General features: G+C 45.7%; 79 protein-coding genes and 1 other RNA gene. 20 read left to right on the forward strand and 60 right to left on the reverse strand.

Features of this window, described 5'->3' with window-relative positions:
- Nucleotides 1-390: 390 nt before the first annotated feature.
- The 15 genes from ACRRU2_RS19225 to rpoE all read right to left on the reverse strand — a co-directional run bounded on the left by ACRRU2_RS19225 (nucleotide 391) and on the right by rpoE (nucleotide 13,780).
- Nucleotides 391-654: a pro-sigmaK processing inhibitor BofA family protein gene (locus tag ACRRU2_RS19225; RefSeq protein WP_331702611.1), complete on the reverse strand. Its 264-nt coding sequence runs from the start codon at nucleotides 652-654 to the stop codon at nucleotides 391-393.
- 2 nt (nucleotides 655-656) lie between these two features.
- Complete coding sequence (locus ACRRU2_RS19230; protein WP_331702609.1) at nucleotides 657-914, reverse strand: DUF2508 family protein; 258 nt, start codon at nucleotides 912-914, stop codon at nucleotides 657-659.
- A gap of 154 nt (nucleotides 915-1,068) precedes the next feature.
- On the reverse strand, nucleotides 1,069-1,668 hold the full coding sequence (gene recR, locus ACRRU2_RS19235) for a recombination mediator RecR (RefSeq protein WP_331702608.1): 600 nt from the start codon (nucleotides 1,666-1,668) through the stop codon (nucleotides 1,069-1,071).
- Between the two features lie 74 nt (nucleotides 1,669-1,742).
- Nucleotides 1,743-2,054, reverse strand: a complete 312-nt coding sequence (locus tag ACRRU2_RS19240) for a YbaB/EbfC family nucleoid-associated protein (protein ID WP_331702605.1) — start codon at nucleotides 2,052-2,054, stop codon at nucleotides 1,743-1,745.
- Nucleotides 2,055-2,077: 23 nt separating this feature from the next.
- On the reverse strand, nucleotides 2,078-3,841 hold the full coding sequence (gene dnaX / locus ACRRU2_RS19245; protein ID WP_331702615.1) for a DNA polymerase III subunit gamma/tau: 1,764 nt from the start codon (nucleotides 3,839-3,841) through the stop codon (nucleotides 2,078-2,080).
- Between the two features lie 190 nt (nucleotides 3,842-4,031).
- Nucleotides 4,032-4,298: signal recognition particle sRNA large type (ffs, locus tag ACRRU2_RS19250), an RNA gene on the reverse strand.
- 49 nt (nucleotides 4,299-4,347) lie between these two features.
- Entirely contained in the window at nucleotides 4,348-4,782 is a 435-nt protein-coding gene (locus ACRRU2_RS19255; RefSeq protein ID WP_331702604.1) for a hypothetical protein, read from the reverse strand.
- Nucleotides 4,783-4,861: 79 nt separating this feature from the next.
- Nucleotides 4,862-5,059: a 50S ribosomal protein L31 gene (gene rpmE, locus ACRRU2_RS19260; RefSeq protein WP_331702602.1), complete on the reverse strand. Its 198-nt coding sequence runs from the start codon at nucleotides 5,057-5,059 to the stop codon at nucleotides 4,862-4,864.
- Between the two features lie 107 nt (nucleotides 5,060-5,166).
- Nucleotides 5,167-6,444, reverse strand: a complete 1,278-nt coding sequence (locus tag ACRRU2_RS19265) for a radical SAM protein (RefSeq protein ID WP_432504179.1) — start codon at nucleotides 6,442-6,444, stop codon at nucleotides 5,167-5,169.
- 21 nt (nucleotides 6,445-6,465) lie between these two features.
- Entirely contained in the window at nucleotides 6,466-7,806 is a 1,341-nt protein-coding gene (rho, locus tag ACRRU2_RS19270; RefSeq protein ID WP_331702600.1) for a transcription termination factor Rho, read from the reverse strand.
- A 105-nt stretch (nucleotides 7,807-7,911) separates the two neighbouring features.
- Nucleotides 7,912-9,168, reverse strand: a complete 1,257-nt coding sequence (locus ACRRU2_RS19275) for a UDP-N-acetylglucosamine 1-carboxyvinyltransferase (protein WP_432504181.1) — start codon at nucleotides 9,166-9,168, stop codon at nucleotides 7,912-7,914.
- 451 nt (nucleotides 9,169-9,619) lie between these two features.
- On the reverse strand, nucleotides 9,620-10,474 hold the full coding sequence (fba, locus tag ACRRU2_RS19280) for a class II fructose-1,6-bisphosphate aldolase (RefSeq protein ID WP_331702599.1): 855 nt from the start codon (nucleotides 10,472-10,474) through the stop codon (nucleotides 9,620-9,622).
- Between the two features lie 191 nt (nucleotides 10,475-10,665).
- On the reverse strand, nucleotides 10,666-11,067 hold the full coding sequence (locus tag ACRRU2_RS19285) for a response regulator (protein ID WP_331702598.1): 402 nt from the start codon (nucleotides 11,065-11,067) through the stop codon (nucleotides 10,666-10,668).
- 170 nt (nucleotides 11,068-11,237) lie between these two features.
- Nucleotides 11,238-12,842 carry a CTP synthase gene (locus ACRRU2_RS19290; RefSeq protein WP_331702597.1) on the reverse strand — a complete coding sequence of 535 codons (1,605 nt, stop codon included), beginning with the start codon at nucleotides 12,840-12,842 and terminating at the stop codon, nucleotides 11,238-11,240.
- Between the two features lie 371 nt (nucleotides 12,843-13,213).
- Nucleotides 13,214-13,780 carry a DNA-directed RNA polymerase subunit delta gene (rpoE, locus tag ACRRU2_RS19295; RefSeq protein WP_331702596.1) on the reverse strand — a complete coding sequence of 189 codons (567 nt, stop codon included), beginning with the start codon at nucleotides 13,778-13,780 and terminating at the stop codon, nucleotides 13,214-13,216.
- Between the two features lie 420 nt (nucleotides 13,781-14,200).
- Here rpoE and ACRRU2_RS19300 point away from each other — a divergent pair, with 420 nt between their 5' ends.
- A complete protein-coding gene (locus ACRRU2_RS19300; protein WP_432504184.1) occupies nucleotides 14,201-15,340 on the forward strand; it encodes a S8 family peptidase in 1,140 nt (379 codons plus the stop codon).
- 1 nt (nucleotide 15,341) lies between these two features.
- Here ACRRU2_RS19300 and argS read toward each other — a convergent pair whose 3' ends face one another.
- Genes argS through ACRRU2_RS19315 form a run of 3 tightly spaced genes read right to left on the reverse strand, consistent with a single transcriptional unit; the run spans nucleotide 15,342 to nucleotide 18,085 of the window.
- A complete protein-coding gene (argS, locus tag ACRRU2_RS19305; RefSeq protein WP_432504293.1) occupies nucleotides 15,342-17,021 on the reverse strand; it encodes an arginine--tRNA ligase in 1,680 nt (559 codons plus the stop codon).
- A gap of 2 nt (nucleotides 17,022-17,023) precedes the next feature.
- Nucleotides 17,024-17,482, reverse strand: coding sequence for a DUF1934 domain-containing protein (locus ACRRU2_RS19310; RefSeq protein WP_331702594.1), 459 nt, complete (start codon nucleotides 17,480-17,482; stop codon nucleotides 17,024-17,026).
- A gap of 54 nt (nucleotides 17,483-17,536) precedes the next feature.
- Nucleotides 17,537-18,085, reverse strand: a complete 549-nt coding sequence (locus ACRRU2_RS19315; protein ID WP_432504187.1) for a DNA-deoxyinosine glycosylase — start codon at nucleotides 18,083-18,085, stop codon at nucleotides 17,537-17,539.
- A 236-nt stretch (nucleotides 18,086-18,321) separates the two neighbouring features.
- Between ACRRU2_RS19315 and ACRRU2_RS19320 the strand changes: the two genes are divergently transcribed.
- The 5 genes from ACRRU2_RS19320 (at nucleotide 18,322) to acsA (ending at nucleotide 24,535) form a co-directional block, all read left to right on the forward strand.
- Complete coding sequence (locus ACRRU2_RS19320; RefSeq protein ID WP_432504296.1) at nucleotides 18,322-20,127, forward strand: PLP-dependent aspartate aminotransferase family protein; 1,806 nt, start codon at nucleotides 18,322-18,324, stop codon at nucleotides 20,125-20,127.
- Between the two features lie 64 nt (nucleotides 20,128-20,191).
- Nucleotides 20,192-21,163, forward strand: a complete 972-nt coding sequence (locus ACRRU2_RS19325) for an aliphatic sulfonate ABC transporter substrate-binding protein (RefSeq protein ID WP_432504189.1) — start codon at nucleotides 20,192-20,194, stop codon at nucleotides 21,161-21,163.
- Nucleotides 21,164-21,949, forward strand: coding sequence for an ABC transporter permease (locus ACRRU2_RS19330; protein ID WP_331702591.1), 786 nt, complete (start codon nucleotides 21,164-21,166; stop codon nucleotides 21,947-21,949). It abuts the gene before it with no gap.
- A gap of 80 nt (nucleotides 21,950-22,029) precedes the next feature.
- Nucleotides 22,030-22,851: an ABC transporter ATP-binding protein gene (locus ACRRU2_RS19335; protein ID WP_432504191.1), complete on the forward strand. Its 822-nt coding sequence runs from the start codon at nucleotides 22,030-22,032 to the stop codon at nucleotides 22,849-22,851.
- Nucleotides 22,775-24,535, forward strand: a complete 1,761-nt coding sequence (acsA, locus tag ACRRU2_RS19340) for an acetate--CoA ligase (protein WP_432504193.1) — start codon at nucleotides 22,775-22,777, stop codon at nucleotides 24,533-24,535. The genes ACRRU2_RS19335 and acsA overlap by 77 nt, the downstream gene beginning before the upstream one ends.
- 340 nt (nucleotides 24,536-24,875) lie before the next feature.
- On the opposite strand, the gene speB is transcribed toward acsA, so the two are convergent.
- Both speB and speE read right to left on the reverse strand, forming a co-directional pair.
- Nucleotides 24,876-25,745: an agmatinase gene (speB, locus tag ACRRU2_RS19345; protein ID WP_432504195.1), complete on the reverse strand. Its 870-nt coding sequence runs from the start codon at nucleotides 25,743-25,745 to the stop codon at nucleotides 24,876-24,878.
- Nucleotides 25,746-25,778: 33 nt separating this feature from the next.
- Nucleotides 25,779-26,606: a polyamine aminopropyltransferase gene (gene speE, locus ACRRU2_RS19350; RefSeq protein ID WP_331702301.1), complete on the reverse strand. Its 828-nt coding sequence runs from the start codon at nucleotides 26,604-26,606 to the stop codon at nucleotides 25,779-25,781.
- A 390-nt stretch (nucleotides 26,607-26,996) separates the two neighbouring features.
- Between speE and ACRRU2_RS19355 the strand changes: the two genes are divergently transcribed.
- Nucleotides 26,997-29,114 (forward strand): transglycosylase domain-containing protein, encoded by a 2,118-nt coding sequence (locus ACRRU2_RS19355; RefSeq protein ID WP_432504197.1) that lies wholly within the window; start codon nucleotides 26,997-26,999, stop codon nucleotides 29,112-29,114.
- Between the two features lie 169 nt (nucleotides 29,115-29,283).
- Here the strand turns inward: ACRRU2_RS19355 and ACRRU2_RS19360 are convergent, their stop codons facing one another.
- The 3 genes from ACRRU2_RS19360 to ACRRU2_RS19370 all read right to left on the reverse strand — a co-directional run bounded on the left by ACRRU2_RS19360 (nucleotide 29,284) and on the right by ACRRU2_RS19370 (nucleotide 33,989).
- On the reverse strand, nucleotides 29,284-30,774 hold the full coding sequence (locus tag ACRRU2_RS19360; RefSeq protein ID WP_331702303.1) for a polysaccharide deacetylase family protein: 1,491 nt from the start codon (nucleotides 30,772-30,774) through the stop codon (nucleotides 29,284-29,286).
- Between the two features lie 116 nt (nucleotides 30,775-30,890).
- Nucleotides 30,891-32,378: a polysaccharide deacetylase family protein gene (locus tag ACRRU2_RS19365; RefSeq protein WP_432504199.1), complete on the reverse strand. Its 1,488-nt coding sequence runs from the start codon at nucleotides 32,376-32,378 to the stop codon at nucleotides 30,891-30,893.
- A gap of 132 nt (nucleotides 32,379-32,510) precedes the next feature.
- On the reverse strand, nucleotides 32,511-33,989 hold the full coding sequence (locus ACRRU2_RS19370) for a polysaccharide deacetylase family protein (protein WP_432504202.1): 1,479 nt from the start codon (nucleotides 33,987-33,989) through the stop codon (nucleotides 32,511-32,513).
- A gap of 103 nt (nucleotides 33,990-34,092) precedes the next feature.
- Between ACRRU2_RS19370 and ACRRU2_RS19375 the strand changes: the two genes are divergently transcribed.
- Nucleotides 34,093-35,661, forward strand: a complete 1,569-nt coding sequence (locus ACRRU2_RS19375) for a sensor domain-containing diguanylate cyclase (RefSeq protein WP_432504204.1) — start codon at nucleotides 34,093-34,095, stop codon at nucleotides 35,659-35,661.
- A 62-nt stretch (nucleotides 35,662-35,723) separates the two neighbouring features.
- On the opposite strand, the gene ACRRU2_RS19380 is transcribed toward ACRRU2_RS19375, so the two are convergent.
- From ACRRU2_RS19380 to ACRRU2_RS19425, 10 genes are all read right to left on the reverse strand, one after another.
- The gene (locus ACRRU2_RS19380) at nucleotides 35,724-36,422 is read right to left on the reverse strand and encodes a hypothetical protein (protein ID WP_432504206.1); all 699 of its coding nucleotides are present in this window, start codon (nucleotides 36,420-36,422) and stop codon (nucleotides 35,724-35,726) included.
- Nucleotides 36,422-37,654: a hypothetical protein gene (locus tag ACRRU2_RS19385; protein WP_432504208.1), complete on the reverse strand. Its 1,233-nt coding sequence runs from the start codon at nucleotides 37,652-37,654 to the stop codon at nucleotides 36,422-36,424. Before ACRRU2_RS19385 ends, ACRRU2_RS19380 begins: the two co-directional genes overlap by 1 nt.
- A 26-nt stretch (nucleotides 37,655-37,680) precedes the next feature.
- Nucleotides 37,681-38,241 carry a hypothetical protein gene (locus ACRRU2_RS19390; RefSeq protein WP_432504210.1) on the reverse strand — a complete coding sequence of 187 codons (561 nt, stop codon included), beginning with the start codon at nucleotides 38,239-38,241 and terminating at the stop codon, nucleotides 37,681-37,683.
- On the reverse strand, nucleotides 38,238-38,840 hold the full coding sequence (locus ACRRU2_RS19395) for an RNA polymerase sigma factor (protein WP_331702331.1): 603 nt from the start codon (nucleotides 38,838-38,840) through the stop codon (nucleotides 38,238-38,240). The genes ACRRU2_RS19390 and ACRRU2_RS19395 overlap by 4 nt, the downstream gene beginning before the upstream one ends.
- 152 nt (nucleotides 38,841-38,992) lie before the next feature.
- A complete protein-coding gene (locus tag ACRRU2_RS19400; protein ID WP_432504213.1) occupies nucleotides 38,993-41,323 on the reverse strand; it encodes an AraC family transcriptional regulator in 2,331 nt (776 codons plus the stop codon).
- Nucleotides 41,324-41,363: 40 nt separating this feature from the next.
- Nucleotides 41,364-42,248, reverse strand: a complete 885-nt coding sequence (locus ACRRU2_RS19405; protein ID WP_331702311.1) for a carbohydrate ABC transporter permease — start codon at nucleotides 42,246-42,248, stop codon at nucleotides 41,364-41,366.
- A 17-nt stretch (nucleotides 42,249-42,265) separates the two neighbouring features.
- Nucleotides 42,266-43,183 carry an ABC transporter permease gene (locus ACRRU2_RS19410; protein WP_432504298.1) on the reverse strand — a complete coding sequence of 306 codons (918 nt, stop codon included), beginning with the start codon at nucleotides 43,181-43,183 and terminating at the stop codon, nucleotides 42,266-42,268.
- Nucleotides 43,184-43,260: 77 nt separating this feature from the next.
- Nucleotides 43,261-44,910 carry an extracellular solute-binding protein gene (locus tag ACRRU2_RS19415; protein ID WP_432504215.1) on the reverse strand — a complete coding sequence of 550 codons (1,650 nt, stop codon included), beginning with the start codon at nucleotides 44,908-44,910 and terminating at the stop codon, nucleotides 43,261-43,263.
- Between the two features lie 924 nt (nucleotides 44,911-45,834).
- Complete coding sequence (locus ACRRU2_RS19420) at nucleotides 45,835-47,709, reverse strand: FAD-dependent oxidoreductase (protein WP_432504217.1); 1,875 nt, start codon at nucleotides 47,707-47,709, stop codon at nucleotides 45,835-45,837.
- Entirely contained in the window at nucleotides 47,706-48,569 is an 864-nt protein-coding gene (locus ACRRU2_RS19425; protein ID WP_432504219.1) for a hypothetical protein, read from the reverse strand. The genes ACRRU2_RS19420 and ACRRU2_RS19425 overlap by 4 nt, the downstream gene beginning before the upstream one ends.
- 303 nt (nucleotides 48,570-48,872) lie before the next feature.
- Here ACRRU2_RS19425 and ACRRU2_RS19430 point away from each other — a divergent pair, with 303 nt between their 5' ends.
- From ACRRU2_RS19430 to ACRRU2_RS19440, 3 genes are all read left to right on the forward strand, one after another.
- Nucleotides 48,873-49,685 carry an SDR family NAD(P)-dependent oxidoreductase gene (locus ACRRU2_RS19430; protein WP_432504221.1) on the forward strand — a complete coding sequence of 271 codons (813 nt, stop codon included), beginning with the start codon at nucleotides 48,873-48,875 and terminating at the stop codon, nucleotides 49,683-49,685.
- Between the two features lie 55 nt (nucleotides 49,686-49,740).
- On the forward strand, nucleotides 49,741-50,475 hold the full coding sequence (locus ACRRU2_RS19435; protein ID WP_432504223.1) for an SDR family NAD(P)-dependent oxidoreductase: 735 nt from the start codon (nucleotides 49,741-49,743) through the stop codon (nucleotides 50,473-50,475).
- A gap of 67 nt (nucleotides 50,476-50,542) precedes the next feature.
- Complete coding sequence (locus ACRRU2_RS19440; protein WP_432504225.1) at nucleotides 50,543-50,962, forward strand: MarR family winged helix-turn-helix transcriptional regulator; 420 nt, start codon at nucleotides 50,543-50,545, stop codon at nucleotides 50,960-50,962.
- Nucleotides 50,963-51,247: 285 nt separating this feature from the next.
- Here the strand turns inward: ACRRU2_RS19440 and ACRRU2_RS19445 are convergent, their stop codons facing one another.
- The 3 genes from ACRRU2_RS19445 to ACRRU2_RS19455 form a co-directional block, all read right to left on the reverse strand.
- A complete protein-coding gene (locus ACRRU2_RS19445; protein WP_432504227.1) occupies nucleotides 51,248-54,703 on the reverse strand; it encodes a polysaccharide lyase family 8 super-sandwich domain-containing protein in 3,456 nt (1,151 codons plus the stop codon).
- Nucleotides 54,704-54,841: 138 nt separating this feature from the next.
- Nucleotides 54,842-55,696: an ABC transporter permease gene (locus ACRRU2_RS19450; protein WP_331702320.1), complete on the reverse strand. Its 855-nt coding sequence runs from the start codon at nucleotides 55,694-55,696 to the stop codon at nucleotides 54,842-54,844.
- The gene (locus ACRRU2_RS19455; protein ID WP_432504229.1) at nucleotides 55,693-56,610 is read right to left on the reverse strand and encodes an ATP-binding cassette domain-containing protein; all 918 of its coding nucleotides are present in this window, start codon (nucleotides 56,608-56,610) and stop codon (nucleotides 55,693-55,695) included. The genes ACRRU2_RS19450 and ACRRU2_RS19455 overlap by 4 nt, the downstream gene beginning before the upstream one ends.
- A 338-nt stretch (nucleotides 56,611-56,948) precedes the next feature.
- Here ACRRU2_RS19455 and ACRRU2_RS19460 point away from each other — a divergent pair, with 338 nt between their 5' ends.
- The 3 genes from ACRRU2_RS19460 to ACRRU2_RS19470 are packed head-to-tail and all read left to right on the forward strand — an operon-like array spanning nucleotide 56,949 to nucleotide 58,899.
- Nucleotides 56,949-57,311 carry a GntR family transcriptional regulator gene (locus ACRRU2_RS19460; protein ID WP_331702322.1) on the forward strand — a complete coding sequence of 121 codons (363 nt, stop codon included), beginning with the start codon at nucleotides 56,949-56,951 and terminating at the stop codon, nucleotides 57,309-57,311.
- Entirely contained in the window at nucleotides 57,311-58,186 is an 876-nt protein-coding gene (locus tag ACRRU2_RS19465) for an ABC transporter ATP-binding protein (protein ID WP_432504233.1), read from the forward strand. The genes ACRRU2_RS19460 and ACRRU2_RS19465 overlap by 1 nt, the downstream gene beginning before the upstream one ends.
- A complete protein-coding gene (locus ACRRU2_RS19470) occupies nucleotides 58,183-58,899 on the forward strand; it encodes a hypothetical protein (protein ID WP_432504236.1) in 717 nt (238 codons plus the stop codon). Before ACRRU2_RS19465 ends, ACRRU2_RS19470 begins: the two co-directional genes overlap by 4 nt.
- 262 nt (nucleotides 58,900-59,161) lie before the next feature.
- Here ACRRU2_RS19470 and ACRRU2_RS19475 read toward each other — a convergent pair whose 3' ends face one another.
- Complete coding sequence (locus ACRRU2_RS19475; protein WP_331702325.1) at nucleotides 59,162-59,674, reverse strand: YwhD family protein; 513 nt, start codon at nucleotides 59,672-59,674, stop codon at nucleotides 59,162-59,164.
- Between the two features lie 105 nt (nucleotides 59,675-59,779).
- On the opposite strand from ACRRU2_RS19475, the gene ACRRU2_RS19480 reads away from it, so the two are divergent.
- Nucleotides 59,780-61,813: a M1 family metallopeptidase gene (locus ACRRU2_RS19480; RefSeq protein ID WP_432504239.1), complete on the forward strand. Its 2,034-nt coding sequence runs from the start codon at nucleotides 59,780-59,782 to the stop codon at nucleotides 61,811-61,813.
- A gap of 26 nt (nucleotides 61,814-61,839) precedes the next feature.
- Complete coding sequence (locus tag ACRRU2_RS19485) at nucleotides 61,840-62,661, forward strand: hypothetical protein (RefSeq protein ID WP_432504241.1); 822 nt, start codon at nucleotides 61,840-61,842, stop codon at nucleotides 62,659-62,661.
- 457 nt (nucleotides 62,662-63,118) lie between these two features.
- Here the strand turns inward: ACRRU2_RS19485 and cls are convergent, their stop codons facing one another.
- Nucleotides 63,119-64,567: a cardiolipin synthase gene (gene cls, locus ACRRU2_RS19490; protein WP_432504243.1), complete on the reverse strand. Its 1,449-nt coding sequence runs from the start codon at nucleotides 64,565-64,567 to the stop codon at nucleotides 63,119-63,121.
- 38 nt (nucleotides 64,568-64,605) lie between these two features.
- Entirely contained in the window at nucleotides 64,606-65,547 is a 942-nt protein-coding gene (locus ACRRU2_RS19495; protein WP_432504245.1) for a M15 family metallopeptidase, read from the reverse strand.
- Between the two features lie 232 nt (nucleotides 65,548-65,779).
- Here ACRRU2_RS19495 and ACRRU2_RS19500 point away from each other — a divergent pair, with 232 nt between their 5' ends.
- On the forward strand, nucleotides 65,780-67,642 hold the full coding sequence (locus ACRRU2_RS19500; RefSeq protein WP_432504247.1) for an LTA synthase family protein: 1,863 nt from the start codon (nucleotides 65,780-65,782) through the stop codon (nucleotides 67,640-67,642).
- Nucleotides 67,643-67,710: 68 nt separating this feature from the next.
- Here ACRRU2_RS19500 and ACRRU2_RS19505 read toward each other — a convergent pair whose 3' ends face one another.
- The 7 genes from ACRRU2_RS19505 to ACRRU2_RS19535 form a co-directional block, all read right to left on the reverse strand.
- Nucleotides 67,711-68,601, reverse strand: coding sequence for an ROK family protein (locus tag ACRRU2_RS19505; RefSeq protein ID WP_432504249.1), 891 nt, complete (start codon nucleotides 68,599-68,601; stop codon nucleotides 67,711-67,713).
- Nucleotides 68,602-68,621: 20 nt separating this feature from the next.
- Complete coding sequence (locus ACRRU2_RS19510; RefSeq protein WP_432504252.1) at nucleotides 68,622-70,094, reverse strand: FGGY-family carbohydrate kinase; 1,473 nt, start codon at nucleotides 70,092-70,094, stop codon at nucleotides 68,622-68,624.
- Between the two features lie 33 nt (nucleotides 70,095-70,127).
- Nucleotides 70,128-71,195: an NAD(P)-dependent alcohol dehydrogenase gene (locus tag ACRRU2_RS19515; RefSeq protein WP_432504254.1), complete on the reverse strand. Its 1,068-nt coding sequence runs from the start codon at nucleotides 71,193-71,195 to the stop codon at nucleotides 70,128-70,130.
- A gap of 20 nt (nucleotides 71,196-71,215) precedes the next feature.
- Nucleotides 71,216-72,052 carry a carbohydrate ABC transporter permease gene (locus ACRRU2_RS19520; RefSeq protein ID WP_432504256.1) on the reverse strand — a complete coding sequence of 279 codons (837 nt, stop codon included), beginning with the start codon at nucleotides 72,050-72,052 and terminating at the stop codon, nucleotides 71,216-71,218.
- 3 nt (nucleotides 72,053-72,055) lie between these two features.
- Complete coding sequence (locus ACRRU2_RS19525; RefSeq protein ID WP_432504258.1) at nucleotides 72,056-72,967, reverse strand: carbohydrate ABC transporter permease; 912 nt, start codon at nucleotides 72,965-72,967, stop codon at nucleotides 72,056-72,058.
- Between the two features lie 83 nt (nucleotides 72,968-73,050).
- On the reverse strand, nucleotides 73,051-74,397 hold the full coding sequence (locus ACRRU2_RS19530) for an ABC transporter substrate-binding protein (RefSeq protein WP_432504261.1): 1,347 nt from the start codon (nucleotides 74,395-74,397) through the stop codon (nucleotides 73,051-73,053).
- Between the two features lie 27 nt (nucleotides 74,398-74,424).
- Nucleotides 74,425-75,849: a sulfatase family protein gene (locus tag ACRRU2_RS19535; protein ID WP_432504263.1), complete on the reverse strand. Its 1,425-nt coding sequence runs from the start codon at nucleotides 75,847-75,849 to the stop codon at nucleotides 74,425-74,427.
- Nucleotides 75,850-76,095: 246 nt separating this feature from the next.
- Between ACRRU2_RS19535 and ACRRU2_RS19540 the strand changes: the two genes are divergently transcribed.
- Nucleotides 76,096-76,983, forward strand: a complete 888-nt coding sequence (locus ACRRU2_RS19540) for a LysR family transcriptional regulator (RefSeq protein ID WP_432504265.1) — start codon at nucleotides 76,096-76,098, stop codon at nucleotides 76,981-76,983.
- A gap of 364 nt (nucleotides 76,984-77,347) precedes the next feature.
- Here the strand turns inward: ACRRU2_RS19540 and ACRRU2_RS19545 are convergent, their stop codons facing one another.
- From ACRRU2_RS19545 to ACRRU2_RS19555, 3 genes are read right to left on the reverse strand one after another with little or no spacing between them, the layout of a single operon-like run.
- Nucleotides 77,348-77,815 (reverse strand): peroxiredoxin, encoded by a 468-nt coding sequence (locus ACRRU2_RS19545; RefSeq protein ID WP_432504267.1) that lies wholly within the window; start codon nucleotides 77,813-77,815, stop codon nucleotides 77,348-77,350.
- 24 nt (nucleotides 77,816-77,839) lie between these two features.
- Nucleotides 77,840-78,922, reverse strand: a complete 1,083-nt coding sequence (locus ACRRU2_RS19550; protein ID WP_432504270.1) for an asparaginase — start codon at nucleotides 78,920-78,922, stop codon at nucleotides 77,840-77,842.
- A gap of 36 nt (nucleotides 78,923-78,958) precedes the next feature.
- Nucleotides 78,959-82,087 carry an MMPL family transporter gene (locus tag ACRRU2_RS19555; protein WP_432504272.1) on the reverse strand — a complete coding sequence of 1,043 codons (3,129 nt, stop codon included), beginning with the start codon at nucleotides 82,085-82,087 and terminating at the stop codon, nucleotides 78,959-78,961.
- A gap of 202 nt (nucleotides 82,088-82,289) precedes the next feature.
- On the opposite strand from ACRRU2_RS19555, the gene ACRRU2_RS19560 reads away from it, so the two are divergent.
- Entirely contained in the window at nucleotides 82,290-84,920 is a 2,631-nt protein-coding gene (locus ACRRU2_RS19560) for a putative bifunctional diguanylate cyclase/phosphodiesterase (protein ID WP_432504274.1), read from the forward strand.
- 124 nt (nucleotides 84,921-85,044) lie between these two features.
- Here the strand turns inward: ACRRU2_RS19560 and ACRRU2_RS19565 are convergent, their stop codons facing one another.
- The 6 genes from ACRRU2_RS19565 to ACRRU2_RS19590 form a co-directional block, all read right to left on the reverse strand.
- Entirely contained in the window at nucleotides 85,045-87,075 is a 2,031-nt protein-coding gene (locus ACRRU2_RS19565; protein ID WP_432504276.1) for an ABC transporter ATP-binding protein, read from the reverse strand.
- A gap of 2 nt (nucleotides 87,076-87,077) precedes the next feature.
- Nucleotides 87,078-88,838 carry an ABC transporter ATP-binding protein gene (locus ACRRU2_RS19570; protein ID WP_432504278.1) on the reverse strand — a complete coding sequence of 587 codons (1,761 nt, stop codon included), beginning with the start codon at nucleotides 88,836-88,838 and terminating at the stop codon, nucleotides 87,078-87,080.
- A 513-nt stretch (nucleotides 88,839-89,351) separates the two neighbouring features.
- The gene (locus ACRRU2_RS19575; protein WP_432504280.1) at nucleotides 89,352-89,552 is read right to left on the reverse strand and encodes a cold-shock protein; all 201 of its coding nucleotides are present in this window, start codon (nucleotides 89,550-89,552) and stop codon (nucleotides 89,352-89,354) included.
- Nucleotides 89,553-89,803: 251 nt separating this feature from the next.
- Nucleotides 89,804-90,253, reverse strand: a complete 450-nt coding sequence (locus ACRRU2_RS19580; RefSeq protein WP_432504282.1) for a DUF2269 family protein — start codon at nucleotides 90,251-90,253, stop codon at nucleotides 89,804-89,806.
- 142 nt (nucleotides 90,254-90,395) lie between these two features.
- Nucleotides 90,396-91,220 carry a sugar phosphate isomerase/epimerase family protein gene (locus ACRRU2_RS19585; RefSeq protein ID WP_331701331.1) on the reverse strand — a complete coding sequence of 275 codons (825 nt, stop codon included), beginning with the start codon at nucleotides 91,218-91,220 and terminating at the stop codon, nucleotides 90,396-90,398.
- 21 nt (nucleotides 91,221-91,241) lie between these two features.
- Complete coding sequence (locus ACRRU2_RS19590) at nucleotides 91,242-91,562, reverse strand: cupin domain-containing protein (RefSeq protein ID WP_331701330.1); 321 nt, start codon at nucleotides 91,560-91,562, stop codon at nucleotides 91,242-91,244.
- Between the two features lie 44 nt (nucleotides 91,563-91,606).
- On the opposite strand from ACRRU2_RS19590, the gene ACRRU2_RS19595 reads away from it, so the two are divergent.
- Entirely contained in the window at nucleotides 91,607-91,807 is a 201-nt protein-coding gene (locus ACRRU2_RS19595) for a hypothetical protein (protein WP_331701329.1), read from the forward strand.
- Here ACRRU2_RS19595 and ACRRU2_RS19600 read toward each other — a convergent pair.
- The 5 genes from ACRRU2_RS19600 to ACRRU2_RS19620 form a co-directional block, all read right to left on the reverse strand.
- The gene (locus tag ACRRU2_RS19600; RefSeq protein ID WP_432504286.1) at nucleotides 91,801-92,931 is read right to left on the reverse strand and encodes a hypothetical protein; all 1,131 of its coding nucleotides are present in this window, start codon (nucleotides 92,929-92,931) and stop codon (nucleotides 91,801-91,803) included. The genes ACRRU2_RS19595 and ACRRU2_RS19600 overlap by 7 nt on opposite strands.
- 54 nt (nucleotides 92,932-92,985) lie before the next feature.
- Entirely contained in the window at nucleotides 92,986-93,861 is an 876-nt protein-coding gene (locus ACRRU2_RS19605; RefSeq protein ID WP_331701327.1) for a carbohydrate ABC transporter permease, read from the reverse strand.
- Between the two features lie 15 nt (nucleotides 93,862-93,876).
- The gene (locus tag ACRRU2_RS19610; protein ID WP_331701326.1) at nucleotides 93,877-94,830 is read right to left on the reverse strand and encodes an ABC transporter permease; all 954 of its coding nucleotides are present in this window, start codon (nucleotides 94,828-94,830) and stop codon (nucleotides 93,877-93,879) included.
- A 141-nt stretch (nucleotides 94,831-94,971) separates the two neighbouring features.
- Complete coding sequence (locus ACRRU2_RS19615; RefSeq protein ID WP_331701325.1) at nucleotides 94,972-96,537, reverse strand: extracellular solute-binding protein; 1,566 nt, start codon at nucleotides 96,535-96,537, stop codon at nucleotides 94,972-94,974.
- Between the two features lie 273 nt (nucleotides 96,538-96,810).
- The coding region (locus ACRRU2_RS19620) for a hypothetical protein (protein WP_432504290.1) at nucleotides 96,811-97,056 on the reverse strand (246 nt) is incomplete at its 5' end.

The raw sequence follows: 97,056 nt of genomic DNA on the forward strand, positions 1-97,056 counted from the left end.
TGGATGAATAGGGCATTTCACTCGTTGTTCAGTTTTCAAAGAACAAATTTCCTGAAACGATTATCTTTTCCTTATTAGGAAGAATGACTTGTCGTTTCTCGTGTGCACCGCGTTGTCTCAGCGGCGACTTTTATAATATATCACAGGCGCCCATCTTAATGCAAGCATTTTTTTTGAAAAAGTTTTAAAATGTTTTTTTTAAAAAAATGCTTGTCTTTAAAACAACTTCAAGCGCGTGTTCTAATGTAGCACACATCAACATATTTCGTCAACCACATTACCTTCTATTTTACGCTACATTTTTTGCCAAGAACATTCGCGCTTATTTCTGTTATGTAACTCGGCTGCAGGCCGTTTCTATATATTGATTATATAATTCCATTTTCTCTATTAAACAACTATCCATTGTAATCCGGCCAGCAAAGCAACACCGGGCACTCCCAATACAACCACCGTTCCTATTGTAAAAGGATTGATCGGTATATATATAGCTGGGAGTACGGTCCATTTATTAATTACATATAACACTCCTGCTGCCGCAACCAAATGCAATGCGAATCTCCAAAACCATCCCCAGGACAATTTCCGGCGAATGACAATAAATATTAGCATAGAACTCGAAATAATAAATAATGCCGCCCATAATAACTTCATTACTACTCGCCTCTTTCTATCCAATTTGGAGTCTGGCCATATAATTGCCTTTCCATGTTAAGCTGCTTTGCTTTTTTCAACAGCATGCTGTACTTCTTCTCACACGCGATAAGCGCATAAATTGCATAGTCGATTTGCTCTTGGCCATGCGCATAGTTGAACATTCGGTTAGCTGCATCCCATTCCTTTAGAGCTCGTTCTATATCCGCTTGCAATTCATCCCGCTCGTCAATACTGCTTCTATTTATCCCGTTGCTCATCTAGCATTCCTCCTTGCATTCTAATCTCTCTACTATTTCTATAAATGAGAGTGAATAAATAGAACTCTATCCTTGTTTTAGACAACAAAAAAAGAGCTCCTCCAATTAGCGCAAGCTATCGGAAAAACTCTTCTCGACTATTGTTTCTATTCGATTAACTCAATTCCCTGCGTCCTTCCAACGCTTTCGACAACGTCACTTCATCGGCGTATTCAAGATCGCCGCCAACCGGCAAGCCATGAGCGATACGTGTAACTCGAATGCCGAACGGCTTTACCAACCGCGACAAATACATGGCAGTCGCTTCGCCTTCAATATTAGGGTTCGTTGCCAAAATTAACTCTTGTACGCTTTCATCGCTTAGTCTGCGAAGCAGCTCTGCAATTCTAATCTCCTCCGGTCCGATTCCTTCCATAGGAGATATTGCTCCTTGCAGCACATGATAATAGCCATTGAATTCCTTCATGCGCTCCAGCGCGACCAAATCCTTCGTTTCCTGCACGACACAAATGACAGACTGATCACGCGACTTATCCTGGCAAATCGAGCAAGGGTCTGTATCCGTAATATTGCAGCAAACAGAACAATAAAATAAATTGCGTTTTACGCTAACTAGCGCTTTAGCAAAATCAATAACATTATCTTCTTCCATCCTTAAGACATGAAAAGCCAAGCGAGCAGCCGTTTTCGGCCCAATACCAGGTAATCGCGTAAAGGAGTCTATTAATTTTGCAATCGGTTCCGGGTAATGCAAGAACGGCACAGCTCCTTTCAACCTTAAAAGAACGCCTCTGCATCCTGGCAGAGACGCTCTCATTGCTTCTTATTTTAAAATAATCCTGGAATTTTCATGCCGCCTGTAAATTTACCCATGTCTTGATTTGCAATATCGTCCACTTTAGTAAGAGCATCATTAACAGCAGTCAAAACTAAATCCTGCAGCATCTCAACATCTTCCGGATCTACTGCCTCTGGATTAATTACGATATTCAATATTTTTTTATGGCCATTTGCTGTTACAGTCACAACACCGCCGCCAGCGCTTCCTTCAACCGTTTTATGTTCAAGCTCTTCTTGAGCCTTCATCATCTGCTCCTGCATTTTTTTAACTTGCTTCATCATTTGATTCATATTGTTCATTACGGGTCACCTCATCAAATAGTTTATTCTGTATCCTTGATTACTACTAATTCCTCACCGAATAGCTTTACTGCTTCTTCAATCCATTCCGGCTGACTGGCAGCCGTTTGCGGGTCAGCATGCTCGGTTTGCAATTCAAATACTTCGTCAGGACTCTTCTCTATTCCTTCTTCAAGCGCAGCTTGCCACTCTCTTTGCATAACTGTAACAAGCCGAAGCGTCCTGCCCATAACCTGTTCGGCAACTCGCTCGATAATCGCGCGATGATCCGGCTTCTCCGTCGTCTCGCGATGAATATCGTTTTTAAACGCAATTACCAAATCGCCATTGGCCACAGCCGCTAGCTCGCCATCCTTCAGCCAGGCATGCAGCGTAACCTTTTCATCTCTTACCCGCTGCAGCAGATCGCTCCATTTCATGCGGGCTTGAACAGTTTCCGGCTCTGAGCTTGCGGCAATATACGGATCAAGCTTAACTTTCGTCCTTATAACGCCGCTATTTGCACCAAAGCCGCCTCGGCCGCCAATTCTGCTGGGCGCCGCTTTGGGCGCTGCATTCTGTTCAGCAGCTTGAGCCGGGTCAACTCCTGTTCGCATGAGCTTCTCAAGCTTGGTCTCCAGTTCGGAAACCTGCTTGCGCAAAGCCTGCAGCTCTGACGAGCTCGCTCCAGCGCCAGCTTTCTCTTGATGGGCGGCGGCGCCGCTATCCTCCATCGTGCAAAGCTTCAGCATCGCAACTTCAAATAGCGTCTGAGGCTGCGATGCATGCTTGAGCTCTATTTGATAGGCATGCAGCTCATCTATCATGGCAAACAAGCGAGCGGAGCTAAACGCTTCAGCGACACCGATAAAGCGCTCTGTATCTACGATGCGGTCTGTAACTGACTTGCCTGATGCAAGCTTGAGCACGAGCAAATCACGGAAATAATAAATCAGGTTTTCCATGCACTTGTCTGCACTTTTGCCCGCTTGCATTAAACCTTCAACAAGAGGCAGCACCGCAGGCGCATTCCGATCCTTGATCGCATCAGCCAGCTGATAAAATTGATCAGCAGCCATCCCTCCCGTTACATCAACGGCAGCTTCCAGCGTCAGCTTCCCATCTCCAAAAGCGGCGACCTGCTCCAGCAAGCTTATCGCATCGCGCATGCCGCCTTCCGACAGCCTGGCTACATATGCAATCGCATCCTTGTCGGCTTGTATGCCTTCTTCCTGGCAAATTTGCATAAGCCGGTCAATCTGCTCTTCCAGTGATACTTGCCGGAAATCAAATCGCTGGCAGCGAGATATAATTGTAGCCGGCAAACGATGCGGCTCTGTAGTTGCCAATATGAAGATAACATGCCCCGGAGGTTCCTCCAAGGTTTTGAGCAGAGCATTAAATGCCTCTGATGTCAGCATATGCACCTCATCGATGATGTACACTTTATAGCGTACCTCAGAAGGGGCAAAGCGCACCTTATCACGAATATCACGAATTTCGTCAATACCGCGATTAGAGGCTGCGTCAATTTCCACAACATCCATAATATGGCCTGCTGTGATGCCTTTGCAAGCTGCGCATTCATTACACGGTTCAACGGTTGGTCCTTGTTCACAGTTTACAGCTTTCGCTAAAATTTTAGCAGCAGTAGTCTTACCTGTGCCACGCGGTCCATTGAACAAATAAGCGTGCGACACCCGCTGCTCTCGAATCGCGTTTTGCAGCGTTTGAATGATATGCTGTTGTCCAACCATATCCTGAAACGTCTGCGGACGCCAGGCTCGATATAATGCAATATACGACACGCGTACCGTCCCTTTCACTTTGCTTCAATAAGCATTTGATGCCAAAGCTTAATCTATTATACTATAACTTGCCTGCAAGCAAAATGTCTTACTTAATTATCCGCAATTGTTAGATTTACTTCATTTTCCCCAAGATAAACAAAAAAAGCCTGCAGCGAAGCTGCAGGCTCTGTTATCAGCGTGTGTAGTACCGTACACCCGCCTCTGATATATGCAATCCGAGCGGCATTCTTGATTACAGCTCAAACCAGGTGACCCTTCGGCACATGAACTAACTTGCTTACGGCTGCTTCCTTCCGGACCTGACCGGGTTCACAAGCGTTCATTGCGAAGGACCCAATTCTCAACACTGCTCACAAGCGCCAAACCTCACATCAACATAACCTCGGGCGGGAATTCAACCTCGCTACAGCGGATTGCGAGTTACAGGGCACCGCTACCTCCCCGTCTAGCACGGCAAAAACAAGTATAGTACATTCTGAAGGAAATCGCAACATTATATCCGCCTACTTCGAATTTTCCACGGAAACCTGCACCTCATACTCCGGAAAATTCCACTGCAATTTAGATTGCGTTTCGGTCTGCAGCTTTATTTTATTTGCTTCAGACATTTGATTATCGACGCGAAGCTTCAGCAGTATTTTATTGCCAGCAAACTTCAATTCCTGCTTCTTGATGCCGGTTATCGGCGCGAGCAGCTCATGAATAAAATCTATGCTTTGCTGGTAAGACAGTGTTGAATGACGATTAATCAAATTGGGATTGCTGTTAGAATATCCTTTAAACCCATCTTCTCCGTAGGATTGTTTTTGTATTTCCGATTCCCTGGAGCAGCCTGTTGTTGCAACAGCCATACTTAAGCTTATCAGCATTACAACAATAAGTATTTTTGAAATTACGTATCTATTTGCTGCAAATCGATTGCCATTGTTTTTTTCCAATCAAAAAACCTCCCTTAACCATAGGATGGCTGAGGAAGGCTCTTGTATTCTGCCAATTTCAGGCAAAATGTAGTTATTATTACATTCCGTATTTCTTCTTGAAACGGTCGACGCGACCGCCGGCATCCAGGAACTTCTGCTTACCCGTATAGAATGGGTGACAAGCGGAGCAAACCTCTACACGAAGACTAGGTTTGATTGAACCTGTTTCGAACGTATTTCCGCAAGCGCAAGTTGCTGTAACGACGTGGTATGTCGGATGAATTCCTTGTTTCATCTCGTTCACCTCTTTCTGCCCTGAGCCACATGCGAGCCCAGAGTTAAAAATAACACATGAAGGGATTATAGCATGAATTGTTTCATCGGCGCAATGTAAAACATAGGTTATCCATTATTTATCCGTAAGCTATTTGCGCTGCAATTGCTCCGGCGCACATGCGTATAGGAGCCTATGACAACATCAGGAAGCTCGGATCTGAAAATGTCCAGCATCTGCTTCATGCCATAAATCTCGCCCTTTGCTTTTGGAATAAGCTGCAAGTAGCTTTCCGGGTCTATATTCAAATTGCGCATTTGAATTAGCTTTAAGCCTGTCCGTTTGGCAAAGCCCAGCATGGCCTCGATTTCTTCCTCGCGATCAGTAACACCCGGGAATATCAAGTAATTAATGGAAGTATATACTCCCTGATCTGTCGCATAGCGCAGCGACCTCTCAACGTTTTGGAGCGTATAGGCACGCGGCTTATAGTAAGCATTATAGTGCTCCTCTATTGCACTAATTGTACTTACGCGCATTAAATCCAAGCCGGCATCAACGATCGCTCGCATGAAGTCGGTTAAGCCGGCATTCGTATTAATGTTAATAAACCCTTTTGAGGTCTGCGCCCTGACATTTCGAATCGCTTCTACGATTATTTTGGCTTGCGTAGAAGGCTCGCCTTCGCAGCCTTGTCCGAAGCTGATAATGGAATCATGCTCGCGAAGATGCTCAAGCATAATTTGCGTCACTTCATCCACGGTCGGCTTAAAATTCATTCTTGTTTGCGGCGCAACAAAGCCGCTGTCGTCAGGCTGCTCCGAAATGCAGCCAAAGCAGCCGGCATTACAGGAATAGGATACGGGCACCGCACCTTCCCAGCGCTGCAAAAAGGTATTGGACGATGTCAAGCATTCATATTCCAACGCGCAGTGCGACAAATGCTTATAAAGACGATTGTCAGGATACTTTTGCAAAATGCGGTCCACCTGCAGACGCAGCTCATCGCGATCGCAATTCAAAGGGTCCCAGCGCTCCGGATCGTCACATTGCTCGGCAGCAACATAAAACTGGTCATCCTTCCATACCACAGCAGTATAACCGAATAACGGAAGCTTTTCCTCCTGATTCGATTTCACATAACTGGGCAAGCATAGCCTCGTAAATCCTTGTGGCAGCAATGCGCCCACAGCGTGCACAGTGCCGGGAACAACCTGCATCTGGTCATTATGAATGGATAGGCCTATCGGCTTCGTAAAAGGCAAGCTGACGAGCGTAGCTCCTTCCGGCAATGGAATGAGCTCGTCCTCCATAATTTCCACAATCGCATCGCCGCTTCTTCCAAGCGCGATAAACTCCGGATGGTCAAACAAGTTGCCTTGCTCATCTGCATATACGAGATTCATGTTAGTCTCCTTTCAAACGAGCTAAGAGCTGTGCGGAGTTCGAACGACTGTGCGGCGTGTTGATGAAGCCGCATGATTCCCGCCTTGTTTTGGCGCCGCTTTATCTTGCTTTATTTCTGCTGTATCCAGTGACATTAAAAACTGTTCGTTATTTTCTGATTCCTTAAGCTTCTTCAGGAAATTGTCCACGAAGTCCGGGCTGTCTGTCAAGCTGCGGCGAATAGCCCACACTTTATCCAGCTCTTCCTTCGTAAGCAGCATTTCTTCGCGGCGTGTGCCGGATCTGCGCATATCCAGCGCAGGGAAAATACGGCGCTCGGCAAGCTTGCGGTCAAGATGCAGCTCCATATTGCCTGTTCCTTTAAACTCCTCATAAATAATATCATCCATGCGGGAGCCCGTTTCCACAAGCGCTGTTGCCAATATCGTCAAGCTGCCGCCCTCTTCCACATTACGAGCCGAACCAAAAAACCGTTTGGGACGATGGAAAGCAGCAGGATCGATACCGCCGCTAAGCGTACGGCCTGAAGGAGGAATAACAAGGTTATAAGCGCGTGCTAATCTTGTGATCGAATCCATCAGTATAACGACGTCTTTTTTATGCTCAACCAACCGAAGCGCGCGTTCAAGCACAAGCTCAGCCACTTTAATATGATTTTCCGGCAGCTCATCAAAAGTCGAGGATACAACCTCGCCCTTAACCGAGCGCTGCATATCCGTTACTTCCTCAGGCCGCTCATCAATAAGCAGCACAAATAGCTCGATATCAGGATGATTTTCTGAAATACTATTTGCAATTTCTTTTAGAAGCAGAGTTTTACCTGCTTTTGGAGGCGCAACAATAAGACCGCGTTGACCAAGTCCTACAGGCGACAGCAAATCCATCATACGAGTGGATAGTCTTGCTTGGGTTGTTTCCAGAACCAATTTTTTTTCTGGATACAGGGGAGTTAGGGCAGGAAAGTGGAGACGTTCCGAAGCTGTTTCCGGGTTTTCACCATTAACCGCATTGACTTGCAGCAAGCCGAAGTATCTTTCGTTTTCCTTTGGCGGACGGCATTTGCCTGAAACCAGGTCGCCGTTTCTAAGATCAAATCTGCGAATTTGCGAGGCTGAAATATAAATATCCTCTTTGCTCGGCAAGTAATTGATAGGGCGCAAAAATCCGAAGCCTTCCGGCAATACATCCAGCACGCCCTCCATAAACATAAGTCCGCTTTTTTCCGCTTGAGCACGCAATATTGCAAAAATTAATTCCTTTTTCTTAAGCGTTCCATAATAAGCAATTTGATATTGCTTGGCCAGCTTATACAATTCTGTCAGTTTTAGTTCTTCCAGATCAGCAATCTGAAGATCCGACATATTCTCACCACTTTGTTTAAAGTTTATTTGCAAATATCAATCCTATTGATTATCAGTTTTTCCAAAAATCTAGCATCTATTCTAGTATATCTTGAAAAACGTATACTATTCCTCTTGCTCTCGCCATACTTCTGCGCCAAGAAGTCGCAATTTTTCATCCAAATCATCATATCCGCGATCTATATACTCGACACCTGTAATCTCAGTTATATCATTATCGACAGTCAGCGCAGCTATAACTAGCGCAGCCCCCGCTCTCAAATCAGCAGCCTTTACTTTGGCAGCATTTAATTTGCCGCCCTCAATAATGGCTGATCTGCCTTCTACTCGGATATTAGCCCCCATCCGTGCCAGCTCAGGAACATGCTTAAACCTCGTGCCATAAACATAATCGGTCAAAATACTGACCCCTGCCGCTTGCGTCAGAAGCGTCGTCATAGGCGATTGCAGGTCCGTTGCAAAGCCTGGGTACACAAGCGCTTTAACATCAATGGGCGAATACGAATCCTTGCCAATAATACGGATCGACTCATCCAGCTCATGAACCTCAACGCCCATTTCCTCCAGCTTGGCCGTAATGGCTTCCAAATGCTTTGGTATAACATTATCAATTAGAACGTCGCCGCGAGTTGCAGCAGCAGCAATCATATACGTGCCCGCTTGAATCCGGTCGGGAATAATAGAATGGCGGCAGCCGTGCAGCTTATCGACACCCTCAATGCGGATCGTTTCTGTACCTGCACCTTTAATTACTGCTCCCATCGCGTTCAATAAAGTAGCTACATCTATAATTTCAGGCTCTTTTGCCGCATTTTCGATAATTGTGGAGCCCTTGGCTCTTGAAGCCGCAAGCATAATATTAATAGTTGCTCCCACACTGGCAACATCGAGGTAAATTTTGGCGCCGCGCAATTGCTTGGCGAATATTTTCATTGAACCGTGTTCGTTTACTACCGTTGCTCCAAGAGCTTCGAAACCTTTAATATGCTGATCAATAGGTCTAGGCTCAAAATTGCAGCCCCCTGGCATGCCAATAGTCGCTTCTCCAAAACGACCCAGAAGCGCACCCATTAAATAATACGATGCACGAAGAAGCTTCACCTTGCCGTTAGGCATCGGTACAGATCTCAGATTTGCCGGATTAATGCGCATCACATCATCTTTGCGCGAAACTGTCGCGCCAAGCTCTTTCAATATTTCGCTGTAAACTGCCACATCACTAATTAACGGCAAATTATCAAGAATTACTTCAGATTCCGCTAAAATAGCTGCTGGAACAAGAGCCACAGCACTATTCTTTGCTCCACTTATTTGAACAGTTCCTCGCAGCGGCCGTCCGCCACGTATCATTAATTTTTCCATCAAATCTATGGTCCTCCCGTTAAGTACATAGCAAGATGAAACGGCTTCGTCTTACTCTTTCAAGGCACATACAGTTTCTATATTCCTATGAAGACGTACCTTTTCTTTTTAAAAATCGCCAATCTCTACTATCTTATCAAAAAAGAACAGCCCCGTCCTTGAAAGAAGCGAATTAGTTTTCTTAAAAAATCATCATAAATCGTATACCAGATAAAGAAACTTACAACATCCTATATTACAAGGATAAACGGCTTCGCCGTCCTTTGGACAGGCGCGTTTACCGATGAAATATAAGAACAGATATAAGGTTACAAAAACTTATACTTTCTTATATTTTAAAAAAGAAAAACCGCCTCGGCACTAGCAGCAGCAAGCTCAAATAGAGCCCATTGCTTAAAAGCCTTCACAGACTTCCTGCGGTACTTAGGCGGTTTTCTCTTACTTGTATCAATTACGCTTGGTTGTTGCTTCCGAACAAGCGAATTTTTTCACGAATAACTTGAACCATTGCATCACGAGCAGGTGTCAAATATTTACGAGGATCGATCACTTCAGCGTTGCCGCCAAGTACTTCACGAATTGTTTTTGTGAATGCCACTTGGTTTTCAGTGTTTACGTTGATTTTGCCAACGCCGGCTTGAATCGATTTGCGGATTGCTTCGTCAGGAACGCCGGATCCGCCATGAAGAACGACTGGCACAGGAATTGCGCTAGCAACCTTTTCGATAATATCATAATGAATTTTTGGCTCGCCTTTGTACATGCCGTGAGCTGTTCCAACTGCAATTGCCAAGCAGTCTACGCCAGTTTCCTCGTAGAAGCGGATAGCTTCCTCCGGATTAGCCATTGTAGCATCTGCCTCATCAACGCTCAGGTCATCCTCAACGCCGCCAATTGTTCCAAGCTCGCCTTCTACAGATACGCCCATAGCATGAGCAGCGCGAACAACTTCTTTCGTTAATGCAATGTTTTCTTCAAGGCCATAGTGGGATCCGTCAAACATTACGGATGAGAAGCCAGCACGAATACATTTCATAGCTACTTCGAAGCTGCTTCCATGGTCAAGATGAAGCGCAATCGGCAAACCGGATTTCTCAGCAGCAGCCTTTGCCATTGCGACAGTGAATTCGATTCCCATATATCTCAAGGCGCCTTCGCTAACCCCGTAAATAAATGGCGAGTTTTCAGCCATAGCAGCTTCTACAGTTGCTTGAGCAAACTCAAGATTGTTCATGTTAAATTGACCTACTGCAAATTTTCTCTCTTTTGCTTTCGGCAAAAATTCATTCATAGATACTAAAGCCATAGTTCGTCTTCCTCCTATTGATTACAATCTAGGCCAAGCCCGTTCGACTTGTCATTCTGAGTTATTATACCATATCGCACCTACAATTAGTAAAGCTTGTTTTATTACCGCGACTGCAAACGCTGCTGCCAAATAACCCCTGCAATATAAAAAAAGACGACACCGCCATTTATTGGCAGATGTCGTCTCGTTCAAGACGTTTTTTTGGCATATAAATCAACGCTTGCCCCGCCCCGGAGCTGCTTGTTAACCTCCATGCGCATTTCATCAATATCAAAAGGCTTGGTGAAATGCATAAGTGCTCCAAGATCCGTAGCTTCCTTAATCATATCCAGTTCCCCGTATGCGGTCATCATAATGACTTTAATATGAGGATTGATAGCTTTAATATGTTTTAAAATCTCAAGACCGTCCATTCCTGGAATCTTCATATCCAGCAACACCAGATCAGGAGACTCTCTTTGAACTATTTCGAGTGCAATCTTACCGTTAGCTGCCTGGAATGTTTCATAGTCCTCATTACTGAATACTTCCACTAACAAAACGCGAATACCATTTTGATCGTCAACAATCAGCACTTTATTCTTCTCCAAAGCTCATTACACCCCCGAAATTAGGACAGTGGTTTGCACAATTCCGTGCTATTGCCCTTCACTGGTTAATGTATTCGCTGAGCTTCCTATAAATCCCTTCTCCGAAAAAAGAAAAAGTTGCCTCTATTGAAAAATAATCTCAATACGTGTATTTTGAGCCATTTTATTGCTTATTTCTCGGAATAAGCTAAAGCTGCACGTACAAAGCCTTGGAATAATGGCTGCGGACGGTTAGGTCTCGATGTAAATTCTGGATGGAATTGAACCGCAAGGAACCAAGGATGATCAGCCAGCTCGACCATTTCAACCAGCCTTCCATCCGGGGATGTGCCCGAAATGCGAAGACCCGCTTGTTCAAGCTGCTCGCGGTATTCATTATTGAATTCATAACGATGGCGATGACGCTCATACACAAGCTCATCTGCATACTCGCGCGCCGCATTCGTCTCAGGAACAATTTTGCATGGATACAAGCCTAGGCGCATAGTACCGCCCATATCCTCGACATCCTTCTGATCCGGAAGCAAGTCAATAACCGGATAAGGCGTTGCCGCGTTGATTTCCGAGCTGTTGGCATTCGCCAGCCCAGCAACATTACGAGCATATTCAATTACAGCAACCTGCATGCCCAAGCAAATTCCGAAAAACGGAATGCCATTCTCGCGAGCATATTGAATCGCATTAATTTTGCCTTCGATGCCGCGATCGCCAAAGCCGCCTGGCACCAAAATACCGTGCACGCCCTTCAGCTGCTCTTCTGTATTGCTTTCCGTAAGCTCCTCAGCATTAATCCAGCGGATTTTAACCTCTGAATCATTGGAAATGCCTGCATGTCCAAGCGATTCCACAATACTTAAGTAAGCGTCATGAAGCGCAACGTATTTGCCCACAATGGCAATTTCTGTTGTTTTATGCAGCGACTTTACACGGTCAACCATCGCTTCCCATTCCGTCATGTCGGCTGGACCGGCATCAAGCTTCAAATGTTTGACGACAATTTCATCAAGGCCTTGATCGCGAAGCATTAAAGGAACATCATACAAAGTAGAAGCATCGCGGCACTCAATAACCGCGTTTTCGTCGATATCACAGAACAATCCGATTTTACGCTTCAAATCATCAGCCAGCTCATACTCCGTACGGCAAATAATAACATTTGGCTGGATGCCGATGCTGCGCAGCTCTTTGACACTGTGCTGGGTCGGCTTCGTTTTTACTTCACCGGCAGCTTTAATATATGGTATAAGCGTAACGTGAACATACATGACATTGTCACGCCCAATATCGCTCTTGATTTGACGTATTGCTTCAAGAAAAGGCAAGCTTTCTATATCGCCAACCGTTCCGCCAATCTCAGTAATAACGACATCTGAGCCGGCTTCCTTGCCTGCGCGGAATACGCGATCTTTAATTTCATTCGTAATATGTGGAATAACTTGTACCGTTCCGCCAAGATAATCGCCGCGGCGCTCTTTTGTAATAACATGTGAGTACACTTTACCCGTAGTAACACTGCTGTTTTTGGAAAGATTAATGTCGATAAATCGCTCATAGTGACCAAGATCCAGATCTGTCTCTGCACCATCATCCGTTACAAACACTTCACCATGCTGATAAGGGCTCATGGTGCCTGGGTCTACGTTGATATAAGGATCAAATTTCTGAATGGTTACTTTCAAGCCTCTGTTTTTGAGCAAACGTCCAAGCGAAGCAGCCGCAATTCCTTTGCCTAAGGACGACACTACGCCTCCGGTTACAAAAATATATTTGGTCACTGTTCTAATACCCTCCATGCTTCTATGGTTGTCTATTCCTAAATTTATATGCAACAATTTGAACAGCTTATCATTTTGTTGCATTTCTCCGAATCAAGATGAAACGCAGTATGACGTATTTTACTCAGGACGAACGGTTTAACGTGGAAATATAAGAACAGTTTACATGTATAAACTTACATTTTCTTATATTTTCAAACAAAAAAAGTGTCACCCGTAGCTACGGGGGCACTTTTCTTTTGGCATAATTCTATGCATTATTAACTAACCGAATCTTAAGCCCATGCAATAGTTTACTCTTACCCACTACTACCTGTCAAGACAAACAAAGAGGTATTCGAAATGGAATATTTTCAAGTTCAAAAATACGATTATTTATCGTCTTCTTCTTCCTCATCCTCGTATTCCTCTTCTTCCTCATCCAGGTCATCATCTTCCAAATCTTCGTCTACTTCTTCGTCGATTTCTTCATCATCCAGCTCTACGTCTTCGTCAACTTCAGCGTCTTCCTCGTTTTCGTCATACTCGTCACGATCTCCATCGTAATCCTCGTATTCCTCATCGCCGCTGTATTCTTCTTCCTCGTCAACATATATATCGTCATCCTCGAGATCATCATCATCATTGATAATGCGAGTACGCTTAGCGTTGCCGATCGGATCCTCTGAGCGCTCTACTGGGTACCAGCGCTTTAATCCCCACATATTGCTGCCTACGCAAGCAAATCTTCCGTCGATATTAATTTCTGTGTATACCTGAGCAATAAATTGCTTAATGCCATCCTCAGAAAGTCCACGTATTTTAGCAATCTCCATCATGAGATCACGATAGTAGTATGGTGTATTCGCTGATTTCAACACTTCAAATGCCAGATCCACCATTGGCATTTCCTTCAAGCGTTCAGGGTCAATTTTAAGTGAAATATTGTTGCCGCTCATATGGACACATCCTCTCTTGCAACTCGAGTAATTTACCGTTGAATCGTTAGTCACAGTATAGTAAAACCTATTTTATTCAAAAAAGCAAGTGCGCATTAAGCAAACCTGTCCCAGTTCCGGTTTCAGCTGTTCAGAAAACAATGAATGATAACAACAAGTTTATTATGAAAACTTATCCTATATATTAAAAAAGCGAAGGATTTCTCCTTCGCATCTGACTGTATCCTCCCGACTTCTATTTGCCCATTCAGGAATCCATCGGGGTAGCAAGAGCCTTTAGCTCTTCATCCATCTTATGTATTTCGATTACAATTGACACGGTTTGAAGCCTATTTTATTAGAAAAAGGCAAGTTGCTTATACGGACTGAAGCACCTCCTCATACAATATTTCAGCATCATCCATGGGGAGGGATTCAGGTTTGAATATCGCCAACTTCATTCGAGCACTGCAACATGAGTTTACAGAAGCATCCTCCGCAGCCAAAGCACGGATGATCCGATTTCGACAGCAAAAGGACTTTAAATTATTCCTCGAGCAATGGCTACAGCGCGATGATACAGCTCCTCTGCAAAATATGGTAAAAATTTTGCCTTCCATTCGCTCTCTGTCCTGCCACCTTTCAAATGAATCATTATTTGCGCCATTCAGCCCAGACATAGAATTCGAGTGCGATACAGAGGTATGCGTCGGGGCTGCTCCAGCGCTGCCGCATTATCCGACGAGCCGCAGCTTTTCTTGGGGAATAAAGCAGGTTAAGGCTCCGCAGGCCTGGAGTACAACCATTGGCCAGCAAATTAAAATCGGCGTGGTAGACACCGGGGTTGACTTCGCTCATCCGGATCTAAGACACAGCCTGCTTCATGGGGTCAATCTTATTAATCGCAGCCGTCCGCCTCATGATGACAATGGCCATGGCACTCATATAGCCGGAATTATAGCAGCCAGCAACCGAATGCACGGCATGACTGGCGTTGCCCCAGGCGCTTTACTCGCTCCTGTAAAAGCATTCGACCAAAACGGAAGCGCCTATGTCTCCGATATTATTCAAGCTATCGAATGGTGTATTCACAATCGGATGAATATTATTAATATGAGCTTTGGAATGAGAAAAAGAAATAAAGGGCTGCTTAACGCAGTTGCCAATGCTTATCAGGCAGGGATCATCATTGTCGCTTCCTCGGGAAATGACGGCAAGCTTCGCACTGTAGATTATCCTGCGCGCTATACCCAGACGATTTCTGTCGGCGCAACGTCCAAGATGCGCAGAATAGCGCCTTTTAGCAATCGGGGCGCGTCCATTGACATCTATGCGCCAGGCGATAAAATCGTATCAGCATGGCCTCAGGGCAAATACAATGAGATGAGCGGAACCTCCATGGCGACATCGCATGTGAGCGGCGCAATCGCGCTGCTGCTCGCGCTTAAACCAGGCTTGACGCCCTATCAAATAAAAATGATTATGAAGCGCTCCGTTCAGCCGCTTAAAAATTATAAAGCCCGCCGAACGATCGGCGAGCTCGATATTGTGCGTATGCTGCATCTTGCGAATAAAAATTAAGCTACATTCTTTCTGGCGCAGAAACGCCTACCAGACGCAATACGTTAGCTATAGCTACCCGAACAGCTCCTAGCAATGCCAGCCGGGCAACCGACTGCTCCACGTCCTCTGTGATGACTCGCTCCGCGCGATAGTAGCTATGGAGCTGCGAAGCAAGCTCATATACGTAACGGATTAAACGATGCGGCGCATATTGTTGTGCCGCTTCTGCTATTTCTGAAGGAAGCTCGCCAACCTTGCGGATCAAGTCAAATTCCGCTTCCGTATTCAGCTTATTGTATGCGATAGAATCGACTGACGACAAGGTAATGCCTTGTTCCTCCGCTTGTCGGAAAATGCTGCAAATACGCGCATGGGCATACTGTACATAAAATACAGGATTTTCATTGGATGTCGAAATAGCCAGATCCATGTCGAAATCCAAATGAGAATCCATGCTCCGCATCGTAAAGAAGTAACGAATAGCATCTATACCAACCTCATCCATCAGGTCTTCCATCGTAACCGCTTTGCCTGTACGCTTGGACATTTTTACTTTTTCCCCGTCCTGGAACAAGCTTACCATCTGTGCGATAAGCACCGTCAAGCGCTCTGGATCGTTGCCCAGTGCAGCCATTGCAGCCTTCATACGAGGAATGTAGCCATGGTGGTCAGCTCCCCATATGTTGATCATCTCATCGAAGCCGCGGTTGTATTTGTTGCGGTGGTAGGCGATATCAGGAGTCAGATACGTATAGGAGCCGTCATTTTTAATAAGAACGCGATTTTTGTCATCGCCAAACGGCATAGTAGACAGCCATGTTGCTCCTTCTTCCTCATAGACATGGCCTGATTCCTTGAGCGCCTGCAGCCCCTCTTCTACTTGGCCGCTTTCGTATAAGGATGTTTCACTGTACCATACATCAAACCCGACCCTGAACCTTTCCAGATCACGTTTTATTTTATCTAGCTCTCGCTCGAGTCCAAATTGGCGCAGAAATGTGAACCGCTCCTGCTCAGACAAGCCAAGCAGCCTGTCTCCCTCCTGCTCTGCAAGCTCAGCGGCAAAGCCGATAATATCCTCGCCATAGTAGCCATCTGCCGGCATATCCGCCTCCTGCCCAAGCTTCTGGCGGTAGCGCGCCTCCAGCGAAAGCGCTAAATTTTCCACTTGCTTGCCGGCATCATTAATATAATATTCTCTCGTTACATTATAATTTGCAAAATCAAGCACATTACACAAAGCGTCGCCTACAGCTGCTCCGCGGGCATGGCCAAGATGCAGGCTGCCCGTCGGATTTGCACTTACGAATTCTACCTGGACGCGCTTGCCTTCGCCCGTTTGCACACGCCCGTACTCTTTGCCGGCTTCCAGTGCCTGATCAATAATTGGATACAGGTAGCTTTTATCCAATCGGAAATTAATAAAGCCTGGACCGGCTATTTCGGCGGATTGAATAGAAGCAGCTTGCATATCCATGTGCTCGATGAGCTGCTCCGCAATTTGCCGCGGATTTTTCTTGGCGATTTTTGTAAGCTGCATAGCAGCATTTGTCGCAAGGTCGCCATGCGCCTTATCCTTCGGAACCTCCAGCACAAATACAGGCAGCTGCTCTTCTGTTACAAGTCCAGCAGCCAATGCCGCTTTGGCAATTTCCTGTTTGACCTGTTCATTTCTATTTTCCAATACATTTGAATTCATCATTATACATCCTCTCGTATGTGAAGCTTAATATGAAATTCCCCGGACTGCTGCTCATTGGTATATAGCTCATAGCTCCACTCCAATGAAAATGGCAGCTTGTCCGGCAAGCCGTCGCCGTGCTGTACAGCCGGCTTGCTGCCATGAGGCTCAACCATGCTTAGGCCGCTCGTATGCGTTTCAAGCTGCATCGACATATAGGGAGTACGATAAATGCCTGCACGCACTTGCCCTGGAGCGAATATTTGCTCAGAATGCACTAAGCCTCGTCTTGTAATAGACAGCTCTTCCGGGCGAAAGCGAATGAGGGTGCGAATCTCTTCTGCACGATTTTCTTCCTCTATATAACGAATATATATGGAGCGTTCCTTGCGAAACCACTCCCCTTTGTAAGTATGAGACGCCAGTTCGCCATCTTGCCTGCTCTCAAGCTCTACAATTACATTGCTTCTATCTTTCATAATCTAGCTCCTGAATTCAACTTTTCTCATGTTACTACTATATACAGGAAGAATCTATTTTTCAACGGCTGACTCGGAATCATCCTGAAGATAAGGAAGCAGCACAGACCATGCAGCCAGCCGATCCTCCAGCGAACGCATATACTTGGTAGGTATAGGACTTGATGAAGGCAGCTGCAGCAGTGTAATCGAACGACTGCTTATATAGTTGGAAAAATATCTCTTGAAGGTCGAATAAGCTTTTGTACCGTTAAATGCGAGGCATCGGATGGCCGGATATTGATCCAGCAGAAAAGGAATATCGTTTGGCTCTTCTTCCTTTATGTTCGCGTCAAGGCTGCCTTGACGCTTGCAAGTCGCAATAACATCCCACAGCGCAATATGATGCTGCTGCAAAAAAGCGATTCGATCCTCATACGACTCGTTTGGTCCTGTACTTTTTCTATCAGCTTCTGCTAGCAATCCATACATAATTCGCCAAAAATAGTTTTGCGGATGTCCATAGAACTGATGCTTCTCCAAAGACTTCACGCTGGGAGCTGTACCTGCTATAAGAATTCGCGCCTCCTTGTCCACAATTGGAGGAAAAGATTGTACATGCAATTGCCGCCACCTCGCTTCAGGGTAGTGTAAATAAATGTATTGACGCTCGACAGCGGAGCTGTTACAATACACTTACTTAATTAATCCAATAAGAATAGTGTGAATTATTTTTTTACATCTTTTTATCTATATCATTAACCAATACATTAATTTCGTTACTATATTAAAACACTTTCTTTTTTTTGCTTCAATTCCAAGTAAACTAATTATAATTATAAGATTTATTGGGGGCGTACATTGTGAGTCAATCATCATCTTATCAACTGGAAACGATTCTTTTACACGGAGGGCAATCGCCTGATCCTACTACAGGGTCTAGAGCCGTACCGATCTACCAGACTACTTCATATGTCTATCAAAGCTCGGAGCACGCCAGAGCGTTATTTGCACTCGATGAGACAGGCAATATTTATAGCCGGATCGGCAATCCAACCGCTGATGTGCTTGAGAAAAGAATTGCACTGCTCGAAGATGGCGTAGCAGCGCTTGCCACTTCCTCCGGTATGTCCGCTATCTCGCTTGCGCTTATGAATATTGCAGAAGCAGGGGATGAAATCGTAGCTTCAAGCCGTGTTTACGGAGGTACATACAATCTGTTCAAAACAACTTTGCCAAAATACGGCATTAAAGTCATTCTTGTCGAATCGGACGATCCAGAAGACTTTAGAAAAGCGATTACACCAAAAACAAAAGCTGTTTATGCCGAAACGATCGGCAATCCAGGGCTTCAAGTACTGGACATTGAGGCACTTGCGGCAGTAGCGCATGATAACGGCATTCCGCTTGTCATCGACAATACGTTTGCCACTCCTTATCTATGCCGCCCTATTCAGTGGGGCGCTGATATCGTCGTTCACTCCGCTACCAAATGGATCGGCGGACATGGCACGTCGATTGGCGGTGTAATCGTAGACGGCGGGCGCTTCAATTGGAACTCGGAAAAATTCCCTGGCTTTACAAAGCCAGATGAGAGCTATAACGGCGTAACCTACGCCCAGGATTTCGGAACACTTGCCTATATAACCAAAGTAAGAGTGCAGCTGATGCGCGACTTCGGTTCCTGCATTAGCCCATTCAACGCCTTCATGCTGCTCCAGGGACTTGAAACCTTGCACGTACGCATGCGCGAGCATACCGCTAACGCCTTGCAAATCGCCAAGCATTTGGCTGCTCATCCAGGCGTTTCATGGGTTAACTATCCGGGATTGGAAGAGCACCCCAGCCATGCACTGGCTCAAAAATATTTACCGCGCGGAGCAGGCTCTATCGTAACCTTCGGCATTAAAGGCGGCAGAGACGCCGGCGCCAAGCTAATTGACAGCGTATCACTATGGTCGCATTTGGCTAATGTCGGCGATGCCAAATCGCTTATTATCCACCCAGGCTCTACTACACATCAGCAGCTTAATGAAGAGGAACTGGTTGCTACTGGCGTAGCGCAGGACCTTGTGCGCCTGTCTATCGGCCTCGAATCAGCCGAAGACCTGATTAAAGATCTGGACCAAGCGATTTATCGCGCTAACGGCGTAGCGACTTGGGAAGGCGACAAAAAACCGATTACGATTAATGACGAAGGGATCATCCGATCTGTTTTGGAATCGCCATGGCATCGTGAAACGGTCAATGGACAGCTTGTGCAGCGCGCCAAAACATTAGCGATCGTAGGCCTGTCAGGCAATCCGGCACGTCCTAGCTATCGCCTGGCACGCAAAATGCAGCGGCTTGGCTACAAGATCATTCCGGTTAATCCGCGCGAGACTGAGGTGCTTGGGGAGAGGGCTTATCCAGATCTGGCAGCTATACAAGGACCAATTGATGTCGTTCAAGTATTCAGAGCGCCAGAAGCCGCCATTGAGGTAGCCAAGGAAGCAGCGAGCCTGCAGACTCAGCCTCATATATTCTGGCTGCAGGAGGGCGTAGTATCCGATGAGGCAGCTGCCATCGCCAGTGAAGCAGGCATGGAGGTTGTTCATAACCGCTGTACATACAAAGAAACACAGCGACTGCGCGGAACGATCGTAACGTATGCATGTGAAATTTAAATCATTACTATTTCACTTTTTTAATAGATAAGATTCGATTTGTTAATCAGAAGGGGACATTACGATGAAAAAGATTGGTTTATTAAGCACAGCTCTTATACTAGCTCTTTCCGTTATAGCCAGCTGCTCGCAAGGCGGCTCCAAGGCTTCAACTATTCGCTTGGACTACGCTTATTATTCGCCTCTATCGCTTGTTATTAAAGAAAAAGGCTGGGCAGAGGAAGCCTTTGCCGAGGACAAAGTAGAGGTAACCTGGGTACTTAGCCAAGGCAGCAATAAAGCGCTTGAATTTCTTAACAGCAATTCGATCGATTTGGGCTCTGCTGCTGGAGCAGCTGCACTAATCTCCAAATCGAAGGGCACACCTATTGAAGGCGTCTATATTTCAAATAAGCCTGAATGGACGGCGCTAGTGAAGGCAGATGGTTCCTCCATTCAATCTGTTTCTGATTTGGTCGGCAAAAAAGTAGCCGCTACCGTCGGCACTGACCCGCATATTTTCCTGCTGCGCGCTCTTGATGAAGCCGGCATTGCAGCTAAAGATGTTGAAATTGTAAACCTGCAGCACAATGACGGAGCAACAAGCCTAGTAACAGGCCAGGTTGACGCATGGGCAGGACTGGACCCTCATATGGCGCGAGTAGAGCTTGAGAATAATGCCGAGCTATTTTACAGAAATGTTGATTTCAATACGTACGGCTTCCTGCTCGCCCGCAATGACTTTGCCAAGAAAAATCCGGAGAAGGTTGAAAAGATTTTGGCCGTTTACGAAAAAGCCAGACTATGGACGCTGGAAAACATGGAGGAAGCAACTGCAATTTTAGCAAAAGAAGCGAACCTCAGCCCGGAAGTAGCCAAAAAACAAATGGAGCGCAACGATTTTACACAGCCGGTACCAGGTGATGCTCAGCGCAATACAATTACTGAAGCTGGAAAGGTGCTGCAGCAAAATCAAATTATTAAATCGGATGTTAAGCTCGATGAATTAGTCAATAATCTGATCCAGCCCTCCTTTGCAGAAAAGGTTGTGAAATAGATGAAACATTCTACTCGGCTAGTCAATATTTTGATCGGAAGCTTGCTTCCGATCATTCTTGTTGTACTGTGGCAGTCGCTCAGCTCAGCAGGCGTATTCCCTCCTAATATTATGCCTTCGCCGCTTGTTGTTGTAGAAACGATAACAGGCTTTGTACAGGACGGCTCGCTATGGGAGCATATCGGCATTACGCTTTACCGTATTTGCACAGGCTTTCTGCTCGGAACAGCAATTGCCGTATTGATTGGAGCACTCGTCGGCTTTTATCCGCTCGCCCAAAAGCTGTTCGATCCTATTTTGCAAGCCTTCCGCTCCATTCCTTCGATGGCGTGGGTACCTTTGTTTATTTTATGGATGGGCATTTCCGAGACACCAAAAATCGCACTTATCGCCGTCGGTGTATTTTTTCCAACCTATTTAAATCTAGTTAGCGGTATTAAAAATGTCGACCGCAAGCTTATTGAAGTAGGCAAAATATATGGGTTTACACATACCCAGCTTATTACAAGAATTATTATGCCTGCCTCCCTCCCCTCCTTCTTAACCGGATTGCGCGGAGGACTCGGCGTAGGCTGGATGTTCGTTGTCGCAGCTGAGCTGATGGGCGCCAGCCAAGGCCTCGGTTACCTGCTCGTATTCGGACAAAATACGACTTCGCCTGAAGTTATTTTAGCCAGCATCGTGCTGTTCGCTATATTAGGAAAAATAACAGATACGCTGCTCGCTGTTATGGAGACGCGGGCACTGCATTGGCAGGATTCATTTGCTAAGCAAGCCAAGGCGTAGCATGACCGTTATTAACATAGAAGCACAGGTTTTTCAAATAAAGGCTCCGCATTGATTTTCCGCGGGAAAGGAGCACCATTATGCTTAAATTAGATAAGGTTAAACGAATATTTGATAATGGCAAAACCGCCTTCGAGCCGCTATCCTTCGAAGCACAAAACAAAGAAATTATCGGCATTCTAGGCACGAGCGGCTGTGGAAAAAGCAGTCTGCTGCGCGTAATTGCAGGACTCGACGGTCATGAGGAAGGCAATATCTCCATTGACGACCAAACGGTTTCAGGCATAAATGAAAAAATCGGCGTTATATTTCAAGAGGCCCGTCTTATGCCTTGGCTCAATGTCGTCGAGAACGTTGCTTTTGGTCTTAAAGGTCAGAAGAAGGAAAATTTGGAGCGTGCCAAACAATTTATAAAACTGGTCGGCTTGGAAGGATTTGAAAAGCATTACCCGAAGGAGCTGTCGGGCGGTATGTCGCAGCGTGTAGCGATTGCGCGCTCACTTGTTACATCGCCATCTATTCTGCTGCTGGATGAGCCTTTCAGCGCGCTTGACGCGTTCACGAAGATGCAGCTTCAGGATTTGCTGCTGCAAGTATGGAAAACGTGCAAAAGCACGATGCTGCTCGTCACACATGATATCGACGAAGCTCTTTATTTATGCGACAAATTGATCGTTATGCGTGGACAGCCAGGAGAAATAATCGACATTATTTCTGTTGCCGAGCCTCGTCCCCGCTCGCGTGGAAATGAAGCGCTGGCTAGGCAGAAGGAGCAAATTTTGAAGCTGTTACATTTAACATCGGACGAAATCGAGGAGGAAAAGCATGACGTTAGCATACGGAAACCTCATACAGCCGCTCCAAAGGGAGCATCACTTACAAGATTACCAGAAAGCGGTTGAATCTTTTAATTGGCAGGACGTTGAGCAGCATTTCACCTGGTACAAAACCGGAAAAGTAAATATGGTGTATGAATGTCTAGATCGCCACGTCGATGAAGGCTATGGCGACAAGCTCGCCATTCATTATATTAACGGTGATATTGAAGAGAAGTATACGTTTGCCCAGCTCAAGCAAAAGACAGATCATGTAGCGACAGTCTATAAAAATTATGGCATACAAAAAGGCGATCGCGTCTTTATCTTTTTACCAAAAAATCCCGATTGCTATATTGCTATTCTTGCTGCTATTAAAATTGGAGCGATTGCCGGCCCATTGTTCGAGGGCTTCATGGAAGAATCGATTAAGGACCGCATGCTTGATTGCGGAGCCAAGCTGCTTGTAACGGACCATGTGCTGGGCAAGCGCGTGCCTAAATCCACTATTCCTACTCTTGAAACGGTTCTTATTGCAGGAGAGCCTGAGCAATGTGAAGCTGGCGAAATCTCACTGTACGCAGAGCTGAGAAATACTGTGGCCGATGCCAACGTGATTGAATGGGGAACGCTTGACGACGGCTTTATTATTCATTATACGTCCGGCTCAACTGGCAAGCCAAAAGGGGTGCTGCATCGCCAAAAGGCAATGATCCATCAATATTTGACCGGCAAATGGGTATGCGATGTAAAAGAGGACGATGTATACTGGTGCACCTCCCACCCGGGCTGGGTAACAGGCAGTGTTTACGGCTTATATGCTCCATGGCTGAACAGAGCGACTGTCGTTATACATGGCGGACGCTTTGACGCTGATTCCTGGTATTCCATCATTGAAAAAGCGGGCGTGACGATTTGGTACAGTGCCCCGACCGCATTTCGCATGCTGATGGCCGAGGGAGAGCAATTGCACCTCAACTATGACCTTTCGTCCTTAAGGCATGTACTTTCTGTTGGAGAGCCGCTTAATCCGGAAGCGATTCGCTGGGCGATCGAGGAGCTGAACGTGCGCATTCATGATACGTGGTGGATGACAGAAACAGGCGGCCACCTGATCGTTAATTTCCCTTCCCAGCCGATTAAGCCCGGCTCTATGGGACGCGCGTTCCCAGGCATTACGGTAGCGATACTAGATGAGGACGGACAGGAGCTGCCAAATGGCGAAATTGGACAGCTCTGCGTCAAAGCCGATTATCCCGGGTTAATGAAGGAAATATGGAACAATCCCGAGAAGTTTCATTCGTATTTTCCTTATGAAGGCTGGTATGTTTCCGGCGATATGGCTTATAAAGATGACGAAGGTTATATCTTCTTCCAAGGCCGCAACGATGATATGATCAACTCCGCTGGCGAAAGCATCAGTCCGTTTGAGGTAGAAAGCAAGCTGATTGAGCATCCTGCCGTAGCTGAAGCAGGTGTAATCGGCAAGCCGGATGCGCTGCGTGGAGAAATTGTAAAAGCATTTATCGTGCTCGGTCCGCTGTATAAGCCTTCATCCGCTCTATTGGAGGAAATTCGCTTATTCGTCCGCAATCATCTCTCTGCGCATAATGCGCCAAGAGAAATTGAAGTGCTGGAGCAGTTGCCGAAAACTCGCATAAGCGGCAAAATTATGCGCCGCGTATTAAAAGCTTGGGAGCTTAATCTAGATCCGGGTGATACTTCGCAGCTTGATGGAGGAGTGCTTGCGAGAGTTGCCGTAGTAAGCTAAGCCAATACTATACTAGACTAAACCGTTCGATTGCACATTGTTTCTGATCTTCCACGGACACTCGTTCCGTTATTCACCAAAAAAAGGCCGTTTTTCAAGTTTCGTGGACATACGTTCCGCTATCAGCTCATTTCACGACCTTTCTTAAGTGTTTTTGATGCAATAGCGGAACGTATGTCACTTTTGCCGGGCAAATGGCGCTATTTAGTCACAATAACGGAACGTCTGTCCAGCTCACAGTAGAAACAACACTATACTCTCCCATCCGCAAAATAACGCTCCAGGATTGATGCGAATCCGAGCAAAAAACGGTATGCCCATCAAGGGCATACCGTTTTCTTTACTTTATAAAGCCTAGCAGCATTTCGCGAATCACTTTGGAAGCTACGATTTGCGTCTGTTCTGTCGGATCATAGGCAGGGGCTACCTCTACCAGGTCGCAGCCAACTACATTAGCTTCTGAGCGTGCGATCGCATGAACTGCCTCGATAAGCTCCTTGGACGTGATGCCGCCTGCTTCAGCTGTACCAGTGCCCGGTGCGGCCGACGGATCAAGCACATCGATATCGATCGTCAAGTAAACAGGGCGGCCAGCCAGCTCAGGCAATACTTTTTTCAATGGCTCAAGCACTTCAAATGGATGGAAGTTAATGTTCTCACGCGCATATTGCCACTCCTCGCGCGAACCGGAGCGAATGCCGAATTGATATATGTTTTTGCCGCCCATCAGTTCAGCTGCTTTGCGCAGCGGCGTAGAGTGAGACAACGGCTCGCCCTCATACGATTCGCGCAGATCAGCGTGCGCATCAAAATGAATAATCGCCAAATCAGGATACTTCGCATATACTTCGCGGAAAATCGGCCATGACACCAAATGCTCGCCGCCAAGTCCTACCGGCATTTTGCCGTCCTCCAGCACACCTTTTACAAACTCGCCAATAATATCAAGGCTGCGTGCCGGATTGCCAAATGGCAGCAATAAATCGCCAGCATCAAAATACTCGATATCCTCAAGACTGCGGTCCAAATACGGGCTATATTCCTCCAAACCGATCGAAACCTCACGAATACGAGGCGGGCCGAAGCGCGAACCCGGACGGAAGCTTACAGTAAAGTCCATTGGCATTCCATAAATAACTGCCTTGGAAGCCTCATAATTTTCAGAGCTCAAAATAAATACATTGCCAGAATACTTCTGATCCAGTTTCATTGCTAGCGTCCTTTCTGGTCGGCTTCCTGCAGCCTACTTAATCAAGTTTTCTACAAATCTAGGCAATACAAACGCCGCTTGATGCAGGCGAGGGCTGTAATACTTCGTATCGATGTCCGCAATATCTGATTCTTTTACTTCCAGCGGATCATACTTTTTGCTTCCCATAGTGAACGTCCAGAGACCGCTTGGGTAAGTAGGGATATTAGCGCCATATACACGTACGATCGGGAATACTTCCTTTACGTCTTTATTCACGCTTTGGATAAGATCTGCTTTGAACCAAGGGTTGTCAGTTTGAGCAACAAAGATGCCGTCTTCTTTCAGTGCTTCGTAAATGCCTTGGTAGAAGCCGCGAGTAAACAGATTGGCAGCTGGGCCAACCGGCTCAGTCGAGTCAACCATAATAACATCATACGTGTTTTTGTGATCATGAATATGCATAAAGCCGTCATTGACTTGAACCTCAACGCGAGGGTTGTCCAATTCACAAGCAATAGTCGGCAAGTACTTTTTTGAATACTCGATGACTTTGCCATCGATATCAACAAGCACCGCTTTTTTAACCTTCGGATGCTTCATTACTTCACGGATTACCCCCCCGTCGCCGCCGCCGACTACGAGTACATTTTCAGGATTAGGGTGAGTGAACAACACAGGATGAGCGACCATTTCATGATAAACAAATTCATCCTTCACTGTAGTCATAACCATGCCGTCCAGCACAAGCATCGTGCCGAATTCTTCTGTTTCAATCATATCGAGCTGTTGAAAATCCGTTTGCTCGTTTACATACGTTTTTGTAATTTTTGCTGTTATGCCAAAGCTATCAGTTTGCTTCTCTGTATACCACATTTCCATGTCAAGTACCTTCTTTCCGTCAATAGTTCAAACTGTATTATAGTATTTCGCACAAGAAAAAAAAACCTCTTATCCGTGTAATGGAAAAATATTTATATGGTTGACTCGAAAATGAATAGCCTGCTCCTAATATTTCCATACTAAATAAGAATGATTTGCGTTTGTTGCGTTGCAGCAAGCATCCGTCTACCTAGTATTTTACTAAATCAAAATCGTTTTGTCGTGCTTACATCAAAATTGCTGCTTACAGGGAGACTGTCGATTCATTTTTTGCGCAACAGCGGTCGGAAGAAGCCCAAACTTGATCGCAGGCCCCCCTTTATCATGCATGTTGCTTTATTCAAAATTAATCGACAGCTCAAAAGGCGACTTAGCAAGGGAGTTGACATCATGCTGAAATCCTTCATACAACGCGGAAAATCAAAGCTTCGTAACTGGTTTTTACTGCGCAAAGAAAAGCTTTCATTCGCAATCCGCGTACGCAGCTTGTTAAAGCTGATGGGTATAGCTGCTATAACTGCAGCTATAGCAATTGCAGCTTTATATTACTATTTGAGCAGTCAATCTCTGCCTGCTGCTTCTATTAGCCAAACGTCCCGCATGCTCGATTTGCACGGTAATGTCATCGATACATTTCATGCCGGAGAAAACCGTTATTCTGTCTCGTTGAATCAAATATCTCCCTACGTCATTCAAGCTACATTAGCGATAGAAGATCGACGTTTCTATGACCATATCGGCTTTGATATAAAAGGAATGGCTCGCGCGCTAATGGTCAATGTGCAAAGCATGTCGACCAAGCAAGGAGCCAGTACGCTGACCCAGCAGCTGGCCCGCAATCTGTACCTGACGCATGAACGAACCTGGCAGCGCAAAATCAAGGAAGCCGTCTACACCGCCCAGCTGGAAATGAAATATTCAAAAGATGAAATTCTGGCTATGTATTTAAACCAAATTTACTACGGGCACGGCAGTTACGGCATAGAGGCGGCTGCCAAGCATTATTTCGGCAAGCGCGCTCAAGATTTAAGCCTTGCAGAAAGCGCATTGCTGGCGGGGATACCAAAAGGGCCAAAATATTACTCGCCTTATCATAATATGAAGGCAGCAAAGGACAGGCAGCAGCTTATTCTGGATGCGATGGTCAGCGAGGGGGCAATTACGAAGCAGGAAGCGGACGAAGCCTACAATGAAGTTCTTGCCTTTGAGCCATCCCGCTCCAGCCAGGATAATGGCATTGCGCCTTACTTCCGCGACTATGTGCGGCAAGTCGCCATAGATGAGCTGGGCATCGACGAACAGCTCATTAACGAAGGCGGAATTTCAATATATACTACGCTGGATTCGACGATGCAAGCTGCTGCTGAGCAGACGATTCACAGCAAGCTGCCGGCAAATTCAGAGCAGCAAGCCGCCTTGATCGCCATCGACCCGCGCAATGGCTATATTAAAGCGATGGTTGGCGGACGCAGCTATGCGGACAATCAATACAATCGAGTATTTGCAAGCACCAGGCAGCCTGGCTCTACCTTTAAGCCCTTTCTATATTTGACTGCCCTGCAAAGCCGATTCATGTCGCCAACTACTCACTTCATGAGCGAGCCGACGATATTCACCTATGACGAGGGCAGAAAAAAATATGAGCCGCGCAACTATGGTGATAAATATGTGCTTGATTATATTGATATGCGGAAGGCAATTGCCAGCTCAGACAATATATATGCCGTTAATACGATTATGACGGTAGGAGCGGATAAAGTAATTGAAACCGTCCGCAAGCTTGGCATTACAAGTTCTATGAGCCCATTGCCTTCGCTTGCGCTGGGCACCTATCCGATCAGTCCGCTGGAAATGGCATCCGCCTTTGGCATCTTTGCCAATGAAGGCTTTCATCATAAGCCGGTTGCTATACTGCGGATCGAGGATCGCAAAGGAAATATTCTTTACGAGGCTGAGCCGCAATTTGAACAGGTTATAACGCCTGCCGAAGCCTATGTAATGACCAGCCTGATGGAGAGCGTCTTTCAGGAAGGCGGCACTGGTTACCGTGTCGCTGCAGCAATCAAACGGCCTGTAGCCGGGAAGACGGGCACGACAGCAACAGATGCGTGGCTGGTCGGCTACACGCCGGAGCTGGCGACAGCGGTATGGGTCGGCTACGACAAGGACCGCAAACTGACCGTTGCAGAGGCACAGCGTGCCGCGCCGATATTTGCAGAATTTACGGAGCAAGCGTTAGCTGCTGTACCGCCTAAAATTTTCCCTGTCCCTGAGGGCGTAGTAACCGTCTATATTGAGCCCAAAACTGGACGGCTCGCTGCTGCCTCTTGTCCCGAAAAACGACTGGAAACCTTTCTGCGCGGCACAGAGCCTTCTCTTTCTAATATATGCGGCTCTGACTCGCCGGTGGATGAAGCTTCCGGATCGAAGACAGGCGATCAAGAGCAGGCCACTAAAGAAAAGCGGCGCTCCTGGTGGGGAGACCTCAAGCGTTGGTGGACCAATTAGTATAGCTATTAATATTAAGAATAAACGGCTTTGCCATCCTTTGGACAGGCGCGTTTACCAATGAAATATAGAAACAGGATAAGTTAAAACTTATACTTTTAACAAAAACACTTCTGCCTGAAATCCAATTCACTTGGAAATCGCAAAGCAGAAGTGTTTTTGTTGCTGCCTATTGGCTATATTTACGAATCTCCTCCATCATTCTTTCAGCAGAAAATGCTCCGTCCACGTTAATGCGAGGAAGCTTGGCAAGATTCATGCCTTTGCGGATAACTCCTTTTTCTACTGTATACATAAGCTCATGTCCTGTTTCATCCAGCATTTCAATTAATCTATTACTGTATCTGCCATAAGGATAGGCAAAGGAAAACACCGGCGTATGCAGCTGCTCCTCAAGCATACTTTTTGCTTGCAGCAAATCACGATGCATACGCTCCTTATATGCCTCTACTGTCTCAAGCTGGCCGTTCATTATTAAAGGAGATACCGTTGCAGCCGCATCCTTGTCTCCTTTTGTCTTACCATAATAATGCGATTCGTAGGTATGGCTTTGAATTAAAATGCGCCCTGACTGAATCATTTCGCGGCCTTGCGGCCAAGTAATACGGCTTAAATACTCGATATCTTTATTAATATTAACCGTCGTTGCAAATATAGTAGCAAAAAACTGCTCCTCTACAAGGGCAGGATAAGCATATAAATAATTGCTTTCATAGCCGTCATCAATCGTAATAAGGACTGATTTTTCAGGCAGCCTCGCCTCATCGCCGCCTTTCATAAAAGCTAACAAATCCTGCTGGCGAATCGGAGTATAGCCATTTTTCTTCAGCATTTGCAATTGCTCGCGAAACCGATCCGGATGAACGATGACACTGTTAAGATCTTTGTCGCTGGGTGAAAAATGATGATACATAAGCGCGACAATCGTTGGATTTGTCACCATATTGCTTTTCATTAAAGGGAGCTTGTCTCTTATGTAGCCTAACGGCTTGCCGGCATGATCATAAAACAGCAGCAAATATGCGAAGGCCTGCTGCTCCTCCTTTTCTAGCAGGAGCTTTCCGTCAGGCAGCAAAAAGCGGGTATAGAGCTGCTGCTGCAGTTGATCCGATGCAGGCGCCAGCTCTGCGCTGCTTGAAATCCGCTCCGAGCGAAGCATTTCTTTTTCATTAAAACCGCCGTTTTGCAACAGCCGCGAATCCTCTTCAAATCTATCCAGCTCCTGCTGAACGCCGATCGCGTAGGTACGCAATGCAATTGATGCAAAGCCGCTCAGCTGCCTGTCCAGCTGATCGCGGCGTACAACAATATTCAGCTCCCCATAAGCCGGTCTAATGACCTCGACTCCATTGGTTTTCGCTTGCTCTACCTTCTCTTTAAGGCTGCTGGCTGCTGCAGAAATAAAAGGATTGGCCAGTAATAACGTGAATGCGATTCTGTGATCCTGTGCGGCTGCGCGCAAAAAGCGTGCCGTTTGGAGCGGATTATAACTAAGTTTATGAATAACAGTCTTCAACAGGATAGGAGCAGCTGTTTCCCCAGCATCAGCATGAAGAGCAGTCTTTTTTGAAACTTGCGTAACGGCAAAATCTGCTGCAGCGTTTGTCGAAAGCAGCGCCCCCGCTAGCAGGCAACACAATAATAAACGTAAACGGTACATAGCATACCTCCACAGCCAAAAGTGTCAACTCATTGTATGTATGCAAAAAGACGCTTCTACCTTATTCTCTCGAAAATTCATGCAGAAGCGTCTTTTGATGTATATTATTTATAAGATTATAAGTACTTTTTCATCACTCGCAGCAGCTTGGCCGCCGAATAAGGTCCTGCTACGTTGACCCGCGGCAGCTTTGCAAGATCCATCCCTTTGCGTATGGCCCCTTCCTCAACGGTGTACATCACCTTATGACCCGTTTCATGAAGCAGCTTGATCAATTCATCATTATAGCTTCCATAAGGATAGGCGAATGAGAAAACGTTGTGATGCAGCTGCTCCTCCAGCTTTGTTTTGGCTGTCATCAAATCATCGCGCATGCGCTGCTTGTACTGCTCGTCCGTTTCCAGCTGGCCACCAATTACGAGCGGAGTAGTCGTAGCCGCAGCTTCTTTATCGTCCACAGTTTTTCCATAATAATGGGATTCAAAGGTGTGGCTCTGAATATCAATGCGCCCCGATTGCATCATCTCGCGCGACTGCGGCCATGTAATACGGCTCAAATATTTCATTTCCTTATTTACATTCGCAGTTACAGCAAAAATTGTAGCAAAAAATTGTTCCTCTACAATAACTGGATAAGCCAGCTCGTAATTGCTTTCATAGCCATCGTCAATCGTAATGAGCACTGATTTTTTAGGAAGCAGCACTTCCTTGCCGCCCTCCATAAACTCAAGCAAATCCTGCTGACGGATAGGTGAGTATCCGTTTTTCTTTAACATTTGCAGCTGATCGCGCAAATCGTCAGGATGAACGGTAACACCATTAATCTCATCTCTGTTCAATGTGAAATGATGATAAACTAGAGCCACTATATCCGGATTGGCGGACATTTTTTGGTCAATAAGAGGGAGCTCATCCTTCATATATCCGATCGCATTGCCGGAAGCATCATAAAACGCCAGCAAATAAGCAAATGATTGCTGTTCCTTCTCATTCATCAGCAGCCGGCCGTCAGGCAATAAAAATTTCGTATACAGCTGCAGGGGCAGCTGCTCGGATGCAGGAGCATGCTCTGCCGTGCTTACTTGACGATCGGCTTCAAGCATCGCCCTATAGTCGAAGCGGCCGCTTTTCAGCAAATGAACATCGTCACCAAAGCTTTTGTCCTCTTTAATGCTTGTAGCATAAGTACGAATAGCAATAGCCGCATAATCTCGCAATGCAGGCTCCAGCTGCTCGCGGCGAATGACAACGTTCAGCTCTCCGTATGCAGGACGAATAATTTCCACCCCGCTCCGGTCAGCAACTTCCAGCGGCTCAGCAATTGAAATGCCCGCTGACGAAGCGATATGATAAGCATAGCCCAGCTGGGCCGTCAGAAGCAGCATTAATCCAGCCTGTCCATCCTGCAATGCCAAATACAAGGATCGGGCGACATGTAGCCGTGACGGCTTTTTTTGTTTTAGCTTATCAATAAATGATACCGTTACTCCCTCTTTAACAACTGCAGCAGCCTCTGCCGGCTGGGATGCAGCATAGCTGCTGGAAATGGCAGTCCACAGCACTATGCACGCCATGAAAAACATTATGCCTCGTACAAAACGCATCTTACTCCTCCTGAATCCTTAATCATTCGTACTAGAACTGCAGCACTAGTCATTTCGTCTTAGTAAACACAAATATAACCATTATAAAGATCTTTTTTCATTGTGTCGATTGTTTCCAGCTCTTTTATTCACTTACATAGCTGCATACTTTTTTATCACTCTGATCAGCTTTTCTGCCGAATAGTAACCGTCCACATTAATGCGCGGCAATCTCGCTATGTCCATTCCTTTGCGAATAACTCCTTCCTCTACGGTATACATCAATTCATGTCCCGTTTCGCGCAGCAAATCAATCAGTTCATCGCTGTAACGGCCGTATGGGTATGCAAAAGTAAATACATGACTGTGCAGTTCCCCTCCCAGCACGTTTTTCGCTTTGAGCAAATCTGCGCGCACTCTTTCCTTATATTGCTCCTTCGTCTCCAGCTGCCCTTCCACCATGATAGGCACTGTGGCTACGGCCGCTTCCTTATCGCCCGCAGTTTTGCCATAATGATGTGATTCGTACGTGTGGCTTTGCATTAAAATACGGCCAGACTGTACCATTTCACGAGCTTGCGGCCACGTAATCCGGCTGGAATATTTCGTTTTCTTATTCAAATTTGCCGTCACGGCAAAAATGGTAGCATAGAACTGTTCCTCCACAATGGCCGGGAAAGCAAACTCATAGTTGCTTTCGTAGCCGTCATCAATCGTAATGAGCACGGACTTTTCAGGCAATCTTGCTCCAGTGTCGCTCTTCATAAATTCAAGCAGATCCTGTTGGCGGATGGGGGTGTATCCATTCTCCTTGAGTGCCTTTAATTGTTCGTGAAAAGTATCCGGGTGCACGGTAACCGTATTGAGCGACTCGCTGTTTAGTGAAAAATGATGGTACATTAGCGCTGCTATCGTTGGATTGGCCACCAGCTTCTCCTGGATCAACGGCAGCACGTCCTTCATATAGCCAATCGGTTTGTCTGCTGCATCGTAAAATACTAGCAGATAAGAAAAGGTTTGCTGCTCGTCCTTATCAAGCAGCAGCCTATTATCCGGCAGCAAATAATGCGTATATAGCTGCTGCAATTGCTCGGCTTCCGGGCTGTACTCAGCCGCACTATGTTTGCGATCCGTTTGCAGCATTGCCTTGTAATCAAAACGACCGCTTCTTAACAAACGAATATCCTGCTCATACTCTTCCATCTGACTATATGTACGCAGAGCGATAGACGCAAAGCTATGCAGCTTTGGCGAAAGCTGATTCAGGACAAGCACAATATCCAATTCACCGTAAGCAGGTCTAATGACCTGTACACCGCTTCGCTCCAGCAGCTCCATCGGCTCGGCAATCTTCAAGCCTGCAGCCTGAGCAGCGCGAAAGGCAAAGCTTAACTGGCCAGAAACTAGCAATGCGACAGCAGCTCTGCTATCCTGTGAAGCGAGCTGCAGAGCTCTGAAATAAAGCAGCGTTTTGGGCTTGAACCGATTAATCTCTATTGGCGTCAGCTTATTTACAGTAAAAGGCTTGGATTCAGCAGAGACCAGCGTGTTGAAGGAAAAATGACCTAGTGCAATGTTGGCGCAAATAGCAACGATTGAAAAATAAATGGTTAATATACGAATATATCGCATTTCTTCCCTCCGAAAATGACTATTATCCTTCTCATTTAGTTGGCAAGCCGATATAATGAATACGCTGGCAATCATTACACAAGAAGGAGATCTATCCTGCATTATGAAACGAAAAGGCTTCACCTTGCATTTTTTGGTAACTACAACCGTTGTTCTTTCTTTGCTGGTAACATTGCTGGTAAGCAGCATCGTCGGCTTTCAGAGCAATAAGGATGCGCTTGTATCCAATACGCTTGAGCTTAACCGAATTAACGCAGAAAAAGTGGCTATAACGACAAATGACCTTCTGGGCTCGGCCAAGAACACTCTTGCTATAGCAGCCGATCATTTGGCAACCAAATTCCTGCATGATGATAATATGCAAATGCTACAGCTTGTAAAAGAGAGCAATAACATATTTAACTCCGTATTTATTGCTGACAACTCCGGCACTGTCAAAATAACCTTGCCTGAAAATCTAGGGGTTATCGGCAAAAAACTAGAAAGCGAGGCCATACAGGTAGCGCTGTCGCAGCGCCGTCCGCTAATTTCCGAACCCTATACCGGTATTACCGGCCGGTATATTATTCTAGTTTCCCATCCAATCTTCTCTGCTGACGGTCAATACTTGGGTTTGATTGGCGGCAGTATTTACCTGAATGAACCAAATGTGTTTGAAGTTCTGCTAAGCAGCCCTACCTTCTCGCCAAGCGGCTCCTATGTATACGTAGTGTCCAAACAAGGAGAGCTGCTATTTCACCCTAATAAAAATAGAATAGGCGAAGCAGTTACGGCTAATCCTGTCGTACAAAGCGTTCTAAAGGGTGATAAAGGGGAGCGCACCGTCATCAATACGGTAGGTGATCATATGCTGGCTGGCTATGCGCCTGTACATGAGGTGGGCTGGGGTGTTATATCGCAATCGCCATATGAAAACGTCAATGAAGCTTCTACCAGGCTAGTCAAACAAATCTTTTTGTATTCTGCGCCTATCCTGGCTATCTTGCTCATTATCGTTATCCTGCTGACTCGCTTTATATCAGGTCCTTTATACAAGCTTGCTAGTTTTGCAGAAGATATTACTATAGACGATTATCATGGCTTAAAAGTTCCAACTATCCATAATTGGAATTATGAGGCAAACGAACTGAAAAAAACAATCGAAAAAACAGTGCTGTCGATGCAAAATCGTATCAATGTATTATCAGATGAAGCAAGGAAGGATACTTTGACCGGCCTCAACAATCGCAGAACGATGGATCGCGTGCTGCAAGAGTGGCTGAACCGTAATTTGGCTTACAGCTACATTATTTTGGATATCGACCACTTCAAGTCAGTCAATGATACTTATGGCCATCATATGGGTGATGCCGTCCTTCAGTTCCTTGCCGCCAAAATGATAGAGCTGACCGGTCCTGACGATGTTTGCTGCCGTTTTGGAGGTGAAGAATTTGTGATTCTGTCTCCTGGGGCTGCAGCAGAAGACGCTTATAAGCTGGCTGAGACAATTCGCGAGAACATTGCATCATCGCCTACACCGATTGGCAATACGATAACCATTTCGATCGGCATAGCTGCCTCCTCTTCGCTGCAAGATGTTGAAGATACGAAGCAGCGCGCCGATGCAGCGCTGTATGCTTCCAAGCAAAACGGCCGCAACAGGTCGACGATCGCTTCAGCAGCAAATAAATAAGTTACAGCAAAATAGGAAGAGAGGACGCCGGCTGCGGCTGCTTCTCTTCCTATTTTAACTTACTACTGATAGGTTACTTCCAAATGATTTGGCACGACAAGTGTCAGCCTCGAAAACACGCTGTCCCTGACAAAGCCGCCAGCTTTCTTGTCTATCCCTCCTATCGTTATATACATCGTATTGCCAACTACGGCTGTCCTGAACAATTGTTCGGCTTCAACAGTCAGCGAATCTACGGATAAATACTGGACAGTGCCCAGCAGATGCACCTCATTCGTATCCGTCTTATCCAGTTGAATAGCCTGAAAGGACTGGACAACAATTTTCTTTACTTCAGCAGGAACAGAAGCCTTGACCGGCTCAATATATACCGTCCGCTGCACCATTTGAAACTCCCGCTTCAAATCATCCATCAAGCCGGTAGACATAAGCATAGCTATAATTAAACTGGCTACCCCGATTATGCCGACAAACATCAGGCTGAGCCAATCATATTTAATTTGCAAGGACTCTTTGCCTGAAAGCTTCAAGTAAACGAGCAGCTCGCAGCCCAGCATAATAAACACAATAGGAGCGGACATCAGCAGCAAATCAAGCGCATCAATTTTTTGCCATAGCGAAACAGCAAGTGCCGTTCCGATTAATACTAAAGTAATTCCCATCGATAGCGAGCCAACACGCCAAGTACGCGCATTAGAATGACCAGAATGGCCGGCAGGCTTCCCATTATCTGTATGCGATGCATAAGTGTAAGCATTCATTAATCGGCTCTCCCTTCTCGCTCGCGCAACTCATCGAGCGGCTCAGGTGCATGCCTGTATGTTCTGCCGTTTTTATTCCCTACGCCGAATGCCAGCCTGAGTCCTATCGAAATCAAAATAAACGCTGTAATTGCCGTTGGGATCATATATTTGATTTCCATGTACTGGGAGTACACCTCAATCCAATACCGGTTAATAAGCTGCGTCGCCACTCTATCCAGCAAGTAGTATACGCCTACCAGCAGAAAGGCTATGCCAAGCCAACGCTGATAAGGAACGATTTGAGTCAATATTGGCCTGTCTACAAGCTGTTCCTGCTCATAACGGGATGTGTAATGCAGAGCATCAAAAAATGAGTAGAACCAAAGCAGCGGCAGCAAAAATAGAAACAAGGACAACCGCATATTATCCATAATATAAATAATTAATAGAAATCCTGCCATTAGCTGCAAGCCGCGCTGCTGTAAGCCAAGATAAAGATGGCCGGCACCTGGAAAAATAGACAGCGAAATCGCAATAACTTTGTTTTTCCGGCCGGAAGCAATATGCCCTTCCATCTCTTCGAAAATAGAACGATCCTCCATCGGTTCTCCTTTTTGCTTGGCGTGCAGCCGGGCAACAACATCAAACATGCTGTATATCCATATCACCGGCAGCGCCAGCAGAAAGACCAGCATAATGGATGTCGACATAACGAAACTTAAAAAGATAATAATAGTAAACAAGCCGATAAATGCGATCATAAGCGTAATGCCGCGCTGCATAAGACCGATGCTCATATGTCCAAGGCCGGGAATAATTGAAAGCAGTATCGTTTTCGTTTTTTCCTGTTGCATTTCCGCTGCATGGGCATACGCAAAGCTATTATTATAGTCGGAGTGCATTCCCTTTCCCGTTGGGTCTGCCTCGAAGAAGCTGCCTCCTGCCTGTGCAGCCGATGAATAGATCATGCCATTTGGCCGATTCGGTTGAACAGACAAATGCTTTCCATTAATAAGCGAAATAATCATGTCTATCATATTCACGATTGCCGAGAGAAGCGCCGTCATAAGAAACATGAATATGGTAAAAGAATCTACGCTATTATTGCTTGCCATAAGCAGCAGCAAAAAAGCTAAAGGCCCGAAAAAACCAAGCGCATATACGATACAACGTATAGGGCGGCCCAAATAAGCATGTCCAATCCCCGGGATAAACGACAGTAAAAATGCCGTTAATGGATTTTTATTCACGAAGCTTCATCCTCTCACTTGCCAAATTATTCATTGTAACGATATTGGTGCAAGCCATCGAGCCATCGGCTCGCTTTGCTCACCATTTCATCCGACCAGGTTTGCACCATTGGCTCGCTCTCCTTATAGCGATTATCCTTGGCATGCTCAGCCAAATCACCAACCTGCTGCGACAGTCCGCTAAGCACGCCCGTGGCTAACAGCAGCAGCGTAATGGAAGCGGCAATGGAATATTGCACAATCGGAAGGCTAAGCCATAAGCGGCGGCGGCGGTTGCTTACAGATGGTTTAGAATAAGCAGCTTGCTCCGTGGATGCCGCCAGCTGCTGACTCTCCCCGATTGCTGCTGTGACTGCCTCAGCATCAATTGCAGCTATAACATTGTTCTCTAGCGCTGCCCAATCCGTCTCTGCAATCTGATGATCATTCGCTTCAAGCTCCTGCATGAACAGCTGCAGGCAAGTCTCGCATTGCTGCAAATGCTCTTCGACCGCTTCCCGCCTATCAAGCTGCAGCAATTGTCCGTTAATGAACCGCTGCAGCTCTACTGCCGTCGTATGCGCTATGTATGCATTGTCCTTCTTCAATCAAAGTCCTCCCTTCGCCAGTGACGCTTCATCCAATTGCGGGCGCGATACAGCCGCGTCTCCACCCCTTTTATCTGCAGCCCTGTCTCATGCGCAATCTCTTCGTAGCTTTTGTCTTCTATGTAATAAGATTTCACAATAGCTCTATAATTTTCTGGAAGCTGCTGCAGCTGCTCAGTAAGCTGAAGCTTGCTGGAGCGCTCCATAGCCTGCGCCTCAGCAGCAGGCGCTCTTGCCTGCCATCCGTCAACATCCGAAGCGCTGTATGCATCTGTATCCGCCACGCTGGAATTTACAAGCTGCTCCGGTCTACGCAACCGGCTTCGCCGCCAATCAATAGCTTTGTTAATCGCAATGCGCGTAATCCATGTTTTAATTCCATCTAATCGACACGTTGGAAGAGAGCGATAGATTTGCAGCAATACTTCCTGCGTAACGTCTTCTGCATCATGACTCGATTGCAGCACTGCATAAACAGTTTTGTATATATGCGGACCATACTTCTGCACGAACGGCCTGAATTGCTCCGCATCGCCAGCTTGTATTTGCCTGATCCATTGCTCATCCGAAATAATGCTCTCCTCCCTTCCTAACTCTATAGACGATTATAAACGGCTTAACCCCTTCACTTTTTAAAAATACCTTAAGAAAAAATTAAAACTATACTTCTGAAAATAAATTAGGTCTTTAAACATACGAGCTTTAATCTTTTAAAATTATATTTTAAAAACAAACAGCAGCTTCGCGGAGCTTATTGCTCCGCCGAAGCTGCTGTTTTATTCATTTCGCGATATACACCCGGCGTTACGCCTTCATACTTTTTGAACAAACGAATAAACGTGCTTATGCTGAAAATGCCAACAGCCTCGCTCACCGATTTGAGCACAGCCTCTTCCTCCATAAGCATGCGCTTGGCCTCCTGCATGCGGTAGCGGTTTAAATAATCCGACAAATTTTCTCCCTTCTGTTCCTTGAAAAAACGGGACAAATAGGACGGATGCACATTAAAGTATTCCGACAAACCTGCCACCGACAAGTTAGGATCGCTGTAATGGTCCGCAATATGCGTTAGCAGGTCATCGATCAGCTTGCTGTTATGGCTTTTTTTGCGAGCCTCCACATGGCTGCATACCTGCTGCAGAAACTGCGTCATTCTATGCCTCATATCTCCTACCGTATGCTCTTGCAGAATTGCCTGTACAGTCCTTTGATTTTGCTCATACAGCTCCGATTGTGCAGACACTGCTTCCATCGATGCTTTCATCATCGTACTGATTAAATCGAACATAAAGCAGCGTGCTAGATCAGCAGAAAGCTTGCCCTCCTGCAAATTGGTTTCAATGACTTCATCCATAATCGACTTCGCCTTTTCGTAATTTCCTGCTTTTACGTAATTAATCAGCTGCTGCTCCATCTCCAGCGGATAGGTATACCCGTTGCTCGGCTCTTGAATGCTCTCGTAATCAATAACTGTACCGCTTCCCATAAGCAGCCGGTACTCCATCGCTTCAAGCGCTTCACGATACGCAGCTGATATAGAATGAATGGCAGTATGCACCGCACTAAGCGTGCAGGTAAGCTCAATATGAAACCGCTGCATAATAAACCCCCGCGCTTCCTCAAGCATAAGCAGCAAACTTTCCTTGGCCTGGCGCGGCGTTGTGCCTGGCACAAAATTAACGATACAAGCCAGCATTTCATCCACCTCTGCCACCCAGCCGCGATGATGCTTTCCTATCGTTTCTTCCACAATGTTTGAAACAATCAAATGTACAAAACGCAAATTTTTTTCAGGATCATGCTCTTGCTCACGCAGCAAACCGCTGAAGTCCTCTATGTAAAACAGCACAACTGCAAAAGCGCCAGACCCCATCTCAATTCGATACTCCGAAAGCGCTTCCTCAATTGGATAATTACTTTCCAATCTCCCTTTTAACAATCTGACGATTAAATTGGCACGCAAATAAACGTTTTGCTGTTCGATCACTTTATGCATCTCAACATTCTGATCCAGTGCCTGCTCCAGAGACTCGCCGATATAGTGCAATTCATTCCCTGCTTGCTCCGGTTTAAGCTTTGACTTTAACGCTAGCGTATTGACGATTTGCTTGACAGGATTATAATTTCTGCGGGCTGTAATAATAGCTGTGGCAGCGCCAAGCACTAAAGCGATGATAACCATCAAAATACTAATATCACTTACATACTCGGCTTTCTCCCTGTATACTCCCGAGGGAAGCGAATACACATATGTCCAGTTCGTAAGGGCTGACTTTATATAAGATACTACAACATCCTGATTATTGGAGCCATTTTCAATTACGCCATAAGGCTCAATCAAATTTGAATATAAGGGCAGTATCGGCAATGCTTCGCCTGACGAGGCCAAAATCCGGTCATTACCATCAACAATATAAACATCGCCTTTATTATAGGACTGAAGATTGCGCAAAGATGTCTGAAGACGCTCTTTATTCATATAAATAACTAATGTGGCCAGCCTGCTGCCCGTGTTTTCAATAGGAAGGGATTGCGAGAGTAAAATATCACTCTTCTCCTGATTCATGCCAATATCCTGTCCATTTATAAAAGCTCCGCGGTGCTGATTTTCCAGAAAGGCTGTCCATTCATCATAACCAACACCCGTCCGCTTAATATAGAGATCATAATATACTTCAGGCTCATAATAAGAGCTGTTACTCAAAATAAAGTTTCCATTTCGAAAATAAATAAAGAAATTATCAATGTAACGATTGGTATTGCTATAGGTGCGAAAATCCGCGAAAGCCTGCACCATGGCCAAACGATGCTCCCCCGTCAGTTGTTGAGGAGCAAACAGCAATTTACGAACCCGCTCATTAAAAGCGATCACTTCACGCATACGTTGAACATGTTCAATCTGGGAATCGATCTCTTCTTGAAGCTGCTTTAATAACGAAGAGTTGGCGCTATTAATTTCATCCTCGATGACTTTATTCGTCTGCATATATACAACTGCCATCATAACTACTGGAATGAGCAATACTAGAGCATAGGATCGCAGCCATACGTATAAAATGCTGTTTTTTCTCCATTTGATCATCTGATGCCCTCCGCCAATTTCACACGTTTATTCTACACGGCTATCCTTTAATAGAACCGATCATAACCCCTTTTACAAAATACTTCTGCAGAAACGGATATACAACTAATATCGGCAGCGTAGCTATCATAATTGTAGCATATTTGATACTTTCCCCTACTGCCTCTACATCGCCGGCCGCGGCGTCTGACGACATAAACTGCGTGCTGTTCTGGATAAGGATTTCCCGCAATATAAGCTGCAAAGGAAATAAAGAACGGTCCCGCAAGTAGATCATCGCGCTAAACCAGCTATTCCAGTGCCCTACGCTATAAAACAGGATCATAACGGCAATTACGGGCATGGACAGTGGAATGACGATTCTAAATAAAATCGTGAAGTCCTGCGCTCCATCGATTCTTGCCGATTCGATCAAGCCATCAGGCAGAGCGCCGAATGAAGTGCGGAGTATAATCAAATTCCAAGTTGATATTGCTCCTGGTATAATGACAGCCGCCAAGCTGTCTCCTAAACCAAGCCAGTTATTCACTAGCAAATAGGAAGGAATCAGTCCTCCCGAAAAAAACATCGTAAATACGATAGCCAGCATAATCGGCCTCGTCCAAGGCACGCCCTTGCGCGATAATACATAAGCGCCCAGGCATGTTACAGTTAAATTAACAACCGTGCCAACTATGACAATGAAAAAGGTATTGCCAAAGCCGGATAATATATTCGGATTCCGGAATACCATTTTATAAGCTTCGGCAGTAAACCCGAGCGGCTTCAGCAGCAATCCCGTGTGAGACATAAGCTGCGTGGAATTGCTTAATGAGGACATTAAAACAAATATAAACGGGTAGAGTGTAATGATGATCATAACCAACATGACCGCCACATTCAAAATATTAAATGCGATTTCCCCCGCGCTTTTTTTAATCTTCACGATCCCTCTGCCCCTTTCTACCATAAGCTCGTCTCGCTTACCTTGCGGCTAAACCAATTTGCAAATATAAGCAGTATAAAGTTAATAGAGGATTGGAACAGCCCTACAGCCGTTGCATAGCTGAATTCCATCGACGACGTCAAGCCTCTTCGATAAACGAACGTATTTATGACATCCGCTGTAACATATGTGTTCGGATTGTACAGCAAAATAATTTTTTCAAAGCCGATATCCATCATGCTTCCTATTTTTAAAATTAATAAAATGACGATAATCGAAGAAATGCCCGGCAAGGTGACATGCCACATCTGCTTCATGCGCCCTGCGCCATCCATTCTGGATGCCTCATACAGCTCTGGATTTACACCGCTGATAGCAGCCAAGTAAATGATAGAGCTCCAGCCAACTGACTGCCAAATTTCCGATATAATATAGATCGGCCGGAAAAACTCCGGATGCCCAAGCATCGCTGTCCGATCCATGCCAAGCCATACCAATATGTCGGTAATAAAACCATCGCGGGAAACGAATTGTGTGATCATTCCCCCAATTACGATTAGCGATATAAAATGCGGCAAATAAGTTACCGTCTGTACAATCCGTTTGAACCACGGCCCTATTAATTCATTTAACAGCAGGGCAAATAAAATGGGGGCTGGAAAAACGAATACTAACTGATATACATTAAGCAGCAATGTATTTTTAATCAGTCTCCATACATAGTAGCTGCTGAAAAAGTCTTGAAAATGCTTAAAGCCCACCCAGGAGCTATCCAATATGCCTTTGGCTACATGGAAATCCTTGAATGCAATAATTGCGCCATACATCGGTGCATATTGAAAAATAAGATAGTACAGTACGACAGGAAAAATCATAATGTACAAGTATTTATGTGATCGATAGTCTTTACGAAGTGCATTTGTCCATCGGTTCATCATAGCATTTCCTCACCACTCAATCCTTCTGAAAGTAATCGGGAAGCGACCTCGTCTCTTCCCGATATAGGACTCTTCTATCGCTTTTCGTAGCGTTCTACAGCTGCCTGCTTCATTTCAATAGCCCGGTCAATTTTCATCTTTTTCAGCTGCTCAACATATGCATCAAACTTGTCTAATGACTCAGTGCCCATAATAAATTTTAAAAACATTTCTTCGCGGTACGTGTTAATCTCTGCCATAATCGTAGCCAGCTCATTAGCTTCCTCTGGCGTATGGCTGATTAGAGGCAAACGGGTCTGGTAGGCATTTTGCTGATACTTGCTGAATGTGATAGACGCATCCTTTTGCTGCTCATAACCGTAGTATTGCTCAGAATAACGATCATCGCCAACAAAGCCAATGGCAGGCGTCGCTACACGCAAATATTTGTTCATCGCATCGCTCACCGATAAGCCGTCCGGATTTTTCAAAATGAGGTCAGAATATTGCGGATAGCCATTTACATCATTAAAGGTTACGCCCTCTACGCCAAAGGATTTAAGAATATGTCCCTCATCGGTGTAATAGTAATCCAGCCATTTCGCCGTTTCCTCAATATTTTTGTTTGCCGTTGTAATCCCTACGCTGCCTTGTCCTCTAAATTCATAGGAGGTTGAAATAAAATGCGGCTCGTCTGCGGCATTGAGCACTGGGAACTGTACGCCTATCAAGTTATAGCTTGGGTCTTTTTCCTGCAAGGCAGGCAAGTATTTGCCCATTCCGCTGCCGATATATGCGAAGAAAGCTCCCGTTTTTCCATTGACAACCTTAGCATCAAGCGCTGCGCTGTCCTGCGTTGAAAAATCAGGGTCAAGCAAGCCCTCGGCATACCACTCGCTAAGCAGCTGCAAATATTGCTTGTAGCCAGCTTCTATAGGTCCATATTTGACTGCTCCGTTATCCAAATAAAATTCTGTACTAACACCGAAAGCGCCATTAAATTGCTGTAAATTCAAATTGCTTAGTGATAGGGTGAGCGGCGCTGCAGCTGATTTCTTTTCCTTAAAGGCACGCAGCATATTCGTCCAATCCTCAACCGTTTGCGGCTCGCTGATGCCAAGCTCCTTGAGCCAGTCCTCGCGTACGACAAGACCGCCTGATACGCCATGATTGCCGATCCCGATACTTGGAAAAACATACATTTTTCCAGCGTCTGTACTAATTTGCTTTTTCATTTCTGGATGCTCATCCAAATATTTTTTCAAGTTCGGGGCATGCTTGTCGATAATTTCATTCAGCTCAATAATGACATTATCTGCAAGCGCTTTCTCAGGGCCGCCGGGATAGGCGGTGAAATTGTATTCGATCATATCCGGGTACTTGCCGGAGGCGATCAGCAGGTTAAATTGCTCCTTTTCGCTGCCGACAGCAGGATGCTCGAAGTTAATATGAACACCGGTTCTCTTCTCCAGCTCTTGATAAAATAAAGCATCGTTATACGTCTGCAATGTTCTTGACGGGCTTGCTCCAAGCTCCGACCAATAAGATAAAGTAATATTTTTCTTTGCATCGCCTGCTGACGGCTGCGCAGCGTTCGAAGCTGAAGGCGAGCTGCCGGGCGATTGCGATTCCTTTGCTCCTCCGCCTGTGCCGCATGCCGTTAGGCCAACCATAGACATAATCAGCAAGCTCGCTAGCATAAAGCGTGTACGTCCTGCTTTCTTTCCGATTCCTGTATCCTTCATTATGAACAGACCTCCCTAATCGTATATGAGCGCTTGTTCCAGCTCGCTTTTAATATACGGCAAGCGGATGCAGGCTGTAGATAGGCAATGCTTTAAGCGATAGTCAACGTATGACAATTCAGCATGAGCATTTGTTGCAGCGATGTGCATCTGTTGTAGCGATGTGCATCAGTTGCAGTGATGTGCATCAGTTGCAGCGATGTGCATCTGTTGTAGCGATGTGCATCAGTTGCAGTGATGTGCATCAGTTGCAGCGATGTGCATCTTTTCCGGCGATAAGCATCTTTTGTAGTGATGAGCATCTTTTGATTGTAATCGAAAGAACGACACTGCGATCAAGTTTGGGCTTCCAAACACGGACACTTCTGCTCCCCCAGACCCAATCCTGCTCTCCGTTCCCCTTTCTATTGCTTACATAGTTGCCCGCAATGAATCGACTTGGACACACGTTCCGTTATTTGCTTTAAAACCGCCATTTTTTCAATTTCGCGGTCACACGTTCCGCTATTCGGCTCAAAATGGGGCTCGGGAGGCGATATATAGGTCAATAGCGGAACGTCTGTCACTTTACCTCCTCAAAACTGCGATTTTGGGCGCAATAGCGGAACGTCTGGCCAGCTAGGGTAACTGTCGATTCATTTCGAATTAGATAACAAGCATCGGTTGCCCCCATTGAATCGACATGGTCACACGTTCCTTTATTTACTTTAAAACCGTCATTTTTTTAATTTCGCGGTCACACGTTCCGCTATTCGGCTCAAAATGGGGCTCAGGAGGCGATTTATAGGTTAATAGCGGAACGTCTGTCACTTTACAACCTCAAAACTGCGATTTTGGGCGCAATAGCGGAACGTCTGGCCAGATAGAAAAACTGTCGATTCATTGTGTATGAGAATAACGAGCAATGTTAAAGCAATTAAATTACTATTGCTGCTTTTCTTGCCAAGCTTCGAACTGACTATAGGCGATGCTTCTAATGGTTTCCGCCATATTGTACAGCACATCCTTGCTTGGCTTAAAGGTAATATACAGGCTAAATTCGGGATCATCGATTACTGCCCGGATCTCTCGCTCTATTAAGCTTCTATGCGCTGGATATTGCTCTGCAATACGAAATAAAGCAGCCACAGCAAATGTAAAGTATTGAAAGTAATATTCGTCGTCATGGTTAATAAACTCTGCATCCGTAGACACATTGGAAAATTGCTCTCTCGTATGCAAAATATTCACAAGCTCTGGTACTATCTCTTCATCACGCAGCTTGCCGAGCAAATATATTGCGGCATAGCCTCTTGCCTGATTATATTTCCGGCTGGATTTCGGGAAAAATGGGTCTCGCTCCTGAACAATTGTTCTTAACACCGGTATTGCGCTGCTGTCCCCCAGCAGTGCTAGCGCAAATGCGCTGTGGCGCTGTAGATGAAGCTCATCCTCCGAAGCAAGCCAATTCCGAAGCTGAGGGCGAATAGCGTCCCCCATGTTTCTTGCCGACCAAATCGCAATGCCTGGCTTCTCACTCGCCAGCCCGCTGCTAATCGCCTGCTCATCTGTAAGCCAGCCACGTATCGGTTCATGATGATCGTTGCTGGGAACTCCGTAGCGGAGTCCCACATGGTTCGCTTCCTGCAAGCACCCTGTAGTCATCAGCAGCTCCTTCAGCTCTGCATATGGCACTTCACGCAGCGGAACATTATGCCGGATAGCGAGCAGCGCCGCCATAGCTGCAGCCTCGCCGCATTTTTGCATATCCCGTTTCATGCGAACGCAAGCTGCCAGATCGTGATCGATGCCCAGCGATCTTCCTGCGACCAGCAAGCCGTCGATCTCTTTCGGAATAAGCGCGCCCAGCGGAATAGGAACAGAGAAATTAACGCCCCACAAGCCGGCGCCTACGATCCAGTCCTGCTGCAGCTCACTTTCAAAAGCGACATCCTTGCCATGATTGTCCAAATTAGAGTAGGCATAGAACAAAGGTTCCTCGGTCAAGCTGCCAGTAATGAAATTTTCAAAAGTAACATTTTGCTCTCCGATAATAAATTTCCCTTCACGTACGCCAAGCAGCGGAGCAAGCTTTACAAACTTCGGCTCCTCAGAAAAAACATCTGGCTGATGCGTCCAGCAGCAGGCGGATTGAATAACTTGCTTAGAGAAGCTGCTGCTGTCCTCGCAATCCACATATCCTGAATCGGTGTAAAACGTCTTCACCGCATTATTTTCAATCCATACAATAGCATTGGAAAAAGGCTGCATTTTGCCATCCAGCTCTCTTCCCTTGTGAAAGGCAACCCCTGCCATGCTGCTTACTTCCGCTTCGCCAGTACAATCTATGACGACCTGCCCCTCAGCCGAGCTTATACCATTGGCACCAATAAATCGTACACCCTTCACTGCATTGTTCTGCATATAAACACCGATTACTGTGGCGCTATAGCATATGGTAACACCCGCAGCCACCATCCTCTGCTCAAGCGCTATTTTTTTCAAATCGGCACTTACACCAGCAGCCTTCGTATAATCTGCCAGCTTAGCTAGCCTTTGCACCTCTTCATCGATCTCTTCAAACAAGCCGCCTTTATTGCCAAAATAATAACCGATAACCGCCCCGACCGTTCCCGTTCCTCCCATAGCCGAAAGCCGCTCCAGCCCTAATACCTTTAGTCCTTGCTCAGCAGCAGCAATAGCGGCAATCGCTCCTGCCGTGCCTAGACCGACTACGATAACATCATAACGATCAACAGGTGAATTGAGCTCTGCATTACGCTTGACTAGTTTGCCTTCTACACGCTCTGAAATGATCATATCGCCCCGTTCTCCTTTCCCCACTCCATTCCTTCATCCATAGCCAGCAGTGGATTGGCATAAGCTGCCGACGGCATCCAATACCAATTACGATCTATTTCATGCGGTCCTCTATTTGGAGCATAGTCAAACTGATCGGCTACGGTTGCCAGCGACCAGCCTTCCAGCTCTGCTGGCCGATTGGCCCAAAATTGATGTATTTTTTTCCTGGCAGTAATCCAGTCATCATCAGCAGCGAGCGGAATGCTAATATAACCTTCCGATTCAAAGCGCCCCCGCTTAAAGGAAAAGCGATCCTCATGAAACTCTGACGATCCGCCGAAAGCACTGCTTGCCAGTGCAGATACAGAGCCATGCTCATTTTTTTTGGCATGCAGCAAAGCTCCAATTCTTTTCCTTCCTGTATGCATACGCACAGGGCCAGTCAGCTTCTCGGATGATGTATCTATAATCCGATTGGCGACAAGCTCACTCATGCCAGAACCATCGTATAAAACAATTTTATAGCCGCTGCCGGCATGCTCGACACTGACTACTTCCGTCAACAATCGAACAGGCAGCTCTTGATCGCGTGCCAGCTGATATAAAATCGGCGTTATGCCTGACAAATGCACTCTGCCTTCGCTAGTCAGTACATTTCTTCTTTTCAGCTTGTCACGCAGCATTTTTACTGCTTGATGACGCTCAGTCTCTAGCTCCCAATTAACTCCAGGCTTATATGCATAAGTAAATTCATGTCCAAGCGTTATTTCTCTCTCTATTAACAGAGACGGTCTGTTTTGCTTCTGCAGCTCCCCTATTAAACCGATTCCTGTGAACGTAGCGCCAACAACTAACGTATCTACCTGCCTTACACCCATCGTTTGTTCCTACCTCCCATGGCAATTGTTGCAGCTGTTTCTCCGAATTATAGGAATGGCCAATGCATATTGTAAATGTTCATCTCTTGCAGCAATAGCCATTTAATGAGGTTTAAGCTTTATAAAGCAAGCTGGCTCTGTTGTAGAGCTATATAAGATTACCATCCATTTTGCAATAACAAAAATATACATTGCGCTATAAAAAGTACAGTGTTATTATTTAGGCATAAAATATTTAGATATCTAAATAATATGCAAGCTTATAACACTTAACTTAAGTTCCAAGAAAGGAGCAGATAAAATATGGCAAGAATGAGCAGCAAGGTGGCGCTTATTACTGGAGGAGCTTCGGGGATTGGCTTGTCCACCGCCAACTTGATGGCGCGAGAAGGTGCAAAAGTAGTCATTGCAGATTTTAATGCCGCGGGAGCCAAAGCAGCAGCAGATCAAATAAAATCCCAAGGCGGAGAAGCAGCTGGCATTTTTCTTGACGCCGGCGATGAAGCGTCGATAAAAGAAGCAGTTGAATATACAGTACACGAGTTTGGCAAAATTACATGTCTTTTTAATAATGTAGGCTTGACCAATTTAAAAAAGGATCTGGATGTCGTTAACGTTGATCTCGAAGAATGGGACAGACTTATGAATGTGAACTTGAAAAGTGTGCTGCTCGGCAGCAGATTTGCTATTCCTCATATGATTCAAGCTGGAGGAGGTTCGATTATTAATACAGCTTCTATGGCAGGCTTCGCAGGGGATGTTGTGCGGTCTGCATATGGAGCCTCGAAGGCGGGGGTCATAAATCTTACAAAATATATTGCTGCCCAGCATGGGAAGAACAACATTCGCTGCAATGCCGTAGCGCCTGGACTAATTTTAACACCGGCAGCCAAAAATAATATACCTCCTGCTCTATTGGACATCTTCGCGAAGTATAACGCACTGCCTTATCATGGAGAGCCGGATGATATTGGCTATACCGTCCTGTTCCTGGCTTCGGATGAATCCAAGTTTATTACGGGACAGACGATTCAGGTCGAGGGCGGGCATTATATTGCCAATCCAACTATCCCAGATTTTGAGCAAATGACGAAAACCGCACAAAGCAGCCAATAACAGCTAAAATGCGATTTTATGAAAAAAACATTAAATTAGGTTAGGAGAATGAGTCATGGGAAGATTGAACAATAAAGTTGCGATTATTACCGGTGGAGCATCGGGTATCGGGGAAAGCATGGTCGATTTGTTTGCGCAAGAAGGTGCTATCGTCATTGCCGCAGATATCAACGAAGCAGCACTGGAAAAAGCTAGCCAGAAACAGAACGTGTACGGTATGAAGCTCAATGTTGCCTCCGATGAGGATTGGCAGGCGCTCGCGAAGGCAGTAAACGAGCGCTTTGGCAAAATCGATATTCTAGTTAATAACGCAGGCATTTCTTCCGAGAAGCCATACCAGGAAATCAATGCGGACGATTGGCAAAAAATGCTTACCATTAACGGCTTTGGCCCGTTTGCCGGTATGAAGCATGTCACTCCGTATATGGCAGCCCAAAACAAAGGCTCCATAATTAACATTTCATCCTATACCGCATTAATCGGCCAAGGCTTTAATCACTACTCGGCGTCCAAGGGAGCGGTGCGCGCAATATCGAAAGCGGCCGCGGCTGCGTTCGGCCGTCAAGGCATTCGGGTTAACGCTCTGTTCCCAGGAATCATTGAAACGCCAATGACTCAAGCTCTCAGCACTTCAAAGGAATTGCTTGGACGATTGATTCAGGCTACTCCGTTGCAGCGTCTAGGTCAAGCTAGCGATATTGCTCAAGCGGCATTATTTCTCGCATCCGATGATTCTTCATACATTACTGGCTCCGAATTAGTCATTGACGGTGGATACTCTGCACAATAACGTGTAATATTATGACAGCCCTTAATTTTAAATTATGGGCTGTCATTTATTTGGCCAGGAGGCTTTTATGGAAGATAAAACTATTTTTGAACTTATACATGATATGGACAAATTTACAAATCAATTGATCGTTCAATGGAATATTAACTTTAATGAAGACCTCGGTATCTCACACGTCCTTGTGCTTAGCCATCTGAAAAATAACGGAAAAAGCCGGCCATCGGACATAGCGAAAATATTGGGGCTGACTCCGCCTACGCTCAGTTATTTGTCAGATAAACTCGTCCGTAAAAAACTAGCTGTCAGAACGGCGGATGAATCGGACCGCAGAATTATTTTTTTGGAGATTACCGACGCAGGGGTTGCCCTCCTTGAAAGAGCAACAGCGGAGGGGCAAAGGCTGCGCAGAAATCTTTTCGAGAAATTAGACGAGCAAGAAAGAGAACTGCTGGCCAAGCTTTATAAAAAGCTGAATAACGAGGATTAGATCCAGCATACTAAATGGTGGCAAGGATAAACGGCTTCGCCGCCAAAGCTTATAATTCAGTTTTCGCAGGAGAAAATTACAGATAGCCTTGATGCAGTCAAGAAATGATGCAAAAATACATCATATTTTTCAGATTTGCTCCCACCAGCTGTACATATCTGATTTAGGCAGCTATATTATGACTTATCTGCTGAATTAAGCTGTGAAAGTTGAGTTATAAATCGTTATATTCCTGCAAAAGGCACCCGGCCGGGTGCCTTTCATTTAGATTGCCTAATTCAATGCCTACTCTAATTCAAAATGTGCCGTTAATTGCTGCCCCGTTAAAATGCGGAACGTAAAGGCCGCATCCAGTGACACTTCATTATTGTGCTCATCCGTCCATTTTACAAATCGATAGCCCGCTGCAGGGTTTGCAGTTACAGTAACAAATGTGCCTTCTTCAAAACTGCCGCTTCCTGCTACTGCTCCGCCCGCCGAGGTGTTGGCCTGCAAATCGACCTGGAACATATAGGGGTCAAATCGATACGATTGAATGAGAACATACGGGGCATATTGCGCATGCTCGCGGGATGTTAGCGTAACGAACGAGCTCGGCCCGTCCATGTACAAACTGGCAATGCCATCGCCCTGCCGCTCACTTTTCACGTATTCCATTATATCAAACTCGCGATACTTATAGGTTGGGTCAAAGCTTGCGCTTGCAATTAAACTGCCATACGATGGCCTATTATTCCAAGTGATCCCGCTCTCTGACCAGCTGTCATCAGCTACGCTGAAGAGCTTAAGCTCTGTCGTGCCGCCTGAAGCAGCCGTCAATGCTCCGTATAAATAAAGCTTAGCATCGAACATATTAGGATTCGCCGCTGACACGTCCAGCTTCGTATAAGCACGCCGGTCAAAATCTCCTCCGCTTTTCACCGTTTCGAGCCTAGTATCGCTTCCATAATTAATTGTGCTGTATGCTCCGCTTCTTACATATGCATCTTCGGAAATATCCAGTCTGGTCACGACAGGCTGCCCATATGCAATCGCCAGTTCAACCCTTTTCGCAATCGTGCTGCTTCCGATGGTAATGTCTATAAATATTTGAACTTGGCCGCCGCTCTCGGCCGTAACCACTCCGTTGGCATCAATCGTTACCGTGTTAGGATTGTCGCTGCTATAAGCAACCGTTGCGGACGTATTTAAATCGATAAAGGAGCCGTCTTCCCGCTTCGCTTGCACCTCTATAGAAGCCTGCTCGCCGACAAACACAATCGGCTTATCAATCGACACACTCACCTCGTCAAGCAAAGGTCCTTCAAAGTTCGGTGCAGGCGCGTTGCTGTCATAAGCCAGCTTGAAATGATGCGTGCGCCCCTTTGCGCCATTTGTATCTACTTCTATTTTAATGTTTGGCTCCGTCCGCAGCACCGTAACAGAGGAATCCTTGCTGATCACCGATACGCCCTTTTTATTTACTTCATACACCAGCTTCTGGCTCAAATGAGTCGGATCAGAAACAGCAAAGCTTAATTCACCCGCTTCGTCCTTTACCATCACAGATGATGGCTGATACGACCAAATAAAATCGAACTGACCGCCTTGCCAGAAATTGATGCCTGTAAGCTTGAGATTCTTTTCTGTAACCGCCTGTATGTTTTTAGTATTTTGCAATATTTCTATATCAGGATTGCTGCTGTAGCTTTGCGTCTCTTGGCTGCTGCGATTCGGCAGCAAAATATAAGCATACTGCGCATCGGCCGGGCTGCTGCCATGATCCATCCACAAGGTCAAATAGTTCCGGGTAACGTCGGGATCGGGATTCGGCAGGCTCGACACGGTCAAATCTCCCCATTTGCCAGTCCTCGCTTCTCTTAATCCTTGCAGCTCAGCGCCTTGCGGAAATATATAGCCAATATCAGAACCAGGCACGTTTCCTGCCAGATGCGCCCACTGGATACCGTTCATGGTCTCCGACCAGCCTAATTGCTGCGGCTTCAGCTGTCCGTCAACAGTAAGAATATTATTGCCGCTTGCATTAATCTTCCGGTTTTCTACGATCGTTTCAATCGCACGATTATCGTCGCTAGTAATGCCGGCCCCTAACGCTACGATTTCATCGTCAAACATGAACCATGATTTTTTGGCGGTCAAGGAGCTCGGCGTCACGACAGCACCCGAGGCGTTCAAATCACCTGAAGCCTTCAAATCCATACCTGCAGCGCCATAGCTGTCTTCAAACGAAGCGCCTCCTACCCAAGCATTTGGGCTTAAATACTCCTTATTGAAGCCAATCCCGATGACACTTCTAGGCAGCGTGTCCACCGTCGTTCCCGGCAAACGGTACGGGTCTACAGTCGGCCAGAAATGGTCGCTGAACTGCAGCAGATCGTTATTGTACAAATAAGTCATGCCGTCTGCCGTATACCAGCTTTTCATATTTACATTGCTGATCGATTCATAATTAAAAATGCGGCTGGAGGACATGCTGAGTCCAAAGCCAAAGTCCGGCCTTAAATGAACGACACGATCCATATTGAAGTATTGCTTATGCTTAATCAGCTCTCCGCGGGATGAAATGGCTGGGTCATTCATTAATTCCTTTGCCATTACTGTATTTTCAAAAGTTGTTCCACTCGTATAAAAGCTGCGCGAAGTATCGCTTTCAATCCAATATTTCAGCATGCTTTTCATTCTTAGTGCATCCGCTGGAGGAGCAAATTTGGATATTTGCAAAATCGCCCCCATGGTAGAATGCCCGATCGCATGATCATGAGAAGCATAACGTGTAATTTCTCGTCCGCGCACCATTTCCATCATAGCGCCCTTATAAATAAGAGGCTCAAAGGCTTCATATACCCAATCGTATATATTGCTTAAATTGGGATCCGTCACTTCCCATGTGCTATTGTCCAATAAAAGCACCAGCCTGGCGATTTCCGCCAGCAGCGCTTTTCCGTAACCCCCATTGTAAGGATGCTTCTCATGCTGGATAAACGAACCATCCGTATAAAATCCATCCCCCTTCTCAACGTAAGCAAGCACATAGCTTAGCGCATCTCTTGCCATCTCCAGCCGTTCCGCAGATTTTGTTATAATGCCGTGATAGGCAACGATCTGCGACTTCCAGACTCGATTGGCCCCTACCTCGACCGTTTTTCCATTCATTGTTCTAAGGGTCGGATCAGGAACAAACTTTTGCACAGCGTTCATATAATTTGTAATTTGAGCTGTAGAGAAATCATCATACATTTTCAAAACGACCATGGATAAGTGGCTTGGAGCTGTAACCTCCCAGTGGTACCAGCTATTAGTTGCTGTCTCATAGCCTTCTGTTTTATTTTCGTTATACCAATTGTTATAGAGCCAGTCCATAGCGGATACGATGTCATCTCTGAGCGATACATTACCTTCCCATATGGAGCCTGCTGTTGCGTAAGCTGTTGCCATAGCGTTTAATCTGGTATAGCTGGTTGCAAAGTTGACAGATTTGGCGGCATCACTTAAATCATTCCATAAATACGTCCGGTTCGGCGTTTTAATCATCGTATTCCAATGATGGGCACCTGTAGATTCGATATTGCTCATTTTAGCTGCGATATCCGGATCATTTAAATCGTAATTAACGTCACCTATAATTCTGGCTCGCAGCATATCGTACTCATCCGCAGCTGTAGCGCGATTATCCTTTACATTCATACCCCCAAACATTAAGATCGCTGCTATAAAAACCGTTATCATTTTAAGATTTCTCATAGTGCACCTCCGAATCTATATTGTAAGCGCTTACTAAAATAGTTTGAAGGCCGCCCGAATTTCTGTAAATATTTAATTCATGATCTGATAGTCATTACATGACAATCAGATCATGAACATAGCTGCTTTCCCGTAAAATCACTTATTCTTTCTTGCAATATTCATTAATGCCAGCAAATAGAATACAACCATTGTAATTAACAAATAGGTAATGCTCATGACTGTGTTTGTTGAAAAGCTGCCAAACTGATAGTGGACGCCCATATCTAATTGAAAGGAGTTAACGGCCTGTTCATCCGCTCCTGAAAAGGATAGCTCCATTGGCCGTTCCAGCATAACCTGACGAAATAGTGCAGCCGCATGGGAAACCGGAAATATTTTAATAAGAAACTGAACAGCTTCAGGCAGCGATCCAATCGGGATATAAATGCCGGTTAAAAAACCGATTAAAGTACCTACTATTGTACCTACAGTTGAAAACGCATTCTGACTGCTAATAAATGAAGAAATAAAGAAAATAATAGAGCTGCTTGCGAGAACAGACAGCACAATAAGACCGAGAACTTGCAGCGCGGATATAAATGAGAGCAATTCCCCTCCCTTGAGATAGATATAGAGCTCTGCAAAGCCAAAAGTAATGACACTCATAATGAGTCCAATTACGATCACACTAATAATGTAACCTGCTGCAATGCTATTTTTACTTACTGGTGCTGCTGCAAAATCTTTAATAATCCTGCTAGAGCGATCCCCTACCATAATGCCGAATGCGCCCAGCGTCGCAGTAATTGAGGTAACAGCCAAAATTCCCGCCATAACCCAGCTATCCACTACAAAGTCAACATGGGTAAGCTGTGTAAAGCTCTTTTTCATCAGGTCGCCCAGAAATATAACATACAGGCCCAAAATTATGAATACTGCCAAAAAGGAAAAAAACACATTGCTCTTGTCTCGAAAAAATATTTTTAAATTGCGTTTGGCCAGTACGTTCATTCTCCTCTAACCCCCGCTCCTGTAAGCTGAATAAATACATCATCCATCGTTCCGCTTATAATCTCCAGCCCCGCTATATGTCTGCGGCAAATATCAATAATGGGCAGCGCTTCGACCGTGCTTCCGATTGCTATATGAAATCTTCCGTTATCCTGCTTATAAGGCACGGCTGCAGCATGAAGAGCTTCTCTTAACGCCGCTTCGTCGTTCGCAACAATTTTCAAGCTGTCCTGGGCATACCGCTCCTTCAGCTCATATGGCGTTCCCCTGGCGATAATTTCCCCGTGGTCCATGACAGTAATATAATCTGCCTGGGCAGCTTCTTCCATATAATGCGTAGTCAAAAATATCGTCATTCCCTGCTCCTGCTGCAGCTCACGAATCGTCTCCCATACGCTTTTCCGTGTTTGCGGATCAAGTCCCGTCGTCGGCTCATCCAAAAACAAAATTTTGGGCGTATGAATTAAAGCACGCGCAATATCTGCCCGTCGGCGCTGTCCGCCTGACAGCTTGCCATACGGACGCTTTATAAAATCGTTAACTTTGGCAATTCGTGCTGCTTTTTCAACCGCTGCGCGCAGCTCAGAACGGGACAAATTATAGAAGCCGCCTCGCACATATAAATTTTCCTCTACCGTAAGGGCATGGTCGAGCAAACTGTCTTGAAATACAATGCCAATAGAGCCTCTTATCCGGTCATCCTCCCGGCCAAGCTCATAGCCGTTTACCCGCACTTCCCCTTTATCACGCTGCAAATAGGTCGTAAGCATATCGATTGTTGTTGACTTGCCTGCGCCATTTGGTCCGAGGAAAGCGAACAAGGCACCTTGCTCCACGTAAAAATCGATTCCGTTTACCGCTTTTAGTTCACCGAATGATTTTTTGAGCTGCTTCACTTCAATTGCTTTTCCCACTGGAATCCTCCTCCGTATTTGAGTGATTTCTAGCCATGATTTGATCGATTAGCCGCTGCAATGATTACTTTCAACCCGCCGGCCGCTCCTTCCGCTCACTAGCTTTGAATTAACAATAACATGTACAAATGACATTGCAATAAGCTTTGAAGTAAGTTGCATAATTTGAGCGGTCACCTGCTAAAGCCAAAAACGACTGCAGCCAAATTAGCTAATAGGTACTTTTCATTTATTTGGGCTCCATGGTTATAGACAATTCATTCAAATTGATGTATAGTTGGTTACATGAGTAACCAACCGTTCAACACTTGATTACTTTTAGAGAAAAGAGGTCCTTGATGAAACCGACATTGGATGAATCTCAACCAATCTTTCAACAGATTGCCCAAATGATCATGGACGAGATTGTGGGGGGCGGATTGAACGAAGAAGAACAAATTCCTTCCGAAAATGAATTATCGCGCTTCTACAACATCAATCGGGCGACAGTACGCAAGGGTCTCCAGGCTTTGGTGGATGGAGGGATTATTTATAAACAGCGTGGAATAGGCATGTTTGTAAAGAGCGGAGCGAAACTGCAACTGTTGAAGGAACGTCAGCGTCACTATCGCGAGCAGTTCGTCCTTCCCTTGTTGGAGGAAGCGAAGAGAATCGGATTAAGCAAGGAATCGGTAGTTCAGTTGATTCTGGAGGAGGAGTAATGATGATATATGTAAACGAGTTAACGTATTCGTACGATAACGTTCCCGTTCTCGAAAAAGTATCGTTCGAAGAGATGGAGCCGGTGATCACAGGGCTGTGGGGGCGCAACGGGGCAGGCAAAACAACGCTGATGAGACTACTGGCCGGCCATCAACGGCCTCAAGGCGGATCGGTGCAGATTAAGGGCTTGGCACCTTACGGAAACCCGGCAGCAGTCCAGCATGTTTGCTACATGCAGGAGGATCATCCGTTCAGCTCGATATGGACGGTACAGAATGCGCTTCGTTTCGGTCAATATTTCAATACCAACTGGGATCAAGCTACGGCAGACCGTCTTGTCGAAACTTTCAGATTGGATCGCAAAAAGAAAATATCCAAACTGTCCAAGGGGATGAAGTCTGCGCTTCAGTTTATTATTGGGCTATCTAGCCACGCCGACGTAACGATACTCGATGAGCCGACGAACGGCCTGGATGCCGGGATGCGAAAGAAACTGTATGAGGCATTAAGGGTAAGCCATGAGGAATCTCCCCGTCTCATTCTGATTTCGACGCATCATATTGAAGAAGTTCAGACGCTCTGTGAATCATTGATCGTAATGCATAAGGGCAAGCTGCTGCATCATCAACTGATTGATGAGTTCCGCGAGCAAGGCATATGGCTGGCTGGCGAACGAAGCGCGGTGACAAATGCTATTGACGGGCATAAAGTGCTAGAGCAAAGCGCGATGGGCTCAAAAATCAGGGTAATGCTAGACGCCCCATATTCGAAGCAATGGAAAGAACACGCGCAAGCCCATGGACTTTCCATTGAGAAAGCAGACTTGCAAAATTATTTGCTGAATTTAACGGAAGATGCGGAGGTAAACGTATGAACTCACAGGGCGCGGTATTCCGATTTATATACGAGGATGCAAGCTGGTATTTTGCCAAACTTATGCTGTTGTTTATTACCGTTCCGTTGACGATCGTATGGATCATCGCCGGCTTGGTCTTTGACCTCGATCAGGGAACGCTTGCCGCGATATCCGGGCCTGCGTATTTCTTTCTTGCCGGTTTCGGGCTTTTCGGATTCAAGTCTCTCTTTTCGATATCGATCGGAATGGGAAGCACGCGCGAGCAATTCCTTAAAGCTTTCTACAGCGTGGGCACAGGGGGCGTAGTTTTCAGCATCTTGTGTCTGAACATTTGCCAATACGCGCTAGTCACGATCTATCAGTGGAATTCGGTAGAAGCCGGTATTCTGCATGTTGCTAGGTTGTTTTTGGATGAGTACCGTTTTTTCGACTATTTGTGGATCGATCTAATGGCGGGCATGGCAAGCTTCGGCCTTTCTTTTTTCTGTTATGCCATCATATATCGGATAGGATTTATCCGCAGCGTCATCATGTTCATGATCGTAACGGTCGCAGGCATATTTCTTTATTATGGAGGCACTATATCCGCGTTGTTCGACTGGATGTCCAATTTCAAGATGAGTGCGATGGCGATCGCTTCATGCATCGGGGCAGTAAGTCTCGCTGCGTTATTCGCCACGTATCCGATGCTGCGCCATGCGCCATTGCATCCGATGCCGAGAAAAGGATAACGAGAATACAATAGATGGACCGCTATTAACAACACACAGCGTCTGAACCGAGTATACGCTCGGCATTCGCAAAACGCAAACGGCAGAGATGCCGTTTTTTGCTGTTTAGGCGTACGCAGGAGCACTTCTCGGTCAAAGTCCGGTTACGCCACAGAAAAAAAGACCCGCCGCAAGCGCAAGCGAGTCTTTTTGATATGCACACCTATTCATAGAATGGCGCAGCCATTCGGCTTGTACAATGCCAATCTATTAACAACGTAAGCTATTCTAACGCTTCCTTCAGCTCGTCAGCAGAGCGTTCCCACCACTCGCCATTATGCTCGATCAGCAGCTTCTTAAGAGCAGCTTTTTCAGCAGAGCCGAGCTCATCCAAGACAATGCGCCTTTTGAGCGCATTATCGAGCTTATTGACATGGTCGGCAAGAATTTTCCAGCCGCGGCGCGCTTCTGGATCGATCCACATCTCACAGGCTGTAGCTCCGCCATAGAACGAGCCATGCTCATCACGGTCCACTGCTACCCATACGATCCAGCATTGGCGCCCATTCGGAGTATCCTCTCTATTCGGCGTAAATTTAATGCCGCGTTCAATCTTGCTCTTTGCATGCAGCGCACCCACATCAATATAGGCCTCGCCTTCATCAATAATAATGCAAGCTACATCGCTTAAATCAATGGAGCCCGCACCAAATCCTCTATGTTTTTTGCCGCCGATAAGATTGAGCGACAAGTTCTTCTTCACCTTCAGCTCAGCACCGTTTTGCTCTTCTGACATCAGTGATCACACCTTTCCCATACAATAATTACATTTTAGCTAATATTCTTCGAATTGCAAACATATACATGCTGTAGATGCTTGTCAACGGGAGGGAATCTGGAAATGCGTCCACGCTATTTGAATGGAATTATAATCGGATCTTTAGCAATCATTATGTTAGGCATCTCATTGCAGGGCGGGTTCGATAAAGCATGGCTATCCCAATTTACTTATGCCTACAAAGATAATCAGCTGACCTCTGAGCTTGCTGCATCTGTTTTTAATCAGCAATTGGCCGAGCCCTCAGCTTCTTCCGCTCAAGATCATCAAATGAATGTACAACCGCCGCCGCAGCAACAGCCGCTTAGCAAACGTGTGGTGGAATACCACATTTCAGTCACATTGCTGGAGCAAACGAGACAGCTGAGCGGAGAGCAAACTGTAACATGGACAAACCCTGGCAAAAAGCCTGTTACAGATTTGTACTTTCACCTTTATCCTAACGCCTTTCGCTCATCCAAAACGACCTTTATGAAGGAGTCTGGCGGAAAACTGCGCCAAGATACCGCAACTGCGAACAGCTATGGCTATATGGATCTGACAAGCCTGCAAACGTTAGAAGGCGATAGCTTGCTGCCCCGTATTCAATATGTGCAGCCTGATGATGGAAACAAGCATGACACGACGTTAATGAAGCTTCGGCTTCCTGATCCGGTTATGCCCGGCAAATCCGTTACGCTCAAGATGGGCTTTGATGTCAAGCTGCCTGAAGTTTTTGCCCGCATGGGTTATTCAGGGGACTTTGTTATGGCTGGTCAATGGTTCCCGAAAATAGCCGTCTATGAAACGGCTGGTACGAGAGACCGCTCGGCCGAAGGCTGGAATCTCCATCAATATCATGGCAATTCTGAGTTTTACAGCAGCTTCGGTATTTATAGTGTCAAAATCAATGTGCCGGAGAAGCATATTGTTGCCGCAACCGGGTTTCAAACAAAGCCAGCTGTAACAGAAAGCGGACGCAGTATTTATCAATTTTACGCGGAGGATGTGCATGACTTTGCTTGGGCAGCTTCTCCTGACTTTATCTATAAGGAGTTTTCCTTCTCTGAGGACAACATTCCCGGCATGCGCATTAAACTGTATTTGGATCCTGCGCACAGTGAACTTACAGAACGCTATATTCATGCTGCGAAATCGTCGCTTACCAAGCTTGCAAAATGGTACGGGCCTTATCCATACAGCACATTGTCAGTAATCGTGCCGCCGAAGCAGGCTGGCGGCGCCGGAGGAATGGAATATCCAACCTTGGTAACAGCATTTGCAGCCGACAAGGAAAATCCAGGCTATGAGCTGGAGCGTGTAGTGGCGCATGAAATTGCCCATCAATACTGGTACGGCATGGTTGCTTCCAATGAGTTTGAAGAAGCATGGCTTGATGAAGGCTTTACTTCGTATGCAGAGGATAAAATTATGGAAGCCGTATATGGCGTATTGCCTAATCTCCGTATGGAAGCCAGCTATATGACAGATCCTGCCCCGTTAAAGCAGGAATCCTGGGGCTATAAAAATCATCAGCAGTACGCAGAAAATGTGTACATGCGCTCCAAGCTTGTGCTGCTCGATATTGAAAACCAAATTGGCGCTAATCAGATGAACAAAATACTGCGAACTTATTTTAAAACGTATAAGTTCAAGCATCCAACAACGAGTGACTTTCAAAAAATAGTCGAAACGATTACAAAAACAGACTGGTCTGACTACTTCAACAGCTTTGTCTACAACAACAAGATGGCTGACTTTGAAGTTGAAGCGATTAAAGTAAAAACGATTCGCTCAGGAGAAGAAGAAAGCTATGAATCGCTAGTTACCGTAAGGCGCAACGGTGAGATGAACGGCTCTATCCCGATCGTGCTGAAATTTACAGACGGCACTACCAAAACTAAAGTTTGGAATGCTGAACAAGCGCGCATTCAAATTAAAGAGGTGCACAGCGCTCCGCTGGAATGGGCGGCAATCGATCCTCAGCAAAGCAACATGCTCGACAATAAGCTTATTAATAATTATATGAAAGCGGAGCTGCCTTCCGAAGCAAGGTCACGCTGGAATCTAGGTGTCGTCAGATTTGTAGAGGGCATACTGAAGAGCTTGGCATGGTAACTATTTATAGTTCAAGGAGCGATTTTATGAAAACAACTATCGCACAAGGCTGGAAAATGACACGCAGACATCTTACGTTAGTGCTGGCCTTATTCGTATACCGATTAGGCTGGGGAATATTCCTGTATCGCTTTATAGACGACATCATATCGCCGCTGCTGCGCCGTTATCCAAGCTCGGCACCGACAGACTATGCCGTGCAGGTCTTCCTGACCGAAGCACAATTCCAATTGTTTAAAACAAACCTCATTACGCCATACGTATGGATGCTGGCCGCTTTGTTCGCTTTTCGCATGCTGCTGACGCCCTTTATCCATAGCGGCCTGCTATACTCCTTGCATCAACAGTTTGAGCATTCGGCAAATACACACTTTCGCGAAGGAATGCGCAAATGCTGGAAGCCCGTCACGCTTATCTACTGGCTTGAAATGGCGCTGATTGCGGTGCCCGTCTGGTGGCTGGCTCCCAGAGCGATGCAAATTATTTTGACCAGCCCCTCCTTTGCGCAGCTTGCTGCTAAGCTTCTTCCTATAATACTTGGCTGGGCAGTATGGGCGGTTGCCATTCACTTGCTGTCTCTGTCGATGCAGCTTGGCGCAGTAAGCGGCGGGCGCATATGGTCAACACTATGGCAGGCGATAATAAAGTTCCTACCCTTCCTTCTGCTTTCACTTGTGCTTTGGATCATTACGTTTGCTATTGCGGCATTGTTTTCCGTCTTTTCCTTGCTGGGCGCCGGATTCTTAGCCATATTACTGCATCAAGGCAGCCATCTCATTTCCACTTGGATGAAGGTTTGGACGCTTTCTGCACAAAGCCATTATATATTCAGCCAAGGACAAGGATAAACGGCTCCGCCGTCTTTAAACAAGCCGCAATGCCCTTTCCGTCTTTCATCATGGACGAAAGGGCATTTTTTGTTGAAAAACAGTAAAATAATAGTTGTCTGAATATTTACAATATTTAAACATTAGGCTATAATGAAACTAACAAAGCGAAAGGGGATAGCCCATTGGAGACGGTTAGCGAAGCATGTCCATAGCTAAGTAAATCAAGGAGTACAGACATAAGGAAAGGAGCAGCTTTCATTTCTGGACATGTGGGGAACTCAGAGAAAATTGTCGAAAGATAGCTAATACATTATACGAAAGGACGCATACTAATCGTAATGAATATGCAGTTCGTGGTTAAGGATTGGAGCGTTAGAATAAATTGAATATTTGTTATATAAGCAAGTAGAAGGATTCTGGTCATTATCGGTGAGCAGAATCCTTCTTATGTTTTTAGAGGTTATGTTTCGGTGTGTTATAAGATAGGGCTTAACAAGCGGGAGATGGATTCCTTGAATCGGTTTGATCTTGGACGTTTATTGTACATCTCAAGGGTAAGCTCCTCTGAATAAGCGAGATCCTGGTCGAATATTCGGTTCAAGTTTTTCGCCGTTTGCGTATCATAGATGAAGGCATTCATCTCAAAATTAAGCTTGAAGCTTCTTATATCCAGATTGGCTGTTCCAACGGATGCTACCTTCCCGTCGACCACCAACGTTTTGGCATGCAAAAATCCATTATCGTACAAATAACATTTGACGCCAGCCTCCAGCAGCTCGCCCAAGTAGGAATGGGTGGCCCAGTGAACAAAAAAATGATCGGGCTTGCGAGGCAGCATAATTCTAACCTCTACTCCGCAATTAGACGCAACTTTAAGAGCAGTCATCAAGCTTTCGTCCGGAATAAAATAAGGAGTTTGCAAGCAAATGGAGTGATGCGCCTTATAAATCAGCTTTATGTAAGCCTCCTTGATTTGCTGGTACTCGCTATCCGGCCCGCTGGCAACCAGCTGCATGCCTATCGTCCCCTGCTTCACTTCCTCGATAGGAAAGTACTGCTCATTCAGATCAAGCGTGCTGTGGGTAGCCACATTCCAATCCATCAAAAACTGCGCTTGCATCTGAAGTACAGCACCGCCGTATATTTTGAGATGCGTATCCCGCCATGGCCCAAACTGCTTGCTTAGCCCCAAATATTCATCGCCTATATTAAATCCGCCAATATATCCGATCTTGCCATCAACAATGACCAGCTTGCGGTGGTTGCGATAGTTGATTTTTAAATTCAAATAGGGAATTCTCGATGGAAAAAAAGCAATCGCTTCTCCGCCTGCTGCCGTAAATTCGGCAAAAAAACGCTTTGTCAAACGGGAGCTGCCAATATGATCGTACAAAAATCTAACTTGAACGCCCTGCTTCACCTTTTCAGTTAAAGCATGAATAAGCCGTCTGCCTAAATCATCATCTCTTACGATATAGTACACTAAATGAATATGATGAGACGCGGCAGCAATATCATCAAGCAAAGAATCAAACTTCTGATTGCCGTCGATAAAAATCTCGATTTCATTGTTGCTCGTATACAAGGAATAACCTGTTCGTAAATTCATGTAAATAACTTCTCTGTAGGATTCGGTCTCAGGATCAGTAAACCTCAGCTCTCCCGAGCGTATTTGGCTCTTCTGGTTTTGCAGCGTATTCTGAATGATAACTCTGTGGTCGCCTAGAAGCTTGTGAAGCTTGCGCTTCTTCAGCTTCTGTCCCAAAACCAGATATAAAATAAAGCCAAATATCGGGATAAAGAACAGGATCATAATCCATGACCATGTCGCACTTATATTTCTACGCTCCAGGAAGATGACCGTCAGCGCCAAAAATATATTCAGAACCATTACAATAATATAAAGATTTTGAAGGATATTCATAACAGCTCTACACCCCGAAGCCGCAGCGCCTTTTGTTGTTACCTGTTCACTGGCACCGCATCATAATATTCTTCCAAAGTCTCACCGCTTGCAGCAAGAGCTTCTGCCAGTTCGGTTCCAACATAACGCAAATGCCAAGGCTCATATTTATAGCCGGTAATTTTATCCTTGCCCTCCGGATATCTAATAATAAATCCGTATTTGTGAGCATGATCAGCTAGCCAAGCAGCTTCCTTCATTTCTCCAAAGCAATCGCTGGCGGCGCACTTGCCGTCACTGCGCGTCACATCGATTGCCAAACCTGATTCATGCTCGCTCGTCCCAGGATAAGCGCTGTAGGTTCTTGCCTTCTCCAGGCCATCCTCTTTCACATATCGATTAAACAATTGAATTTGATACTCATGCGAGCGGTAAGCAGATACACCTGCTAAGTATGCCCCATCTTCGTCCGCTGCTGCAAACATTTTTTCAAGCGCCTCGGCAGCTTCCTTGCGCATTTTTCTTTTATCTATTTTCTCCTTAAATACAAATCTTACGTCAGGATATACTAAATCAGAAGGAACATAATCATCAGGCAGTCTATTATTAGGATTAATTAATGCTGTTATGCTTTCCGGCTCAGCAACAACCGGAATAGCCTCGCCAAGCTGGCTGACAGGGTCTTTGCTGCTGCTGGTCGGCTTGGCTTGATTATCGGATGGCTGCGGTGTCTCTGGCGGGCTTACGCTAGCTTGTCCAGTAGGCTTATCCGAAGGAGAAGGGGACGGCTGCTCGCTTGGCGCGCCTAGCTCCTCCTCGTCTGAGCCGCCTTCGCCGCCTACAACATTCTGCTCTTCATTATTTGATCCTTGAGCAGACAAATTCGGCTGTTCCGATTGCAGCGTAGTGCTTGTCCAGCCTTTATCTATCACCCATTTTGCTCCAACGCCAACTATAATACATACGACTGCCAATATAAGTATTGCTTTTACTTTTTGCACCTATGTCCCTCCACTACCCTAGTAAGTTTGATATTTATATTAGACTACAGCTATAATGAATTTGTTTCAAAGACATTCCTTTTCCAATTTTCATAGCCTTATATTTGCCTTTTGACAATTGACTGCGTCACGTAGCATAATATGAATTAACAAATCGTAAACATTATATTACAATTATGAAGCCGTTTATCCTTGGCGGCCTGTTTTGCTGTGAAAGGTGGGCGATTATTTTATGCTCGAATCTATAAAACGAATTATGAGCACTCGGCCTATAATATTTTTCTCTATTATTATGTTTGCCAAAAGTCTTTTAGCTTGGATGGTTATCTTTGAAGGCGGACCGTCCATAACAACCCTGCTCAAAGAAGCGCCTTTCGTGCTTGTAATCTTCTGCCTGATCGAATGGTTTGCAGGCAAGCGCAAGCTTTTCTACTACTGGCTGGCCAATCTCTTGATGACTTCTATTTTATTCGCAGTCATTATGTATTACAAGTATTACGGTGTTATTGTAACTTACCATGCCCTCGGACAGGTAAACCAGGTGGGGGCAGTAAGAAATAGTGTGTTTTCACTTATCCAGCCATATTATCTGTTTATTTTTACAGATATCATCATATTGGCTATTTATCTGCTTATCCGTAACAAGAATAAGAACAACGATCAATTCAATGGGCCGAAAAACAAGCGTCTTATCGCTTCCGTGCTTACCGTATCTTTGGCGCTGTGTCTATTCAATATACTGCCCAACCGTGCCAGCATGAATGAAATTGTAAAAGCCGAGCAGATGGGAATTTTGAATTACGAAGCGTACACTATTTTATCCGCAACTTCCGAAGCGGAGGTTGTAGATTCTGAGCAAATTACTCAGCAGAACATTTCTTCGGTCAAAAATATTGAGAGCCCTATTGAAAAAGCGCAAAAATTCGCAACGGCAAAGGGCAAAAACTTGATCATCATTCAAATGGAGTCCTTGCAAAACTTTTTGGTGGACTTGAAAATCGACGGTCAAGAAATTATGCCGGTCTTCAATAGCCTGGCGCATAACAGCCATTACTTTAGACATTTCTATCAGCAGGTTGGACAAGGCAATACATCCGATGCCGAGTTTGTTGTTAATACTTCCTTGTACATTCCGCCGCGGGGCGCCGCTACGCAGGTCTATGCGGACAAGGAGCTGCCTAGCCTTCCTAAGCTGCTGAAGAAGTCCGGCTATGATACCGCTACGTTCCACACAAATGTTGTTGAATTCTGGAACAGAGGCGAGCTTTACAAGGCGGTCGGCTTTGACCGTTATTACGATGAACAGTTTTTCGGCAAAGAAAATGCTATTTTCTTCGGGGCTCCCGATGAAATATTGTATGAAAAAACAGCAGAAGAGCTGGAGCGTATGAACAATCAAAGCAATCCGTTCTATGCGCAGGTTATATCAATGACGGCTCATCATCCGTTCACGATACCTGACGATCTGTCACGCATCACATTGCCTGACCGCTACAATAATACGATGGTTGGCGATTACTTAAGATCACAAAATTATGCTGACTATGCGCTTGGCTTATTTATCGAAGATCTGAAAAAACGCGGCGTCTGGGAAGACAGTCTGATTGTGCTGTATGGCGATCATCTCGGGCTACCGATGTATTCCTTAACCCGTGAAGAAAAAGATTTGATGGAAGAAATTTATGGCCGTGAATATACGTATACCGATATGATTAACATTCCATTTATTGTAATTAATCCAGGTGATCAGGCAGCAGAAGTTCACGAGCAGCTGGGCGGTCAAATCGATATTTTACCGACTGTTGCGAATCTGCTTGGCGTATCGCTTGAGGATCAAATCCATTTCGGCCAGGATCTATTCAATAATGCCTATAACATTTTACCTCAGCGTTATTATTTGCCTACCGGCTCATTTTTAAGCAGCAAGGAGCTGTTCCTGTCTGGAAGCGGCTATGAGGACGGTACCCACTACTCCCTTGCCGGAGACGGTCTAAGCAGCGAGCAGGCTGCTACAGAGGATGAATTTGAACGCGCGCTTGAGCTGCTGAAGCTTTCTGACAGCTACGTGAAGCAGCTGCCAAGCTGGAAAAAGTAATCCATTCGTTTTAACAAAAAACACCTTCAAGTACGGATTGTTCCACTTGAGGGTGTTTTTTATTCGATTTATTTAACAGCTTTATCCGCTTTGATTGCTGCTAAGCCCAAAGCAAGCGCCCCGCTTAATCCGGCATTGTCTCCAAGGCCGGGCGGCACAATATAATTGTCTATATCCGTTATAAGCTCCGGCGCGCTTACATAATGATTAAGTCCTGCTTTAACATACTGACGGATCATAGGAAATAAGTGCACCTGCTTCATCACACCGCCGCCCAAAATAACCTTTTTAGGCGAAAGCATAAAAATGGCATGAATAACCGCCTGGCTAATGTAATAAGCCTCTAGCGTCCACGCAGGATGATCTGCTGGCAAATCACGCCCTGCTGCTTGCCAGCGCTTCTCAATGGCTGGTCCAGCAGCAAGCCCCTCCAGGCAATCGGCATGATAAGGGCAAGCACCTGCAAATGGATCGGCATGATGACGTCTTACCGGAATATGCCCGCCTTCTGGATGAACCAGGCCGTGTACAAGATTACCTTCCACAAGTACGCCCATTCCGATACCTGTGCCTATTGTAAAGTATACGCAGCTATCCAGTCCTTTTGCAGCTCCCCATGCGGCTTCTCCATATGCAGCAGCATTGACATCTGTATCCCAGCCATAGGGCACATCGAATACTTGCTTAAGCGATCCCAGAAAATTATAGTTTGACCAGCCTGGCTTGGGGGTAGTTGTTACATAGCCATATTCGGAGCTGGCTTTATCTATATTAATTGGACCAAACGATCCAACACCAATCGCGTCCACCTGTCTATCCTTAAAATAATTTATAACCTGAAGTAATGTAGCCTCAGGCGCACCAGTAGGAAAGCTTATTTTTTCCAATATCTCGCCCTGCTCATTACCTATTCCACAAATAAATTTAGTCCCGCCAGCTTCTACAGCTCCTATTCGCATACCTTCACCTTCCTGAGTTGTTACGGTGCTTTCATTTGCTTGGCAATTTCAATATTTTTCAAATAGCTTTCTGTATAAAACTTTTCCATTTCGACATGCTTCGCAGCATTAGGTGTAACCGTTAAAGAAGGCGGTATTGCAAACTCATCCATTTCATCAATTGCTTTTGCCGCTAATATTGCAGCTCCTCGCGAGCTGCCCTCCCATTTGCGGCAAATATGCAAGGGGCGGTTGAGCAAGTCTGCTTTAACCTGCATCCAGTATGGATTTTTAGTCGACTCACCTGCTATAAGCAGCCTTTTGATCGGAATATTCAAATGCTGCAGCTGCTCGATCCGATAGCGGAATAAACAGCTCAGTCCTTGAATGATGGAAGATGCCATTTGCTCCGGATAACTATTTGTAAGCTGCCCGCCAAACCAAGCCATTTGGACATGATTATCCGATTGGCTGTCTCCTAGCGAGGTGGGGTAAAAGCCCAAATTTTTATTGACACCGTTAGCTTTGGATAATACGTTAAGCAGTTCTTGATAATCCCAGCCTGTAATGGACAAAAACCATTCCACGATGCCGCCTGTCGTACCGACATCTAAAAATGCATAATGATGCTCCGGCACAACATGGCATCCTACTGTGAACACTTGCGCCTCATTGAACTTCGCCATCTCTTGGAGTGGAAGGGTAATAATGAGGGTTTCCATCATATCGCATACATCTGTAACGTCCCCGTCAAGCATGCCGCCAATGCCGAGCGCACCGACAACAGGGTGATGGCCGGCGATCGTTACAGGAGTTCCTTCAGCAATTCTAGTATAAGCCGATGCGGTTTTATTCACATAGCCATGAATTGTTCCCGCTTGAGCAGGCTCCTGCAGCAGGCTTTTTTTAATATCAAACTCTTGCAGCAAGTCTGTATCCCACTGCCGCGATGTAATATTAAACATCATTGAACGGCTGGCCAGGGAATACTCTGACTTTTTCACTCCCGTTAGACAAAATACAATATACTCTGCAATATGCAGCCAGGATTTGCTTTTATTCCACATATCAGGCATATTTTCCTTCATCCATAAAAACTTGAGCAGGCTGTATTTCGCCTCGGGGAAGAGCCCTGTCTTTTGATAAAAATCTAAAGTCGGGACTTGCTGCCTAACCTGATTCAAATACTGATTCGGCCGCTGATCATACCATGCCAATATAGGGCCGAGCGACTCGCCATCCTCATCCAGAAGAACGCCTGATTCTGCGACGCTGCTGACGCCAATCGCTTTTATTTTATGGCCCTGCACCCGCTCTACGCACGATTCCAAAGCATAGAACGACTTCTCTCTCAGTTCATCAGCAAGATGATAGGTGCCGCCGTTTTTAGTCATATGCACGGGCGTAGGCGTGCTGGATATTGCTTTCACATTTCCATGCTTATCATATGCCGCTGCTTTTATATGAGTAGAGCTTATATCTAGTCCAATGTATAAAGACTCTTTCTTTTTCATTTTTTCACCTTCTATAAAAAAGCTGCAAACGGTCTAAGCATTCGGATAAACGATAACCTTCAAGCTTCCACTTTTGTTCGTACGCGCTCTTTCCATAGCTTCTTTTGTCTGATTTAAAGTATAACGGTCTGTTATAAGTGCGTCGGCATCAGCGATACCCGAAGATAAAAACGCAATGCCTTGCGGGTAAGTATTGGCATAACGGAAGACGCCAAAAATATCGACTTCATTATCCGCGATAAATGGAATATTCAGCGGAATTTCATCCTGTGGCGGCAGACCAACAATTACAAGCTTGCCGCCGCGGCGAAGAGAGGCCAGGGCCGATTGCAACGCTTTGGGATTTCCTGCGGTTTCGAAGGCTGCATCCACGCCGATTCCCTTCGTTATTTGAGCTATAGCTTCTACAGGGTTTTGTTCTTTAATGTTAATAGCATGCGTAGCACCAAGCTTCAAAGCAGCCTCCAAACGCAACGGCTCCAAATCCGACACGATAATTGTACTCGCTCCAAAAGCTTTAGCCGCTGCTACTGCCATTAATCCAACTGGCCCCATTCCCATTATAACTACTGTCGAGCCTGGTTGTAAGGAGGCGCGCTTAGCAGCGTGAATGCCTACAGAAAAAGGCTCCACTAAGGATGCTGCTTCGAAGGACAGCTCATCCGGAATGGCGAATAGAAAATCCTCGCGGATTTTAATATATTGTACAAATGCCCCGTCTACTGGCGGTGTAGCAAGAAAAACAACATCCGGACAAAGATTGTAACGGCCCGCCTTGCACATATTACAGGTGCCGCACGTTACGCCCGGCTCAACAGCTACGCGGTCATTCAGCTCAAAACGGGTTACTTTTTCGCCCATCGCAACGACGATGCCAGAACATTCATGCCCCAGAATAATCGGCTTTTCTACAACATAACGGCCGATTTTGCCGTGTTCATAATAATGCAGATCAGAGCCGCAAATTCCTACAGCCATCACTTTTACCAGCACTTCATTGCTTTCGATTTGAGGGATTGGCAGCTCCTCAATTTGAATATCATAAGGCTTGTGCATGACAGCAGCCTTCATTGTTGTTGGTAAATCAGAAATTGCTTTCATAACTAGACACTCCTTATAAATTAACCTTTTACTGCTCCGCTAGTTAAACCTTGAACGATATATTTGCCCATAAAGAAAATAACAGGCAACGTCGGCAAAGAAAGAATTAGCCCTGCCGAGGCAATTCCGCCCCAGTTATAGCTCGATTCTGTCAAGAAGTTCATAACGGCTACCGGGCCGGTTGTTGCATTCGTTCTCGTTAGAATTAGTGAGAAAAAGAAATCATTCCAAGCAAATATAAAGGAAAGTATGCCTGCCGCAACCAAGCCTGGCGTTGACAGGGGCAGCCCGATTTTGTAGAAGGAACGCCATACGCTGCTGCCGTCCATCCATGCAGCTTCCAGCAGTTCATTGGGAATTTGGGCAAAGAACATCCACATCAGCCAAATGACAAGCGGAACAGTGAACGTTACATAGGATAGGATTAGGCCAGATAAGGAATCAATCATTCCAAAATTGATATAAGCAAGAAATAACGGGATTGCAAAGCCGACAGGAGGTGCCATCCGAAGCAATTGAATTACCCATTTCCAAATATACTTGCGTTTAAAAGACCATTTCGCGAGCGAGAAGGCTGCTGGTGTGCCAATAGCCATCGCTAACAGCATGGACACTATTGCAGCAATAAAGCTGTTTAAAATTGATTTTGGGAAGTCTGAGCGTATCGTTTCCATGAATGTATCGGTTGAAAAGGAAGACCATTCTTTCCAAAACGGCACAAACATTGCATCCGGCGTACGAAAGGCAAGGAAGGCCATCCACACTAGTGGAAATAAACAAAAAGCTACCAGCAAAAATAAAACAACACCACGCAGAAGATTTACTGCTCTTTTGTTTGATTTGATAGACGAATCCATTTTCTACTCCTCCTCTGAGCCTCTGTCTAAATAAATAGTAATAAAGCTGATGACAACGGTAATCAGGAAGAGGAAAAATGCTAGTGCGCTAGCATATCCGATTTTGGAATACTGGAAGCCCTGAACAAACGCATAAAAATTCGTTACCTCAGTTGAAGTACCTGGTCCGCCGCCTGTCATAATATAAATAAGTGGGAATGACTTCAAACTTTCGATAAAGCGAATTAGACCGACTAGCACTAATGCAGGCTTAAGTGCAGGAAGCGTAATATGAAGCATTGCTTTCCAGTTGGTTGCACCGTCGACCTCGGCAGCTTCATACAAATCCTTAGGAATGCCCTGCAAGCTTGCAAGCAGGATCAAAATAACGAAAGGAAGGTTATTCCACGTGTCGGCAATAACAATGGATGCAATACTTAAAGCAGGCGTTGACAGCCAGCTTGGACTAGGCAAGCCGATAGCATCAAGCACGCTGTTAATTGGGCTGAGCGTTGGCGTAAAGATTGTAAGCCATATTAATGCAACTACAACAGCTGGAATCATAAATGGAGCCATAACGATACCGCGAACCCATTTGAACTTGCTTGTAGCACCGTTTAGTGCAATAGAGGCTACCAAACCAAGCAGCAATTGCGCTACTAATATAAAAAAGCTTAAAATTACTTGAACCTTCATACTATTAAGGAATCTTGCATCTTTGAACATAGCAATATAATTGTCCAGACCATTAAAGCTTGCCGGGATAGCAGAGGTTAAATCCCACTTCATAAATGAAATGCCGATCATGCCGAACATAGGTACAACTGCAGTAACAATCGTGCAAATAATCGCAGGCAATAACATTAGAAAATAGGTTAAAGACTTTCTGTTTTTGCGGTGTTTCACCATTTGACTGCTGCCTTCTAAAGTTTGCATCTGTCTTACTCCTTGTACAAAAAAATTATAAAGCCGGGATATTCTAATGATTAGAATATCCCTTGCCGATTATTTCCAAATTTTTAGTAGCCCGCGTTTTTCATAACTTCAGATACTTGCTTGTTAGCCTCTGCCAATGCGTCCTTAGCACTCGGACCGCCATTAACTGTGCCATTAACCTGCGCTGCGATCAGATCGCCGATTTCTGGCCACTCAGGGATAAGCGGTCTGTAATCTGCACGTGCAATGTTCAAGGATTCTGTACGCAGCTTCAATAGGTTTCCATTATCGAAGTTGTATTTTTCAAGAATTTGCGGGTCTTGAGCGACTGAGTTGCGAGTAAAGTCAAGGTTGTAATCATCAAGTGCAATTCTTTTCTGAATATCTGCGCTAGTCGCCCATTTAATAAATTCGAATGCCTCTTCCTTGTTTTTGGAGTCTGCCGGAATTGCCAAGCCGTGCACGGCAATCATTGGCGAACGGCCGCCCGGACCTTCCGGAACGAGAGCTACGCGGGTCTTATCAGCAAACTTGCTTTGATTCTGATCAAACAATTGAGTAATGATTGAAGTTCCATCAACAGTCATTGCAGCATTGCCTTGCTGATAAGCCGAGATTACTTCTGCAAAGCTGTAATTGCCTGCGCCGGACGGAGAGTATTTTTGAACTAGCTCAGCATAATATTCCAATGCTTTTACATTTTCTTCCCGATCCAAAATCGGTGTCATATCAGTCGGATAATCTTTAAAGTAAGAACCGCCGAAAGCCCACATCATCGATGGGAAAATAAACATATTCAAGCCTTGTCCGCGCTTCGCTCGAAGCGCCACTGCCGCCGTTTCCTTGGAATGGATTTTTTCTGCAACTGCCTTAAATTCATCCCAGTTATTTGGTGCCTCTGTAATGCCTTTTTGCTCGAAAATATCGCTGCGGTACGCTAGCAAGCCAGTTTCAGCAAAGCTTGGCAGCGCCCATAGCTTATCTTGTATAGACAAGCTTTCGATCGGCGCTCTAGCAAAGTCATCAATATCAATATCTTCAGCGCCCGCAATAAATTCATCCAGCGGATGCACCCAGCCAGCCTGCACCCATCTTTGCATCATAATAAAGGACATGTATGCTACGTCCAAATCACCTGTTTTTCCAATAAAATCAAGCTGCATTCTTTTTTCTGCAACATCTTGCCCAAGCACATTAATCTTTACTTTAATGCCTGTCTTTTCCTCAAATTCTGATGAAAACTTAGCGAGGCCTCTGTTATAAACGTTATCCACCAGAACTACGTTAAGAGTTACTTTTGATTTGCCTGTATTGCCGCCTGATTCTGTCTTGCCGCTGGAACTGCCTGAGCCGCCGCATGCTGCGGTCACCAAGCTGATTATTAAAGCCAGCGCTAAAACGAAATTCAATTTCATCTTGCTGCTTTTCATTTTTATGTCCCCCAGTTTTTTATTTATTTATTTATATCCTTTTGCAGTAGCCAGGCCGCTTCTTATTCTCCAGCTCAAAATCGCTGTGATCAACTCCTGCTTTTTCGCTTGATGCTTAGGATCATTCCATAGATTGACCACTTCTTCAGGATCATTTTGCAAATCAAACAATTGGCCGTATTCATCATCTACTAAATGTACAAGCTTCCAATTATGATCTCGAATCATCGTCATAAATTCTGTGCCTTCCAGAATCGGATCTCTGCTATGCTCTGCAAATACATATCGTCTTTCTTCCATCGCTTGGCCTTGCAATGCAGGAACAAGTGAACGCGCTTCCATATCCTGCGGTATCGGAACACCAGCCAGCTCAAGGACTGTAGCGCCCAAATCCATCAGCTGCGTCAAGCCTTTATTTTTCTGGCCTTGCTGTACATATTTAGGTCCCCATACTACCATCGGCACTTTCGTAACCGCATCGTACATATTCCACTTTTGACTATGGCCGTGATCACCCAGCGACTCGCCATGATCTGAAGTGAATATGACGACAGCGTTTTCTAAATAACCAGCCTCGTCCAGTGCATCGAAGATTTCACCGATCTGCTCATCAATCATAGTCACGTTTGCGTAATAAGTAGCACGCTGACGATGCTGCTGCTCCCTGGTCGCCTTATCGAGATGGACGACTGCATCATGGTCGACCACCATATGCTGCTTGCGGAGCTTCTTCAGCGCCTCAGGCTGGCTTGCAATTTCCTCTTCTGTGACGCTCGGAAGCGGCAGCTCTTTATCCATATACCTTTCTGTATATCTCGACAACGAGTCAAATGGAGGATGTGGTCCAGGAAAACCGATCTGCAAAAATACTGGTTTTTGAACTTTCGGACGATCCTTAATCCACCATTTGGCAAGATTTGCTACGAATACATCGGGATGCAGCTCTTCTGGCAGGCTCCAATCGAATACGCCTAAGCTGTCGCGGTAATCTTCTCTGCTCCGGTAAGTCTCACGGCCAGGCTTTTGAATATTTCTGGCTCTCAGCTCTTTATCCCATTCATCAAAGAAGAATGGAAGATTAGGATGCTGGCGATCCTTATTTTCTACAACATAGCGTTCTGCGAAGCCCATTGGCGTCGTGTACGGAGAGGTATGCATTTTCCCTACATTCACACAGTGATAACCCGCTTCCGATAACAGCTCCACCCATGACTTGGTCCATGGATCGTCATTTTTATAAACGCCGTTTGAATGCGGATATAAACCTGTAAATAAACTTGCCCTTGATGGTGCGCATGAAGGCGCTGTTATAAAAGCGTTTGAGAAAGAAGTGCCTTCTTGAACGAGACGATCTAGATTAGGCGTATCCATATATGGATATCCTAATGCTTGGATCGTTTCGTACCTTTGCTGATCTGTAATAATAAATATGATATTAGGTTGAGCTGACAAGAAAGCTCCCTCCTTACTCCCTTTATAATTCTATACTTTTCTGTTTTCATGTTTTAAGTTATTTGATCAAAAGCGCTTTCACTTCATGAAAACTGAGCTCGCTCTCGCAATTGCATTTTGCAGGCCTTAAAATTTAACATGTTATATTCGATGTTTATATACTATAATCGTGGTAATGTAATGTAAAATATAAAAAAACTATTTTAGTATAAGTTTTACTTATGTAACAGCTAGGAGGCTAAACGATTGAATCTACATCATCTATATGTTTTTTGTACGGTTGCAGAGCTGAGAAGCTTTGCACAAGCCGCCTCGGAAATTAATATTAGCCAGCCTGCTGTTTCTCAGCATATTAGCAATTTGGAAGCAGCAATGGGAAAAAAGCTGATAGAACGCAAGGGCAGAGCCTTTTCGCTCACACAGCATGGGGAGACTTTATTTGATTACGGTAAAAGAATATTCAATATGGTAGAGGAAGCTGAACAAGCGCTCATGCGGGTCGGACGCCATCAAGAAAAAATATTTATCGGCGTTACCAATTTAACTGGAACCTATTATCTTCCAGATATTATTTCAACTTTTATCGAAAATAACCCACACACATCGTTTAATGCTGTGTTTGAAGATAATAATAGTGAATTGATTGAAAAACTTATCAAAAATCAATTAGATATAATTATTACTTATGAAAGTGTCGTGCTGCGTGACGAAATACAAGTACTGCCTGTCGTGCAGGATGAAATTGTACTTGTTCTGCCCGGCAATCATCCCTGGGCCGCTAAGCAGCTCATTTCATTCGAAGAAGCTATTACGCTGCCGTTCATCTTTCATTCACCTGAAGTTTTTGTACAACCGATTATGGAGAACATACTGACAGGCCATAATATTAATGTCATTTTGCAGCTCGGATATATTGAATCTGTCAAATCAGCCATTATTCGCGGGCTGGGCGTTTCAATGCTGCCTTATTCTTCAATCCGTTTCGAGCTGGAGGCAGGGCTGCTTTCTGTAGCCAATTGCCCGGTGTTCCGGGTTCCCCGGAATCTAGTATTGATGCGCAAAAGAAGCTCTATCGAAACGGATCTCATATTAAAATTTAAAGACTATCTGCTTAGCAATGAATGGTCAATATAACAAGCAAGGTAATAGGCGGTTGCGGCGGACAAGCTGCATGTAGAATTGTTGCGGTCATAAACGTCCGTTAGCGCCTTGTTTTTCAGTTTTTTGGATTGTAACGGTCACAAAAGTCCCTTATAGTGTGATTTTCCCCTTCCATTGCTGTTTTGATCGTGTAAGGGTCACCAGTGACCGTTACAATTTTTTTTACGCCATTTTCGTTGGCTAATGGACATTCATGTCTTTATTGATCCTTATACTGCAAGGATAAACAGCTTCGCCGTCCTTTGGACAAGCGCGTTTACCGATGAAATATCGAAAAGGCTGAATCTAGGAACCTCTTGTTCCCGACTCAGCCTTTCTAACTTTCAGCTTCTCAGCCTTACTGCAATGCCTTCAATACTTCCTCGGCATGTCCCTCCACCTGCACATCGCGCCATTCATGTGTGAGCACGCCGTTCTCATCAATGATAAAGGTAGAACGCTTTACACCCAAAAACTCCTTGCCGCCCCAGCTAAGCAGCTGCCACACGCCGAACATGCGGGAAACCTCCTGCTCGGTATCGGCTAGCAATAAAAACGGCAGGCTGTATTCCTCGATGAATTGCTGATGCGAGGCCAAATCGTCAGGACTAATACCAATTATCTCTGCATTCAAGCCAGCATACTGCGAGTTGAAATCACGAAAGTCACATGATTCTGCCGTACAGCCCGGCGTCATATCTTTTGGGTAAAAATAAATAACTAGCTTTTTGCCTCTGTAATCCGATAATTGAAATACCTCGCTATTTGACGCCTGCAGCTTAAAATCCGGCACTTGCTCACCTATTTTTACTTGCTGTTCACTCATGTTTATTCCTCCCTTTGATCATAATTACTCGGCGGTCTTCCCGTTTTCGATAGCTTTGTCTCCTTGCTCATAATAAACTGGCGTGTGCAGCATAAACTGCTTAACGTCCATTAAATCTGTGTACAAGCTGTAGGCCAGCATCAGCTTCGTTAAAGCTGCTTCCATCGACATCTTCTCAATGATGATAGCGCCGGCTTCAATAAGCGCCACTGACGAAGAATACATGGCAGCGGAAGCATCCTTGACTGGACATATATACAGGTCGACGCCGGCTGCCCGACAGCGCTCCATGAAGCGCAATAAGGAATACGGCTCCTGCTCCACAGCACAAGCAGTACCGGAGTGGTGCAAATCATGCAGTACCGCTCGCGGCTTGCTCTCGCCAAAAGCATAATAGCTATATTTGAGACCGGGGTACGGCTTGATGTAAACAATGTCCGATTCGAGCTTCAGCGATTCTGGCGTCCATTGAAACGGCTGCTGCTGAGGCGAAAGTGACTCCGGTCTGGGATTGCGTTCATGCTGCTGCCATTCAAAGCGCCGCTCCAGCATTCTGCCGTATACAATATTGTACGGGCTGCCGAATTGGTCAGTAAAGGATTCGCACTGTGTAATTTGTGTGCCCAAATACACATCAGCAACGCCTTGATCATTCTCGTATACGACAAAAACGCCGGGAAGACTAGCTTCAGCAATAAAATCAAGTGAATGGCTAAAATTCCTTATTCCGTTGCTTCTTTCATCGGCGATAGGATAATTGCTCGCTGTGAAAACTAGCGGGATCGATATATCGGCAAACAGATAGCTCATCATCGCGGCTGTGTATGCTAATGTGTCCGATCCGTGCGTTACAAGAATGCCATCATACTGGCTCGTTTCAACAGCATGGATAGCAGTCGCCAAAGCATGCCAATCATGCGGCGTCAAATTTTCGCTTAATATATTTAACGGCTGCGCAGTATCCAATATTATGTCATTGCGGCAATCAGCTAATTGTTTGTACTCCTCTAATATCGCGTAGGCTCCGTCCTGAGCGACATGAATAGATTTTTGCTGCCTTCTGCTGCCTATCGTTCCGCCAGTAAAAACAACCAACACACGCTTCATGAGCTATCCTCGCTTTCTGTTCTACAGATATCTGTTCTATCTCTCACGAGACATGAATGGCCACCAGTTCGCCGGTCCAAACATTCTAACCATGACCGGAATAAACAATGGAAGCATAACTAGTGCATACAGGAATAGTCCGCATAATACAATCGTTGCTATTTGAAGCAGCGACATAACGCCTGATGGCAGCATGGCAGCAAATGTTCCGCCCAAAATAACAGCTGCAGACATAATGACTGCGCCCATATTCTTCATCGCTTCCAAAATTGCTTGCTTCGGCTCAATATGGACGTATTCCTTGAATCGATCCATCAAGAATATGCTATAGTCTACCCCCAGCGCTATTAAAATAACAAAGCCGAAGAATGGCACTGCCCAGCTAATGCCTGAAAGATCAAACATTCTAACGAATATGACCTCCGTAATAGCAAGCGAGGTATAGAACGTAATAAGCAGTGAAATGACTACGTAAACCGGAATAATAATAGAACGGAACATGAATATAAGAATAATCGATATACCGATCAGCATCAGCATAACCGTACGTGAATAATCTGCTCCGGATATTTCGCTTAGATCATGATTCATGCTCGTTACTCCGCCTACAGCAATTTCTGCCTGAGCATATGGCGTCCCCTTGAATGCACGCTCAACAGCGGCCCCCAAGGAAGATATTTCACTCATCGTGTCTGTCGAATAGGGGTTGCTCGCAAATATAACATCCAGCTTTGCGGTTTTCCGATCCGCCGACATATAAATATCAAGCCCGCTCTGGAATTGCTCATTCTCAATTGCTTCCTGCGGAATATACCAGCCTGTCATTTGTCTGTCAGGCGATTCTGCAAGGTTTTGCAAATAGCCGCCTGCGGCTGACAAGCCATCCGATACTTGTGTAAGGCCGGCAACGCTTTGATCTAGCCCGCCAGTCAATTCACCCAGCTGTTCATTTAGAGAGCTAAACCCGGCTCCCAGCTCTCGCTGTCCGGCGCTCAGCTTATCTAGGCCGGTTTCAAGCGCTGGCATGCCAGCAACAATTTTCCCTTGGCCATCTGCAGCCTGCGCAATCCCTTTCTGCAGCTCTCCGATTCCAGCAACCAGCTGCTGCAAACCTTCCGCCAGCGCTGCTTGACCTTTGCTTGCTTGCGCCAAACCGGCGTTCGCTTGGTTAATGCCGTCTGCGGCTCCGCTTAACTGCTTATTCAGCTCTGAAAGCTGGCCTCCGATACCGGCAGCGCCTTGCTGCAGCTGGGCAAGACCGCCCAACGCCTCATGATACTGCTGATCAGCCTGCAGCTCCGGATAAGCTTCTGCCAAACCCTCCAGCTTTTGCTGAATGCCCGATAATCCGGCAGCGAGCTTGCCCTGCTCCTCCGCAATGATCTGGTATGCGCCTGACAGCTGCGCCACTCCTCCGCCAAGCTGCTCATAGCCGGCAGTAAGCTCCGCTCCAGCTGTGGCAAGCTGTCTCGCGCTGGCTTCCGCTTCAGCCATCCCCTTCTTAAGCTCAGCAGCGCCGAGCGAGCCGTCACGCATTCCTTTTTCAATTTGCTTCAAGCCGATACCTAATTCCTTCATGCCCTGACGCAGCTGGTCAGTGCCTTGTACGAGCTGCTCAGCTCCAGTCGCCGCTTTCGTCAGCAATGGCTTATTTTCAAGCAATGCGCTGCTCGCCTCAGACAGCCCGCTGCTAATTTGGTCAAGCCCCTCGCCGCTTTTTCCCAAGCCATCGTCAAGCGTGACAACTTGATCGGCTACAAGAAACTCCTCCATCACTTCGCCTGTTGGCCGCGTTGCGCTGCGAGTTGTTTTGACGCCCTCCACCTTTAACAGCTCTCGGCTTGCCTGCTCAATTGCTGCCAGTCCGGCGGGCGTGTCGAGCGGCTGCTCCGATTTTACAACGACTGTCGTCGGCAGTGTTTCTCCCGGGCCGAAGCTGTCGGCAATCAGATTAAAGCCTTTGACAGAATGATACTTTTCACCGATTTCATCCAATGAGTTATAAGAAATAGCACCCTTATACGCCGTTAAAAACGGCACGATAATAACAGCTAAAATAAGCAGTGACCATAATGGCTTCCGCAAGGAGAAGCTGCCTACAGCTCCCCAAAGCTTATTCGGTTTATGCTGGGGCGAGCCCTTAGCAGGCCAAAACAAAGCATTGCCAAGCACGGCCAGAAAAAATGGAACAAGCGTGTACAGCGCCAGCAGCAATACGGCAATGCCTACAGCAACTGCTACAGCCGAACGGTACAATACAAAGGTGGAAAGCCCGATTGATGCAAATCCGACCAGCACAGCAAGACCAGAGAAAAATACGGTTTTTCCGGCAGTACGGTAAGTATTAATAATCGCATCAGTCCGGTCGCCATGATGAGCCAGTTCTTCTTTATATCTGCTGATCAGCAGTATACAGTAATCTGTGCCGATGCCAAATAATATGGCAACCATAAAGATTTGTGTAAAATTAGATAGCGGAAAATCGGCATATTCCACTAAAAAGGCAACGACAGACTGCGAGGTTAAGTAAGAAAATCCAACAGCCAGCAATGGTACTAACGGCGCTGCTGCTGAGCGAAATACAACAAATAGTATTATAAGAATAAATCCAACCGTAATATATTCCGTCTTCTTCAAGCCCTCTTGAGAGCTTTGAATAACATCCTCGCTTATTAGCCAGTTGCCTGTATAATAATGCTCTACCTTTACCTGCTCGAGCAGCTCATACAAATGATCCCGCTGCTCCGCCAGCTCCCGATTGTTCGCCTCTACATTCAACAGCACCAGCACCGAGCTGTTATCCTTGGCAACCATTTGCTCGCTTAGCTCTGGTATATCAAAATGAGTTGTAACCGAGGCTATACCACTAGCTTCGCCGGCTTGCTTCAATAGAGCTGTGGCTCCTTCAATTTCCTTCAAATCAGTGTCGCTTAACCCGCCATCGCGATGAAAAACGAGCACGGTAGACATGCCTTGGGCTTGCTCTCCCTTGCCGATCTCCTGTTCCAGCTTGCCGGCTATCGATGAAGAATAGCCCTCAGGAACTGTAATTTGACCTTTGGTACGCACCAGCTCCGCCATCGATGGTGCGGTAACAAGCAAAATAACCGAAACAGCCACCCACAAGGCAGCAATTATCCATTTCATTTTTAATATGGCTCTCATCTATACTCCCCTCTCATTTAGAAGCCTCTACCTATGACGAGTGTACTAAAGGATAGTCAGTAAAAGCAATTGTGCAAATATGAATATCTATTGAACGCTGTAACTTATGTATTGCCTTGTTTTCGGAAAAGAAGGAATTACTATAAAATTGTCGAATAAACCCATTAAAAGTCGAATTCTTCTAGGTACCAGGGGGCTACAAGTGCACAGCATACATACATCTACTAAAAGAATGAGATCGGTCCTGCTCATTATTTCGTGTTTTTTACTAGCTCTCGGAAGCCACTCTTTTGAAGTTCCAACTGTTTATGGCATCCCATTTGCGCTGACAAGCTTGTTCCTGCTTTACAGCCTTTATTATCAACGGCTCAGCTGGAGCATTGTCGGGGCGGCCTTCATTTACTCTATAGGCGTATTTATTTGGGATTACCCTATCGCAACTTTCATCGGCCTGATCGAAATTGTTTTCGTAGGCACGCTAATGCGTACAACGCGCATGCGCTTGCTCAAGAGCGACGTTATTTTTTGGCTTCTGCTGGGCGCGCCTATTGCAGTTTTAATACATAATTACAATTATACATATAAATTAACAGATGCTGTTATGATTGCATGCATTCTTGCGATGAACGGCCTGTTTAATTCACTATTTGCCGAAATTTTATATCAATACATGCCGTTTTCACAAATCAAAAAGCATAACTCGCGTCTGATCCGGCCCTATACGATGAATCAGATGCTGCTTCATCTGGCCATGGCGCTTGTTATGATAACGAGCCTGTTCAATACGATTAGCAGCAGCAATTATTCCTTCAAAGAGACCACTCGATACGTTAAACAGCTGTCAGCCTCTTATAGTGAAAATATAACTAGAGCCTGGAACGATCTGCTCGCAATAAACCGCGGCTGGACAGAGACGGAGACGATGAAGGTTTTGCAGGAGCGGCTTCTTTCGGTGCCAGATCATCTTATTATTCATATTGCAAATCAGCAGCGCGAAATTGTTGCTTCTAACAAACCATCCCTCATAGGAGGGCATCTATCTGATTATATTCAACCGCGCTCGGCCATATCCGGCCAGCTGCAGTTTATTACACCTAAACACGAATCTTATTCTTGGCAGCATGGGAGCTGGCAAACAAGCTTCTACACGTTAACGCTGCCTTTGCCTGATTCGGATTGGAATGTCCATATGATTCATCCTATGCAGTATTATCAGGAGTCACTGTTTTCCAAATACTATGTGCACCTGTTGTATATGCTGACCTTTGCCTTTCTAGCTGCCATCGTCGCTCACCGTATTAGCGGCAGGATTTCACGCCGTTTGACCCAGCTGGCCATTGCAACGCGCAACCTGCCGCTGAAGCTGAAGCAGCTAAAGCCGATGGAATGGCACCATACGAATCTGGTAGAAATTCATTCATTAACTAATAACTTCAAACATATGTCCGATAGTCTATTACATATTTTTAATGAAACGCAAATTAAAAACGAACAGCTGCAAGCGCAGGCTTATATGCTGCAGCAGTCGGAAGAAAAGCTGCACAGCCTTGCCTTTTATGATCGCTTGACCGGATTGCCGAACCGGCTTGAGCTTGCAAGAAGTTTTGAAGCGCTTAGCTCGATCCGCAATCTCTCTGACGGCGCTATCGCCATTCTGTCGGTCGACATAAACCAGTTCAAGCGAATCAATGATACGCTTGGCTACTCAGTTGGCGACAGCTTGCTGCAGCAAGCCGCCCTTAGGCTTAGCGCTCAAAACAAAGCATGCGGCACTGTGTTCCGCGCCGGAGAAGACGGATTTTTATTTCTCTATCCATACGCCAAAGAAAACGATCTTCATGCTTGCGCCCAGAAGATCATCGATGGGTTCAACGAGCCCTTTGTTATAGATAATGTGCCTCTATTCATGACGGTAAGCGTAGGCATAAGCCTCTATCCTTATGATAGCAACGAGCTGGATAAATTGGTCCGTAATGCTGATATGGCTATGTATAAGGCAAAGGAAGAGGGAGACGGCTGTTACCGTTTGTTCCAGCCAAATCTCGTATCCGTTATGACGGAAAAAATGCTGCTTGAAAACGGCTTGTATCATGCACTGCACCACCAACAATTTTCTTTGCATTATCAGCCCAAGGTGGATGCGGTATCTGAAGAAATATGCGGCATTGAAGCTCTTATCCGCTGGCGTCATCCGGAGCTCGGGATGATTCCTCCCGACAAATTTATTCCATTAGCTGAGCTGTCGGGCTTTATTCTTGAGATCGATCGATGGGTTTTCCATGAAGCTTGCCGGCAAAATAAGGCTTGGCAGGATGCAGGTCTGCGCAAAATTAGCGTTTCTGTCAATATTTCCGCCAGACACTTCAATCAAGGCGATATAGTTGGCATGATTACCGGTGCGCTGGAGGATACAGGGCTGGAGCCGCAGTATGTCAGCATCGAAATAACAGAAGGCGTATTTATGCAAAATATGGAGCAGGTTATTGAAAAGATCGGCTATTTGCGAAAGCTGGGCATACATATTTCAATAGATGATTTCGGAACGGGCTACTCCTCGCTCAATCAATTGCAGCGTTTGCCAATATCGGATGTTAAGCTTGACCGCTCCTTTATTCAGGGCATTACACAGGATCCTAAAAAATCATCACTAGTAAAAGCGATTATCGATTTAGTACATAGCATGAATATGAAGGTTATCGCTGAAGGGGTAGAAACGGAAGACGAGTCCAGCTTCTGCTCTGAGCTTGAATGCGACGAGCTGCAGGGCTACTATTTCAGCAGGCCGCTATCCGCGGATCAATTTATTAAGTATTTGCAAGCAGAAACATTTTAAAAACATATGTAAAACAAGGATAAAAGGCTATTGAAAAAGGGAAATCATTAATCTGTCAACAGATTTGATCTCCCTCTTTGCCTTTACTGAACCACTGCACAAGTCATACGCCCGCCGTTCATGATCAGGCTGTCTGAACAGCAGCGCCGAGCTGCAGCTGATACATCGCGTAATACTTGCCCTGCAGCTCCATGAGCTGCTCATGATTGCCCCGTTCGACAATTGCTCCGCGATCCAATACTAAAATCTGGTCGGCAGCTCTTATCGTAGATAACCGATGCGCAATAACAAAGGTCGTTCTGCCTTGCTTGAGCACCTCCAGCGCCGATTGAATAATCGCTTCCGTCTCTGTATCGATGCTTGCTGTCGCTTCATCCAGAATAAGAATAGCCGGATTATAGGCAAGTGCACGGGCAAAAGAGATAAGCTGGCGCTGTCCCGCTGAAAAAGTGCTTCCTTTTTCCAGCACGGGAGCATCGATGCCGCCTGGCAGCTGATTGAACATTTCATAAGCTCCGACATCCTTGAGCGCTTTGACAACCATCTCGCGGGTAATTGCAGGATTGTCGAGACTTATATTGGATGCGATTGTACCCGTGAACAAGAATGGATCCTGCAGTACAATGCCCATATGCTGGCGCAGCAGCTGTTTTGGAATATCGCGAATATCACGTCCGTCTACGGAGATCACTCCATTAGGGCTGTCATAGAAACGGAACAGCAGGTTCATAATAGAGCTTTTGCCCGAGCCAGTATGACCGACAAGTGCAACCGTCTCCCCTTGCCTTGCATGCAGATTAATATTTTTCAACACATATTCGTCATCTTTATAGGCGAAATATACTTTTTCAAACTTGACCTCGCCTTTGTATCTGGGCAGGCTGCCGGTAGCAACCTCGATTCCATCCTCATCCATCAGCTTGAATACACGCTCTGCTGACACGCGAGCCGTTTCCAGGTTAGACAGCTGATTCACTATGCCAACAATCGGAGCGAACATGCGGTTCATATAATCAATATAAGCATACAAAATCCCCACCGTTAATACCGTGCTGAGACTGCTTCCCCAAAATACCCAAATGACAACGAGAAACAATACATTTCTTACGACGTTGACCAGGTTATGCGAAGTAATGGAATTAAGATTCAGCATCTTATTTTGATGCTTGAAATACTGCTCGTTGATTTCCTCAAACTCTGCAGTCATTTTTCGCTGCCGCCTGAACGCCTGAATTATAGGCATTCCTTGAATTGACTCGTTGATCATCGCATTAATTTCGCTTAGCTTAGCACGAATAACCCGGTTATAGCTGGCTGCGTATTTGCGATATACGATGATCCATACGATTAGAATAGGAATAAGCGGCAATGAAAACAGCGCCAAGCGATAATCAAGTATGAATAAGGCCGTAAAGATAGCCGCCATATAGAGTGCCCCTGTAAAAAAGTTAGCCAGCACGCCTACGTACAGCTCCCGAATCGCTTCCGTATCGTTAGTAATACGCGAAACGACCTGCCCCGCTGCCAAATTATCATAATAGTTAATTGGCAGACGCTGCGTATGAGCATACACATCATTTCTCATTTTTCGCACAATGCGGTTCGCTGATGTTTGCAGCATTATTCTTTGTCCATAGGCAAACAATGCAGCCACAACAAGCAGCGCCATATATATGCCGGCTAGTTGCAGGAGCTCTGGAAACTCCGGCTTATAAAATTGGAATAACTGGCTGGCATTCAGCTTTTGGGCAGCATATTGCTTGCTTTCGCCAGCAGCGGTATTCGTAATCGTAAGCATCCCGTCCAACACCTGGCGCTTGCCCGCTGCTTCGGATATATTCTCATCTATGAAATAATAAGCGCGTTCAACCTGGAGCACGCGAACAGCCTTTAGCTGAGCAGTATCTGCACCTGCTTCAAGACGATCCTCGCGTACATAATGCTTTCCTTGATAGGCGACAGAATAGTCGGCCGCTTCATTTACTTCGTACCATGTCTTTTCGATGCCCAAAATATTTTGGTCAATCATTCGCTTAGCTACGAAGGGACCTACCAGTTCAGCGCAAATTGATAATATTAATAAAATAAGCGCGATTGCTATCGTTTTTTTATACTGCATTGCATATTGAAATAATCGTTTTCCCGTTTGACCCATAATCACCTCTCCTCCCCTTGCTCAATAGAGGCTTCCAATTGCTGACGATCGAATTGCTCGCGATACCATCCGCGATTTTGCAATAAAAATTCATGCTTGCCCTGCTCGGCAATTCCGCCTTCGTCAAGCACAATAATCCAATCGGCATGCTGTACAGCAGACAAGCGATGCGTCGTAATAATCGTCGTTTTACCCGAACGCTCCTGGCGAATGCCATCAATAATTTCAGCCTCAGTTTTGGCGTCAACCGCAGATAACGCATCGTCAAGCAGCAATATTTCAGGATTCGATATAAGTGCGCGGGCAATGCTGACACGCTGCTTCTGTCCGCCAGACAGCGCCACGCCCTTCTCGCCGACCAGTGTATTCAAGCCTTCAGGCAAAAATACAATATCCTTGGCAAAGGAGGCTCTGACCAGCGCATGCTCGATCGCTTCTTCACTAGGCTCGCCTTGCAAGCCAAATAAAATGTTTTCTCTAATGGTGCGGGAAAATAAGATCGGCTGCTGCGGCACATAGCCAATCCAGCCCAGCACCTGATCCAGTTTAAGCTGCTCGATCGGCACCCCGCCAATAGTGATCTCGCCTTCTCCAAGCGGGTATTCGCGCAGCAGCTGTCTGAGCACCGTCGTCTTGCCGCTACCCGTCCGGCCTACAATGCCTAATGTCTGGCCCTTCTTCAAAGTAAAGCTGACCCTCTCCAAATTGGCAACCGATGAGGTCGGATATTTAAAGGTAACATCCCGGAAGGATATTGAGGTTGGCAGTGCCTCGAGCGGCTGCTCATCGGAATCCGAAACGTCCGCTTTGTAGCCAAGCGTTTCATTGACGCGATCCAGGGAGGCATTGCCGCGCTGCATCACATTGATCAGCTCGCCTATAGCAAACATCGGCCATATGAGCATGCCTAGAAAAATATTAAACGAAACAAGCTCACCAAGCGTTATTTCGTTCTGGAACACAAGGTAACCGCCATAGCATAATCCGATTATATAGCTGGAGCCTACCAATATTTTCATCGTCGGCTCAAATAAGGCATCGATTTTGGCTACCGCGATGTTCTTTGCCAATACTTCATCCGTTTTTTTGCTGAATGTCTGCTGGCTCGCTTGCTCCTGCACAAAAGCGCGAATTACCCGCACGCCAGCAACCGATTCCAGCACCTGGTCATTAAGCTCTCCAAAAGCATGCTGTGACTGCATAAAGCGTTCATGAATGATTTTACCAAAGTAAGACATTGCCAGCGCCATAATCGGCAGCGGAATTAATGCCGCGATCGTAAGCTTCCAACTAATCGCCCAAGCCATTACTGCCAAAATTGTAATCATAAAGAACGTAGAATCAATCAGCGTCAAAATGCCAAAGCCTGCAGTTGTAGCAACAGCCCCCAAATCATTGGTCGAGCGCGCCATCAAATCTCCCGTACGGTTACGTTCAAAAAATGTCGGCTTCATGCGCATGAAATGAGACATGAGCGTATGACGCAGCCTCTTTTCAAGCACAAATGCACCGCCAAACAATTGATAATGCCATACATATGTAATCAGATAACTGATCAATGTAAGGGCAATCCACAAGTACATCACCTGATTGAAGGCTGTGTTGCTAAGCAAATGCTGACTCATGCCATCGATGACATATCCGGTCAACCATGGCGGTATTACTTCAAGCACGCCTGTTAAAATCAGCAGCAGTACAGCTACTGTATATCGCTTCCACTGCATGCCGAAAAACCATTTCAGTTTTATAAGAACACCAAACACGTTTACTTCCCACCTTCCGTTATCCGTTCCTGCGTCACAAGAAATATAAGAACAGGTATAAGGTGAAACTTATTCGTTCTTATATTAAAAAAAGCATGCCTTCATGCGGCACGCTTTTTTGTACCCGCTAACCTCCGTAAAATTGCCAATGAAGGTTAAAATGGGCATAAAAAGGGCGCACGATTACGATAAACGTAACCGAGCGCCCTTGATGCTAGGAAATACTATCTGCTGATAGTTATGACGCAAGGACGGATTACGTTATTCAAATAAGCTTTAGTTGTAAAATGCACATTGCTAAAATCTATTCTCATGATACGTAACCCTCCCTTCATAATAAAATCTAATTGTCACTTTAACACGGATAGGAAAACACTGTCAACAAAAACTTATTTCGCCAAAGCCGCTGCATCAGCCGCCATTTTCTATACTATGCTTAAAGCCCCGCAAATATGGCAGAAACCATATACGCGAGGCCTTATCATTGATTGGCTATATTGTCTTCTTCTGCAACTACCTTAGATCGCTGGGGTTGACAAGTGTAGGCAGCATTTTCTCTCCGCTTACCATCGTAGCATTGCAGTGCATGCAGGACGGCACTTGCTCAAACGAAAAATTATCTCTCATCCAGCTGTTGCACCCTTCTGTTTCACAGATCCATACTTTCGTATTTTCTTCCGGTACCGGCTCTAGCTGCTTCTTACGATTGTACAAAATCATCATCTCCCTCTCAAAAAAGAACGGCCGCATACGCTTATGCGAAGCAGAAGTTTTTCGCAGTATAGGAACAGGTATAAGCAGAAAACTTATACCTTCGCCCCTATATTTTAAAAAAAGAAAAACCGCCTCGATATAATCGACAGGGCAGTTCTTAATTATGAGCAATAGTGATCAACAAAACAAATCTGGAAACGATTTGCAATTAATACAATCATAACATACTCTGCGTCCAGTATCAAATAAGCTTACATCGGCTTAAAAACAAGCAAAAATATTAGCAGCACAGCTAACAATTGGCTGAGCATTTCAATAGGCAAAAATTTGCGCATAAACAGCCTGTACTGTATTGGCACTTCCTCTTCTGTATGCGCTTCCAATATAACCATTTGATTTTTGAGCCTGCGCGGCAATGAGCCCGCTACATATACTTGCACTAAAAAATAAACGACAAGAGAATAGACAAACCAGCTTTGCGTAACAAGCTTCGGCTCCAGCGACAGCAATATTCCGGTTGTTACTGCCAATATTAAACTGCCGATATGAGGAACAAACTTGAGCTTTTGAAAGAGCTCGACCGTTTGCCTTGCCTCGATGGAGGTTTTGGCTGTACGGGACATAATCGGAAATACGAGCGCTACACCTAAGCTTGTAACCGCTACCAACACATGAATATAGTGTACGATATAATTGATCATGACACCCTCACCCTTGCCTGAATTTGCAAGTAAGCCTTCCGAACTATAGAAATTAAGTCCTATGGCTTACACCTCTATCATAATAGACGTATTATCGGATATGCAATCCTTTTTTGCAATTTCAATGGGCAGGAGCCGGAGTTTAGGACCACTTTCTAGTTTGTTCCAAAAATGCTTTCGTTTCCGCCATTTGCTGCTCCTCCGCCACTTCCATAATAAGGTGCACCTGCGGCTTGTATTGATTAAGCAGCTTCATGTAAAGCTCATAGTTGAGCATGCCTTTGCCCGCCGTTGCCGTTGTAATAACGCCATCATCTCGCTGTATCCGGTCCTTGGCATGAGCTGCAATGATTCGGCTGCCAAGCAGCGCAAAAGCCTCTTCCATAACTTGATCCCGAGCTGAAAAGTTATGCTCATGCAGTAAATTACCCGCATCCATAACTACACCCAGCATAGAGGAAGGCACCTCCTCCAGCATGCTGGCCAGCTGCTCAGCTGTTCCGATCAAATGATCGTTAGCCGCTTCGATTCCGATAAGCACGCCCCAGCGTTCAGCTTCCTCGGCCAGCTGCTCCAGCACTTGCTTCATAACGAGCCAATCCTGTTCCGTATAATCCAATGATGGATTCACGCCTGTTTCAAAGGCAACTATAGGCGCGCCCATATAACGCGCATGGCGCAGCAGCTCCTTGAAACGAAGAATGTGAATGCGCCGCTGCTCCTCGTCTCTGTGAAACATATGTAAATAGCAGCCCAACACAGAAATCGAAACGCCCTGGCGGTCAAATTGCTCGCCTATATCCATTGCCAAGCCAGGGCTCAGCTTGCCCGGAGCAGAAAAATCAATATCGCTGACTGCCTTCCACAACGCCAGCTGCACATGCTTAAAGTCATGTGAGGCGACCTTAGCCGCCAGCTCCTTATAAGGCAGCCGCCCCATTAAATGAGCTAATACACCAATTGTCATGATGGATTCCTCCCCAATATTTTAATTTCCGCTCAGCAAATCCTCCCGCAGCGGCGTAAAGGCATCCAGCAGCACGCTCTGCTGCAGTGCAACAACGCCATGCCTTACTCCGCTTGGAATTACAATCGATTGGCCTGCTTCAATTATATGCGGCGTCCCATTCAGGCGAAATTCCAGCTTGCCTTCTATACAATAAGATAGCTGCTCATGAGGATGCTCATGCTCATAGCCTTCCGCACCTGCTTCGAATCGTACCTCCATCAGCATTAAAGATTGGCCTGGGGGCAATATTTTTCGAATTACGCCCGGCTCAGCCGGCTGCCACTGTCCGATTATATTCATAAATGTCATCTCCTTTGTTCTAAAGCTGGGCTTTCATTGCTTTCATGTACTCTATTATAGCTTGCTCCTGCTATTTTGGCATTCGAAAAACGAGCCAGCGGTGGGACAGCGAGCTGCAGCAGCATAACAATCGCGTTGCCGAATTGGTAGATGCCATGGCTGTACAGCGTGCTTTTCGCTTCTGGCGACAGCTTGCTGCCAGTAAGCGCCCGCTTCCCCTCAGTCTGCTTTATACTTTCTATTGACCTAATCTCTCAAAAAAATCCGAAGCCTGGACAGGCAGCTTTGCTTCCTCAATCCCAGCCAAGCGATAACACAATGAGCGAATAAGCAGCGCCTGTGTCGCTGCATTCAAGTCCCCTTCTATCTTGCCAAGGCTCAAATAGACGGGCTTTGGCATAACGGGGTAACATTCACCCCGCTTTACCTGTGCAATATTCGGTGCTGCAGGAGAATGCGCAAGCTCTCGTGAAAAGCCGCCGTCCGCTCTAAGCAGCAGCCTCATATTATCCGTTGTCCTTTTAATAATAAATTGAAGCTCCTCCCGAGCTATCGCCGGCTTAATATAGGAAAGCAGATGAATCGGGTTGCGGATATAGCACATATCCTCCGCGCGTTCCTCCTGCAGTGCCCGCAATATGCTTGCGTAGATGTTACCCGCTCTTGGCATGCCTGCTTCAAAATGCTGATAAAACAAATGCAGCTTGAAGGTACCGGAAATTTTCACATAAAGCGAGCCGTCCCCCCATAGTCCTGTCTCCTTATCCTGCAGCTCTTCAAAATATTGCAGCGCCACATCTCTATACGCCTGCTCATCTCTGTGATCAAGCTGCTTCAAATAAACGGCCGAGCAGGAAAGCCGGTCACAGCCGCGCCAGCTATTGCTCAAATCAACGCTGCGCAGCCATTGACCATACGCTTCTGCAGACTTCATATATAGCGGAGCGCGGCCCTGGACATAGGGCAGCGGATAGCGCGCTTCGCCGCCAAGCTTGCGCAAAGCATTGATGCTGTAGCCGATTGCTCTTGAAACCATCACTTCATCTTCCCGCATGGCAGGCTGCTCATCCCAAAAGCAGCCCGTTGCCGCATCCTGCTTGCTGCATAAAAAATGTATCATCTGCTGTCGTACTGAATCAGGCATATCCCCAAGCAGCCCTAACCGTTCCAGCATATTAACCGCCTGTGCCGTCGATTCGATATCCGGAACTGGAGCAGCCAGCTCTCTCGAGCTGGCCGCATAGTAAAAGCCCCCGCTTTTGCGGTCGAATTGCCGTGCCAGCCACGCTGGCAGCCCGCTAAACAGCTGATCCATCTTATGAAGCTCAGCAGCAATAAGCTGCTGCTGAGCGGAAGTATTATTATCCAAGGTGTATTGCTCCTTTCCCCTCTTCATCAGCCTAATGATGCTGGACGCTGACTGTTATCCCTTGATCGAACCAAGCATAGCTCCTTTGGCAAAATGCTTCTGCAAGAACGGATACACGACTAGAATTGGCAGGGTCGCTACTACAATAACTGCCATTTTAACCGTTTGCTCCGGCGGCGGAACGGAAGCATCAAGATCTGCGCTATAATCCAGACCGCTGGCAAGCACGACAATTTGGCGCAGCAGCACTTGAATCGGCCACATATTGCTGTCATTCAAGTACAGGATCGCACTGAGGTACGTATTCCAATACGTAACCGCGTAGAACAAGGACAAAGTAGCAATCGCTGGCATAGAGAGCGGCAGAACGATGCGGAACAAAATGCCGAAATCACTGCACCCGTCAATTTTAGCTGATTCCTCCAGCCCTTCCGGAATATTTTGAAAAAAGTTTTTCAAAATAATGAGATTAAAAGCACTGATCGTCGAAGGAATAATTAAAGCCAAATAGCTGTCAATTAAGCCTAGCTCACGCACAACGAGAAAGGAAGGAATCAAGCCGCCGCTGAACAGCATCGTAAAAACGACAAGAAACATAATAAAACCGCGGCCATCAAGGTCTCTTCGTGATAAGCCATAGGCCATAAGCGAAGTAACAAGCATGCTGAACAGCGTACCGAACAGCGTTACCCCAACTGACACGCCCATCGCTTTAAATATCGTGTTCGTTGAGAAAATAAATTTATAGGCATCCAGACTCCAAACCGTCGGAATCAAAATAAACTTTTTGACCGCCATCTCGGCGCTTGTCGTAAATGAACCCGCTACTATATGAATAAACGGGAGTACGGTTACTAGCGCAATGATCATGAGCAGCGTGAAATTGATGCCCGAGAACATTCGTCCTTTCCATGTCCGATCTTCAACCATGTTAAGCAGCCTCCTTTAGTAGATGCCTTCCTCGCCCATCTTCTTGGCCAGCCTGTTGGCAAGCATGACAAGAATAAGACCGATAAAGGATTTGAAGAAGCCGATTGCTGTACTATAGCTGAATTGCCCTTGACGCAATGCCGCTGTATACACATACGTATCAATAATTTCGGCAACCTCGCGGTTCATAGAGTTAAGCAGCAAATAAACATGCTCGAAGCCCAGCTCAAGAACGTCTCCAATTTTCAAAATAAGCAAAATAACAATCACGCTGCGAATCGCAGGAAGCGTAATATGCCAAACCTGCCTCATTCTTCCCGCTCCATCCATGCGCGCTGCTTCATACAGCTGCGGGTCAACCGATGCGATTGCCGCCAAATATATAATCGTTCCCCAGCCGGCCTCCCGCCAAATGACCTGTATAATATACATAGGCCTGAACCATTCGGTGCTCAGTAGGAAATTGATTTTTTCGAATCCAAGTAAAGCAAGCAGCTCATTAATAATACCGCCGTCCATCGTCAGCATAACGAAACTGATCGATACAATAATGACCCATGACATAAAATGCGGCAAATAGACCAAGGTCTGAAACAGCTTTTTGAAAAAATTCATACGTACTTCATTAAGCATCAACGCCAAAATAATCGGTATCGGAAAATAAAACAATAAATTCATGCCGAACAATAGCAGCGTATTCGTCAAGATATTAAGAAAATCAGGCTCTGTAAATAATCGGGTAAAATGCTTGAGCCCTACCCAGGGACTGCCGCTTATACCTCGAAACGGCTTATAATCCTGAAACGCGATAACAAGTCCAAACATAGGGATGTATTTGAAAATAATAAAATAAAAAATTCCTGGCAGCAGCATGATATAGAGCCATTTGTTTTTCCAAAGGCGTCGTTTCAATTCACTGCTATTGCGAGGCTCAGGCAACCTTTCACGCTCCATCGCTGCTTGTTGCATGTTTGCTCTTCCTTTCCAAGGGAAAATCGTTGCCGCAGCTTTATGCTGCTTTTGCAAGAAAGGGCTGCCCTGCTTGCAGCAGCCCTATTGCACTTCGGCAAACTTTTTTATAGGTTCATTGCGCTCATTGCTTTTGCTTAATTACTTGCTGTATGCAGCGTTAAACTCCTCGATAATTTCCGCACCGCCGCGCTTTTTCCAATCCTCGACCGCTTTGTCATAGCCAGCTTTATCGAGAGTGCCGTACATATATTTATAAGTCGCATCCTTGATCAGCTCTTGCAGCTGCGTGCCCTTCTCGGTATAAGTTGCAGAATCGAGCGGAGCAGTCGGGTCGTGAATTGCTATTTTTTCATTTTCCAAAATAAGCTCCTCTGCATGAATGCGCGCTGGAAGCTCATGATAGCCTTCATACATGCCGTTCGTTTCAGGCTCGCCGATTACACTGTCCTTGAAGCCTTTAACCTCGCGCTCTGTAAGCTCTTGGTTTTCGGAAGCTTTCGCTTTGTTGTCTACAACTGTGTAATGTGTGCCTTCAATTCCCCAGTACATCAGATTAGCAACCTCTGCCGTCATAAGCTTATCAAAGAAGGCTAATATTTTTTTCAGCTCAGCCTCATCCTTCACTGCCGATTTCGGGAACAGCACGACATTGTTATAGCCTGGAATTGCCCAGGTGCCAAATTCGCCATTAGGGCCGGCAACCATGCTATGCGTTTCTACTACAGCGGTTGGAATATTTTTGACCAGATCCTTCTCCAAGGAGTTGACATCCTGCATCGATCCGATATAAACGCCTGCCTTGCCGCTTGTAAACAAGTTGACCTGGTCCGTTTTGCTCGTAGCTGCGAAGTCTACGTTCATTAGCTTGTTGTCGCGAATTTTTTTCATGAAATCCATCGTCTGCACATACTGCTCGAATTCAAATTCCGGCTTTAGCTGGCCATCCTGCTCTCCCCAATTGTTAGGCGTCCTAAACCATGAAGCCAGCGTTTTGAATGCGCCATAAATCAGATCATTGCGGTCTGCCAAGCCGATCGTATCATGGATACCGTTGTTGTCCGGGTCAGCATTCGTAAATTTATCAAGCATGTCGTACAGCTCATCTATCGTATTCGGAGCGCTCAGTCCAAGATGATCGGCCCAGTCCTTGCGGTAAATCATGCCCTGGCGTGCCAATGGCCGGCCAATATATAAGGAGTAGAGCTTGCCGTCTACTTTCGTGTTGTTTAAAATTTCCGCCTTCAGCTTGCTCAGATTAGGAAACTCGGACATGTACGGGCCAATTTCCCAAAACTGCCCATCGCGAATCGCTTCTTTCATTTGTACAAATGTTGCCTGGTTTTTCAAATAAGTAACCTGCGGCAACGAGCCTGTAGCGAATGAAGAGTTAAGCTTTTCTTCATAAGTATCCGCAGGGAAAAATTGATACGTAAGCTTGGTATTCGTTAACTTCTCCAGCTCGTTCTTAATCGTATCTGGCGGCGTTTCAGCAATATTCAGCGGAAGCATAATCGTAATTTCGGTCGGCTTCTCCGGCTCTGACGGCTTTGGCGTAGCTTGCGAGCCCTCATTAGTCGTTGTGCCGCCATTGCTTGCTCCGCCGTTACCGTTATTATTTGTCTTGCCGCCTGATCCACAGGCTGATAATACGAGAACTAAAGCGAGCATCGTGCAAAGAATCATTGTAAGCGATTTCTTTTTCATGTACCTTTGACCTCCATTTTCGTATCATTTGGTTTAGGAACACCCCAACAATAGCATCGCGTCTGCCAGTACCGAAACAATCATTTCTTCATTTTGGCGGCCGGACATGCTGTGTATGAGCTAATGATTACTTTGCGCTGCTATGACACCCGGCCTATTTCAGCAAAAAAACGCCTAACGGCGCCGACTGTTCGAACTGAAAATGTAACGAAGACTGATAGCGCTATTTAAGCAAATTTCATTAATATTAATTTTTAACGAAGATCAGATGCTCTATATGTGAATAAACACTTGTTTAGAGGCCCTTTCAGCCTCAATAAGAACGTATAGATTCGCTAAAATTTTCAAAAGGGCATTTTTCGCGTAATAACACTGCCACGCTTCGTTAGATTTCAGCCGATACAAGAAAAAACGCTGTGCGTCCTTGGCTAAGGATGTGCCGTTTCTCGGTGAAATATAGGATAAACGTCTTCGCCGTCCTTCACAGTTGAAATCTATACCTTCCTGCACTTTCAGAAC

It is taken from the genome of Paenibacillus sp. GXUN7292 (assembly GCF_050864975.1).
Classification (GTDB): Bacteria; Bacillota; Bacilli; order Paenibacillales; family Paenibacillaceae; genus Pristimantibacillus.

What these genes read in the sequence shown, in the direction of transcription:
- ACRRU2_RS19225 (WP_331702611.1), bottom strand. Translation starts at nt 654, where the DNA reads ATGAAGTTATTATGGGCGGCATTATTTATTATTTCGAGTTCTATGCTA.
- ACRRU2_RS19230 (WP_331702609.1), bottom strand. Translation starts at nt 914, where the DNA reads ATGAGCAACGGGATAAATAGAAGCAGTATTGACGAGCGGGATGAATTG.
- ACRRU2_RS19240 (WP_331702605.1), bottom strand. Translation starts at nt 2,054, where the DNA reads ATGAACAATATGAATCAAATGATGAAGCAAGTTAAAAAAATGCAGGAG.
- rpmE (WP_331702602.1), bottom strand. Translation starts at nt 5,059, where the DNA reads ATGAAACAAGGAATTCATCCGACATACCACGTCGTTACAGCAACTTGC.
- ACRRU2_RS19265 (WP_432504179.1), bottom strand. Translation starts at nt 6,444, where the DNA reads ATGAATCTCGTATATGCAGATGAGCAAGGCAACTTGTTTGACCATCCG.
- rho (WP_331702600.1), bottom strand. Translation starts at nt 7,806, where the DNA reads ATGTCGGATCTTCAGATTGCTGATCTGGAAGAACTAAAACTGACAGAA.
- ACRRU2_RS19275 (WP_432504181.1), bottom strand. Translation starts at nt 9,168, where the DNA reads ATGGAAAAATTAATGATACGTGGCGGACGGCCGCTGCGAGGAACTGTT.
- fba (WP_331702599.1), bottom strand. Translation starts at nt 10,474, where the DNA reads ATGGCTTTAGTATCTATGAATGAATTTTTGCCGAAAGCAAAAGAGAGA.
- rpoE (WP_331702596.1), bottom strand. Translation starts at nt 13,780, where the DNA reads ATGAGCGGCAACAATATTTCACTTAAAATTGACCCTGAACGCTTGAAG.
- argS (WP_432504293.1), bottom strand. Translation starts at nt 17,021, where the DNA reads ATGAATTCAAATGTATTGGAAAATAGAAATGAACAGGTCAAACAGGAA.
- ACRRU2_RS19310 (WP_331702594.1), bottom strand. Translation starts at nt 17,482, where the DNA reads ATGAAAGATAGAAGCAATGTAATTGTAGAGCTTGAGAGCAGGCAAGAT.
- ACRRU2_RS19325 (WP_432504189.1), top strand. Translation starts at nt 20,192, where the DNA reads ATGAAAAAGATTGGTTTATTAAGCACAGCTCTTATACTAGCTCTTTCC.
- ACRRU2_RS19330 (WP_331702591.1), top strand. Translation starts at nt 21,164, where the DNA reads ATGAAACATTCTACTCGGCTAGTCAATATTTTGATCGGAAGCTTGCTT.
- ACRRU2_RS19335 (WP_432504191.1), top strand. Translation starts at nt 22,030, where the DNA reads ATGCTTAAATTAGATAAGGTTAAACGAATATTTGATAATGGCAAAACC.
- acsA (WP_432504193.1), top strand. Translation starts at nt 22,775, where the DNA reads ATGACGTTAGCATACGGAAACCTCATACAGCCGCTCCAAAGGGAGCAT.
- speB (WP_432504195.1), bottom strand. Translation starts at nt 25,745, where the DNA reads ATGAAACTGGATCAGAAGTATTCTGGCAATGTATTTATTTTGAGCTCT.
- speE (WP_331702301.1), bottom strand. Translation starts at nt 26,606, where the DNA reads ATGGAAATGTGGTATACAGAGAAGCAAACTGATAGCTTTGGCATAACA.
- ACRRU2_RS19355 (WP_432504197.1), top strand. Translation starts at nt 26,997, where the DNA reads ATGCTGAAATCCTTCATACAACGCGGAAAATCAAAGCTTCGTAACTGG.
- ACRRU2_RS19360 (WP_331702303.1), bottom strand. Translation starts at nt 30,774, where the DNA reads ATGTACCGTTTACGTTTATTATTGTGTTGCCTGCTAGCGGGGGCGCTG.
- ACRRU2_RS19365 (WP_432504199.1), bottom strand. Translation starts at nt 32,378, where the DNA reads ATGCGTTTTGTACGAGGCATAATGTTTTTCATGGCGTGCATAGTGCTG.
- ACRRU2_RS19370 (WP_432504202.1), bottom strand. Translation starts at nt 33,989, where the DNA reads ATGCGATATATTCGTATATTAACCATTTATTTTTCAATCGTTGCTATT.
- ACRRU2_RS19375 (WP_432504204.1), top strand. Translation starts at nt 34,093, where the DNA reads ATGAAACGAAAAGGCTTCACCTTGCATTTTTTGGTAACTACAACCGTT.
- ACRRU2_RS19380 (WP_432504206.1), bottom strand. Translation starts at nt 36,422, where the DNA reads ATGAATGCTTACACTTATGCATCGCATACAGATAATGGGAAGCCTGCC.
- ACRRU2_RS19400 (WP_432504213.1), bottom strand. Translation starts at nt 41,323, where the DNA reads ATGATCAAATGGAGAAAAAACAGCATTTTATACGTATGGCTGCGATCC.
- ACRRU2_RS19410 (WP_432504298.1), bottom strand. Translation starts at nt 43,183, where the DNA reads ATGAACCGATGGACAAATGCACTTCGTAAAGACTATCGATCACATAAA.
- ACRRU2_RS19415 (WP_432504215.1), bottom strand. Translation starts at nt 44,910, where the DNA reads ATGAAGGATACAGGAATCGGAAAGAAAGCAGGACGTACACGCTTTATG.
- ACRRU2_RS19420 (WP_432504217.1), bottom strand. Translation starts at nt 47,709, where the DNA reads ATGATCATTTCAGAGCGTGTAGAAGGCAAACTAGTCAAGCGTAATGCA.
- ACRRU2_RS19425 (WP_432504219.1), bottom strand. Translation starts at nt 48,569, where the DNA reads ATGGGTGTAAGGCAGGTAGATACGTTAGTTGTTGGCGCTACGTTCACA.
- ACRRU2_RS19430 (WP_432504221.1), top strand. Translation starts at nt 48,873, where the DNA reads ATGGCAAGAATGAGCAGCAAGGTGGCGCTTATTACTGGAGGAGCTTCG.
- ACRRU2_RS19435 (WP_432504223.1), top strand. Translation starts at nt 49,741, where the DNA reads ATGGGAAGATTGAACAATAAAGTTGCGATTATTACCGGTGGAGCATCG.
- ACRRU2_RS19440 (WP_432504225.1), top strand. Translation starts at nt 50,543, where the DNA reads ATGGAAGATAAAACTATTTTTGAACTTATACATGATATGGACAAATTT.
- ACRRU2_RS19445 (WP_432504227.1), bottom strand. Translation starts at nt 54,703, where the DNA reads ATGAGAAATCTTAAAATGATAACGGTTTTTATAGCAGCGATCTTAATG.
- ACRRU2_RS19450 (WP_331702320.1), bottom strand. Translation starts at nt 55,696, where the DNA reads ATGAACGTACTGGCCAAACGCAATTTAAAAATATTTTTTCGAGACAAG.
- ACRRU2_RS19460 (WP_331702322.1), top strand. Translation starts at nt 56,949, where the DNA reads ATGAAACCGACATTGGATGAATCTCAACCAATCTTTCAACAGATTGCC.
- ACRRU2_RS19465 (WP_432504233.1), top strand. Translation starts at nt 57,311, where the DNA reads ATGATGATATATGTAAACGAGTTAACGTATTCGTACGATAACGTTCCC.
- ACRRU2_RS19470 (WP_432504236.1), top strand. Translation starts at nt 58,183, where the DNA reads ATGAACTCACAGGGCGCGGTATTCCGATTTATATACGAGGATGCAAGC.
- ACRRU2_RS19475 (WP_331702325.1), bottom strand. Translation starts at nt 59,674, where the DNA reads ATGTCAGAAGAGCAAAACGGTGCTGAGCTGAAGGTGAAGAAGAACTTG.
- ACRRU2_RS19480 (WP_432504239.1), top strand. Translation starts at nt 59,780, where the DNA reads ATGCGTCCACGCTATTTGAATGGAATTATAATCGGATCTTTAGCAATC.
- ACRRU2_RS19485 (WP_432504241.1), top strand. Translation starts at nt 61,840, where the DNA reads ATGAAAACAACTATCGCACAAGGCTGGAAAATGACACGCAGACATCTT.
- cls (WP_432504243.1), bottom strand. Translation starts at nt 64,567, where the DNA reads ATGAATATCCTTCAAAATCTTTATATTATTGTAATGGTTCTGAATATA.
- ACRRU2_RS19500 (WP_432504247.1), top strand. Translation starts at nt 65,780, where the DNA reads ATGCTCGAATCTATAAAACGAATTATGAGCACTCGGCCTATAATATTT.
- ACRRU2_RS19505 (WP_432504249.1), bottom strand. Translation starts at nt 68,601, where the DNA reads ATGCGAATAGGAGCTGTAGAAGCTGGCGGGACTAAATTTATTTGTGGA.
- ACRRU2_RS19510 (WP_432504252.1), bottom strand. Translation starts at nt 70,094, where the DNA reads ATGAAAAAGAAAGAGTCTTTATACATTGGACTAGATATAAGCTCTACT.
- ACRRU2_RS19515 (WP_432504254.1), bottom strand. Translation starts at nt 71,195, where the DNA reads ATGAAAGCAATTTCTGATTTACCAACAACAATGAAGGCTGCTGTCATG.
- ACRRU2_RS19520 (WP_432504256.1), bottom strand. Translation starts at nt 72,052, where the DNA reads ATGGATTCGTCTATCAAATCAAACAAAAGAGCAGTAAATCTTCTGCGT.
- ACRRU2_RS19525 (WP_432504258.1), bottom strand. Translation starts at nt 72,967, where the DNA reads ATGCAAACTTTAGAAGGCAGCAGTCAAATGGTGAAACACCGCAAAAAC.
- ACRRU2_RS19530 (WP_432504261.1), bottom strand. Translation starts at nt 74,397, where the DNA reads ATGAAAAGCAGCAAGATGAAATTGAATTTCGTTTTAGCGCTGGCTTTA.
- ACRRU2_RS19545 (WP_432504267.1), bottom strand. Translation starts at nt 77,815, where the DNA reads ATGAGTGAACAGCAAGTAAAAATAGGTGAGCAAGTGCCGGATTTTAAG.
- ACRRU2_RS19550 (WP_432504270.1), bottom strand. Translation starts at nt 78,922, where the DNA reads ATGAAGCGTGTGTTGGTTGTTTTTACTGGCGGAACGATAGGCAGCAGA.
- ACRRU2_RS19555 (WP_432504272.1), bottom strand. Translation starts at nt 82,087, where the DNA reads ATGAGAGCCATATTAAAAATGAAATGGATAATTGCTGCCTTGTGGGTG.
- ACRRU2_RS19565 (WP_432504276.1), bottom strand. Translation starts at nt 87,075, where the DNA reads ATGGGTCAAACGGGAAAACGATTATTTCAATATGCAATGCAGTATAAA.
- ACRRU2_RS19580 (WP_432504282.1), bottom strand. Translation starts at nt 90,253, where the DNA reads ATGATCAATTATATCGTACACTATATTCATGTGTTGGTAGCGGTTACA.
- ACRRU2_RS19585 (WP_331701331.1), bottom strand. Translation starts at nt 91,220, where the DNA reads ATGACAATTGGTGTATTAGCTCATTTAATGGGGCGGCTGCCTTATAAG.
- ACRRU2_RS19590 (WP_331701330.1), bottom strand. Translation starts at nt 91,562, where the DNA reads ATGAATATAATCGGACAGTGGCAGCCGGCTGAGCCGGGCGTAATTCGA.
- ACRRU2_RS19595 (WP_331701329.1), top strand. Translation starts at nt 91,607, where the DNA reads ATGTACTCTATTATAGCTTGCTCCTGCTATTTTGGCATTCGAAAAACG.
- ACRRU2_RS19605 (WP_331701327.1), bottom strand. Translation starts at nt 93,861, where the DNA reads ATGGTTGAAGATCGGACATGGAAAGGACGAATGTTCTCGGGCATCAAT.
- ACRRU2_RS19610 (WP_331701326.1), bottom strand. Translation starts at nt 94,830, where the DNA reads ATGCAACAAGCAGCGATGGAGCGTGAAAGGTTGCCTGAGCCTCGCAAT.
- ACRRU2_RS19615 (WP_331701325.1), bottom strand. Translation starts at nt 96,537, where the DNA reads ATGAAAAAGAAATCGCTTACAATGATTCTTTGCACGATGCTCGCTTTA.